The 114410-nt window shown below is 69.1% G+C and carries 98 protein-coding genes, 2 tRNA genes, 1 pseudogene and 1 riboswitch (1 of these 102 running past the window's edge); of the genes and pseudogenes, 50 read left to right on the top strand and 51 right to left on the bottom strand.

The genetic code is table 11. The features are described 5' to 3' along the window. The 3 genes and pseudogenes from JJL56_RS33305 to JJL56_RS23920 form a co-directional block, all read right to left on the bottom strand. A protein-coding gene (locus JJL56_RS33305) for a transposase (RefSeq protein WP_345772628.1) crosses the window boundary here: on the bottom strand, positions 1-47 show its 5' end (the start). Its footprint begins 412 nt before the window's first position; only the first 47 of its 459 coding nucleotides appear in the window; it begins with the start codon at positions 45-47; its stop codon lies off the left edge, out of view. Beyond that, positions 13-999, bottom strand: coding sequence for an ISL3 family transposase (locus JJL56_RS33300; RefSeq protein ID WP_345772627.1), 987 nt, complete (start codon positions 997-999; stop codon positions 13-15). The genes JJL56_RS33305 and JJL56_RS33300 overlap by 35 nt, the downstream gene beginning before the upstream one ends. 308 nt (positions 1000-1307) lie before the next feature. Beyond that, positions 1308-1637, bottom strand: a pseudogene (locus JJL56_RS23920) (transposase); the annotation flags it as partial. A gap of 114 nt (positions 1638-1751) precedes the next feature. On the opposite strand from JJL56_RS23920, the gene JJL56_RS23915 reads away from it, so the two are divergent. Continuing rightward, positions 1752-1982 carry a DUF6471 domain-containing protein gene (locus tag JJL56_RS23915; RefSeq protein WP_282188947.1) on the top strand — a complete coding sequence of 77 codons (231 nt, stop codon included), beginning with the start codon at positions 1752-1754 and terminating at the stop codon, positions 1980-1982. A 283-nt stretch (positions 1983-2265) separates the two neighbouring features. Here the strand turns inward: JJL56_RS23915 and JJL56_RS23910 are convergent, their stop codons facing one another. The 4 genes from JJL56_RS23910 to JJL56_RS23895 all read right to left on the bottom strand — a co-directional run bounded on the left by JJL56_RS23910 (position 2266) and on the right by JJL56_RS23895 (position 6554). Then, complete coding sequence (locus tag JJL56_RS23910) at positions 2266-3309, bottom strand: hypothetical protein (RefSeq protein WP_200486547.1); 1044 nt, start codon at positions 3307-3309, stop codon at positions 2266-2268. Positions 3310-3511: 202 nt separating this feature from the next. Continuing rightward, positions 3512-3943 (bottom strand): hypothetical protein, encoded by a 432-nt coding sequence (locus JJL56_RS23905; protein ID WP_200486546.1) that lies wholly within the window; start codon positions 3941-3943, stop codon positions 3512-3514. A gap of 990 nt (positions 3944-4933) precedes the next feature. After that, positions 4934-5773, bottom strand: coding sequence for a hypothetical protein (locus tag JJL56_RS23900; RefSeq protein WP_200486545.1), 840 nt, complete (start codon positions 5771-5773; stop codon positions 4934-4936). 76 nt (positions 5774-5849) lie between these two features. After that, the gene (locus tag JJL56_RS23895) at positions 5850-6554 is read right to left on the bottom strand and encodes a glutathione S-transferase family protein (protein ID WP_145627361.1); all 705 of its coding nucleotides are present in this window, start codon (positions 6552-6554) and stop codon (positions 5850-5852) included. Between the two features lie 414 nt (positions 6555-6968). On the opposite strand from JJL56_RS23895, the gene JJL56_RS23890 reads away from it, so the two are divergent. Then, positions 6969-7241, top strand: coding sequence for a ribbon-helix-helix domain-containing protein (locus JJL56_RS23890; RefSeq protein WP_145627362.1), 273 nt, complete (start codon positions 6969-6971; stop codon positions 7239-7241). 88 nt (positions 7242-7329) lie between these two features. Here the strand turns inward: JJL56_RS23890 and JJL56_RS23885 are convergent, their stop codons facing one another. Further along, a complete protein-coding gene (locus tag JJL56_RS23885) occupies positions 7330-7917 on the bottom strand; it encodes a histidine phosphatase family protein (protein WP_200486544.1) in 588 nt (195 codons plus the stop codon). 146 nt (positions 7918-8063) lie between these two features. Then, positions 8064-8873 carry an AraC family transcriptional regulator gene (locus JJL56_RS33745; protein WP_145627365.1) on the bottom strand — a complete coding sequence of 270 codons (810 nt, stop codon included), beginning with the start codon at positions 8871-8873 and terminating at the stop codon, positions 8064-8066. Between the two features lie 118 nt (positions 8874-8991). Here JJL56_RS33745 and JJL56_RS23875 point away from each other — a divergent pair, with 118 nt between their 5' ends. From JJL56_RS23875 to JJL56_RS23865, 3 genes are all read left to right on the top strand, one after another. Continuing rightward, on the top strand, positions 8992-9534 hold the full coding sequence (locus JJL56_RS23875) for a carboxymuconolactone decarboxylase family protein (protein WP_200486543.1): 543 nt from the start codon (positions 8992-8994) through the stop codon (positions 9532-9534). A 206-nt stretch (positions 9535-9740) separates the two neighbouring features. After that, positions 9741-11018: an efflux RND transporter periplasmic adaptor subunit gene (locus JJL56_RS23870; protein WP_247891214.1), complete on the top strand. Its 1278-nt coding sequence runs from the start codon at positions 9741-9743 to the stop codon at positions 11016-11018. Between the two features lie 14 nt (positions 11019-11032). After that, complete coding sequence (locus JJL56_RS23865; RefSeq protein ID WP_200486542.1) at positions 11033-14296, top strand: efflux RND transporter permease subunit; 3264 nt, start codon at positions 11033-11035, stop codon at positions 14294-14296. A 16-nt stretch (positions 14297-14312) separates the two neighbouring features. Here JJL56_RS23865 and JJL56_RS23860 read toward each other — a convergent pair whose 3' ends face one another. From JJL56_RS23860 to JJL56_RS23835, 6 genes are all read right to left on the bottom strand, one after another. Then, entirely contained in the window at positions 14313-14738 is a 426-nt protein-coding gene (locus JJL56_RS23860) for an NUDIX hydrolase (protein WP_094304876.1), read from the bottom strand. Between the two features lie 129 nt (positions 14739-14867). Continuing rightward, positions 14868-15881, bottom strand: a complete 1014-nt coding sequence (gene dgcN, locus JJL56_RS23855) for an N-acetyltransferase DgcN (RefSeq protein WP_145627369.1) — start codon at positions 15879-15881, stop codon at positions 14868-14870. Positions 15882-15932: 51 nt separating this feature from the next. After that, positions 15933-18008, bottom strand: coding sequence for a TRAP transporter permease (locus tag JJL56_RS23850; protein ID WP_200486541.1), 2076 nt, complete (start codon positions 18006-18008; stop codon positions 15933-15935). Positions 18009-18178: 170 nt separating this feature from the next. Beyond that, positions 18179-19156: a TAXI family TRAP transporter solute-binding subunit gene (locus tag JJL56_RS23845; protein ID WP_211110690.1), complete on the bottom strand. Its 978-nt coding sequence runs from the start codon at positions 19154-19156 to the stop codon at positions 18179-18181. A gap of 144 nt (positions 19157-19300) precedes the next feature. Further along, on the bottom strand, positions 19301-20152 hold the full coding sequence (gene fghA / locus JJL56_RS23840) for an S-formylglutathione hydrolase (RefSeq protein WP_145627374.1): 852 nt from the start codon (positions 20150-20152) through the stop codon (positions 19301-19303). Positions 20153-20159: 7 nt separating this feature from the next. Further along, positions 20160-21275, bottom strand: a complete 1116-nt coding sequence (locus JJL56_RS23835; RefSeq protein ID WP_186453007.1) for an S-(hydroxymethyl)glutathione dehydrogenase/class III alcohol dehydrogenase — start codon at positions 21273-21275, stop codon at positions 20160-20162. A gap of 132 nt (positions 21276-21407) precedes the next feature. On the opposite strand from JJL56_RS23835, the gene JJL56_RS23830 reads away from it, so the two are divergent. Together JJL56_RS23830 and JJL56_RS23825 are read left to right on the top strand one after the other, a co-directional pair. Continuing rightward, a complete protein-coding gene (locus tag JJL56_RS23830; RefSeq protein ID WP_200486540.1) occupies positions 21408-22310 on the top strand; it encodes a LysR substrate-binding domain-containing protein in 903 nt (300 codons plus the stop codon). 180 nt (positions 22311-22490) lie between these two features. After that, complete coding sequence (locus JJL56_RS23825; RefSeq protein ID WP_200486539.1) at positions 22491-23570, top strand: calcium-binding protein; 1080 nt, start codon at positions 22491-22493, stop codon at positions 23568-23570. A 78-nt stretch (positions 23571-23648) separates the two neighbouring features. Here JJL56_RS23825 and JJL56_RS23820 read toward each other — a convergent pair whose 3' ends face one another. From JJL56_RS23820 to JJL56_RS23810, 3 genes are all read right to left on the bottom strand, one after another. Then, complete coding sequence (locus tag JJL56_RS23820; protein WP_200486538.1) at positions 23649-24884, bottom strand: YeeE/YedE family protein; 1236 nt, start codon at positions 24882-24884, stop codon at positions 23649-23651. Positions 24885-25014: 130 nt separating this feature from the next. Next, positions 25015-26262: a cation:proton antiporter gene (locus tag JJL56_RS23815; RefSeq protein ID WP_200486537.1), complete on the bottom strand. Its 1248-nt coding sequence runs from the start codon at positions 26260-26262 to the stop codon at positions 25015-25017. 62 nt (positions 26263-26324) lie between these two features. Further along, complete coding sequence (locus JJL56_RS23810) at positions 26325-27434, bottom strand: MBL fold metallo-hydrolase (protein WP_247891213.1); 1110 nt, start codon at positions 27432-27434, stop codon at positions 26325-26327. Positions 27435-27517: 83 nt separating this feature from the next. Here JJL56_RS23810 and JJL56_RS23805 point away from each other — a divergent pair, with 83 nt between their 5' ends. Further along, positions 27518-28600 (top strand): ABC transporter ATP-binding protein, encoded by a 1083-nt coding sequence (locus JJL56_RS23805; protein ID WP_200486535.1) that lies wholly within the window; start codon positions 27518-27520, stop codon positions 28598-28600. A 117-nt stretch (positions 28601-28717) separates the two neighbouring features. Here the strand turns inward: JJL56_RS23805 and JJL56_RS23800 are convergent, their stop codons facing one another. From JJL56_RS23800 to JJL56_RS23790, 3 genes are all read right to left on the bottom strand, one after another. Then, entirely contained in the window at positions 28718-30445 is a 1728-nt protein-coding gene (locus JJL56_RS23800) for an ABC transporter permease (protein WP_200486534.1), read from the bottom strand. A gap of 19 nt (positions 30446-30464) precedes the next feature. Further along, positions 30465-31505, bottom strand: a complete 1041-nt coding sequence (locus tag JJL56_RS23795; protein WP_200486533.1) for an ABC transporter substrate-binding protein — start codon at positions 31503-31505, stop codon at positions 30465-30467. Between the two features lie 140 nt (positions 31506-31645). Beyond that, on the bottom strand, positions 31646-32092 hold the full coding sequence (locus JJL56_RS23790) for a hypothetical protein (protein WP_145627387.1): 447 nt from the start codon (positions 32090-32092) through the stop codon (positions 31646-31648). A 189-nt stretch (positions 32093-32281) separates the two neighbouring features. Between JJL56_RS23790 and JJL56_RS23785 the strand changes: the two genes are divergently transcribed. Then, positions 32282-32596 (top strand): Rdx family protein, encoded by a 315-nt coding sequence (locus JJL56_RS23785; protein WP_145627389.1) that lies wholly within the window; start codon positions 32282-32284, stop codon positions 32594-32596. A 7-nt stretch (positions 32597-32603) separates the two neighbouring features. Here the strand turns inward: JJL56_RS23785 and JJL56_RS23780 are convergent, their stop codons facing one another. After that, positions 32604-33737: a D-alanyl-D-alanine carboxypeptidase family protein gene (locus JJL56_RS23780; protein WP_145627390.1), complete on the bottom strand. Its 1134-nt coding sequence runs from the start codon at positions 33735-33737 to the stop codon at positions 32604-32606. Between the two features lie 351 nt (positions 33738-34088). On the opposite strand from JJL56_RS23780, the gene JJL56_RS23775 reads away from it, so the two are divergent. Both JJL56_RS23775 and JJL56_RS23770 read left to right on the top strand, forming a co-directional pair. Then, positions 34089-35690, top strand: coding sequence for a L,D-transpeptidase family protein (locus tag JJL56_RS23775; protein WP_145627391.1), 1602 nt, complete (start codon positions 34089-34091; stop codon positions 35688-35690). 120 nt (positions 35691-35810) lie between these two features. Next, entirely contained in the window at positions 35811-36194 is a 384-nt protein-coding gene (locus tag JJL56_RS23770) for a hypothetical protein (RefSeq protein WP_145627393.1), read from the top strand. A 319-nt stretch (positions 36195-36513) separates the two neighbouring features. Here JJL56_RS23770 and JJL56_RS23765 read toward each other — a convergent pair whose 3' ends face one another. Beyond that, entirely contained in the window at positions 36514-36996 is a 483-nt protein-coding gene (locus tag JJL56_RS23765) for a MarR family winged helix-turn-helix transcriptional regulator (RefSeq protein ID WP_145627394.1), read from the bottom strand. Between the two features lie 117 nt (positions 36997-37113). Continuing rightward, a complete protein-coding gene (locus tag JJL56_RS23760) occupies positions 37114-37302 on the bottom strand; it encodes a hypothetical protein (RefSeq protein ID WP_145627396.1) in 189 nt (62 codons plus the stop codon). A gap of 198 nt (positions 37303-37500) precedes the next feature. Here JJL56_RS23760 and JJL56_RS23755 point away from each other — a divergent pair, with 198 nt between their 5' ends. The 9 genes from JJL56_RS23755 (at position 37501) to JJL56_RS23715 (ending at position 51151) form a co-directional block, all read left to right on the top strand. After that, positions 37501-37641 carry a hypothetical protein gene (locus JJL56_RS23755; RefSeq protein WP_186453002.1) on the top strand — a complete coding sequence of 47 codons (141 nt, stop codon included), beginning with the start codon at positions 37501-37503 and terminating at the stop codon, positions 37639-37641. Between the two features lie 195 nt (positions 37642-37836). Beyond that, entirely contained in the window at positions 37837-40716 is a 2880-nt protein-coding gene (locus tag JJL56_RS23750; protein WP_200486532.1) for a hybrid sensor histidine kinase/response regulator, read from the top strand. 298 nt (positions 40717-41014) lie between these two features. After that, positions 41015-41101, top strand: a tRNA-Leu gene (locus JJL56_RS23745). A 30-nt stretch (positions 41102-41131) separates the two neighbouring features. Continuing rightward, positions 41132-41207, top strand: a tRNA-Ala gene (locus JJL56_RS23740). 237 nt (positions 41208-41444) lie between these two features. Next, entirely contained in the window at positions 41445-41759 is a 315-nt protein-coding gene (locus tag JJL56_RS23735; RefSeq protein ID WP_145627399.1) for a hypothetical protein, read from the top strand. 79 nt (positions 41760-41838) lie between these two features. Continuing rightward, the gene (gene treZ / locus JJL56_RS23730; protein WP_200486531.1) at positions 41839-47475 is read left to right on the top strand and encodes a malto-oligosyltrehalose trehalohydrolase; all 5637 of its coding nucleotides are present in this window, start codon (positions 41839-41841) and stop codon (positions 47473-47475) included. A 97-nt stretch (positions 47476-47572) separates the two neighbouring features. Continuing rightward, positions 47573-50341, top strand: coding sequence for a malto-oligosyltrehalose synthase (gene treY, locus JJL56_RS23725; protein ID WP_200486530.1), 2769 nt, complete (start codon positions 47573-47575; stop codon positions 50339-50341). Positions 50342-50346: 5 nt separating this feature from the next. Further along, positions 50347-50826 (top strand): cupin domain-containing protein, encoded by a 480-nt coding sequence (locus JJL56_RS23720; RefSeq protein WP_211110687.1) that lies wholly within the window; start codon positions 50347-50349, stop codon positions 50824-50826. A 166-nt stretch (positions 50827-50992) separates the two neighbouring features. After that, on the top strand, positions 50993-51151 hold the full coding sequence (locus tag JJL56_RS23715) for a hypothetical protein (protein ID WP_186453003.1): 159 nt from the start codon (positions 50993-50995) through the stop codon (positions 51149-51151). Positions 51152-51217: 66 nt separating this feature from the next. Here JJL56_RS23715 and JJL56_RS23710 read toward each other — a convergent pair whose 3' ends face one another. After that, positions 51218-51694: a response regulator gene (locus tag JJL56_RS23710; RefSeq protein WP_200486529.1), complete on the bottom strand. Its 477-nt coding sequence runs from the start codon at positions 51692-51694 to the stop codon at positions 51218-51220. A gap of 215 nt (positions 51695-51909) precedes the next feature. On the opposite strand from JJL56_RS23710, the gene JJL56_RS23705 reads away from it, so the two are divergent. Continuing rightward, positions 51910-52128, top strand: a complete 219-nt coding sequence (locus tag JJL56_RS23705; RefSeq protein ID WP_145627406.1) for a hypothetical protein — start codon at positions 51910-51912, stop codon at positions 52126-52128. 10 nt (positions 52129-52138) lie between these two features. On the opposite strand, the gene JJL56_RS23700 is transcribed toward JJL56_RS23705, so the two are convergent. Then, positions 52139-52315 carry a hypothetical protein gene (locus JJL56_RS23700; protein ID WP_200486528.1) on the bottom strand — a complete coding sequence of 59 codons (177 nt, stop codon included), beginning with the start codon at positions 52313-52315 and terminating at the stop codon, positions 52139-52141. A gap of 167 nt (positions 52316-52482) precedes the next feature. Between JJL56_RS23700 and JJL56_RS23695 the strand changes: the two genes are divergently transcribed. Beyond that, the gene (locus JJL56_RS23695) at positions 52483-53184 is read left to right on the top strand and encodes a glutathione binding-like protein (protein WP_200486527.1); all 702 of its coding nucleotides are present in this window, start codon (positions 52483-52485) and stop codon (positions 53182-53184) included. Between the two features lie 48 nt (positions 53185-53232). Here JJL56_RS23695 and JJL56_RS23690 read toward each other — a convergent pair whose 3' ends face one another. The 7 genes from JJL56_RS23690 to JJL56_RS23660 form a co-directional block, all read right to left on the bottom strand. Further along, positions 53233-54018: a 3-hydroxybutyrate dehydrogenase gene (locus JJL56_RS23690; RefSeq protein WP_200486526.1), complete on the bottom strand. Its 786-nt coding sequence runs from the start codon at positions 54016-54018 to the stop codon at positions 53233-53235. Positions 54019-54085: 67 nt separating this feature from the next. Next, positions 54086-56065 carry an acetoacetate--CoA ligase gene (locus JJL56_RS23685; protein WP_200486525.1) on the bottom strand — a complete coding sequence of 660 codons (1980 nt, stop codon included), beginning with the start codon at positions 56063-56065 and terminating at the stop codon, positions 54086-54088. 47 nt (positions 56066-56112) lie between these two features. After that, a complete protein-coding gene (locus JJL56_RS23680; protein ID WP_200486524.1) occupies positions 56113-57114 on the bottom strand; it encodes a branched-chain amino acid ABC transporter permease in 1002 nt (333 codons plus the stop codon). 3 nt (positions 57115-57117) lie between these two features. Continuing rightward, a complete protein-coding gene (locus tag JJL56_RS23675; protein WP_059399141.1) occupies positions 57118-58005 on the bottom strand; it encodes a branched-chain amino acid ABC transporter permease in 888 nt (295 codons plus the stop codon). A 152-nt stretch (positions 58006-58157) separates the two neighbouring features. Continuing rightward, positions 58158-59360 carry an ABC transporter substrate-binding protein gene (locus tag JJL56_RS23670; RefSeq protein ID WP_200486523.1) on the bottom strand — a complete coding sequence of 401 codons (1203 nt, stop codon included), beginning with the start codon at positions 59358-59360 and terminating at the stop codon, positions 58158-58160. Positions 59361-59421: 61 nt separating this feature from the next. Next, positions 59422-60144 (bottom strand): ABC transporter ATP-binding protein, encoded by a 723-nt coding sequence (locus JJL56_RS23665; RefSeq protein WP_200486522.1) that lies wholly within the window; start codon positions 60142-60144, stop codon positions 59422-59424. Then, the gene (locus JJL56_RS23660; protein ID WP_040134438.1) at positions 60137-60901 is read right to left on the bottom strand and encodes an ABC transporter ATP-binding protein; all 765 of its coding nucleotides are present in this window, start codon (positions 60899-60901) and stop codon (positions 60137-60139) included. Before JJL56_RS23660 ends, JJL56_RS23665 begins: the two co-directional genes overlap by 8 nt. Positions 60902-61191: 290 nt before the next feature. Continuing rightward, positions 61192-61406: riboswitch (cobalamin riboswitch) on the top strand. Positions 61407-61595: 189 nt separating this feature from the next. Between JJL56_RS23660 and cobW the strand changes: the two genes are divergently transcribed. From cobW to cobJ, 6 genes are all read left to right on the top strand, one after another. Continuing rightward, positions 61596-62654 carry a cobalamin biosynthesis protein CobW gene (cobW, locus tag JJL56_RS23655; protein ID WP_145627416.1) on the top strand — a complete coding sequence of 353 codons (1059 nt, stop codon included), beginning with the start codon at positions 61596-61598 and terminating at the stop codon, positions 62652-62654. Positions 62655-62810: 156 nt separating this feature from the next. Beyond that, on the top strand, positions 62811-66197 hold the full coding sequence (cobN, locus tag JJL56_RS23650) for a cobaltochelatase subunit CobN (protein WP_200486521.1): 3387 nt from the start codon (positions 62811-62813) through the stop codon (positions 66195-66197). Beyond that, a complete protein-coding gene (gene cobG / locus JJL56_RS23645; protein ID WP_200486520.1) occupies positions 66194-67681 on the top strand; it encodes a precorrin-3B synthase in 1488 nt (495 codons plus the stop codon). Before cobN ends, cobG begins: the two co-directional genes overlap by 4 nt. Further along, on the top strand, positions 67671-68312 hold the full coding sequence (locus JJL56_RS23640; protein WP_200486519.1) for a precorrin-8X methylmutase: 642 nt from the start codon (positions 67671-67673) through the stop codon (positions 68310-68312). Before cobG ends, JJL56_RS23640 begins: the two co-directional genes overlap by 11 nt. Beyond that, a complete protein-coding gene (locus tag JJL56_RS23635; protein ID WP_145627421.1) occupies positions 68309-69061 on the top strand; it encodes a precorrin-2 C(20)-methyltransferase in 753 nt (250 codons plus the stop codon). The genes JJL56_RS23640 and JJL56_RS23635 overlap by 4 nt, the downstream gene beginning before the upstream one ends. Further along, complete coding sequence (cobJ, locus tag JJL56_RS23630; RefSeq protein ID WP_145627423.1) at positions 69058-69837, top strand: precorrin-3B C(17)-methyltransferase; 780 nt, start codon at positions 69058-69060, stop codon at positions 69835-69837. The genes JJL56_RS23635 and cobJ overlap by 4 nt, the downstream gene beginning before the upstream one ends. A gap of 26 nt (positions 69838-69863) precedes the next feature. On the opposite strand, the gene JJL56_RS23625 is transcribed toward cobJ, so the two are convergent. Then, positions 69864-70679 (bottom strand): cobalt-precorrin-6A reductase, encoded by an 816-nt coding sequence (locus JJL56_RS23625; protein WP_247889555.1) that lies wholly within the window; start codon positions 70677-70679, stop codon positions 69864-69866. Between the two features lie 23 nt (positions 70680-70702). On the opposite strand from JJL56_RS23625, the gene cbiE reads away from it, so the two are divergent. From cbiE to cobM, 3 genes are read left to right on the top strand one after another with little or no spacing between them, the layout of a single operon-like run. Beyond that, the gene (gene cbiE, locus JJL56_RS23620; RefSeq protein ID WP_200486518.1) at positions 70703-71929 is read left to right on the top strand and encodes a precorrin-6y C5,15-methyltransferase (decarboxylating) subunit CbiE; all 1227 of its coding nucleotides are present in this window, start codon (positions 70703-70705) and stop codon (positions 71927-71929) included. Next, positions 71926-72336 (top strand): cobalamin biosynthesis protein, encoded by a 411-nt coding sequence (locus tag JJL56_RS23615; protein ID WP_200486517.1) that lies wholly within the window; start codon positions 71926-71928, stop codon positions 72334-72336. Before cbiE ends, JJL56_RS23615 begins: the two co-directional genes overlap by 4 nt. Next, positions 72333-73094, top strand: coding sequence for a precorrin-4 C(11)-methyltransferase (gene cobM, locus JJL56_RS23610; RefSeq protein WP_145627427.1), 762 nt, complete (start codon positions 72333-72335; stop codon positions 73092-73094). Before JJL56_RS23615 ends, cobM begins: the two co-directional genes overlap by 4 nt. A gap of 185 nt (positions 73095-73279) precedes the next feature. On the opposite strand, the gene JJL56_RS23605 is transcribed toward cobM, so the two are convergent. Further along, entirely contained in the window at positions 73280-74422 is a 1143-nt protein-coding gene (locus JJL56_RS23605; protein WP_200486516.1) for a cobalt-precorrin-5B (C(1))-methyltransferase, read from the bottom strand. Here JJL56_RS23605 and cobA point away from each other — a divergent pair. The 3 genes from cobA to bluB are packed head-to-tail and all read left to right on the top strand — an operon-like array spanning position 74421 to position 77237. Further along, on the top strand, positions 74421-75227 hold the full coding sequence (gene cobA, locus JJL56_RS23600) for a uroporphyrinogen-III C-methyltransferase (protein ID WP_200486515.1): 807 nt from the start codon (positions 74421-74423) through the stop codon (positions 75225-75227). The two genes, JJL56_RS23605 and cobA, sit on opposite strands and share 2 nt — an antisense overlap. Continuing rightward, complete coding sequence (locus tag JJL56_RS23595; RefSeq protein ID WP_247891212.1) at positions 75220-76581, top strand: cobyrinic acid a,c-diamide synthase CobB; 1362 nt, start codon at positions 75220-75222, stop codon at positions 76579-76581. The genes cobA and JJL56_RS23595 overlap by 8 nt, the downstream gene beginning before the upstream one ends. Further along, the gene (gene bluB / locus JJL56_RS23590) at positions 76578-77237 is read left to right on the top strand and encodes a 5,6-dimethylbenzimidazole synthase (RefSeq protein ID WP_145627431.1); all 660 of its coding nucleotides are present in this window, start codon (positions 76578-76580) and stop codon (positions 77235-77237) included. The genes JJL56_RS23595 and bluB overlap by 4 nt, the downstream gene beginning before the upstream one ends. 9 nt (positions 77238-77246) lie before the next feature. On the opposite strand, the gene bdcA is transcribed toward bluB, so the two are convergent. Then, on the bottom strand, positions 77247-77960 hold the full coding sequence (bdcA, locus tag JJL56_RS23585; protein ID WP_200486514.1) for an SDR family oxidoreductase: 714 nt from the start codon (positions 77958-77960) through the stop codon (positions 77247-77249). A gap of 73 nt (positions 77961-78033) precedes the next feature. Here bdcA and JJL56_RS23580 point away from each other — a divergent pair, with 73 nt between their 5' ends. Continuing rightward, a complete protein-coding gene (locus JJL56_RS23580) occupies positions 78034-78633 on the top strand; it encodes a TetR/AcrR family transcriptional regulator (RefSeq protein WP_345772626.1) in 600 nt (199 codons plus the stop codon). A 127-nt stretch (positions 78634-78760) separates the two neighbouring features. Further along, complete coding sequence (locus tag JJL56_RS23575) at positions 78761-79210, top strand: carboxymuconolactone decarboxylase family protein (RefSeq protein ID WP_200486513.1); 450 nt, start codon at positions 78761-78763, stop codon at positions 79208-79210. Between the two features lie 29 nt (positions 79211-79239). Here JJL56_RS23575 and pdxR read toward each other — a convergent pair whose 3' ends face one another. Continuing rightward, complete coding sequence (gene pdxR / locus JJL56_RS23570; RefSeq protein ID WP_200486512.1) at positions 79240-80685, bottom strand: MocR-like pyridoxine biosynthesis transcription factor PdxR; 1446 nt, start codon at positions 80683-80685, stop codon at positions 79240-79242. Positions 80686-81125: 440 nt separating this feature from the next. Here pdxR and JJL56_RS23565 point away from each other — a divergent pair, with 440 nt between their 5' ends. Beyond that, a complete protein-coding gene (locus tag JJL56_RS23565) occupies positions 81126-82646 on the top strand; it encodes a bifunctional metallophosphatase/5'-nucleotidase (protein WP_200486511.1) in 1521 nt (506 codons plus the stop codon). A gap of 7 nt (positions 82647-82653) precedes the next feature. Continuing rightward, positions 82654-85143, top strand: a complete 2490-nt coding sequence (locus tag JJL56_RS23560; protein WP_200486510.1) for an ATP-binding protein — start codon at positions 82654-82656, stop codon at positions 85141-85143. 25 nt (positions 85144-85168) lie between these two features. Here JJL56_RS23560 and JJL56_RS23555 read toward each other — a convergent pair whose 3' ends face one another. Then, positions 85169-85501: a DUF1491 family protein gene (locus tag JJL56_RS23555; RefSeq protein WP_145627440.1), complete on the bottom strand. Its 333-nt coding sequence runs from the start codon at positions 85499-85501 to the stop codon at positions 85169-85171. A gap of 66 nt (positions 85502-85567) precedes the next feature. Here JJL56_RS23555 and JJL56_RS23550 point away from each other — a divergent pair, with 66 nt between their 5' ends. From JJL56_RS23550 to JJL56_RS23535, 4 genes are all read left to right on the top strand, one after another. Further along, positions 85568-87022 carry a tetratricopeptide repeat protein gene (locus tag JJL56_RS23550; protein WP_145627442.1) on the top strand — a complete coding sequence of 485 codons (1455 nt, stop codon included), beginning with the start codon at positions 85568-85570 and terminating at the stop codon, positions 87020-87022. 515 nt (positions 87023-87537) lie between these two features. Further along, complete coding sequence (locus JJL56_RS23545) at positions 87538-90957, top strand: flagellar hook-basal body complex protein (protein ID WP_145627445.1); 3420 nt, start codon at positions 87538-87540, stop codon at positions 90955-90957. A gap of 92 nt (positions 90958-91049) precedes the next feature. Next, the gene (gene flgK / locus JJL56_RS23540; protein WP_145627447.1) at positions 91050-92456 is read left to right on the top strand and encodes a flagellar hook-associated protein FlgK; all 1407 of its coding nucleotides are present in this window, start codon (positions 91050-91052) and stop codon (positions 92454-92456) included. Next, a complete protein-coding gene (locus JJL56_RS23535) occupies positions 92453-94519 on the top strand; it encodes a flagellin N-terminal helical domain-containing protein (protein ID WP_200486509.1) in 2067 nt (688 codons plus the stop codon). The genes flgK and JJL56_RS23535 overlap by 4 nt, the downstream gene beginning before the upstream one ends. A 104-nt stretch (positions 94520-94623) precedes the next feature. Here the strand turns inward: JJL56_RS23535 and JJL56_RS23530 are convergent, their stop codons facing one another. The 8 genes from JJL56_RS23530 to JJL56_RS23495 form a co-directional block, all read right to left on the bottom strand. Next, positions 94624-95100 (bottom strand): flagellar biosynthesis regulator FlaF, encoded by a 477-nt coding sequence (locus tag JJL56_RS23530; RefSeq protein ID WP_145627450.1) that lies wholly within the window; start codon positions 95098-95100, stop codon positions 94624-94626. Between the two features lie 92 nt (positions 95101-95192). Then, complete coding sequence (locus JJL56_RS23525) at positions 95193-96206, bottom strand: glycosyltransferase family 9 protein (protein ID WP_247891211.1); 1014 nt, start codon at positions 96204-96206, stop codon at positions 95193-95195. Between the two features lie 16 nt (positions 96207-96222). After that, a complete protein-coding gene (gene lptF / locus JJL56_RS23520) occupies positions 96223-97344 on the bottom strand; it encodes an LPS export ABC transporter permease LptF (protein ID WP_145627453.1) in 1122 nt (373 codons plus the stop codon). 141 nt (positions 97345-97485) lie between these two features. Then, the gene (locus JJL56_RS23515) at positions 97486-99198 is read right to left on the bottom strand and encodes a methyl-accepting chemotaxis protein (RefSeq protein WP_200486507.1); all 1713 of its coding nucleotides are present in this window, start codon (positions 99196-99198) and stop codon (positions 97486-97488) included. Positions 99199-99349: 151 nt separating this feature from the next. After that, positions 99350-100075 carry an ABC transporter ATP-binding protein gene (locus JJL56_RS23510; RefSeq protein ID WP_145627456.1) on the bottom strand — a complete coding sequence of 242 codons (726 nt, stop codon included), beginning with the start codon at positions 100073-100075 and terminating at the stop codon, positions 99350-99352. Then, positions 100075-101064: an ABC transporter permease subunit gene (locus tag JJL56_RS23505; protein ID WP_200486506.1), complete on the bottom strand. Its 990-nt coding sequence runs from the start codon at positions 101062-101064 to the stop codon at positions 100075-100077. Before JJL56_RS23505 ends, JJL56_RS23510 begins: the two co-directional genes overlap by 1 nt. After that, on the bottom strand, positions 101061-101930 hold the full coding sequence (locus JJL56_RS23500) for a branched-chain amino acid ABC transporter permease (RefSeq protein WP_145627459.1): 870 nt from the start codon (positions 101928-101930) through the stop codon (positions 101061-101063). The genes JJL56_RS23505 and JJL56_RS23500 overlap by 4 nt, the downstream gene beginning before the upstream one ends. A gap of 98 nt (positions 101931-102028) precedes the next feature. Then, positions 102029-102988, bottom strand: coding sequence for a L,D-transpeptidase (locus JJL56_RS23495; protein WP_145627461.1), 960 nt, complete (start codon positions 102986-102988; stop codon positions 102029-102031). A 74-nt stretch (positions 102989-103062) separates the two neighbouring features. On the opposite strand from JJL56_RS23495, the gene JJL56_RS23490 reads away from it, so the two are divergent. After that, a complete protein-coding gene (locus JJL56_RS23490) occupies positions 103063-104880 on the top strand; it encodes a tetratricopeptide repeat protein (RefSeq protein ID WP_200486505.1) in 1818 nt (605 codons plus the stop codon). Positions 104881-104966: 86 nt separating this feature from the next. Here the strand turns inward: JJL56_RS23490 and JJL56_RS23485 are convergent, their stop codons facing one another. Further along, complete coding sequence (locus tag JJL56_RS23485) at positions 104967-106208, bottom strand: ABC transporter substrate-binding protein (RefSeq protein ID WP_247889557.1); 1242 nt, start codon at positions 106206-106208, stop codon at positions 104967-104969. A gap of 147 nt (positions 106209-106355) precedes the next feature. On the opposite strand from JJL56_RS23485, the gene JJL56_RS23480 reads away from it, so the two are divergent. Then, entirely contained in the window at positions 106356-107762 is a 1407-nt protein-coding gene (locus JJL56_RS23480) for a tetratricopeptide repeat protein (protein WP_200486504.1), read from the top strand. A 23-nt stretch (positions 107763-107785) separates the two neighbouring features. On the opposite strand, the gene JJL56_RS23475 is transcribed toward JJL56_RS23480, so the two are convergent. After that, positions 107786-108154 (bottom strand): carboxymuconolactone decarboxylase family protein, encoded by a 369-nt coding sequence (locus JJL56_RS23475; RefSeq protein WP_145627466.1) that lies wholly within the window; start codon positions 108152-108154, stop codon positions 107786-107788. Positions 108155-108286: 132 nt separating this feature from the next. Here JJL56_RS23475 and JJL56_RS23470 point away from each other — a divergent pair, with 132 nt between their 5' ends. The 3 genes from JJL56_RS23470 (at position 108287) to JJL56_RS23460 (ending at position 109932) form a co-directional block, all read left to right on the top strand. Further along, complete coding sequence (locus JJL56_RS23470; protein ID WP_200486503.1) at positions 108287-108979, top strand: endonuclease III domain-containing protein; 693 nt, start codon at positions 108287-108289, stop codon at positions 108977-108979. Between the two features lie 142 nt (positions 108980-109121). After that, entirely contained in the window at positions 109122-109577 is a 456-nt protein-coding gene (locus JJL56_RS23465) for a cupin domain-containing protein (RefSeq protein WP_145627470.1), read from the top strand. Between the two features lie 112 nt (positions 109578-109689). Further along, complete coding sequence (locus tag JJL56_RS23460; RefSeq protein WP_145627471.1) at positions 109690-109932, top strand: DUF1178 family protein; 243 nt, start codon at positions 109690-109692, stop codon at positions 109930-109932. Positions 109933-109944: 12 nt separating this feature from the next. On the opposite strand, the gene JJL56_RS23455 is transcribed toward JJL56_RS23460, so the two are convergent. Continuing rightward, on the bottom strand, positions 109945-110856 hold the full coding sequence (locus JJL56_RS23455; protein WP_200486502.1) for a peptidoglycan-binding domain-containing protein: 912 nt from the start codon (positions 110854-110856) through the stop codon (positions 109945-109947). 241 nt (positions 110857-111097) lie between these two features. Between JJL56_RS23455 and JJL56_RS23450 the strand changes: the two genes are divergently transcribed. Then, positions 111098-111358, top strand: coding sequence for a hypothetical protein (locus tag JJL56_RS23450; protein WP_145627474.1), 261 nt, complete (start codon positions 111098-111100; stop codon positions 111356-111358). 7 nt (positions 111359-111365) lie between these two features. Here the strand turns inward: JJL56_RS23450 and JJL56_RS23445 are convergent, their stop codons facing one another. Further along, positions 111366-111791 (bottom strand): hypothetical protein, encoded by a 426-nt coding sequence (locus JJL56_RS23445; RefSeq protein WP_145627476.1) that lies wholly within the window; start codon positions 111789-111791, stop codon positions 111366-111368. A 32-nt stretch (positions 111792-111823) separates the two neighbouring features. Beyond that, the gene (locus JJL56_RS23440; RefSeq protein WP_200486501.1) at positions 111824-113272 is read right to left on the bottom strand and encodes a GH1 family beta-glucosidase; all 1449 of its coding nucleotides are present in this window, start codon (positions 113270-113272) and stop codon (positions 111824-111826) included. 143 nt (positions 113273-113415) lie between these two features. Here JJL56_RS23440 and JJL56_RS23435 point away from each other — a divergent pair, with 143 nt between their 5' ends. Beyond that, complete coding sequence (locus JJL56_RS23435; RefSeq protein ID WP_145627479.1) at positions 113416-113610, top strand: twin transmembrane helix small protein; 195 nt, start codon at positions 113416-113418, stop codon at positions 113608-113610. A gap of 21 nt (positions 113611-113631) precedes the next feature. Next, positions 113632-114201 carry a cob(I)yrinic acid a,c-diamide adenosyltransferase gene (locus JJL56_RS23430; protein WP_145627481.1) on the top strand — a complete coding sequence of 190 codons (570 nt, stop codon included), beginning with the start codon at positions 113632-113634 and terminating at the stop codon, positions 114199-114201. Positions 114202-114410 lie beyond the last annotated feature (209 nt).

The raw sequence follows: 114410 nt of genomic DNA, 5'->3' as shown, positions 1-114410 counted from the left end.
CGGGCCGCCGGCTCATTCACGCGCAGGCGGTGAACCCAATCGCGCACGATGCGGGACTGACCGGAAAAGCCGCGTTGTCGGATCTCCCGCCAGAGCTGTGTGGCGTTCCAGCAGCCTTCGCTCCAGCGCCCCCGTAGGTAATCGACGTAAGCGTCCAGCAGGTTTCCCTTCGCCGGTTGCGACCAGCTCGGCGGCTGACCAAGCCCGCAGCCAGACCCGCACCGTCTTGCGGTCCAGGCCGAGCGTCCGGGCGATGCGCGATTGCGACCAGCCTCGGGCCTGCAGGGCCGCGACTTCGGTGTACCGGGCATGGCGGGCGGCTTGCTTGGCCGCACTGCACTGCTGGCGACGTGTGGGACGGGGTAGCAGGAGAGGCTCCGGTCCGGACGCCTTCTCCGTGACCGGCTCCACGACAGCGCCGCGCGCCGCGGCCCGGAGGTCGGCATGATGGCGTTCGAAGACATGACGGACCGCGTCGCCGAGGTTGCGCAGCAAATGCCAACGATCCGCAGCCTGAATGGCTTGTGGCGCTCCCAGCCGGACACCCTCGGCGTAGGCGCCGGCGCGATCGCGGGCGACGACTTCGACCTCCGGATGGGCTGCCAGCCAAGTGGCAACGGTTTCGGCCTGGCGATCCGGCAGCAGCTCGATGGGCCGGTTGCGTTCGAGATCGACGACGATGGTGCCGTAGCGGCGGCCGCGGCGCCATGCCCAGTCATCAATACCGATGATCCGAGCGGGTGGTGGCGCAGGTCGGTCGGCGGCGCGGACCAACCGTAGCAGCGTGTCGCCGCTGACCGGCATGGCCAACCGCTTGGCCAAGCGCGCCCCCGGCTCGCCACCCATGCCGAATCCGATGTGGCGCTGGATCTCGGCGAGCCGCACGGTCCGGCGCACGCGCGGCGCCATCACGCTGGGCAGGCGTTCGGCAAAGATGCGGCACGGGCATTCCGGAGCCGGACACCGGAAACGGCGGACCTGGAGATGCAGACCGACCACGCGGCCTTGCCAGGGCAGATCCCCAAAGGCGGCGCAGATAGCGGCTGTGCAGACGCTGCGAGGCGCGTCCGCACGTTGGGCAGATGCCGCCCGCGGCGGTCGCCCGGGCGAAGATGGAAACACGATCAGGGGTGACCGCGACCCGATCGACGACGAGGCCAGCGGGGATCAGTGGCAGAAGTGATTTCAATGGCACGGTCACAGGCGAAGAGAGGCGGTGAGCGATCCCTCTATGTGCTCATCCAGCCCGCCAACCGCACCCAGCTGCACCGAATTCGCGGAAGAGCCAGTATTCAACCGGCACTGACACGGCCGAGCTGCAAGGCGCTGATGCCCTTCACTGCGTTGACGAAGATCACGATGGCGATCAGGTAGTCCCGGATCGGCAGCTTGCGCCACGCGAACAGCGTGCCCGAGGTTTCGGAGAACTGACGGCGGCACGCCTTGCACTTGAAGACGTTCCGGGTGGTGTACTCGTAGCACTTCGGGCAGCCGCAGTGCGGGCAGACCGCCGCGCCGTTCGTCTCCGGCCAGCGGATCGTCCGGAACAGCGACCGCGCTTCCCCGTCCGTCATGCGCGCGATCTGCTTCAGGCTGACCGAGCGGGCGGCGGCGGACATGAGGAAGTGCTGAGACATGGTGGCGTTTCCGCTTCGTTGATGCCGGAAACGGTATCTTTTCTGATGCGGCTTGGCAATGCGCAAGGTGTTGCATACGCTATCTCGTAAGCATATCCGACACGGAGTCAGCGCATGTCAGCCGAACAGGAATGGGTTGATCGCACCAAGCGGTTCATGAAGGCCGAACTGAAACGCCGGGACGTGACCTATGAGGATTTGGCCCGCCGCCTGTCCGAGATGGACATCCCGGAAACCAAGGCGTCGGTCGCCAGCAAACTCAGCCGGGGCGGCTTCACGGCGGCGTTCTTCCTCGCCAGCATGAAGGCGATTGGGTGCCCGGCGGTAAGGGTGGAGGATATTTGATCGAATGCGGTATGAATTCCGTCGCTGTATCTGTAGGGCGCTTACAACTCGGGCGTCGATTCCATGACAATCTAAAAGCCCGAGTTCATGAAAAAAGCCCCGGTTTCCCGGGGCTTTTTTATCCTCACCAACGGCATAAGCCGATTAGTTAGAGGTTCCTCCGCCAATATACATTTTCACTACCCCCGCTTCATACTGGTTACGCAGCACAGCCCCGTTGCCTACCCACTATTACAGGCACGAGACCCCACACAGAAGATAATGCACATTTCAGCCAAACTTTTCAACCCACCTCGGCTGGAACAATCTCCCTACCGCCTGTCTGGACAGCCAATGCCCTCACTTCTGAAGGGGCTAGGCAATCTGGAGAATCGCCGTTGCAGCGCCACCAAAATACGATTCCCTGGTGTGGAAGAACGCCGCTCTCAACAGACCACTCGTGAACGCGAGACTCTAAACTGGAAGAGCGCAACCTCGCCTCCTCGCGGTGGAGAGCATGCGCTCCCCAGTGGGTTGCCTCTTTCGGCAAACTCAACGTCAATGTCATTCCGTCGCTTGGAAGGAGGCTGCGCCAAATCTCAACATCGCTCATCATCTTTATTTCTTTGAATTTGCTGACCACCTCAACCTCTTGTCCCGGCCTTATGCTAGTTATTGTGTATTCAAATTTCTTGAAGTTGTCTGTATCTTCAGCGTTGGCGTCTCCATCAGTGATTTCGTCATTTGTTAGTTCGACGTCGTTTATTTTTACGCTGGTGATAGATGTGTACTTTTTTAAGTCGTCAAATGGTGGTTTCTCCAGTTCAATTTTCACAGTAAAGTCTTTTGGCACGCCAGATACATTGCGAACGACATAGCTTGTTGTGGCTTCTGCCACTATCACTTTGCGATCAGGTAGACATGCGTCCCAATCTCGTACGTTTTTAATGCTTAGAGTGTATATCGCCCTGTGCCTAGAGCGAACGAAATCCGCTTTAAGAACAAGATCCTCTACCTCTGCCAAAATTTCCCTTGGGATATTCCTTCCAAACGTAGAGTTAAACACATTTCTTTGAATGTCTTTGACGTGATCCGAAACGGCATCGTTTAATTCTTTCCTGGAACTTTCCTCGATTCCAATAGAAATCACCAAAGCTATCAACAGAGCAAACGACAACTCTTTGAATAAGCTAGTCCAAGTTTTTGATGATAGCAGGAACAGGCTGCTCATCTGATCAGCATGGGAAACATACTCGATATAGGTGGCTATCAACAAAAATGTTAAACTCAAAATCGTGACAATAGCGTACTTGTTCCTCTTAACATAGCCATGGATGCTTCCGCTCATGATATTCTCACTTACCGGTGTGGATATGAGCGAGGGTATAGCGCCTCCGTATGCGACCATCAACTGGCAATTGATGATAACTTAATTCGCTCCCCTTTGAGCGGATGGGTGACAAAGTTTCTCTACCGAAAGCCGGTTTCTCTCCGATGGCTTTCAGCCGTGATGCCGCGTATGCTATTCCTGGAACAGTGGCATAACGCATCTACTCCGCCACCCTCCACGCCGCGACCTTCCCATCCATGACGCGCTCTACCAAATCAGCGGCTTGCCGGGTGACGGCGTTGTGTACGAGCTTCCCGACAAGCTGCACGGTGCGTGCGTCGGTCGTGTCGAGGCCGCGGGCTTCCATGACCTTGACGGCGATTTCCTTGACCTGTAAGGGCGCCGGGGCGACGCGCAGCACGTCCAACACCATGCGGGCCAGTTCGCCCGGCTTGAACCAGTCGTTCCGCTTCCTGACGACCTTGGGTGCGATAGACTCCGGCTCGACCTCGGGAGCGTAGAGCCGCAGCACGGCGTCAATGTGCACCAGGTCGGCCCGGTGCTGGGCGATCCGCTTTTCCAGGTCTGCGATGATGCCGGAGACTTCCGCCCGCTTGGACGTGAGTCCGCTGATAACGTAGGTGTCGCCCATGACTGCGCCTCGCTCGAATGGCAGCGATAAGGGCGATAGCTTAGCGAAATCAATATCTTGCGCGAAGCGGGGGCGTGGGTGTGTTTGCTACCGAATACCGGATATGTACGCTTCTGGAAAAAGGCATGGAGCCAATGCGACTGAGCGTCCATCCACCCAATCCCGCATCCGTCTGGAACGCTTGTGGATCTAGACCATATGTTTGCCGGCCGAAAGGCGAGTAGCGGCCCGTCCCACGGCATGTCCCCATCGAAGACTGCGCCGGGCGGCCCGTTTGGCCCGCCATTGGCTCTTAGCACACCCTAGCCGAGATAGGCTCCCTCGCGCTTTGATAAATGTTGCAAGCCCTGTCATGCGCAGAATGAACCTAACGGAGAACCGCCAACTTGCCTTGGCGAAGCAAGCAGAGGTTTATTCAAAGGCACGTCAGCGGAGTTCTGGAAGCGGAGCCTTAATTTGGCTGGAGTGCGGGTGGAGACTCAGGATGGACAGCGACTTGATCCTATGAACAGGTCACAGGATAAATCAGCTCGCTCGCATCTATATCTGTGAAATTGCGACTTTTTTTCATTTAGTGCTGTAGCGCACTCGCACCTACCGCTGAAGAACCGCCCCAGAAACGGAATTGTGCTCGCATCTATAGCTGCTCCCGACACTTGGGTTGGTTGGGGGTCCTTTTCCGTGTGCACCAGACTGTGCACAGATGGTTATACGAACCCCGTGAGAATCTTCACTTTCCTATTTTTTTGAAAATTCCCTGTGCATACCTTGTGCACACGGAGCAGCCCCGTTTTGGTTCAATGGGGGCCTGAGGAGCAACGTTGAGCGAATCGAGCGCCCAACCGCGCTGCAGCCGAACCATCCCCCTTAGCCAGCGACGACGTTCACGATCCGGCCCCAGCCAGCCAACAGGTGCCGGTGCGATTGGATCAGCTAGCGCACGATGCGGATATCCGAGAGTCCGAGCTGGACCGCGAGGCGCTGATCGGTTCAGGTTGCGCGGCCGTACTGCGACGCATGGTCCGGCAGCGGGTTGGGGGCGACCAAAAGCCCCAGGCACCAGCCAAGATAAAAGCGAAGGTCCTCGTAGAACGCCTCCGGCGTATACAGCTGCAGGCCTGGGCTGTCGATCATTGCGGAGCCCGCCTGAATTCCCCAGGCCAGCAGCATCCAGCTCCCTGCCACCCACGCCGTGAGCTGGGCCAACGCCGGAATGGTGCTCGCATCCCAATGGCGAAGCACGATTCTGCTGCCAAGCAGCGCGATCAGAAAGCCCGGCACGACGCTCGTCATCACGATCGGCCACCCCCAACCATAAGACCACCCCCAACCATAAGAATGGCCGATGATGACAATCCAGACACACGCGAAGCCCGTCGCCGGTAGAGCAAGCCGGCGAGACGTACCCACGACGAACCAAGCGGCCGTGATCGCTGCCGGAATCGAAGCCCACTCGCATGCGCTGTCGATCGCTCTTGCCAAACTGGCTCGCTTGGCTTCGTCACCAGCGTGCTCAGCACCGAGATACGCAATCATCGCTTCATGGATGCATACGACGACAACCCCAAAGACCAGCGACACCAGAACGCCAAGCAGCATTCCACCGGACGGCGCGTGCGCCAAATTCCACCGCCCGGCCTTGAGCCGTTCCACCAGCGGTTCCACGAAAAAGGCGAAGAGCGTGCCGATGAACAGTGCGGAGAACAGCTCCGCGGCCCCGAAATGGCCGCGCATCAGCACAAGCCCCTGCCAGAGGAACTCTGGGGCGAAGGCACAAACCGAAACCCACAGCGTGTAGACCCCATAGGCCAAGGCACGAGTGAATGGCACGGATTGCCTCCCTCATCAAACGGCGACGCCGAGGTGATGCTGGTTCCCGTACAGTCTCGCCAGCCGCAAACACTCACTATGCGGACGGTGCCAAACTCACCAACGGGGCCGTGCGACGGCAGAAATCGGTCAGGTTGGGTTGTGCCGCGACAAACGCACGCAACGGCGTGTCGATCTCGTACCGGTAAATGTTGGGCAGGAAGCCCATCAGCGCCGTGTCGATGCTGTGTGGAGTGGCGCCGAACAGGAAAGGCCGGTCCGCCAAGGTGCCCGCGATGACCTCCAGGTCCGTGAGACCGCGGCTGTAGATTTGGCCGGTCTCGTAACGGCCGATGCCCTGGAAATGGTAGCGCTTCAGGTTGTACTGCCGTGCCGCCTCAAGCAGTGCCTCAGTGATGTCTGGATGCGTGTTGAGCAACTGGTCCCGAAACAAGGGCCAGAACCGCGGATCGGACCACCGTGAGTAGGACATCACCCAATACAGGTCGTCGAGTGTGCGCCGGATCATATGATCAATGCGTCGTTCGGCCTCACTGAGGTCACCGTCGATGGGCAGGCGATGCTGTCGGATCAGGTGCGCGATGATGAGGTCGCTGTCTCCGATCACAGTGCTGCCATCCAGGATATACGGCAACTGTCCGCGGGGGGCGTCATGGACGTCGATGATATGCTCTTGCCGATAGGACAATCCACACAGGCGCAGAAACGCCACGACCTTGAGGCCGTACGGATTGTTGTCCGCCAAGCCATAAAGGTAGGGGTAGGTGTACAGCGTGATCATAGCCGGCTCCGTCCACTTGCAGCCCGGCTGGGGCCTCGATCCGGGCCCAAAGGGGACCGGCCACGACGACATCCCCTTCGGCCCGCTGCTCAGCTTGGCATGGCGCGGCAACTGTTGGATATCCGATCATTGGAACAGGGGCCGGCACCGACCGGCGCGAAATGAGGCGCAACCAGACGGGTGGCCGATGCAATATCCGACCCTGAAGTGGGGCGGAACAGCACTTCACTCCCTTCCGGCCGGCAAACTGCGTTGGCGACCGTCACAATGCAGGGGGCGGCGGCTGCCCAGCTGTGTCATTGTGGCGCCGCGGCATGTCCCCGCGTTTTATGTGAAGTTCATCACATGTTTTTCGGCTCGGACTCCGCGACGCTTCACACATAAGAGTGCAACCTGTCGCGCAATGGTCCTGCCATGTCATCGAAGAAGCTCAGAAACGTCTATGTCGCCGGAAGGCGCACCAGCATGCGGCTGGAAGCCGCCTTCTGGGAGGGGTTGGATGAGATCGCGCAGAGGGAAAACCTGACCGTGGGCGAGTTGTGCAGCCGCTTCGCCGAGCAGGTGGGGGCCGTGGATGCCAGCAACCTGTCCAGCGCCGTACGGGTCTACGTGCTGGAGTATTTTAGGGCGGCGACGCCGAGGCGGCAGGATATCTCCTGCCACCCTCTGGCTGTTGCGGCGGAGTAATCACCCGGCGCCGGCCTGGCAACGCGAAGGCGGCCCCATCACGGCGCCGCCCCCCATGCCCGCGGGTCCCACCGCAACGCACAATCGCCTATCTGGCACCGTCGGCTTTGATGCGCCCCTCGATGGCCGGCTTGTCCGTTCCGTTCGCCCGCAGGAGAACCGACTCTCCGGACCCTGGAAAGACGCCGGTCAACGCGGTCACAACCACCTGATGCGTCACCAGCACGACCGGCGCACCATCGGCAGGCAGCCCCGCCAGAAAGCTGCGCAACGAGGCAATCTGCGCATCCCTCCCCTCACGCCGCTCGAAGAAGGAATTGAGAACCGGCAGGTCCTGCACCGGCCCGACCTCAAGAAGCCGGGCGGTTTCCCGGCATCGACACCATTGGCTCGAATATACAGTTGCCTCCCCAATAGCGAGGCTCCGCAGCCGATCACCGACCCGCCGCGCCTGTTCGCGGCCGGTCGCATCCAAGTTGCGCTGGGTCGCGCAGTCGCCGAGCTGGAAATTCGGCGGGTCCCCGACTCCGGGCGCCTCCGCGTGCCTCATGAGGACGATCAGCCCCCTCGGATCGATCTTGCCTGGATCTGCGGCCCGCCCCACCGAAGCGAAGCACGCGATCAAAACGGCAACAGCCAAGACGGCAAGCGAGCTGCGGCGGTATAACTTCAGCATTGGACCACCGCGGTTGATGGCGAACCGATGAGGCAAATATTGGTCGAGCGAACCGAAAGCCCAGGGCGCCCTGCAGCGTGCCATCCTGCAACCACGCCGCTGCGCCGTGCCTCGCTTCCGGGAGGCCCCACCCGCGGGCCAACCTTCTACGACACGTTTCCCGACAAGGCCCGCGACAGCGCGGCATGGCTGGCATAGCCGACCTCGCGCGCCGCCTGCTTCAGCGTCGCCCCCTCGTCCAGCCGGGCTCTCGCCAACTGAAGGCGCCAGCTCCGCAGATAAAGGCCCGGCGTCATGCCCACCACCTCGGCGAAGGTTTCGGCAAAGACGCTGCGCGACATGCCGGCCTCGTCCGCCATGCGCTCCAGGGTCCAGGCCGCCGACGGTTGCTCATGCAGCCGGACCAGCGTGCGGGACAGCGCAGGATGGGCCAGACCGGCCAGCAATCCCGTGCGGCCCTCCGCCCGGTCGATGGCATGGCGCAGCACATGGACGATGGCGACCTCCGCCAGCCGGTCCAGGACGACCTGACGGCCGCAGCCCTGCCCCTCCGCCTCGTCGAACAGCAACTCCAGCACCGCGGCCAGGGGCTGCGCCTGGTCGAGCGGAACGACCATGACGTCGGGCAATCCGTGCTCCAGCGGGTTGCGCATACCGCCAAGGTCGATGTCGGCGCAGACGAGGTCCACCGTGGCCGCCTCGCTCCGCCCGTCGACATCGGTGGTCAGGTGGTGGCGGTGTGCCCGCGGCAGGAGGATGGCCGCAGGCCCCATCACCTCAAGGGGGTGTCCCCGTCCGCTCTCCAGACCGAGACGCCCACCCCGCAGCAGGTGAAGGTGGCCCCCGGCGCGCTCGCCCAGCACGGCGCCCGTCCCGCAGAAGCCGCCGGCGTGAAACACCCGCGCGGCGATGCGCACACGCTGCAGGGCGGCGGCCAAACGGTCCGGCTGGTTCATGGCGGGTTCCTCGGACGATCTGCAAACAAACTCGGACGATCTGTTGCTGAGCGTATGGCTATTCTCCGCCCATGTCGAGGCGGCATCGGGTCGCCTCACCGATCAAGGACAGACGTCCATGGCCCGCATCATTCCCGTCGACCGCAGCAACCCGCCTGCCGCCGTCGCCCCGCAACTCGCCGCCATCAAGGCGAAGATCGGCAAGGTGCCGAACGTGCTGGCCACCCTGGCCCAGTCCCCCGCGGCGCTCGGCAGCTATCTCGCCGTCACAGGCGCCCTGGCCGGAGGCGCCTTGTCCGCCAAGGATCGGGAGCGCATCGCACTGGCCGTCGCGCAGGCGAACGGTTGCGACTACTGCCTGTCGGCCCACAGCCTGAGCGGCAAGGCCGTCGGGCTGAGCGAGACGGAGGTGCTGGCGGCGCGCGCCGGCCAGCCGGAGGAGCCGCGCACGAACGCCATCGTGACGCTGGCCCGGTCCATCGTGGACAACCGTGGGCGCGTCCCGACGGTGGTGCTCGAGGCCGTCCGGGCGGCCGGGCTCGACGACGCCACCATCCTGGAGGTGCTGGCCAACACCGTCGGCGGCATCCTGACCAACTACGCCAACAACCTGATCGGAACCGACCTCGACTTCCCCAAGGCGCCTGCCCTTCCGGCCTGATCGGCGGTGATGGAGGGCGGGGCATGATCTGCGGGTTCTTATGATATTTCCGCCATGCCCCGCTCCGGTCGTAGAGTCCCTGCAAGCGCGCCGACGGGGCACGCAAACGCGAAACAAGGACGGGCAAGCATGCAGATGACCGGCAACGCCATTTGACCCCATCCGGGCTGGGCGCTCGGCGTTCCGCTTCCCTTTTATAAAGGGTGATGGCCGCAGCTTTCGCGCGCTGGGGAACGCCGCCGATCCATGCAACCATCGATGTTCCGGCAGCGGGAGCGGGGGCGACCATGATGGTGGTGGGGATCAGCAGGGCCGCATCCTGGATGAAAGCCGGGCCGGCGATACTCCTTGCGGCCATCGGCGGCCTATGGGTGGCCGGTTCGTCCGGCTACGCCGCCGAGACCGCCCATAACGCTCCGCCGCCGGTGACGGTCAGCCCGCCGCTGCGCAAGGAGATCGTCGAATGGGACGAGTTCACCGGCCAGTTCCAGGCGGTGGACTTCGTGGAGATCCGGGCGCGGGTCAGCGGCTATCTCGACTCCATCGCCTTCCAGGACGGCCAACTCGTCAAGCAGGGCGATCCGCTGTTCGTCATCGACCCGCGCCCGTTCGAGGCGGCGCTGGCCTCGGCGCAGGCGGAGCAGCAGCAGGCCGAAGCCAAGCTGGACCTGTCGAACCGGCAGCTCGCCCGCGCGTCGGAACTGCGGCGCAGCGACAACGTCGCGGCCAGCGTGTTCGACGAGCGCCAGCAGCAGGTCCGCGTCGACGCCGCCGGGGTCGAGGTGGCGAAGGCCGCCGTCCGGACGGCGGAGCTGAACCTGAACTTCACCCGCATCACCGCCCCGATCGCCGGCCGCATCAGCCGGCGCGAGGTCAGCGTCGGCAACCTCATCGTTGGCGGCGACACCAGCACGACGACCCTGTTGACCACCATCGTCTCGCTCGACCCGATCTACTTCACCTTCGATATGAGCGAGTCCGACTATCTCGCCTACCAGCGGGCGGCGGCGCGCGGCGCGCTGAAGTCGCAACGCGACGGCGGCATCGAGGTCGAAGGCCGCCTGTTCGACGAGCAGAGCTGGCCGCTGAAGGGCACGCTCAACTTCATCGACAATCAGGTCAGCCCCGGTGCCGGCACCATCCGCGCCCGCGCCGTCTTTCCCAACCCGTCGCTGCTGCTGACGCCCGGCCAGTTCGGGCGGCTGCGCCTGCCGGGGTCCGACCGCTACACCGCCACGCTGATTCCCGATCAGGCCGTGGTCAGCGATCAGGCCAACAAGATCGTCCTGACGGTCGCCGACGACGGGACGGTGGTGCCGAAACCCGTGCGCCTCGGCCCCATCGAGGACGGGTTGCGCGTCGTGCGCTCCGGGCTGGAGGAGACGGACAAGGTCATCATCAACGGCCTCGTCCGGGCCCGGCCGGGCGCCAAGGTGACCCCGCAAGCCGGACGGATCGAGCCGCCGAAGCCGCCGGCCGGTTGAGCGGAGCCGGGGCCATGAACCTCTCGCACTTCTTCATCAACCGGCCGATCTTCGCGGCGGTCCTGTCCATCTTCATCACCCTGATCGGGATCTTCGCCTATCTGACCCTGCCGGTCGCGCAATATCCGGAGATCGCTCCGCCGACCATCGTGGTCAACGCGACCTACCCCGGCGCGTCGGCGCAGGTGGTCGCCGACACCGTGTCCGCCCCCATCGAGCAGGAGGTCAACGGCGTCGAGGACATGCTCTACATGGCCTCGCAGGCGACCAGCGACGGACGGCTCCAGCTCACCATCACCTTCAAGCTGGGCACCGACCTGGACACCGCGCAGGTGCTGGTGCAGAACCGCCTCGCCGTGGCCGAGCCCCGCCTGCCGGAGGACGTGCGGCGCATCGGCGTGACCGTGCGCAAGAACTCGCCCGACATGCTGATGGTGATCCATCTGAACTCGCCGGATGGAACGCGCGACCAGCTCTACATGTCCAACTACGCGCTGCTGCAGATCAAGGACGTGCTGGCGCGCCTGGACGGGGTGGGCGACATCCAGGTGTTCGGCGCCCGCGACTACGCCATGCGCGTCTGGCTCGACCCCGACCGGGTGGCGGCGCGCGGCCTGACCGCCGGCGACGTGGTGCGGGCGATCCAGGCGCAGAACGTCCAGGTGTCGGGCGGCGTCATCAACCAGCCGCCGGTGCCGACCCCCGGCGCCTTCCAGCTCAACGTCGAGACGCTGGGCCGCCTGACCGACCCGCGCGAGTTCGGGAACATCATCGTCAAGACCGAGGGCTCCGCGGTCACCCGCCTGCGCGACGTGGCGCGCGTCGAGCTGGGGGCGCAGGACTACAATCTGAACGCCTATCTGGACCGCCAGCAGGCGGTGCCGCTGGTCATCTTCCAGAGGCCGGGCTCCAACGCGCTGGAAACCGCCGACCGCATCCTGGCGACCATGGCGGACCTGTCCAAGGGCTTCCCCAGCGGGATGCGCTACGACGTCGTCTACAACCCGACGGAGTTCATCGCGCAGTCGGTGGAGGAGGTCTACAAGACGATCTTCGAGGCCGTGGCGCTGGTCGTCGTCGTCGTCATCCTGTTCCTTCAGACGTGGCGCGCCTCCATCGTGCCGATCGCCGCGATTCCCGTCTCGCTGATCGGCACCTTCACGGTCCTGGCCGCGCTGGGCTATTCGCTGAACACGCTGTCGCTGTTCGGGCTGGTGCTGGCGATTGGCATCGTCGTGGACGACGCCATCGTCGTCGTGGAGAATGTGGAGCGCTTCATCCGCCAGGGCATGAAGCCCAAGGACGCCGCGCACGAGACGATGAACGAGGTCGGCGGCGCGCTGATCGCCATCGCCCTGGTGCTCACCGCCGTGTTCATCCCGGCGGCCCTGGTCAGCGGCATCTCCGGCCAGTTCTTCCGCCAGTTCGCGGTGACCATCGCCACCGCCACGGTGATTTCCTGCCTGGTGTCGCTGACCCTCAGCCCGGCGCTGTGCGCGCTGCTGTTCAAGCCGCACGAGGAGCACCCGCCCAAGCCTTCACCTCTGACGCGCCCGGTCCACGCCTTCTTCCGCGGCTTCAACCGGGGATTCGACCGGTTGTCGAACGGCTATGCCGGGCTGACCGGGCGGCTGGTGCGGCTGCCGGTGATCGTTCTGGCGGTCTATGGCGTGCTGCTCGCCCTGACGGCGTGGCAGTTCAGCCGGGCGCCGACCGGATTCATCCCGAACCAGGACCAGGGCTATCTCATCACGGTGGTGCAGTTGCCGCCCGGCTCGTCGCTCGCCCGCACGGACGAGGTGGTGCGCACCGCGGTGGACACGCTGCTGAAGACGCCGGGGGTGATCCACGCCGTGCCCTTCGCCGGCTTCGACGGGGCCACCTTCACCAACGCGCCGAACGCCGGGGCGATCTTCGTCACCCTCGCCCCCTTCGCCGACCGCATCCCGAAGGGCCAGACCGCCGAGTCCGTGCTGGGCGACCTGAGGACCCGGCTGGGCGCTATCGAGGACGCCTTCATCATCACCATCCCGCCGCCGCCGGTGCGCGGCATCGGCAATTCCGGCGGCTTCAAGATGATGGTCGAGGACAAGCGGGGCCGCGGCCTGCCCGCGCTGGAAGAGGCGGTGAACGAACTGTCCGCCACGGCGAACCGTATTCCGGGCCTCGTCGGCGTGTTCTCGCTGTTCAACACCAAGACGCCGAAGGTCTTCGCCGACATCGACCGCCAGCGCGCGGAGATGCTGGGCGTCACCGCCGATCAGGTGTTCGAGGCGTTGCAGATCTATGTCGGCTCCTCCTTCGTAAACGAGTTCAACCTGCTGGGCCGCACCTACCGGGTGACCGCGCAGGCCGACGGGCGGTTCCGCCAGACCCCGCGCGACATCGCCAATCTGAAGACCCGCAACGCGCAGGGCGACATGGTGCCGATCGGCGCGGTGGCGGAGTTCCGGGACATCACCGGCCCCTACCGCGTCGCCCGCTACAACCTGTATCCGGCGGCGGAGCTTCAGGGAAACACGCTGCCCGGCTTCTCCACCGGCTTCGCGCTGGCGGCGATGGAGAAGGCCGCGGCCGACACCTTGCCGGACGGCTTCGGCTTCGAATGGACCGAACTGGCCTATCAGGAGAAGGCGGCTGGCAACACCGGCCTGCTGGTGTTCGGGCTGTCCGTCGTCTTTGTCTTCCTGGTGCTGGCGGCGCAGTACGAGAGCTGGGCGATGCCGCTGTCGGTCATCCTGATCGTGCCGATGTGTCTCCTGGCGTCGGTGACCGGGCTGTTGATGCGCGGGCTGGCGGTGGACATCCTGGCGCAGGTGGGGTTCGTCGTGCTGGTCGGGCTGGCCGCCAAGAACGCTATCCTCATCGTCGAGTTCGCGCGCCAGAACGAGCTGTTCGAGGGGAAGGACCGCTTCGAGGCCGCGGTCGCGGCGGCGCGCACCCGGCTTCGCCCGATCCTGATGACGTCCTTCGCCTTCATCCTGGGCGTCGTGCCGCTGATGATCGCGCAAGGGGCGGGGGCGGAGATGCGCCAGTCGCTGGGCACCGCGGTGTTCATGGGGATGCTGGGGGTCACCCTGTTCGGCCTGATCTTCACTCCGGTGTTCTACACGGTGATCCGCGGCCTGTTCAGCGGGCCGCTGGCCGTCAACCAGCATCCTTCCCCAAGCACGGAAGAGCAGCCTGTCCATCCCCAATCCGGGACGGACACCAACCGGTCCGGAGGGTACCATCGGGCCAACGAGGAGGTTCCAGGGGCATCCGCTCCCGAGCGGTAAGCCCCGCCGGACGGGTTCAGTCCGGCGGAATGCCCAGCCGCAGCAGCATCTCCACGAGGCCGCTTTCCCCGACGGCCAGGGCGGCCTGGGACGGCGTCAGCCAACGGCGCTCGCGCTGGCCCTTCTCGGGCCACTCGTCCAGCACCTCGTCGACCTCCAACAGGAAGACGGTCACCGCGCACAGGACCGACTTGTTGACGCTCAGCCGTTTCATGTAGCGGAAATTGCCGAAGGGCCGGTGATCGACGGTGCCCCGCACGCCGGCTTCCTCGTAGGCCTCCCGCGCCGCCATGGCGCAGGGCTTCACGCCCTCCTCCGCCCACCCCTTGGGGATGATCCACCGCTTGGTTTCCCGTGACGTGACCAGCAGGATTTCCGGCCGGCCGTTGCGAAGGCGGAAAGGAAGGGCGGCGTATTGGGTGGCGGGAGTGCGGCTGCTCATCATGTCCAAGTGGGAAGGCCGGACCCGCGATCCAACTCGGCTGAATGGGATGGCGGGCGATCATTCATAGGACGATGGGCGGCTGTGCTTCGTGCCGCCCATCGGCACCATGATCATCCCCTATTAACGTTACTCAGTGGCAAATTCTTCCGTCAGACGGTCAATAATTTCGCCTACGCCAAACCGGATAGGATCGCTGGCCGGAAGGCCATGGGCCTTGGCCGCCGCCTCCAGACAGGCGCGCGCCTCGTCCTCGCCATAGGCCTTGGTGTTGATGGCGATTCCGACCGGGCGGATGGCCGGGTTGGTCAGTTGCCCGCAGCGGATGGTCAGGTCGATGACCTCCTGGATCGACGGCAGCGGGTGCTGCACGCCGCGCATGGTGGTCCGGGTCGGCTCGTGGCAGACGACGAAGGCGTCCGGCTGGGCGCCGTGCAGCAGCCCCAGCGACACGCCCGCGAAGGACGGGTGGTAGAGCGAGCCCTGCCCCTCGATCAGGTCCCAGTGGGCCGGATCGGCCGCCGGGGCGATCCACTCGACAGCACCGGAGATGAAGTCCGCCACCACCGCGTCGATGGCGACCCCGCGCCCGGAGATGAAGACGCCGGTCTGGCCGGTGGCGCGGAAATCCGCGTCCATGCCGCGGGCGCGCATTTCCTTCTCCAGCGCCAGCGCGGTGTATTTCTTGCCGACGGAGCAGTCGGTGCCCACGGTCAGCAGCCGCCGGCCCGGACGCTTGGTGCCCTTGCCGGTGGCGAAGCGCTCGTCGGAATGGCGCACGTTGAAGAGTTGGCGGCCATGACGCGCCGCCGCCTCGGCGATGGCGGGAATGCTCTCCAACCGGGTGTGCAGGCCGCTGGCCACGTCCATGCCGGCATCGATGGCCTGGACGATGACGCTCGTCCAATGCTCCGGCAGGACGCCGCCGGCGTTCACCACGCCGACCACCAGCGTGCGGGCGCCCTGCCCCGCCGCCTCCGCGATGGTCATATCGGGAATGCCGAGGTCGGCCTTGCAGCCCTCCAGCCGGATCTGGCCGAGGCACCAGTCGCGCCGCCAGTCCACGATGCCCTGCGCCGTCTTGGCACCGAGCTGGTCCTGCACATCGCCCAGGAACATCAGGTAGGGATGGGGAATGTTCATGATCGGGTCCTCTCGAAGAGACCGGTTGTTCTTGTCAGGCGGCTTCGGGGCTCAGGCCGTTTCCGGCGTCAGGCGGCGGGCGGACATCTGGCGGAGCAGGACGGGCACGATCAGCGCCAACCCCAGCAGCGACGAATACAGCTCCGGCGCGACCAGCAGGATGGCGGCAAACCCCAGCAGCACCCGTTCCCAGGTCCGCATGGTGGTCAGCAGCCAGCCGGTGAGCGTGGCGCCCAGGCAGACGATGCCGACGATGCAACCGAAGAAGGCGATGAGGAAGTCCGGCCAGGTGAAGCCCGGCGCCACCAGAAGGAGCGACGGCGAGAAGACGAAGACGAAGGGCACCAGAGCCTTCGCCAGACCCAGCCGGAAGGCTGTGTTGCCAGTCTTGAAGGGGTCCGCTCCCGCCATGCCCGCCGCCGCGTAGGCGGCCAGCGCGACCGGCGGCGTGATGTCCGCCAGCACGCCGTAATAGAAGACGAAGAAGTGCGCGACGATCGGCGCCACGCCCAGCAGCCCCAGCGCCGGCGCGGCGATGGTCGCCATGATGATGTAGTTGGCCGTCGTCGGGATGCCGCAACCCATCAGGATGCAGACGATGCCGGTCATGACGAGCGTGAACAGCAGCGTCAGCCCCTTCACGTCGGCCAGCCAGCCCGGCAGGAAGGCGCCGAGTACCCCGGCCATCTCGCCAGCGGTGGAGGTGACGATGTAGGAGATCTTGAAGCCGACCCCGGTCAGCGTGACCACGCCGACGATGATGCCCACGGATGCGGCCGCGGCGCCGACCGCCAGCGCGTATTTGGCGCCGTCGCGCAAGCCGTCCAGAACCTCCCGGATGGTCATGCGCTTGCGCGGGTTCAGCAGGCCGACCGCGATGCACAGGGTGATGCCCCAGAAGGCCGCCAGATAGGGGGTGTAGCCGGCGATCAGGATGCCGATCAGCACCACCAGCGGGATGACCGTCGGCCAGTCGCGGCGGAAGGCTTCCTTCAGGTCCGGCATCTCGTCCGGGCGCAGGCCGCGCAGGCCGTTGCGCTTGGCTTCCAGATGCACCTGAACCAGCACGCCGAAGAAATGCATGAAGGCCGGGACGATGGCCGCCAGGATGATCGTCGTGTAGGGCAGGCCCAGGAACTCGATCATCAGGAAGGCGGCGGCCCCCATGATCGGCGGGGTGATCTGCCCGCCCGTCGAGGCCGTCGATTCCACCGCGGCGGCGAAATGCGGCTTGTAGCCCAGCCGTTTCATCGCCGGAATGGTCAGCGAGCCCACCGTCACCGTGTTGGCGACCGATGAGCCGGAGATCATGCCGAACAGCGCCGATCCGAAGATGGCGACCTTGGCCGGACCGCCCGCGTAGCGCCCGGCCACCCAGGCCGCGCAGTCGAGGAACAGCTGACCCAGCCCGATGCGCGTGGCGAAGACGCCGAACAGCACGAAATGGAAGACGTAGGTCGCCACCACGCCCAGCGCGATGCCGTAAATGCCCTGCGTCGTCAGGTACAGGTGGTCGACGAGCTGGGAGATCGTGGCGCCGGGATGCTTCAGCAGCCCCGGCATCTGCGGTCCCCAGATCGCGTAGAGCATGAAGATCGACGCGATGATCGGCAGCGGCCAGCCGACCGACCGGCGGGTCGCCTCCAGCAGCACGATGATCAGAATGGAGCCGAGGATCACGTCGGTGGTGGTCGGGTTGCCGACGCGGAAGGCCAGATCGTCGAGCGGAATCAGCGGGACGTGCATCACCGCGACCGCCGCGCCGATGGCCAGCGCCCAATCCTGGAGGCCGATGCCCAGCGGGCGCAGCAGCGTGCCCGCCACCGGCTCGCCGTAGCCGCGCTTGGTGAAGGGGAAGACGAGGAAGACGAGGCCCAGCACGAAGGACAGATGGATACCGCGGTGCTCCATCTCCGCCAGAAGGCCGAACCCCGCGGTGTAGTAGTGGAACAGCGACAGAATGATCAGCAGGCCGCCGACCAGCTGTCCTGCCAGCGGCGACAGCGGCCGGAAGCGGATTTCGGAGTCGAACTTCTCCTCCAGCTCCCGCGCCTTGGCCTCGTCGAGTTCCATGGACGCGGACTCCAGCCGGATGTCGGGCGGCGGGTCGCGATGGGTATCGGTCATGGATGCTCCAGAATGAATCGGGCGAGGCCGGGGGCTTGCTTCATGTCCCCTCAAACCCGAAAACCCTCCAACCCAAGATGGGAAGGAGGGAATGACCCCAGGAATGGGGATGGGAAAAGGCCGCGCCATGCCGGAACGGCCCCGCCCGGTGCATCGTGTTCAGAGGCGCCTTACTTCAGGACGCCCTGTTCCTTGTAGAACTTCTCCGCACCCGGGTGCAGCGGGATGCCGAGGCCCGAGGTGGCGTTCTTCAGCGTGACGAGCTTGCCCTTGGCGTGACCGGCGTCGAGGGCCGCGCGGCTCTTTTCGTTGTAGAGCGTCTTGACGATGTTGTAGACGAGGTCGTCCGGCTGCTTGGCGCTGGTCAGCCACTGGGCGTTGACAGAAATGGTCTGGGTCTCCGGAACGTCCTTGTAGGTGTTGGCCGGAACCGTGTCCTTGGCGAAGAACTGGTACTGGCCCAGCATCTTGTCGATTTCCGGTCCGGTGATCGGAACCAGCGAGATGCCCGACGAGGTCGCCAGTTCGGAAATGGCGCCGGTCGGGTAGCCGCCGACGAAGAAGTAGGCGTCCAGCGCACCGTCGCGCAGACGGTCGCCCGCCGGACCCGGCTTCAGATACTCCGCCTTCACGTCCTTCTCGGTCAGGCCGAAGGCGGCCAGCACAATGCGCGAGTCGACCAGCGTGCCCGATCCCGGCTCGTCCAGCGACACCCGCTTGCCCTTCAGGTCGGCGACCGACTTGATGTTGGCGTCCTTGCGGGCGACGAGATGGATGGTTTCCGGATAGAGCGTGGCGATGACGCGCAGGTCCTCCACCTTGCCCTTGCCCTCGAACAGGCCGGTGCCGGTGTGCGCCCAATAGGCGACATCGGACTGCGAGAAGCCCGACTCGGAGGAGCCGCCGTTGATCGCGTTGATGTTGGCGACGGAGCCGTTGGAGGCCACGGCGGTGGCCACCAGACCGGGCACGCCGCCGTTGGTGCCGGAGATGACGTTGGCGATCAGGCCGCCCACCGGATAGTAGGTGCCAGCGGTGCCGCCCGTGCCGATGCGGAAGAAAGCCGGGCTCTGCGCCACGGCGACGGTGGCGCCGATGGCGACCGCGCCCGCCACGGCGGCGAAGGCCAGACGGCGGGTCTTGGACATGAACTTCACGACAACCTCCCATTTATTTCGCGTCGTAACGAAATCATGCCTTTGGGTAGGAGGCTTGTCGATACGTATGGGTGTCCTGTCCCGTCATACGGCCCATTCCGGGAACGGTTGGGCCGTATGGCGGGACAAAACGCGTCAGTCCGCCAGCAGCGCCGCCGCATGGTGGCGCAGATGGTCGTCGATGAAACTGGCGATGAAGAAATAGCTGTGGTCGTAGCCCGGCTGCATCCGCAGGGTCAGCGGGTGGCCCGCCGCCTCCGCCGCCCGCTGCAGGTTTTCCGGCTTCAGCTGCTTCTCCAGGAAGCTGTCGGCGTCGCCCTGGTCCACCAGGATCGGCAGCTTCTCCGTGGCGCGGCCCAGCAGGGCGCAGCTGTCCCACTCCAGCCACGCCGCGTAATCGGTGCCGAAGAAGCGCTCGAACGCCTTCTCGCCCCAGGGCACGCTCGCCGGGTTGCCGATCGGCGCGAAGGCCGACACGGCGCGGTAGCGGCCCGGATGGCGCAACGCGCAGACCAGCGCGCCGTGCCCGCCCATGGAATGGCCGGAGATGGAGCGCCGGTCGGTCACCGGCAGTTCCGCCTCGACCAGTTCCGGCAACTCCCGCACCACATAGTCGTGCATGCGGTAGTGCTTGGCCCACGGCTCCCGCGTCGCGTTGACGTAGAAGCCGGCACCCAGCCCGAAGTCCCAGGCGCCGTCCGGGTCACCGGGCACGTCGGGGCCGCGCGGGCTGGTGTCCGGCGCGACGATGGCGATGCCGAGTTCCGCCGCCATCCGCATGGCGCCGGCCTTCTGCATGAAGTTCTCGTCCGTGCAGGTCAGGCCGGACAGCCAGTAGAACACCGGCACCTTGCCTGATTCGGCCTGCGGCGGCAGATAGACGGCGAACACCATGTCGCAGTCCAGCACCGCGGAGCGGTGCCGGAAGCGCTTGTGCCAGCCGCCGAAGCAGCGGTTCGCCGCGATCTGGGTCAGTTGCGAATCCATCCGGTCCTCACGGGTTGTAGAGGATGACGGAGCGGATGCTCTTGCCCTCGTGCATCAGGTCGAAGGCCTCGTTGATGTCCTCAAGCCCCATGGTGTGGGTGATGAAGGTGTCCAGCTCGAACTCGCCCTTCAGGTAGCGCTCCACGTAATCCGGCAGTTCCGACCGGCCGCGCACGCCGCCGAAGGCGGAGCCGCGCCAGACGCGCCCGGTGACCAGCTGGAACGGGCGGGTGCTGATCTCCTCCCCGGCCCCGGCGACGCCGATGATCACCGACTCGCCCCAGCCCTTGTGGCAGCATTCCAGCGCCGCGCGCATCACCTTGACGTTGCCGATGCACTCGAAGCTGTAATCGACGCCGCCGTCGGTCATCTCGACCAGAACCTCCTGGATCGGGCGGTCGTAGTCCTGCGGGTTCACCACGTCGGTGGCGCCGAGCTGCTTGGCGATCTCGAACTTGTCGGGGTTGATGTCGATGCCGATGATGCGCGACGCCTTCGCCATGACGGCGCCGATGATCGCCGACAGGCCGATGCCGCCCAGGCCAAAGACGGCCACCGTCGAACCCGGCTCGACCTTCGCGGTGTTGCGCACGGCGCCCATGCCGGTGGTCACGCCGCAGCCGAGCAGGCAGACCTTCTCCAGCGGAGCCGCCTTGTTGATCTTGGCGACCGCGATCTCCGGCAACACCGTGTATTCGGAGAAGGTGGAGGTGCCCATGTAATGGAACACCGGCTGGCCCTTCACCGTGAAGCGGCTGGTGCCGTCCGGCATCAGGCCCTTGCCCTGGGTGGCGCGGATCGCCTGACAGAGGTTGGTCTTGCCGGACAGGCAGAATTTGCACTTGCCGCATTCCGGCGTGTAGAGCGGGATGACATGGTCGCCGACCTGGACGGAGGTGACGCCCGGCCCGACCTCTTCCACGATGCCGGCGCCCTCATGGCCCAGGATGGCCGGGAACACGCCCTCCGAATCCATGCCGGACAGGGTGTAGGCATCGGTGTGGCAGACGCCGGTGGCGACGATGCGCACCAGGACCTCGCCCTGCTTGGGCGCCGCGACCTCGACCTCTTCGATCTCCAGGGGGCGCTTCGCTTCCCAGGCCACCGCCGCGCGTGACTTCACCATCCCACCGTCTCCATGCGTTCGCGTTTCTTTGATGATCGACGTTAGCATCCCGCGCGCGTTGACAACGCTGCAATGTTGGAGAGGATTGTTGCCGTATGGGGATAATCGGCGCGGAAGGGGGGCTGACGGGTGAGCCGCTGGGATGGCATCGACGAATTCGTGGCGGTGGCCGAGTGCGGCGGCTTCTCCCGCGCGGCGGAGCGGCTGCGCATCTCCTCCTCGCAGGTCAGCCGGCAGGTGGCGCGGCTGGAGGACCGGCTGCAGGCCCGCCTGTTCTACCGCACCACCCGCAGCGTGACGCTGACCGAGGCGGGCCGCTCCCTGCTCGCCCACTGCCGCCGCCTGATTGAGGAGCGGGACGAGGCGCTGCTCGCCGTCAGCGACCTCCAGGCGGAACCGAAGGGCCTGCTGCGGCTGACCTGCGCGGTGGCCTACGGCGAGCGGTTCGTGGTTCCGCTGGTCAACGATTTTCTGGAGCGCTACCCCCAGCTCCGCGTCGAGATCGAGCTGACGAACCGCCGGCTGGATCTGGTGCACGAGGGGGTGGATCTGGCGGTGCGGCTGGGGCGGCTGATGGATTCCAGCCTCGTCGCCACGCGGATCGCGCCGCGGGTCATGCATCTGTGCGCCGCCCCGTCCTATCTGGAGCGGCGCGGGACGCCGCGCCGGCTGGCCGACCTTGCCGAGCACGATTGCCTGACCGGCACCGCGGACGGCTGGACCTTCGACGCGGGATCGCTGGAGGATGGAGGCCCGGAGTGGCTGTTCCGGCCGCAGGGGCGCTGGCGCTGCAACAGCGGCACAGCGGTGCTGGACGCGGCGCTGCGCGGCTTCGGGCTGTGCCAGTTGCCCGACTACTACGTGGTGGAGCATCTGACGGCGGGCCGGCTGGTTTCTCTTCTGGAAGCCCACCGCCCGCCCAACACCGCCGTCTGGGCCGTCTACCCGCCGCAGCGCCACCTGTCGCCAAAGGTGCGGCTGCTGATCCAGCACTTGAAGGAAGGGCTGGCCCGGCGGCCGGAATACCGCTGACGACATGGCACCCGCGCTCAAAGAGAAAATCATTTCACCCGACACCCGTCATGCGTCTTCCTGCCGCAGAACATTTCTCACCAGTAGTGACGGCCGTCACGCTCATCTACCTTGAATTGCCGATACCGTCGCGCGCCGCAGGGATGCGGGCACCGAACAACGATCAATCAGGAGATGAGGATGTCGACGATCATTGGCACTGCTGGCGCGGACTCCCTGATGGGTGGATACGATGCCGATACCCTTTCAGGAATGGAGGGCAACGACACTTTGCGCGGTGGGGGAGGCAGCGATCTTCTTGACGGTGGTGCCGGCGATGACTGGCTTTATGGTGTCTCCGGTTCCGACACGCTGCTTGGTGGCGATGGCGACGACCACCTCCATGTCGCGGCCATCCTCTACCATTACAATCAGGTGGATGGCGGAGCCGGCTTCGACACCCTTGTCGTGGAGGGGAGCGGTTCCATCATCATCGACCTCGCGGCATCACAGATCGAAAGGGTCTATGGCGGTGATGGAAATGACAGCTACAGCAACCATTTCGCCGCCACCGCCGTCGAGATCGACGCGGGAGCCGGCAACGACAATCTGTTCGGAGGCAACGGAAACGACACCCTGCGCGGCGATGACGGGAACGATACCATCAATGGCGGCCTGGGGACCGATGTGCTCATCGGCGGCGACGGCATCGACTTGGCGTCCTACATGTACTCCAACGAGGCGGTCACGGTTGACCTTTCCACCGGCATCGGCGTCGGCGGCCACGCGGAAGGCGACCTCCTCAGCGGCATCGAGAATCTCTACGGGTCCTATATGAGCGACACCCTGACCGGGGATTCCGGAGACAACAAGCTGCAAGGGGGGAGCGGCAACGACACTCTTTCCGGCGGGGCCGGAAACGACACCCTTCTGGGCGACTTCGGCAACGATGTCCTGATCGGCGGTGCCGGTGCCGACGCCTTCCGCTTCAACCGGTTTTTCGGAAATGCGGACGTGATCCTGGACTTTGAAAGCGGGGTGGATCGCATCGAACTTGAAGGCTCGAGCTTCGGTCTCCCCGACGGAATGCTTGACGCGGGTCTGTTCGCGCTGGATGCGCCGATGGATGCGGATGACCGCTTCATATTCGACACCGCAACGGGAACGCTGTCCTATGACGCCGACGGTTCCGGCACCGGCGGCGCCGTCGTGATGGCGACGCTGAATGTGAGGACTTTGTCCGCTTCGGACATCGTGTCCGTCCCTTACCAGCCTTTGTAAAAACTTTGCGTCAGCGATGTGGCGGGCCGTCTCTTCGACGGCCCGCCACATCGCTTGTTTCCGATCGGAGCATCCCGCTCAGCAGGCGGTGGGACGTGGCGTGCGCTCGACCACCAGGCCGAAGTACGGGCGCAGGGTGGTGCCCAGATAATTGCCGGCCAGCGCCGCCACGATCCACACCCAGCCGTGCAGGCTGCCCGACGCGATCCCGCTGAAATAGGCGCCGATGTTGCAGCCATAGGCGAGGCGCGAGCCGTAGCCGAGCAGCAGCCCGCCGACCACCGCCGCCACCAGCGACCGCAGCGGCAGCTTCCACACCGGGGCGAACTTGCCGGCCAGCCCGGCGGCGAGCAGCGCGCCCAGGATGATGCCGAAATCCATCACCGAGGTGACGTCGGCCACCACGTTGTCCTGCAACGCCCTGGCTTGGGCCGGGGCTTGCCAGAAGGGCCAGGAGGCGACGTCCACGCCCAGCGCGGCCAGCCCCTTGCTGCCCCACAGCGCGAAGGCCGAGGTGATGCCCCACGGGCGCCCGGCCAGCGCCAGCGTCGCGAAGTTCAGCACCGCCAGCGCCACCGCGCCCCAGACCAGCGGCCAGGGTCCGCGCAGGAAGCGCCGCAGCCCCTCCGTCTTCGCCGGGGCGCCCTCGATCAGGCGGCCGTGGCGCCGCTTCTCCAGCGCGAGGGTGCCGGCATAGACGGCGGCGAAAATGGCGAGGTTGACCGCCAGCGCCACCGGCCAGCCCCAGGCTGCGACCACCGACACCGGAGCGGCCGTCCATTGCGCCTGCCACCAGGGCAGGTGATAGGCGCCCAGCACCGAGCCGACGATGAAGAAGGCCAGCGTCACGACCATCCGCGTGCTGCCGCCGCCCACCGTGAACAGCGTGCCCGAGGCGCAACCGCCGCCCAACTGCATGCCGATGCCGAACAGGAAGGCGCCGGCCACCACCGACAGGCCGACCGGCGACACCAGCCCCTTCACCGGCGTGCCGAACAGCGTCCCCGCCGCCAGCACCGGAAAGAACAGCGCGCAGGCCACGGCGAGCATGATCATCTGCGCCCGCAGCCCTGCCCCGCGCCGGTCCGCGATGAAGACGCGGAAGGCTGAGGTGAAGCCGAACAGCGCGTGGTACAGCACGAGACCCATGGCGCCGCCCACCAGATAGAGCGCCGCCTGCCGCCCCGACACGGCGTCGCCGATCCACAGGCCGCCGCCCACCAGGGCGAGCAGCGCCACGGCGACCACCCGCCAATCGATGCCCGGCAGAAGCGTGGCCGAACCCGCCGCCCGGCCCAGAGTCGTGTCCGTCATCCCGACACTCCAAAACAACAAAAATAAAACGTTGATAAAGGCGATTGCCTGATTGGTTTCAGTAGATAATGGGAGGCTTTCCACAGGAAAGTCCGTTCTGCGCATCCCTGGCCTGCGCGGAGTTGATCCGTCAGCCATCAGGAAACAGGCGCCGCGCCAGCCGGCCGAGCGTCAGGCTCTGCACGATGATGGTGAAGGCGACGACGGCGTAGCAGGCGACCAGCAACAGGTCGCGGTGCGGGTTGTCGGGGAGCGACAGGACCAGCGCCACGGCGATGCCGCCGCGCACCCCGCCCCAGGTCAGCACGGCGGTCGCCGCCACCTTGCGCTGGCTGCGCAGATGGACGGCGACCACGGGCAGGATGCTGGCCAGCCGGGCCACCAGCGCCAGCAGAGGCGCCATGACCGCCGCGGCCATCACCGTCGCCTGCCAGGACAGCACCACCGCCGCCTCCAGCCCGACCAGCATGAACAGCACGGCGTTCAGGATCGCGTCCACCATCGACCAGAAGGCCTTCAGGATGAAGCCCGACCGCTCCGATGAGACATGGTGCTTCGCCGTGTTGCCGATCAGCAGCCCCGCCATCACCACCGCGATGGGTCCGGACAGGCCGAGCCGCTGGGCGAGGCTGTAGGTCGCCGCCGCCAGGGCGAGGGAGATGGCTAGCTCCACCGCCGGATCGTCCGCCCGGCTTTTCGCCCAGAAGGCCAGGGACCCGGTCGCCAGCCCGAGCAGGCCGCCGCCGCCCGCCTCCCTCACGATGTCCCAGGCGACGCCCAGAACCGTCACATCGGTGTCGGTCCCGGTGGCCAGCCCGAGCAGAAGGACGAACAGCACCACCCCCATGCCGTCGTTGAACAGACTCTCCCCGGCGATGGCGGTGCGCAGCCCCTCCGGCAGCGGCGCCTTGCGCAGCACGGCCAGCACCGCCACCGGGTCGGTCGGCGCCAGCGCCGCCCCCAGCACCAGACACCACAGCAGCGGCACCGGCTGGCCCATGGCGTCGAAGACCATCCACATGCCGGTGCCCATGACGGCGGTCGAGATCACGACGCCCAGCGTCGCCAGCAGCGCCACCGACCAGCGCCGCCGCCACAGCGTACCGCTGTCCTGCTCCACCGCCCCGGCGAACAGCAGGAAGGCCAGGACACCCTCCAGCAGCGCTTCGGGCAGGTGGGTGCTGGTCACCAGACGGTCCTCCCAGACGCGGATGTCGATGGCCGGGACCAGGGTCCCAACCACCGCGGTCGCGAAGGCGAAGCCGAAGGCCAGAAGGAACACCCCCGCCGTCGCCGGCAGGCCGAGCAGGCCGCGGCTGGCGAAGCTGAACAGCGCCGCCAGCGTCAGCAGGATGGACAGCAGCTCGAACGTGCCCATGAACCTCCGTCGGCAAAGGGACAAGCCATGCCAACAGGGCGTCCGCCGCGATCCTCTCGCGCTCAGTCCTCCGGAGCGTCCAGACCCTCCAGGATTGCCGGGGCGAAGGCGGCCCGCCAGCCCTCCCGGTGCCGGATGTCGCCGAAGGCGGGCAGCACCAGCTCCGCCCCCGTCGCGGCCACCAGCGCCGTCAACTGGCGCAGCGAGGGGTGGACGTTCCAGCGCAGGTATCGCGCGCGCCCCGCATCGACCAGGGTGCGCGACGGTGTGCCCGCGGCAAGGTAGCCGGTGAAGACGATGTCCGGCCCGCCCGCCTCCGTCCTGCTTGGCCCGGCCCAGCGCTCCACCAGTTCGGCGGCGGTGCCACTGGTGGCGTTGGGACCGGCGGCGAAGGTCACGTCGCGCGGGTCGCCCGGCGCCTTGGCGCGGTCGAGCAGCCGGCGCAAACGCTCCTCCGCGCCGGGACGCAGGGCGGTGTCGGCCTCGGCCAGCAGATGGGCGATGGCGGCGCGGTGGGCGTCGTCGATGGCCGGGACGACGCCATGGTCCAGCGCCCAGAGCGCCATCTCCGGCCCGCGCCCGTCCGCCGCCACCGGAAACAGCGCGCCGCCCGCGTGCAGGAAGGGCTCCAGCGCGGCCAGCCGCTCCGCCTGCGGGGTGTCGTCCAGCCCGTAGGAGGCGTCGAGGATCACCCGCCGCGCCGGCGGCGGCGGGTCGAAGGGGAACAGGGCCGACTCGTCGGAATGGTCGCCCATGTAGAGAATCCCGCCATCCTCCGTGCCCAGGTGTATCCACACCCCGCCCGGCGCGTGGCCGGACCGCCCGGTGGTCACCGGCACGCCCTGGATCTCCACCGTTCCACGGACCGGCAAGGGATGCGCCGCGACGGTCGGCGGCAGGAAGCGGGCGGCCAGCGGGGTGGCGTAGACCGGCGGGCTGCCGACCCGGTGGCGCAGGCGCAGGGCGCCGGCATGGTCACCGTGGGTGTGGGTGATCAGGATGGCGTCCACCCGCCCCGCCCCGCTCAGCGGCGGCAGGCGCCCGGCGTCCGGCCCCTCGCCGAGGTCGAGCAGCAGCCGCGCCCCGCCGATCATCGCCAGGAAGCAGGCCGGTCCCTTGTCGCCCAGACCCGACAGGGCGCGCAGCCGGACCTTGCCCCCACGCCCCGTCATAGCAGCGTCACTTGACATCACGCCCCCGTTCCGCACTGTGCCTATCCCTCGCCGCCTTCCTGAATAGCGCGACTTCCGGTGCCATGACCATCCAGACTCCCGCACTTCTGATCGACGACGCCTCCCGCCACTATGCCGGGACGCCCGCCCCCGCGGTGGACGGCGTGACCATCGACGTGGCGGCCGGGGAGTTCCTCGCCCTGCTCGGCCCGTCGGGCTGCGGGAAAAGCACGCTGCTGCGCATGGTCGCCGGCTTCGAGCGGCTGGACGGCGGGCGCATCACGGTCGGCGGGCGCACCCTGTCCGGCCCCGGCACCCACGTCCCCCCGGAGGAGCGGCGGATCGGCCTCGTCTTCCAGTCCTACGCGCTGTGGCCGCACATGACGGTGGCCGGCAACGTCGCCTACCCGCTGGAGACTGCCCGCGTTCCCCGCGCGGAGCGGGAGCAGCGGGTGCGCTCCGCGCTCGACACGGTGGGGCTGTCGGGCTTCGACGCCCGCCACCCCGCCGAGCTGTCGGGCGGCCAGCGGCAGCGCGTGGCGCTGGCCCGCTGCCTCGTGATGAGCCCGGAGCTGGTGCTGCTGGACGAGCCGCTCGCCAACCTCGACGTGCATCTGCGCGCGGCGATGGAGGAGGAGTTCGCCGACTTCCACGCCAAGACCGGCGCCACCATGGTCTACGTCACCCACGATCAGGCCGAGGCGATGGCGCTGGCGACGCGCATCGCGGTGCTCGACCACGGGCGGCTCGCCCAGGTGGCGGCGCCCCGCACGCTCTACCGGGAACCGGCGACGCGCATGGTCGCCGGCTTCGTCGGCCAGGGCGCGGTGGTGGACGGTGTGGTGGCGGGTCCGGTCGCGGACGGCCGGGCGCGGGTGCGCCTGTTCGGGGCGGAGGCGCTCGTCCGCTGCCGCCCCGGCCAGCCGGCGGGGCCGGCGCTGGTCTGTTTGCGGCCCGAGGATCTGGAGCCCGCGGCGGACGGCCCCATCGCCGCGACCGTAGTGCGCGCCGCCTACAAGGGCGGCTTCGTGCTGGTCGAGGCCGAACCCCAGGCGGCACCGGGCGTGCGCCTGCTGCTGCGGGTGTCCGGCGACGCGCAGGTCGCGCCGGGCGAAGCGCTGCGCCTCGCCGTGCGCGATGGCTGGGTGGTGCCGGAGGGGGTGTGAGAGAGTTCGGGAACCGGGCCCCCACACAACCCTCCCCCGCTCTCGCAGGGGAGGGCTTCATCTCCTCCCCTTGCGAAGCGGGGGGAGGTCGGGAGGGGGGCCCGTCTCAAGAACGTCTCACCCCCGCCAGGGAATGATCCCCGCCGGCAACCGCCGGCCCAGCCAGCCGACCGCCAGCAGCACCGTCACCACCACCGCGATGGTCACCACGCTCAGCGCCGCGGCGAGCGTCGGGCTGCCGCCCTCCTCCAGCGCGTAGACGACGACGCCCAGCGTTTCCCGCCCCTGCGACCACAGCAGGATCGACACGGTCAGTTCGTTGAAGGCCGTCAGGAACACCAGCACCCCGCCCGCCGCCGCCGCGGGGGCCACCAGCGGCGCCACGATGGTGCGCAGGCGGCGCAGCGGTCCGGCGCCGCAGGCGCGCGCCGCCTCCTCCATCGCCGGGTCCAGCGCGGCGCAGGCGGCCTGGGCCGGGCGCAGGGCCAGCGACAGGAAGCGGGCCAGATAAGCCGCCAGGATGATCCCCAGCGTGCCGTACAGGCTCACCCCTAGCAGCGGCAGCGGCTTCAGGAAGACCAGGATGCAGCCGATGGCCAGCACCACGCCTGGCACCGCGTGCGGCAGCTCGATCAGCACACCGACGGCGCGGACCAGCCGCCCGCCCCGCCCCGCCCCGGCCATCGCATGGGCCAGCGGGATCGCCAGCAGGATCAGCAGCAGCGCCGCCACCCCCGACAGGACGAACGAGTTGGTGAAGGCCCGCCCCACCTGATCGAGCCCCAGCACCGTCGCGTAGTGCGCCAGCGTCGCCGTCTCCGGCCCCAGCGGCAGGCCGTAGACGCGGATCAGGCTGGTCGAGGCCAGCGCCGCCAGCGGCGCCGCCAGGATCAGCGCCACCACGGTCCAGCAGAGGATTTCCAGCGGCCGCCGCGCCCGGCCCAGCCGCAGCACCGCCGCGGGCGCCGAACCGCCGATCACCCGCGCGTCCACCCGCGCCTGAAGGGCCATCTGCGCGGCGATGCCGACGCAGGCGATGGCGCCGATCAGCACGGCCAGAACCGCCACCTCCGGCAGGACCGACGGGCCGAAGCCGGCCAGCCGCCGGTAGATCAGCGTCGGCAGCACCGGAATTCCCGCCGGGATGCCGAGCAGAGCCGGAACCCCGAAATTGCCCAGCGCCGCGACGAAGGACAAGGCCAGCCCGGCGGCCAGCCCCGGCAGGCTGAGCGGCAGGACGATGGTGCGCAGCACCCGCCCGCGCCGGGCGCCCGCCGCCTGCGCCGCCTCGACCAGATCGCGCGGCACGGCGCGCAGAGCGGCGCGCAGCGCCAGGAAGACCAGCGGCGCGTGCTCGATCCCCATCACCAGGATCATTCCGGCGGAGGAATAGACGGGATTCGGCGTTCCCGGCGCCGGAGCGAGGCCCAGCGGCTTCAGCAGCGGGCTGCCCGACCCGGCGAGGTGAATCCACGACAAGGCGACGATCTGCGCCGGAATCATCAGCGGCAGGATCAGGCAGAAGGCCAGCGCCGTCTTGCCTCGCAGATCGGTCATGCCGCAGAGCAGCGCGAAGGGCACGCCCAGCGCCGCCGCCACGACCGTGGCCCCCGCCGCGATGGCGACGCTGTTCCCGGTGGCGCGCCACGTCATCTTGGAGGTCAGCACGCGGGTCAGCGCCGTCAGGTCGCCCGCCGCCATCGGCCCGGCGACCTCCCACACCAGCCGCAGGATCGGCAGCAGGACGATCAGCCCGGCCAGCGCGAACAGCAGCGGCGCCCCGGAAACGGAAAAACGACCGGCGGCACGGAAAGGCCGCCGGTCGCTGAAAGTGGCAAGACTCATTATCAACCGCCGGATGGGCTCAGCCGCCGAACAGGTCGGCGAAGTCCTTTTTGTTGGCCTCGTCGTCCTTCAGCGCCTTGGCCGGGTCATAGGGCATCAGCGAGATGAAGGAGGTGTCCGGGAAGCCGGCCGGCGGCGCCACCCCCGGCAGCGCCGGCAGGAAGCCCTGGCGGGAGGCCAGCTCCTGCCCCTCCTTGCTCAGCAGGAAGGTGATGAAGGCCTTGGCGGCGTCGGGATTCTTGCTGGTGTTCAGGATGGCAACCGGCTCGGTCACCGCGCTGACGCCCTCCTTGGGGAAGACGAAGGCGACGGGGGCGCCCTTGGCCTGCTCGCGGATCGGCAGATAGTCGACGATGACTCCGTACAGCTTCTCGCCGCTGGCCACCGACTTCAGGATGCCGCCGTTGCCCTTGGCCGCGGTGGTGCCGTTGGCCTGGAGCTTCTCGTAGAAGGCCATGCCGAGGTCCGGCTGCTGCTTCACGGCGGCCATGTGGATGGCGGCGGCGCCGGAATAGAGGGGGCTGGGCATCACGGTGGTGCCCTTGGCCTCCGGCTTCAGCAGGTCGAGCCAGGAGGACGGCTTCATCGGCGCCGCCGTGTTGTAGGCGATGCCGGTGGTGATCAGCTTGGTGGCGAACCACGTGCCGTCCGGATCGTGGGTGCCGGGGCGGTAGCCCTGGACCGGGGCGTCCTTGTAGGCCAGCAGGCGCTTCTCCGCCTTCAGCGACTCCATGGTCACCGCGTCGGCAATCAGCAGCAGGTCGGCCTGCGGGCTGCCCGCGGCGATCTCGGCGCGGAGCTTGTTCATCAGCTCGGTCGTGCCGCTGCGGACCCATTCGACCTCGACGCCGGGATTCTTGGCCTTGAAGGCGTCCACCGTCTGCTTCGCGTCGGCTTCGAGCTGCGAGGTGTAGAGCACCAGCTTGCCGGCCGGCTTGTCGGTGGCGGCCTGGGCGGCGGCCTGGGCGGGCAAGGCCAGCAGAAGCGCGCCGGCGGCGGCGGCGATGGTCGTCCCGATGGCGGCGAACGCCGCGGCGAGGTGTGTGCGCTTGGCCTTCATGTCTCCCGTTTCCCTCTCTGGTCGCGTCTCCGCCGGTCCGAAGCCCCCACTGGATTGCCCCGGTATGCGGACGAAGGCCCTTGTTTACGCCAGAACCATGACAGCCGCGTGACGGCGGCCGTTCCGGACGGTCTTGAGCGTCATACCCGATTGAGGCGGCTCAGGGAAAGGGGACGCCCTGCGGAGGGAGGGTCGACGGGGGCGGATTCCTCCTTGCGGACGGCCAGCGCGTTGCGGGTGGCCTCCAGCCGGTCGGCGGAGCGCGCCACGGCGTTGGCGCTCTTGCGCAGGCGGTACAGGCTGCGCACCATGCTGTCCACCGCCGCACCGCGGAGTTGGGCGGCGCGGGCTGCGGGAGCGTTCTCTTCGCCAGGCACGGCGTGCAGGGGTGCCGGCTTCGTCACCAGCAGGGTGGAAACCTCAAGCCGCATGGCGTTGTCGCGGACCGCGTGCACGCGGTGGACGAGATCGGCCAGGGAGATGTCGCGGCACAGGCCACGGCACCACAGGGCACCGGGTTCCGACCGCATGCAGAAGCCGCAGCCCGTTTCCTCGTTCCACAAACGCTTGGCTGTGTGTACCGGCATGCTCCACCTCGTTGCCCCGGCTCCAGAAGAGCGCCGGAGGGGGCCGCGAGGCAAAGCGTCATTGGCAATACTGCTCTATGGGGAGGCCGCAATGCCCCTTCTTCGAACGGAGTCGCGCGAAGGGCTTGGAAGACAAGCCGTTCGGCAGCACCCTTACCGGCGACAGCCCAAGCGACAGGAGCAAGGACCGTGACCAGCGAAGCCCCAGCCCCCGACCGGCCCATCCTTCAAATCGAGTATTGCCGCCAGTGCCGCTGGATGCTGCGCGCCGCCTGGATGGCGCAGGAGTTGCTGACCACTTTCGAGGATGAGTTGGGCGGCATCACCCTGATGCCCGGCACCGGGGGCATCTTCGAGGTGCGGCACGGCGCGGCGGTGGTCTGGTCGCGCAAGGAGGAGGGCCGCTTCCCCGACATCACCGAGTTGAAGCAGCGGGTGCGCGACCACATCGCCCCCGACAAACCCCTGGGCCACGCCGACCGCAAGCGGCCGGCGGACCCCTGAGAGTTGTTTAGCGGATGGCCTTCACGTCGGTGACGGCCACCGTCTGCTTGGGCGGCGCGGCGCCGAAGCCCTGCTCCAGCAGTTCGGCGACCTCGCGGTCGCGGGCGGCGGCGGTGGTGCCGCCCAGCACGACGGCGACCAGCCGCTGGCCGTTGCGGCTGGCGCTGCCGGCGAGGTTGAAGCCGCTGAGGTTGATGAAGCCCGTCTTGATGCCGTCGTAGCCTTCGACCCGGCCAAGCAGCCGGTTGTGGCCGGGCACCACCGTGCCGTTCCAGTCGAAGCGGGTGCGCGAGAAGTAGGCGTATTCCCGCGCCGGGCGGGACACCACGGCGCGCGACAGGCGGGCCATGTCGCGGGCGGTGGTGCGCTGCTCCTTGTGCGGCAGGCCGGAGGCGTTGCGGAAGGTGGTGCTGGTCATGCCCAGCGCCTGCGCCTTGGCCGTCATCATCTCGGCGAACTGCTCCTCGCTGCCGCCCAGCGCTTCGGCGAGCACGACGGCCACGTCGTTGGCCGACTTCACCGTCAGGGCGAGGATCGCGTCCTCCACCCGGATGGTCGAGCCGACGGCGAGGTTGAGGCGAGACGGCTTCTGGTTGGTGGCGTGGCGCGACACCGGCAGTTCCTGGTCCAGCCGCAGCGTGCCCCGCTCCAGCGCCTCGAAGGTCAGGAGCAGGGTCATCATCTTGGTCAGCGACGCCGGATAGGTCAGCGTGTCGGCGTTCTCCGAATCGAGGACCCGGCCCGACTGCGCGTCCATCAGCACATAGGCATGGACCGGACGGAAGACGGCGGCGCCCGCCACGGTGCCGGCGGCGGCCCCGGCCGCGACGCGCCCCGCGCGGCGCGCCTTGCCCGTGCGATGGACGGCGGCCTTGCGGACGGCGGCCTTCTGAGTGGCCGATTTGTGGACGGCAGCCTTGTGCACGGTGCGGACGGCGGCGGGCTTCGCCGTCGTCCTGGACGCCGCGGCCTTCTGGGGCACCGTCTTGGCGGCCGTCTTGGCGGTGGGCTTGGGCGCTTGCTTGTGCACCGTCTCCTGGGCCGCCTTGGCGAGGGCCTCCGCAGGGTTGACGGCGACGGGCGTGGCAACGGCCAGGGACAGAAGCAGCGGCAGAACAAAACCGTACGGCGAACGCGGCATGATGGCGACCGGATGGAGAGATGGTCGCCTCCTCTACCCTGAAAGCGGTTAACAAAAAATGTGTCGAATCTTTGGAGTCTTGTGTGATTTTACGGTTCGCGTGGACCTGCGGCCATTTACCATTCGCTCGCCCACGGCTCCGCCAATGCCTGTGTCGCAGCGGCAACGCTGCTGTGCACATTGTGGCACAGAAGCATCATCCGGAGCGATGTCACTTGTGCCACGTCGCCGCGGGCGTCAGATGTCTTATGCCGAAAGGGCGCTGGTTCCCGCGTGTCGTCCGTGCGACCTCACGTAAGGACAGAGCCTTTCGTTAGCCGTCTGTTCATCGCCGCGTGGGATGCTTCGATTATGCTGACGACCATTCGCACCTGCGCCCGGCCCGCCCTCGGAGCGAGGGTCGCCGCGTGCCTCCTCGCCGGGCTGCTCGCCCTGCCCGCGCAGGCCGCGCCGTCCACCGCTACGGGCAACTCCACGGGCCGGGATGTCGTGGGAAACTGGATCGCGCGGATCGACCAGCGCGCCGCCGAACTGGAGGCCATGCCCCGCGTGCAGCAAACGCGCGTCGGCTATGGCTCCGTCCTGAAGAAGGGCGACGGCGGCATGGTCGACGTGGTCGCACCCGGCCCCATGCGCCCGTCGGACGTGCCGGAGGGCACCGCCCCCGCCGCCGGGGCGGTTCCGACGGTCGTCGTGACGCCGCCCGCCGAACCGATCCCGCAGGCCGATCCGTCGGCGACGCCCGGCAACGCGCTTGGCGGAACGGCGACGCCCGGCACGGTGGTGGAGGTGCTGCCCCCGCCCCCGGCCCTGACCATCCAGGTGCGGGCGCGCGCCGCCGACCGCGTCGGCCGCCTGTCCACCCGGCTGATCGAGCTGGGCTTCCTGAGCCAGGAGCAGTGGACCGAGACCTTCGACGACACGCTCGAGGTGGCGGTCCGCGCCTTCCAGCTGTCCGAAGGGCTGATGCAGGACGGCAAGGTCGGCGAGGTCACGCGCCAGGCGCTCGACCGCACGCCCAAGGAGGCCGCGAAGCTGATGCGCGGCGCCACCGCGTCGATGCGCGCCTTCCAGGCGTCGGTTCCGGACACGGTGATCCTGGTCAACCTGCCCAGCCAGACCGTGTCCTTCATCGAGCGCGGCAAGCTGAACTTCACCATGCGCGCCGTGGTCGGCCGCCCGTCGCGCCAGACCCCGCTGCTCCAGGACCGCGTCACCAGCGTGACGATCAACCCCACCTGGACTGTGCCGCCGACCGTGCTGGTCGAGGACAAGCTGCCGGTGCTGCGCAAGAAGGGCAACACCGGCATCAAGGACGCCATCGTCTATCTGGACGGGGTCGAGGTGGTGCCGGAGAGCATCAACTGGTGGCAGGTGACGCCGGAGCGCATCCGCATCGTCCAGAAGCCCGGCGACGACAACGCCCTCGGCCGCTTCCGCTTCAACCTGACCAACGGCGACGGCATCTTCCTGCACGGCACCAACGATCCGCGGCTGTTCGAGCGCGACCTGCGCGCCGCCAGCTCCGGCTGCGTGCGGCTGGCCGACGCGCGGATGGTGGCGGAAACCCTGCTGCGCCCCGCCAAGCTCGATTCCGCGGCGATCGAGCGGCAGCTCGACAGCGGCAAGACCAAGACGGTCTCCCTGCCCAACGCCGTGCCGGTCCGCTTCGTCTACTGGACCTCCAGCGTGGAGACCGACGGCACCGTGCGGGTGCATCCGGGCATCTACGACGACGTGCCGACCAGCTCGTCCGCTCCGTCGGCCAGCCAGGCTCCCGCCGCCGCGGGAACCGTCTCGGCCCCGCGCCGGGTGGAGCCGAAGCCCGTCCGCCCGACCCCGGCCGCCGCCCCGCAGCCGGCTCCGGCACCCGCCCAATCCTCGTCCACGGCCACCCCGGCCCGCGCCGCCGACACGCGCAACGGGGCCGAGGCCGTCCGCACGGCGATGTGACGCCGTCGCGCAGGACCAAGCTTCTGAGAACGTAGAAAAGGCGCCGTCTCGACGGCGCCTTTTTTCGTACCCATCTTTCTTATGGCGGCGCCCCATCCCGCGCCGCGGCGGAGGTGCGCCATGATCCCCTTCCCGGCTTCAGCGCGGCTGTGCGCCCTGCTCCTGCCCGCCCTTCTGATGATGCCGACCCCGGTGTTCGCCGGCGGCGGCTGGCACGGCGGCACCTTTTTCGGTTTCAGCGTCACGCTGCCTCTGGCCTTCGGCTTTCCGCCCCCTGTCTACGTTCCGCCACCGCCCGCAATCTATCCGCCCATGGTCTATGTGCCGGTCCCCCAGCCGATGCCGGCGGCGCCGGTGGCCACCCGGACTTCCCCCACCTATCTCGGCCCCGGCGGACGCTATTGCCGCGATTTCCAGATGCCCGGCGTCGTCGGTGGACGCCCCGCGACGCTGGTCGGAACCGCCTGTCTGGACCCCGACGGGCAATGGCGGGTGATCGGCTGACGGGACGGGCAGCGGGTGGGCAACTCTATCCGCAATATCGGGATATCCCCAGAAGCTGTGGGTAACTCTGTGAGCGAATCCAGGGGCAACCTGTGAGCATGGCCGTGAATCCACGGCCCCGACCAAATTGCCTAAATTTTTTGCACTCTTGAAATGGCGGAATTGCCCGGCTTTTGCGGGTTTTAACCGTTTCAAACGGGTCCCGAAAAACAAAAAAGCAACATTCGCAGAGTCAAGGCCGCCGTTCAGGGGAATGTGCATAACTTGGGCTAACCCGGACCATTGGCCCTACCCACCGTTTCCGGCGCAGCGCCGGGCTTCACGCGCCCAGGCGGGCCAGCAGATCGGCCAGCCGGTGCCGTTCGTCCGCGGACAGGCGCCCGGTCAGTTCGGCCTCCGCCCGCGCGATGGCCGGTCCGGCCGCCTCCACCACCCGGCGCCCGCTGTCGGCCAGCCTGACGAGGTTGCGACGGCGGTCCAGGCTGTCGGGACTGCGCAGGAGATAGCCGCGGTCGATGAGCCGCACCACCACGCCCTGCATCGTGGCGGGGTCCATCGCGATGCTGCGGCCCAGATCGATCTGCGACATCGGCCCATGCTGGTGCAGCGCCGCCAGCGCCGCCCATTGCGGCGCCGTCAGGTTGTAGGCGGTCAACGCATCGCTCAGCATCGCCGTAGCGCGCTGATGGACGCGGCGGATGCGGCTGTGGATGGATTCGGCGGGGACGGTGCAAAGGGCGACGTCGCAACCCTCCCTGCCGTCGGCACCATCGTTGCCGGCCATTTCGGTCGGGAAAGCCATGAACGCGGCGGCCTCGTGTCAATGAACGACACGTTGGCCTTTAGCACCGATCTGTGTCGGTTGTGTTTCAGGAGCGGCTTACTACGTTACCGTTTTGAAATATGGCGGACACTCGGGTCACTCCGCCGCCTGACGGATCGACACCGCCGCCCCGCCGCGGGCCTCCCGCCGCTCCAGATCGATGAGTTCGACCATCCGGCGCTCCACCGCGACCAGATACTCACGGGTTTCCAACCCGCGGCATTCCCGGCTGTGCCGGCGCAGCAGGGTGATGGCCTGATAGGAGGGAATGCGACTCCACGGCATGGTCGGCTCGCGCGGAAGGATGGTGGCGGGGCACCCATTACAATGGAGAAATATTACGCGAATGCGAGAGGCGCCATGAAAATTCTTCGTTGCGCACGGGACCCAGCTTTGCTCGGAGCGGTTACGCACGCCGGGGCCGCGACGCATCACGCGCAAGCCTGTTTGCCGGATCGGTTGCTTGTAGGAGAGGCGATGCGCATGGGCACATCCGTTGCGTTGATGGCGGCGAGCGCCCTCGTCCTTCTGGAGACGGTGACGTCCTATGGTCCGACGCACCCGTGCATCATCGTGATCGCGACGCGCTGCGCGCCGGCCGGCTTCCTTCCGGGACGCCGCTGAGGAGCGCTCCGGCTCCCAAGCAAAATAGAGTTACCTGTTCGTTAATCATTGCATCTCCGCCCCCATGTGGCATGAACGCCCTGTGGAGTTTGAAGAGCATCCACCGCCGACAGTCCTTGTCCAGCTGCCGCCCGCGCCGGCTCGGCCCGTCCGGGCGCAAAGGCGGCGGCCCTCCTTCATCAGATTTTCTTGGCGATGCCCCATTATCTGCGCCTGTTTCTCTTGCTCTTGGCCGCCGTGGTGCCGCTCGCGGCGCTCCAGTTCATGACGCAGCACAGCCTGCGGCAGGATCGGGAAAACGAGGTGCGGAACGACACCCTGCGCCTTCTCGACCTGCTGGATGCCGAGCAGGAACGCATCGCCGCGGAGGCACGCCAAGTGTTGGCGACGATTGTCGAATCCGGCGTGCCGCAGGCGGGACCGCCGGATTGCCAGCAGACCATGGACCGGCTGCGCGCCCGCTACCCCGCGTATCTGTCGGTGGAGGTGGCCGACCGGCAGGGCCGGGTATGGTGCGCGACCGATCCGATCTCGCTGGGCGTCGATCTCGGCGGCATCCGCACCTTCCAGAACGCGCTGGCCACCGGCGCCCTGACGACGGGTGAGTACGGCCTGCGCTACCCCAACCAGCGCCCCATCCTGCCCTTTCGGCTGGCCTACCCGGCGCCGGACGGCACGCCGGGCGGCGTGGTCACGGTGCTTCTCGACGCCCGCTGGCTTGCGGAGAATCTGGGGAGCCGCCCGCTTCCTCCGGGCATGGAGATGGTGATCGCCGACCGCCAGGGCCACGCGGTGGCACGCCTGCCGGAGATGCCCGACGCCATCGGGCAGCCCCTGCCCACCGCCATGCTCCAGGCCATGAATGCGGCGCGGGGAACACGGTCGGCGGCTGTCTTCGACGTCGGCGGGACGGAACGGATGGTGGTTTCCGCCCCCCTGGACACCGGCACCCGCGAATCGATGATCGCCATCGGGATCGACCGCGACGCGGCGATGCGCCCGGTCCGGGACGCCATGCTCTTTTCGCTGGCTCTGTTCGGCGGGGTGCTGCTGCTCACCTGCCTGGGTGCCGCCTGGGGCATGCGGCAGTTCCTGCGCGTGCGGGATCGGATGGCGGAGACCGTGGTCGAGAAGGCATCGGTCCTGGAGAGCACGACGGATGCCGTGGCCGAACTCGACCGGTCCTGGCGGGTCGTCTTCGTCAACGAACGGGCGCGGACCCTCTTGCCCGATTCCGGGGACGCCATCGGCCGGAACGGACGCCAGGCCTTCGCGGAACTGATGGCCGGCGAGTCCGGGCGAACCCTGCAGCAGGCCATGGAGAGCCGCGAAGCGGTGGAGTTCGAGACGCGGGGGCCGCGCAGCGGCGTCTGGTTCGCCGTCCGCGCCTTCCCTTCGCGCAAGGGATTGGCCCTCTACTTTCGGGACGCCACGGACCGCCGGCGCTTGGAGGACGAGCGAACGCTCCTGACCCGGCAGCTCGAAGCGGAGCGCAGCCTGCTGACGGCCATTTTGGACCATCTGCCCTCGGGACTGCTGGTGGCGGAGGCGCCGAGCGGGCGGATCGTCAAGGTCAACGAGACGGCGCTTCGCCTGCTCGGTGGCCCGCCGCCGCCGGTCGCCGGCTGCGGCTGCGGCGGCGCGCGGGCCTGCAACGGGGGCGCCTGCTTCGGCGAAGGTCGCTGCCCGCTGTCCCGCGCCCTGCGGCAGGGCGAGACGGTGGAGCAGGAGGATTTCCCCTACAGCCGGCCCGACGGCGCCGCCATGACCCTGTCGGTCAGCGCCACCCCGGTCCGTGCTCCCGACGGGCGGGTGACCCTGGCGATCTGCACGCTGCGCGACGTCGGCGAGCGCAAGGCGATGGAACTGGCGCTCCAGCGCGCCAAGGAGGAGGCCGACGAGGCCAACCGCGCCAAGTCGAAGTTCCTCGCCGCGGCCAGCCACGACCTGCGCCAGCCGATGCAGTCCATGTTCCTGTTCACCGGCATCCTGCACCGCTTCATCAGCGACGAGCAGGGGCAGCGCAGCCTGGAAATGCTGGAGCGCGGCCTGGACACGCTGAAGGGGCTGCTGGACAGCCTGCTGGACGTCTCGCGGCTGGACGCCGGGGCGGTCGATCCGCGCGTGGAGCCTTTCGCCCTGAACAGCCTGCTGGACGAGATCGCCGCCTCCTACGCGCCGATCCTGGAAAGCAAGAATCTGGCCTTCCGCATCGTGCAGGACCGCGCGGCGACGGTGCGCAGCGACCGCGTTCTGCTGGGCCGCATGGTGCGCAACCTGCTGGAGAACGCCGTCAAGTACACGGAGCGCGGGGCGGTGCAGATCGCCGTCCGGACCCTGGACGACACGGCACAGGGCGCTCTGGCGCGGATCGAGGTCAGCGACACCGGAATCGGCATCCCGCCCGACCAGCTGACCCGGATCTTCGCGGAGTTCCACCAGATCAACAACCCGGAGCGGGACCGGGCACGCGGGCTCGGGCTCGGGCTCGCCATCGTGCAGCGCCTGTCGGCGATCCTCGACCATCCGGTCGAGGTGAAATCCCAGCCGGGCCGCGGCTCGGTCTTCGCCATCACCGTCCCTGTGGCTGCCGTGGAGGCCCCGCTGCCGCCACCACCGACCACCTCCCTCTTCACCGGCGGCCGCGATGCCCCGCGCGCCCTGCTGGTGGATGACGACGCCATCGTCCTGCTTGGGCTGCGCGACATGTTCCGCGAATGGGGCTACGAGGTGCTGATCGCCGGCTCCGCCGACGAGGCCGTGGCAAAGGTCGAGGCGGACGGCCGCACGCCCGACGTGATGCTGGTCGACTACCGCTTACGTGAAGGGCGCGTCGGGACGGAGGCGGTGGTGCGCGTTCGCGCCATGGCCGGGTGGGACGTTCCCGCCATGATCCTGACCGGGGAAGCCGGTCCGGAATGCGAGACGGACGCCGCCGCGCACGGGCTGGAGGTGGTTCGCAAGCCGGTGACGCCGCGCCAGCTCCGCCGCGTCCTGGACCGCGCCATGGCGACGCAGTCCAAAAGGACGGCGGACAGCATGACCGGTGCCGAGGGCGAGCGGCTTCCGCTGTAGAGGCCTCCCGGCCGCCGGAAAAGAAAGCGGCCCGCCGTCCGGTTGAACGGCGGGCCCTTGAGGTGCAAAACAGGGAGGCACACGCCCTTGGGGCAAGGTCAGAGTAGCAGCGACACCTACCCCGCGCGAAAGGGGGAAAGTCGTAGCGCCCGGCGCGCCGGGGGTGCGCCGAAGGGGGTGGGCGCCCTTCCCCGAAAAAATGACGGCCTCGAAAGATTTCGCTTGAGCAGCGCCGCCCGCACGGCTATATCAGCGCTCCCGCGTCGCCCCAAGGGATGCGGGACAAAGAGCAGACGATGCGCTTGTGGCGGAATTGGTAGACGCGCTAGGTTCAGGTCCTAGTGGCTGAAAGGCCGTGGGGGTTCGAGTCCCTCCAAGCGCACCAACACTTCTTGTGTTGGTCTGATCGACAAGTGGGGCCATAGCTCAGCTGGGAGAGCGCTACAATGGCATTGTAGAGGTCAGGAGTTCGATCCTCCTTGGCTCCACCATCATGAAGCCGGCAACCTTGACGGGTTGCCGGCTTTTCCTTTTCCACGCCCCCTGCTTTCGCGCTGGTGCCGACAAGGCTTCACCGGGCATTTCGGGAACAGGCGCTCCGTCACCGCCATGGAAAGCATCGACGCCCTCTACCTCCCGTTCAGTTGACGGGACATCGGCTTGCGGCGGCGGCACAACGGGCCATTTTCAGTGTTTTAAAGCACAGATGCCGTCAGGAGCGTGCCTTCATGAATCCCCGGTTGCTCGCCGAGGTGTTGGAACCCGTGCTGAACGCCGCAGAGAAGGACGACGCGGCGATGCTCGACGCCGTGAACCTCTCGGCGGAGGCGCTGGCCGCGCTCGGTGCGGTCATCCTGGACCGCGACGGGCGCCCAGCCGACGGCGTGTCCGACGAACGCGCGGTGGTCGCCGCGCTCAACACCCACGCACACACGCTGATGCAGTGCGGGCGGCTCGACGACGTGGTCGAGGCGCTGCAACTGGCCGAACGGATCGGTCGGCTGGGCCGTATGCCCCACCATCCGCGCATGTCCGACGGCTAGCCACCTACGGTTAGGCGGGAGGAACACCGAACCGCCCCGGTTGTTGTGCGAGCCGTGCCGCCCAACAGGGAGACGTGTCTTGCCGACAGCGCCCAAATCGAACGCATTTTCCAGCCCCATCGAGGGCGAGGCCCTGTCCCTGCTTCAGGACGAACTGCTTCCCGGCTTCCTGACCGGACGGCGCTGGTACGCCGCCAAGGACGCCGGCACGCCCACCGTGCGCATCGTCGATGCGCTGCCTCTTCCGCTGGCCTCCGGCTCCGCCCAGCTCTGCCTGCTGCGGGTGGAGGCACCGGGGCGCGAGCCGCAGCTCTACCAGCTTCCCCTGGTGCTCAACCGCGGCGGCAAGGCCGACACCGCCGACCCCTTCTCCATCGCCGGCCCCGAGGCGCTCCCCTGGCCGGGCAGCCTGCGCGACGGCTATGGCGACGAGGAGGTGGTGCGCGCCCTGCTCGACGGCATCCGCAAGGGTGGGGAGAACGGCGGCCTGCGCTACGGCCGCAGCCGCGCCCTCGACGCCGTGAAGGACGCGTTGGGCAACGGCGCGCCGCTGCGCTGGACAGGGGTTGAACAATCCAACACCTCCGTCCGCGTCGGCGACGCGGCGATTCTGAAGGGGCTGCGCAAGCTGGAGTCCGGCACCCATCCCGAGCTGGAGGTTGGGCGCTTCCTGACCGAGGTCGCCAACTTCCCCAACACCCCCGCCCTGCTCGGCTGGGTGGAGCGCACGGGCGACGGCGAGGCCGCCACCCTGTGCATCCTGCAGGAACTGGTCCCCGACGCCCGCGACGCCTGGAGCCACGTCACCGCCGGACTGACGGAGCGCGTCGAACGCTTCGACGACAAGGCGGACGACGTCGCCCTGATGACCTTCATGCGCCGGCTGGGCCGCCGCACGGCGGAGATGCACCGGGCGCTCGCAACCCCCGGCGGCGGCGACGCCTTCACGCCGGAGCCGGTGACCCCCGCCATGCTGACGGGCTGGGCGGATGGGGTTCGCAGCCTCGCCCGCCGCGTGCTGGGCCAACTGCGCGAGGCCGCCCCGCAACTGAACGCCGACATCGCCCCCTACGCCGCCTCCCTGGCCGACAGCGAGGCCACGGTGATGCGCCAGATCGAGACGCTGACGCCGCCGCGCGGCGACTTCTGCGCCATGCGCCTGCACGGCGACTATCATCTGGGGCAGGTTCTGGCCGGCAAGGACGACCTGTTCATCGTCGATTTCGAGGGCGAACCGATGCGCCCGCTGGCCGAACGGCGAGCCAAGCACTGCATCCTGCGCGACGTGGCGGGAATGCTGCGCTCCATCACCTACGCCGCCGCCGGGGCGCGGGCCGCCCTGCCCGACGACCTGGGCGAGTCGGCGCGCGGCGCCCGCATCGCCTGGCTGAACTGGTGGGAGGGGGAGGCGGCATCCGCCTTCGTCGCCGGCTACCGCGAAGCCATCGGCGATTGTCCGGGCTGGCCCGCCGACGCGGCGACCGCCACGCAGCTTTTGAAACTCTTTTTGTTGGAGAAGGCGCTCTACGAGATCGGGTACGAGTTGGCGAACCGGCCCGACTGGCTGGCCATCCCGCTGGCCGGAACCATCGGCATCCTGGGCGCCGACGCCGGGCCGGAGGTTGCCGACCGCGCGTCCGGCCCGGTAGGGCTGGCCGCTCCCGGCGCCACCCGCTTCGGCGAGGCGCGCGCCCACGCCATGCCCTTCGGCGCGCAGGTGCAGCCCGACGGCTCCGTCCGCTTCAGCCTGTGGGCGCCGGGCACGGAGCAGGTGTCGCTGTGGCTGGAGGACACCCACGCCCTGCTGCCCATGGTCCGGCGGCCCGACGGCTGGTTCGAATGGACCACCGCCCAGGCCCAGGCGGGCAGCCGCTACCAGTTCGAGCTCCCCGACGGTCTGCGCGTGCCCGACCCGGCCTCCCGCCACCAGCCGGAGGACGTGCACGGGCCGAGCGAGGTGATCGACCCCACCATCCACCGCTGGACCGACGCCGCCTGGACCGGCCGTCCCTGGCACGAGACGGTGCTGTACGAGCTTCACGTCGGCACCTTCACCGAGGAAGGCACCTTCCGCGCCGCCATCGACAAGCTCGACCACCTCGTGGAGCTGGGCGTCACCGCCATCGAGCTGCTTCCGGTGGCCGATTTTCCCGGCGCCCGCAACTGGGGCTATGACGGGGTGTTGCCTTACGCCCCGGACGCTGCCTATGGCCGCCCGGAGGATCTGAAGGCGCTGGTGGACGCCGCCCACGCCAAGGGGCTGATGGTCTTCCTGGATGTCGTCTATAACCATTTCGGGCCGGACGGGAACTACCTCCACGCCTACGCCAAGGCCTTCTTCACCGACCGGCACAAGACGCCCTGGGGCGACGCCATCAACGTGGACGGGCCGCGCAACGCCACCGTGCGCGACTACTTCATCCACAACGCGCTCTATTGGATCGAGGAATTCCACATGGACGGGCTGCGCTTCGACGCGGTCCACGCCATCCTCGACGACAGCGACAAGCTGTTCCTTCAGGAACTGGCGGAGCGCGTGCAGGACGCCGTGCGGGGCCGCCGCCACGTCCATCTCGTTCTGGAGAACGACGAGAACGAAGCCCATCTGCTGGAGCGCCACCCGGAGGGCGACCCGCGCTGGCACACTGCGCAGTGGAACGACGACCTGCACCACTGCTTGCACGTCTGGGCGTCCGGCGAGGACAGCGGCTACTACACCGACTACGCGAGCGACGCGGCGAAGCTGGCCCGCGCCATGGCGGAGGGCTTCGCCTTCCAGGGACACGCCTCTTCCTACCGCGGCGGCGAGGCGCGCGGCGAGCCATCGGCGCATCTGCCGCCGACCGCCTTCGTCACCTTCATCCAGAACCACGACCAGATCGGCAACCGCGCCTTCGGGGAGCGAATCACCCGCTTCTCCCGGCCCGAGGCGGTGCGGGCGGCGACCTCGCTCTACCTGCTGGGGCCGGGCATCCCGATGCTGTTCATGGGCGAGGAATGGGCATCCGACCGCCCCTTCCCCTTCTTCTGCGACTTCGCCGACGAATTGGCCGAGGCCGTCCGCAACGGCCGGCGGGCGGAGTTCGCCAAGTTCCCCGAATTCCAGGACCCGGCGGTGCGCGACCGCATCCCCGACCCGACCGCTCCGGAAACCTTCCAGTCGGCCAAGCTCGACTGGGATGACCGCGAGACGGGCGAGCACGGGGAGTGGCTGGACTGGTACCGCCGCATCTTGGCGGTGCGCCACAAGGAGATCGCGCCGCGGCTGGAGAACGCGCCCGGCGGAGCGTCCAGCCACGCGGTGATCGACGGGCGGGGCATCCGCGTTTCCTGGCGGCTGGGCGACGGCAGCCGCCTGCATCTGCTCGCCAACCTGTCCGACGCGCCGGTGACGGGCATGGGCGAGGCCGTGGGCCGCGTCCTGTGGACGGAGGGTGAGGGGCTCGATGCCGGAACCATGGCGCCGTTGTCCGTCCTATGGACCATCGAGGAGACGACGGCGCTCGACCGGCTCGGCGAGCGGATGGGGATTGAGACGCACTACACCGGCGCGTCGGGCGAGACCATCCAAGCGTCGGAGGGCACCATCCGCGCCCTGCTCGCCGCCATGGAGGTCGACGCCGACGACCCGGAGGAGGCGCTGGCGGCGCTGGAGCGGCGCGAGCTGGCCCGCCCCCTGCCCCCGGTGGCGGTGCTGCGCATCGACCGCCCGCCCTTCGCCGTCACCGTCACCCTGCCGGAGGGCAGCGGGACGCTGCGCTGGACCCTGACGCTGGAGGACGGGGGCGACCGCACCGGCGAGGCCGATTTCGCCGACCTGCCGCTGGTCCGCAAGGCGGGCGCCGCGGGGCACGGCTTCGAGGTACGGCGCCTCGATCTCGGCGCGGCCCCGGCGCCCGGCTATCACCGGCTGCGGCTGGACGTCGACGGCCTGCGGGCGGAGCATCCCGGCCTGGAGATGCCGGTGATCGCCGCCCCCGCCGCCTGCCACCTCCCCGCCCCGCTCCAGATGGGCGAGCGGATCTGGGGCCTTTCGGTGCAGCTCTACGCCCTGCGCTGCGCCGGGGATTGGGGGATCGGCGACTTCGGCGATCTCGTCAACGTCGCGGAGATGGCGGCGGCGCGCGGGGCGGGCATCGTCGGGCTGAACCCGCTGCACGCCCTGTTCCTCGACCAGCCCGATCAGGCCAGCCCCTACTCCCCGGCGAGCCGGCTGTTCCTCAACCCGCTCTACATCGACGTGCTGGCGGTTCCGGAGTTGATGGGCTGCGCCGAGACCCGCGACCTGATCGCGGATGAGAGCTTCCTCGGCGCGGTGCAGGCGGCGGGGGCCGCCCCGCTGGTCGATTACGCCGCCGTGGCGGCGCTGAAGCTGCCGGTCCTGGAACGGCTGTTCGCCCATTTCCAGAAGGAGGGCAGCGCGGAGCGGCGTCGGGCGCTCGCCGCCTTCCGGGCCGAGCTGGGCGAGGGGCTGGACCGCTTCTGCACCTTCCAGGCCCTGCGCGAGCGTTTCGCCAAGGACGGCACGCCCGACTGGCGCCGCTGGCCGGAAGAGTATCGGGACGCCACCTCCCCCGCCGTCGGCCGCTTCGCGGAGGAGCAGCGGGAGCGCATCGGCTTCTTCGTCTGGCTGCAATGGCTGGCCGACAGCCAGTTGCAGGCGGCGGCGGAGCGGGCGCGGGAGCGCGGCATGGCCGTCGGCTTCTTCCGCGACCTCGCGGTCGGGGCGGACAGCGGCGGGGCGGAGACCTGGGCCGATCCGCATGTGGTGGTGGCGCGGGCTCATGTCGGCGCCCCGCCCGACCTGTTCAATCCGGCCGGGCAGGACTGGGGCCTGCCGCCCTTCCACCCCCACGCGCTGCGCGAGGGCGGCGACGCCCGCTTCATCGAGCTTCTGCGCGCCAACATGCGCCACGCCGGGGCGCTGCGCATCGACCACGCCATGGCGCTCCAGCACGTCTACTGGATACCGGAGGGGCACCCTCCCTCCGAAGGGGCCTATGTCGCCTACCCGATGGACGACCTCCTCGGAATCCTGGCCCTGGAGAGCCAGCGCAACCGTTGCCTCGTCGTCGGCGAGGACCTGGGCACGGTGCCCGAGGGGTTCCGGGAGCGCATGGCGGAGGCGGGTGTCCTGAGTTACCGGGTGATGTTCTTCGAATGGACCGAGGACGGCGGGTTCCGCGGTCCCGACGACTACCCCTACGCGGCGCTCGCCACGGTGGGCAGCCACGACCTCGCCACCCTGCGCGGCTGGTGGGAGGGGCACGACATCACGCTGAAGGAGGAACGCGGCCTGTACCCCGCCGAAGGCGAGGCGGAGCGCCAGCGTGACCGCCGCAAGGCCGAACGCGCCCGCCTGCTGGAGGCTTTGGCCGACGCCTTCCTGCCGCTGCCCGCCAGCTTCGGCCCCGACAGCCCCTACAGCGAGGCGCTCGGCCACGCGGTGCACGCCTTCCTCGCCCGCACCGGCTCGGCCATCGCCATGGTCCAGATGGACGACCTGACCGCCGAGCTGGAGCAGGTGAACCTGCCCGGCACGGTGGACCAGTACCCCAACTGGCGCCGCAAGCTGCGCCTCGCGCTGGAGGACATGGCCGACTGCCCGCAGGCCGGCGCCATCGCCGCCATCATGGCCGCCGCCCGGCCGGCCGCGGTGGCCGATGGGAGGCGCGACGTTAACCCCCTCTCCCCTCTGGGGAGAGGGTTGGGGTGAGGGGGTCCCGCAACTCCCGAACGTCCGGCACACGCGCAACCCCCTCACCCTCCCCTCTCCCCAGAGGGGAGAGGGCATATTTTCAGGAGACCACCCCATGGCGGCGGACGCCGATAAGCCGATCCCCCTGGCCACCTACCGCGTGCAGCTGCGCGCCGAGTTCGGCTTCGACCGCACCGCCGGAATCGCCGACTACATGGCGCGGCTGGGCGTCAGCCACCTCTACGCCTCGCCCTACATGAAGGCGCGGCCGGGCAGCACCCACGGCTACGACATCGTCGACCACAACGCCCTGAACCCGGAGCTGGGCAGCGAGGCGTCCTTCCACGCCATGGTGGAGGCGCTGAAGCGCAACGGGCTGGGCCAGATCCTCGACTTCGTGCCCAACCACATGGGCGTCGGCGGGTCGGACAACGGCTGGTGGCTGGACGTGCTGGAATGGGGGCCGGACAGCCCCTTCGCCGGCTATTTCGACATCGAGTGGGAGCCCGACCGCCGCTATCTCCACGGCAAGGTGCTGGTGCCGCTGCTGGGCGACCAGTTCGGCGCCGTTCTGGAATCCGGCGGGCTGGAACTGCGCTTCGACAAGGAGACGGGCGGCTTCGCCGTCTGGGCCTACGACACCCACAAGCTGCCCATCCGGCCCGCCGACTACGGCACGATCCTGGGCGACGACCATCCGGACCTGGAGCGCATCGGCGACGCCTTCCGCCATCTCGATCAGGTGCGCCCGCACCAGATCCGCCGCGCCAACGCCCTCAAAGCCGAACTGGCCGCGCTGGTCTCCGAGAAGGCGGACGTGGCCGAGGCCGTCGAGCGCCGGCTGAAGCGTTTCCGCGGCGAGGAGGGCGAGCCGGAGAGCTGGCGGCGCCTGACCGACCTGATCGCCGCCCAGAACTGGCGCGCCGCCTATTTCAAGGTGGCGGCGGACGACATCAATTACCGCCGCTTCTTCAACATCAACGAACTCGCCGGCCTGCGCATGGAGGAGCGGGAGCTGTTCGACGTCGCCCACCGGCTGGCCTTCAAGCTGGTCGACGACGGCACGCTGGACGGGCTGCGCATCGACCACATCGACGGCCTCTACGACCCCAAGGGCTATTGCGAGCGGCTGGCCGAGGCGACGGAGCGGCCCTTCTATCTGGTGGTCGAGAAGATCCTGGCCCGCCACGAGCGGCTGCGCGAGGACTGGCCGATCGACGGCACCACCGGCTATGAGTTCGCCAACCTGATGGGCGGGCTGTTCGTGGACCCGCGGGCGGAGGAGGCGTTCACCCGCCTCTACGCCGATTTCACCGGGCGTCGCGAGAGCTTCGACGAGGTGGTGCGGACGAGCAAGATCCGCATCATGGACAGCGAGATGTCCAGCGAACTGCATGTCCTGGCCCGGCAGGCCTCGCGCATCGCCCGCGCCAACCCGCGCACCGCCGACTTCACCGCCAACATCCTGCACCAGGCGCTGAAGGAGACCATCGCCCGCTTCCCCGTCTACCGCACCTATGTGGACTGGCGCGGCGTGAACGAGCTGGACCAACGGAGCATCGATTGGGCGATCAACCAAGCGCGCAAGGCCGACCAGACCACCGACGGCTCCGCCTATGATTTCCTGCAAAGGCTGCTGACCACCGATCTGGTGGCCCGGCCGCGCAGCGGCTACAGCCGCCAGCAGGTGCTGCGCTTCGCCATGCGCTTCCAGCAGTACAGCGGCCCGGTGATGGCCAAGGGGCTGGAGGACACCGCCTTCTACCGCTACAACCGGCTGGCCGCGCTGAACGAGGTGGGCGGGCATCCCGAGCATTTCGGGGTCAGCACCGCCAGCTTCCACCACGCCAACGCGGAGCGCGCCGCCCGCTGGCCGAACGCCATGCTGGGCAGCACCACCCACGACACCAAACGCGGCGAGGACACCCGTGCCCGCCTCTACGCCCTGTCGGAGATGCCGGAGGAATGGGAGCGGCAGATCCAGACCTGGAGCCGCCTACTGCGCGCCCGCCGCGGCGACGTGGAGGGCACCGCCCCGCCCGACCGCAACGACGAGTATCTGTTCTACCAGCTCCTCGTCGGCGCCTGGCCGGCGGAGTTGACCGGCGCGGACCCCGCCAGCCTGGACCCGCAGGCGATGACGGAGTTCGCGGAGCGCCTCGCCGGCGCCATGACCAAGTCGATGCGCGAGGCCAAGGTGCACACCACCTGGGCGTCGCCCAACGAGGCCTACGAAAGCGCCATGACCAGCTTCGTCCACGACGCGCTGGACGTGACGCGCAGCACCGCCTTCTTCGACGCCTTCCTGCCCTTCCAGGCGCGGCTCGCCCGCCTCGGCATGGTCAACGGTCTCAGTCAGACCCTGCTGAAGCTGACCAGCCCCGGCGTTCCGGACATCTATCAGGGCTGCGAGCTGTGGAACTTCAGCCTCGTCGATCCCGACAACCGGCGCCCGGTGGATTACGACGCCCGCCGCCGCCTGCTCGACGAGGTGGAGGGGGCGGAGATCGGAAGCCTGCTGGGCCGCTGGCAGGACGGTGCCGTGAAGCTCTCCCTGACCCGGCGCGCCCTGGCCCTGCGGGCGGCCATGCCCGACCTGTTCGCCAAGGGCGAATACCTGCCGCTGGAGGCGACGGGCGAGCGGGCGGAGCATGTGGTGGCCTTCGCCCGGCGGTTGGGCGACGACACCGTCGTGGTCGCCGCCCCGCGTCTGGTGGGGGCGCTGGGCGATACCCCGGACTGGGGCGACACCTCCGTCCCGCTGCCGCGCGGGCAGCGCTGGCGCAACGCGCTGACCGACGGGACGCTGGAGGCCGCCGACGCGGTGACCGCCGCCGACCTCTTCCGCGACTTTCCCGTCGCCCTGCTGGTGCGGGAGGGGTGAGTTCCATGGACCGCAACCCGCCGCCGCGCCGCGCGCTCGTTCCCATCGACCAGCGCCTGATCGGGAGCGATCCCGGCAAGCCCGCCGTCTTCGGGACCGTGCTGTCCGGCGACCCTCGGGAAAGTTTCCTGAACCTCTACGACGGCGGCGGGGGGCGGTTCGCCTGCGGGGTCTGGCAATGCACTCCAGGCATCATCGCCATGACCGACTGGCCCTACGAGGAGTTCTGCGTGCTGCTGGCCGGGAGGGTGGTCATCACCCCCCGCGATGGCGCGCCGCAGGAGCACACGCAGGGCGACGCCTTCGTCATTCCCAGGGGCTTCACCGGCGTCTGGGAGGTGCGGGAAACGATCCGCAAATACTACGCGATCGAGAAGGCGCTCGGTCCCCGCGCCGCCGTGGGACGGATGCTGCGCGCCCCGCTGTCGCTGGCCCGGCGGCTGTTGCGGCGGGGCGCGCCGGCCCTTGCCCGCGAGGGCTTCTGAATAAGGCTGCCTCACAAAATATCCGATTTCTTCGGTCGGGATTGATCGAATCCCTTCGTCACGCGTTATTCAAAAGGACAGGCGCCCGAACCGAGCGACAAGAGGCGCACCTTCGGACTCATTCCTGCACCACGGGACGCGACCACAGACGGACGGGAGACAAGTCATGAGCGATCATCGCCAGTGGGTCGAACTGGACCCCAGCAACGGCTCCGAAAACACCGAGCCGCAGGACGGTCCGGCCGCCGCGGCCCCCGCGCAGAACTCCGCACAGCCGGCGGAAGCCCCCGCGCCGGGCGGTCCGGAAGAGACTCCGGACCGCTGACCAACGGTCATTGTCTAAGGGTACTGTTTAAAGCATGCGAAAATGGCAGGGCGGGGCCTCAGGGCCTCAGCCCTGCCGCCGCATTGGCTGTTGTGCGGGTTGGGGCGCCGTCTGCGGCGCGGCGGCGGACACGCGCTCGGGCCGCCCGAACAGTTCCAGCGCCGGGGGGATGGAGGACGGGCGCAGCCCCGCCAGGATCTCGCCCACGGCACCGACCGCATCGACCAGCGCGTCGGGCATCACCGGCTTGCGCAGCAGGCCGACCGCGAAATCGCGCGCCTCCTCGCCGCGATGGTCGAAGCCGGTGATCAGAAGGGAGGGGATGTTGTGCTCCTCCCACAATTTGCGGGCCAGGGTCAGCCCGTTCTCTCCGCCGGCCAGATAGACGTCCACCAGCGCGAGATCCGGCCGTTCCCGGACCCCCAGCCGCGTCGCCTTGGCGGCGTCGCGCAGAGGGCCGACGACCGTGTATCCGGCATTCTCCATCACAGCCTTGATGGCGGGCCCGATCAACGGGTCGTCTTCGACAACGAGCAACTTCACGGCATCTGTTCCTTGTTGGCGGACGGCTGCGGAACGACGTGGCCCGCAGCGCCCATGTTTGTCGATGCGGTGCATCAATCAAGGGGCTGATTGCGCGCAATGGAGCGAGCCGGCGGGGTACCGAACGGGCAGTGCCATCCGGAGAAGCGAACCCACCGCCCTGTTTGCGTGTTTGAGCCAGTCCAAGCCTGATGCAACCTCCGTGGGAGTCCTGCATGAAGTTCATCGAATTCACCGACCGCGCCGGGGCGCCGGTTCTGATCAACGCCGCGGGGGTCCTGTACCTGCGCGGCACCGAAGGGGAGCGGACCGAGATCACCTTTGCCGGGCGCTCCGAACCGCTGGTGGTCGCCGCCCCGTTGGACGAGGTGGCCCAGACGCTGGAAGACGCCACGCCGATACCACCCGACCCCACCCTGGCGCTCGTCTCATGACGGACTGCCGTCATACGTCGTAGATGGGACCCGGTGTGGACTTGTTGGCGCCGCCGCGCTTCTGCTCCTCCTTCTCGGTCAGTTCGGCTTCGTCGCCCTGGTCGGGCTTGACGGTGCCCTCCTGGGCCTCGTCGACCCGGTCGTCCTTGCGTTGGGGCTGGGTGGCGGGAGTCCGGTCGTCGCTCATGACGGTCCTCATGCTGATTGTCGGTTCACCCCATTCAACATTTCGGGGGCCGCGACGTTGCGCCCCGCGCCTGCCCCTTCCGGAGGGCTGATCCGCGCACGGCGCGGGTTGCCGGAAACCGCTTGCTCCATCACTTTTCGGGGCGGAGACAAACCGTAAGGACCGCCATGATCGACCTTCACTATTGGCCGACCCCCAACGGGCACAAGATCACCCTGTTCCTGGAGGAGGCCGGGCTGGACTACACCATCCATCCCGTGGACATCTCGGCCGGGGACCAGTTCAAGCCGGACTTCCTGGCGATGTCCCCGAACAACCGCATGCCGGCCATCGTGGACCAGGACCCGGCCGACGGCGGGGAGCCGGTGTCCGTCTTCGAATCGGGCGCGATCCTGACCTATCTGGCGGAGAAGACCGGCAAGTTCCTGCCCGCCGACACGCGGGGCCGCAAGACGGTCCTGGAGTGGCTGTTCTGGCAGGTGGGGGGCCTCGGCCCGATGGCCGGGCAGAACCACCATTTCGTGCAGTACGCGCCCGAACAGATCCCCTACGCCATCGACCGCTATGTGAAGGAGACCAACCGCCTCTACGGCGTCCTGAACAAGCGTCTGGCCGGCCGCGCCTTCATCGCCGGGGACGAGCTGACCATCGCCGACATGGCCTGTTACCCGTGGATCGTCCCGCACGAGCGGCAGCGCCAGAACCTCGCTGATTTCCCGGAGCTGAAGCGCTGGTTCGAAGCGATCCAGTCCCGTCCGGCGACCGTCCGCGCCTATGAGAAGGGTGCGGAACTGGCCAAGCGCCCGTCGGTCACCGACGAGGGCAAGAAGATCCTCTTCGGCCAGACCGCCGCCAACATCCAGAAGTGATGATGAGACCCCTCTCCCGCCCCGAGGCGGGAGAGGGCGACAAAGTCCTTACTGCGCGGTCCAGCCGCCGTCCATCAGCAGGCTGGCGCCGGTCATCTGCGCCGCCGAGTCGGAGCACAGGAAGACCGCCAGCCCGCCCAGCTCGTCCGGCGTCACGAAGGCGCCGGAGGGCTGCTTGGCGCCGAGCAGCTCCGCCTTCGCCTGCGGCTCCGGGATGTTCTTGGTCGCGGCGATCGCGTCGATCTGCTTCTGCACCAGCGGGGTCAGCACCCAGCCCGGACAGATGGCGTTGCAGGTGACGCCGGTGCCCGCCGTCTCCAGAGCCACCGTCTTGGTCAGGCCGACCACGCCGTGCTTGGCCGCGACGTAGGCCGCCTTGTTGACCGACGCGACATGGCCGTGCACCGAGGCGATGTTGAGAATCCGTCCCCAGCCGCGCCGCTTCATGCCCGGCAACGCATGATGGGTGCCATGAAAGACGGCGGACAGGTTGAGCGCGATCACCGCGTCCCAGCGGTCGGCCGGGAAGTCCTCCACCGGGGCGACGTGCTGGATGCCGGCGTTGTTCACCAGCACGTCGACGGAACCGAACGTCTCCGTCGCGTGGCCGATCAGCGCGGCGATCTCCGCCGGCTTGGACAGGTCGGCGCCGTGATAGCCGACGCGCACGCCGAACTCCGCCGCCAGACCGGCGCGCAGTTCCTCGATGGCGGCCGCGTCGCCGAAACCGTTCAGCACCACGTCCGCCCCGGCTCCGGCCAGCGCCCGCGCGATGCCCAAGCCGATCCCGCTGGTCGAGCCGGTGACCACCGCGACCTTCTGAGTCAAGGCCATGGCTTATCCTCTGTTGTCTTGTTGGTTTGGGTGCCCTCCCCCCGCCGGGGAGAGGGCTGGACGCCGGTCAGCCTTCCAGTTCCGGGCGCTCGCGGAACTCGTCGAGCGCCATGGGATTGGCCAGCGCCTCGGTGTTCTTGATCGGGCGGCCGTGCACCGCGTCGCGCACCGCCAGTTCGGTGATCTTGCCCGAGCGTGTGCGCGGGATGTCCTTGACCGCCACGATGCGCGCCGGGACGTGCCGCGGCGAGCAGTTCTCCTTGATGCGCTTGCGGATCGTGTCCTCCAGCGCCTTGTCGAGCACCAGCCCCTCGCGCAGCACCACGAACAGGATGACGCGCACGTCGCCGTCCCATTCCTGGCCGATGCACACAGCCTCCAGGATCTCCGGAAGCTGCTCCACCTGCCGGTAGATCTCCGCCGTCCCGATGCGCACCCCGCCGGGGTTCAGCACCGCGTCCGAGCGCCCATAGATCACCCAGCCGCCATGCACGGTGCGCTCGATGAAGTCGCCGTGCGTCCACACGTTGGGGAAGCGCTCGAAATAGGCCGCCCGGTACTTCGCCCCGTCCGGGTCGGCCCAGAAGCCCACCGGCATGCACGGGAAGGGCCGCGTGCAGACCAACTCGCCCTTCTCGCCGCTGACCGCGTGGCCGGCGTCGTCGAAGGCCGCCACCGCCATGCCGAGTCCCGCCGTCTGCAACTCGCCCGCCCACACCGGCGCCGTCGGGTTGCCCAGCACGAAGCAGGACACGATGTCCGTGCCGCCGCTGATCGAGGCCAGATGAATGTCCGCCTTGATCGCCCGGTAGACGTATTCGAAGTTCTCCGGCATCAGCGGCGAGCCGGTCGAGGCAAGCGCCCGCAGCGTGTCGAGCCGGTGCGTGCGCATCGGCTCCAGCCCCGACTTCTCGGCCTGCTGGATGAACTTGGCCGAGGTGCCGAGCAGCGTCATGCCCTCGGCATCGGCGTAGTCGAACAGGATGTTGCCGTCCGGCGCGAAGGGCGAGCCGTCGTAGAGCAGCAGCGTCGCCCCGGCGGCCAGCCCGGAGACCAGCCAGTTCCACATCATCCAGCCGCAGGTGGTGTAGTAGAACACCCGGTCGCCCGGCTTCACGTCGCTGTGCAGCCGGTGCTCCTTGACGTGCTGGAGCAGCGTGCCGCCGGTGCCGTGGACGATGCACTTGGGCTTGCCGGTGGTGCCCGACGAATAGAGGATGAACAGCGGGTGATTGAAGGCCACCCGCTCGAAGCTCGGTTCCGCCGCCACGAAGGGGGCGATGAAGTCGCCCCAGGTGACGCCGCCGCGGATGGCCGAGACGTCCGGCGTCTCGTTGACGTAGGGAATGATGACGGCGGCCTTGACGGTGGGCAGTTCGGTCAGCACCTGGGCGATCTTGGCGCGGACGTCGTGGCTCTTGCCGTTGTACCAGTAGGCGTCGGGGGCGAAGAGGACGGTCGGCTCGATCTGGCCGAAGCGGTCGGTGATGCCCTGGGCGCCGAAGTCGGGGGAGCAGGAGGACCAGATGGCCCCCAGGCTGGCCGTGGCGAGCATGGCGGCCAGCGTCTCGGGCATGTTGGGGACGACGGCGGCGACGCGGTCGCCCTTGCCGACGCCGGCAGCCTTGAGCGCCTGCTGGAGACGGGACACCTCGGCCTTCAGCTCGGCGCCGGACCAGCGGCGCTTGACCTTGTCCTCGGCCCAGAAGACGACGGCCTCGCCTTCCGGCGCGTTGGCGAGCATGTTCTCGGCGTAGTTCAGGCTGGCCTCGGGGAACCAGCGGGCGCCGGGCATCTTGTCGCCATCGGCCAGCGCCACGCCGCCGAGGTCGCCCTTGAGTCCGGCCCACTCCCACAGGAAGCGCCAGAAATCCTCCTTGCCGGCGACCGACCAGTCGTAGAGCGCGTCGTAATCGTCCAGCCGCAGCCCGAAGCGGGCGCTCGCGGCCTGCCGGAAGGCCGTCAGGTTGGAGGCGGCCACGCGCGCCTCCGACGGGGTCCACAGCGGCTGATCAGAAAGCGATTGACCAGGGGGCGGTTGATCCATCTTGCGGTTCCTGATTTTGGCTTTTTATGCCGTTCGGTTCTTGACGTTCAGCGACTGCCGAAGCGGGCCTGGAGCTCACCCACGATACCACGGCGGAAGACCAGCACGCAGACCACGAAGATCGCGCCGATCACCACCGGAACCGGCATGCTGGTGGCCGCCAGATAGCTTTCCAGCGTGACGACGATGGCGGCACCCACCACCGGGCCGAGCAGCGTGCCCATGCCGCCGAGCAGCGTCATCAGCACCACCTCGCCCGACATCTGCCACGTCACGTCGGTCAGCGAGGCGAGCTGGAAGACCAGCGCCTTGGTCCCGCCGGCCAGCCCGGCGAGGCTCGCCGACAGCACGAAGGCCAGCAGCTTGTAACGCTCCGTCCGGTAGCCGAGCGACACGGCGCGCGGCTCGTTCTCGCGGATCGCCTTCAGCACCTGCCCGAAGGGCGAATGGACCGCGCGCCAGACCACCGCGAAGCCGACCAGGAACACCGCCAGCACGAAGTAGTACATGGACAGCGAGTTGTTCAGGTCGATCACCCCGAACAGATGCCCGCGCGGCACCGCCTGGATACCGTCCTCGCCGCCGGTGAACTTGAGCTGCAGGGCCATGAAGAAAACCATCTGCGACAGGGCCAGCGTGATCATGGCGAAGTAGATGCCCTGACGGCGGATCGCCAGCGCGCCGAAGGCGAGGCCCAGCAGGGCGGAGAAGCCCATGCCGAGCAGGATGCTGACCTCCGGCCCCAGCCCCCAGACCTTGGCGGAATGGGCGGTGATGTAGGCGGCCCCGCCGAAGAAAGCGGCGTGGCCGAAGCTGAGGAGACCGGCGAAGCCGATCAGCAGGTTGAAGGCGCAGGCGAACAGCGCGAAGCACAGCACCTTCATCACGAAGACGGGGTACAGCACGAAGGGCGCCGCCAGCGCGATCAGCAGGCCGATGCCGAGGATGATGGCGTTCCGCGAGGTGTCCTGCCCCGGACGGCGCAGCGCGATGGTGGTCGTCTGGGTTTCGGCCGCCTTGAGGTTGCTCGTTTTGCTTTGGGTGGCCATGGCTCAGCGCTCCCGTCCGAAGAGGCCCGCAGGCTTGATGAGAAGGACGATCGCCATCACGACGAACACCACGATGTTGGAGGCTTCGGGGTAGAAGACCTTGGTCAGGCCCTCCAGCAGCCCCAGCCCCAGGCCGGTGACAATGGCGCCGAGGATGGAGCCCATGCCGCCGATCACCACCACCGCGAAGACGACGATGATCAGGTTGGTGCCCATCAGGGGCGACACCTGATAAATGGGTGCCGCCAGCACGCCGGCCAGCCCGGCCAGCGCCACGCCGAAGCCGTAGGTGGCGGTGATCATCACCGGCACGTTGATGCCGAAGGCCTGGACGAGCACCGGGTTTTCCGTGGCGGCGCGCAGGTAGGCGCCGAGCCGCGTCCGCTCGATGGCGAACCACGTCCCGAAGCAGACGATCAGGGAGGCGACGACGACCCAGCCGCGGTAGTTGGGCAGGAACATGAAGCCCAGGTTCTGACCGCCCTTGAGCGCATCCGGGATCGGATAGGGTTGACCCGACACGCCGTAGAAATGGCGGAAGGCGCCTTCCATGATCAGGGCGAGGCCGAAGGTCAGCAGCAGGCCGTAGAGATGGTCGAGCTTGTAGAGGCGCGACAGCATGGTCTTTTCAAGAACCACGCCCAGCAGCCCGACGATCAGCGGCGACAGGCCCAGCGCCCACCAGTAGCCGAGGCCGAGCTTCGTCAGCAGCAGCCACGCCACGAAGGCGCCGATCATGTAGAGCGCGCCGTGGGCGAAGTTGATGACGTTCAGCATGCCGAAGATGACCGCCAGCCCAAGGCTGAGCAGCGCGTAGAAGGACCCGTTGATGAGGCCGAGCAGAAGCTGGCCGAACAGGACCTGGGGCGGCACCCCCAGCAAGTCGAACATGACCGTCCCTCCCTGTATCGAGTTTTTGATTTTTTGATTGGGTGCTTGGGGTGGGCCCCCACCCTAACCCTCCCCCGCTTCGCAGGGGAGGGGGCTTAGCCCTCCCTCACCGAAGGTGGGGGAGGGTTGGGTGGGGGTCCGACGCGACAACCTTACTTCACCAGCGGACAACCGCTCTTGGCCGGGTCGAGGAACGCCTGCTCGGCCGGGATCGTCTTCACGATCTTGTAATAGTCCCAGGGGCCCTTGGACTCGGCCGGGGTCTTCACCTGGGCCAGATACATGTCGTGGAACATGCGGCCGTTCGCGGCGATCTTGCCGTTCTTGGTGAACATGTCGCTGACCGTGGTCTCGCGCATCTTGGCGGAAACCTTGTCCGCATCGTCGGAACCGACGGCCTCGACCGCCTTCAGATAGTGGCGGACGGCGGAGTAGACGCCGGCCTGGACCATGGTCGGCTTGCGGCCGGCCTTGGCCTCGAACTTCTTGGTCCACTCGCGGGTCTGCTCGTCGGTGTCCCAATAGAAGCCGGTGGTCAGCAGCAGGCCCTGGGCGGCCTGGAGGCCCAGCGCGTTCACGTCGCTGATGAACAGCAGCAGGCCGGCGAGGCTCTGGCCCGATTGGGTGATGCCGAACTCCGACGCCTGCTTGACGGCGTTGGTGGCGTCGCCGCCCGCGTTGGCGAGGCCGATCACGTCCGCCTTCGAGCCCTGCGCCTGGAGCAGGTAGGACGAGAAGTCGGCGGTGCCCAGCGGATGGCGGACGTTGCCCGCGACCTTGCCGTCGAGCTGCTTGACCATCTTCGTGGTCTCATCCTCCAGCGAATGGCCGAAGGCGTAATCCGCGGTGATGAAGAACCAGTTCTTCTTGCCCTGCTCGACCAGCGCGCGGGCGGTGCCGGCGGCCATGGCGTAGTTGTCGTAGGTCCAATGGAAGCCGTAGGGGCTGCAGGACTTGCCGCTGAGGTCGGTCGAACCCGGACCGGACATCAGGAAGATGCGCTTCTTGTCCTTGGTGATGCCCTGGACGGCCAGCGCGGCGGCGGAGTTCGGCACATCGGCGATGACGTCCACGTTGCCGGCGTCGATCCACTCGCGCGCCGTGTTGGCGGCGATGTCGGCCTTGTTCTGGTGATCGGCGACGACGATCTCGATCGGCGCGCCGGCGATCTTGCCGCCGAACTCCTCGGCCGCCAGACGGGCGGCGATGGCCGAGCCTTCGCCGGCGAGGTCGGCGTAGATGCCGGACCGGTCGTTCATCACGCCGATCTTGATCACGTTGTTGGAGACCTGGGCGTGCGCGGCCCCGGCGGTCAGCGCCAGCAATGCGGTCCCGCAAAGCAACGTCTTGAGCATTTCGAACTCCCTTCGATTGGCTTTGTTTTGAGTGTGTTCAGCAGAGGGGGTGTTGAACTCGTCAGACACCCAGATAGGTGTGCAGCTTGTCCATGTTCTGGGCGAGCTGGTCGTTCGGGATCATGTCCACGACATGGCCTTCCTCCATCACGTAGTGGCGGTCGGCGATGGTCGCGGCGAAGCGGAAATTCTGCTCCACCAGGACGATCGTGAAGCCGCGCTGCTTCAGCTTGCGGACCGCCACCCCGATCTGTTCGATGATGACGGGGGCCAGCCCCTCGGTCGGCTCGTCGAGCAGGATCAGGTCGGCGCCGGTGCGCAGGATGCGCGCGATGGCCAGCATCTGCTGCTCGCCCCCCGACAGGCGCGTGCCCTGGGTGGTGCCGCGGCCTTGCAGGTTGGGAAACAGCTCGTAAATCTGCGGGACGGTCATGCCGCCCGCCTTCACCACCGGCGGCAGCATCAGGTTCTCGTCCACGCTGAGCGAGGCGAAGATGCCGCGCTCCTCCGGCACGTAGCCGATGCCGAGGCGGGGGATCTTGTGCTGCGCCATGCCGATCAGCTCCCGGCCCTGGAAGCGGATCGAGCCGTTGCGCTTGCCGACGATGCCCATGATCGAGCGCATGGTGGTCGTCTTGCCGGCGCCGTTGCGGCCGAGCAGGGTCACCACCTCGCCCTGGCGCACGTCGATGTTGACGCCGTGCAGCACGTGGCTTTCGCCGTAGAAAGCCTGGAGGTCGCGGATCTCCAGCATGGTGGTCTTCACGGTCGCGCCGTCAGGCATGGCCCACCTCACCCGTACCCATATAGGCTTCCATGACCTGCGGGTTGCGCGAGACGACGTCGTATGCGCCCTCCGCCAGGATCTCGCCGCGGCGGAGCACGGTGATGGTGTCCGACAGATGGGCGACGACCGACAGATTGTGCTCGACCATCAGGATGGTGCGGTCGGCGGAGACGCGCTTGATCAGGGCGGCGGTGCCTTCGATGTCCTCGTGGCCCATGCCGGCCAGCGGCTCGTCGAGCAGCATCACCTCCGGGTCGAGCGCCAGCGTGGTGGCGATCTCCAGCGCGCGCTTGCGGCCGTAGGGCAGCTCGGCGGCGGTGTGGCCGGCCCAGGGGGTGAGGTTCACCGCCTCGATCAGCTCCTCGGCGCGGTCGTGCAGGTCGTGCAGGCTGGCCTCCGGCTTCCAGAAATGGAAGCTGGTGCCGCGCGGGCGCTGCAACGCGACGCGGACATTCTCCAGCACGCTGAGGTGCGGGAAGACGGCGGAAATCTGGAAGGAGCGCACCATGCCGAGCAGCGCCACGTCGGCGGGCTTCATGGCGGTGATGTCACGCCCCTTGTAGAGGATCTGGCCGCGCGTCGGCGTCAGGAACTTGGTCAGCAGGTTGAAGACCGTGCTCTTGCCGGCGCCGTTGGGGCCGATCAGCGCGTGGATGGTGCCGCGGCGAACCTGGAGGTTCACCTCCTTCACCGCGATGAAGCCCTTGAACTCCTTCGAGAGTCCGCGCGCTTCCAGAATGATGTCGTCGGCCATGGGTGCCGCTTTTCCCTCCCTGTTCGTCCGCGTCGTCTGCCGGTCCGCGTTTTTGGTTAGGCTGATATAAGCACAGGGCATGCCAATTGCGGGAAAATTCGTTAATTCATTGAAGTTATTGAATTCATGAAAGGAGGCGATGGGCGTCGCACGCGGTCCGGAGTGTCAGCTTTCCAGACAGACTGTACCGATCTTCCGACACACCAACGGCGGGATGGGCGGAGCGTTCCGGGTTCGACGGCACGGTTTTCGGGCGCCAAATGGCCGCTTGCAAATCGGGGGTCCGCCTGCAATTCTGCGCCTCCGACGGTGCCCCGTCCGCCGTGAAGGTGCGGGGATAATAGGGAATGCGGTGCGGACCCCGATGGGTCCAAGGCCGCGGCTGCCCCCGCAACTGTATGCGGCGAGTCCGCCTCCGGAAATGCCACGGGCCGAAAGGCCGGGAAGGCGGGAGGCGCGGCGATGACCCGCGAGCCAGGAAACCTGCCGCCGGACCGACACTCATCCAATCCGCCGGGTGTGGCGGAGACAGGGAAACCAGATCATGACGCATCGCGCCGTCCTCAGTCCGTCCGCATTGCCGCTCCAGGCCGCCTCCCTGTCGCTGGCCGTGTCGCTGGCCGCCGGGCGCCCGCTCCGCTGACCGGCGGACCGACCCACCCCATCCCCTATATCCAATTTTAGGAGACGGCCGATGACCACCGGCCCGCTGACCGCCGGGAAGACCCCGGCCACCGTCATCACCGGCTTTCTCGGCGCCGGCAAGACGACGCTGATCCGCAGCCTGCTGGAGCAGGCCGGCGGCCGCCGTCTGGCGCTGATCATCAACGAGTTCGGCGATGTCGGCATCGACGGCGAGATCCTGCGCGCCTGCGGCGACCCGACCTGCACCGAGGACGACGTGATCGAGCTGGCCAACGGCTGCCTGTGCTGCACCGTCGCCGACGACTTCGTCCCGGCCATCGAGAAGCTGCTGGCCCGTCCCCAGCCGCCGGAGCACATCATCATCGAGACGAGCGGCCTCGCCCTGCCGAAGCCGCTCGTCCAGGCCTTCCACTGGCCGGCGATCAAGACACGGGTGACGGTGGACGGGGTGGTCGCGGTGGTCGACGCCGCCGCTGCCGCGGAGGGCCGCTTCGCCCCCGATCCGGCGGCGCTGGCCGCCCAGGCCGCCGAGGCCGGGCAGCTCGACCACGAGACCCCGGTCGAGGAGGTGTTCGAGGACCAGCTTCTCTGCGCCGACCTGATCGTGGTGAACAAGACCGATCTGGTCGATGCCGCCGATCTGGCGAAGGTCGAGGACCTGATCCGCGCCGCCATGGCGGAGGGCGGCACCGGGCGCGAGGCCAAGATCCTGCGCGCCAGCAACGGCAAGGTCGATCCGGTGGTTCTTCTCGGCGTAAGCGCCGGGGCCGAGGACGATCTCGCCAACCGCCCCAGCCATCATGACGAGGAGGAGGGCCACGATCATGACGACTTCACCAGCTTCGTCGTGGATCTCGGCCCGCAGCCCGACCCGGCGGCGCTGGCGAAGACGCTGGAGCGCGTCGCCGCCGCCCATGGCGTGCTGCGGCTGAAGGGCTTCATCGACGTGCCGGGCAAGCCGATGCGCCTTCTGGTGCAGGGCGTGGGGACGCGCATCCAGACCCATTTCGACCGCTTCTGGAAGCCCGACGAGCCGCGCCGCAGCCGTCTGGTGGTGATCGGCGAGACGGGACTGGACCGCGACGCCGTGACTGCGGCGCTGGGGTGATCTTTGGCATTCATAACCCTCTCCCCTCTGGGGAGAGGGTGGCCCGCAGGGCTGATGAGGGGGTTGTCCGTGGCGCTACGTCCGGCACAAGCACACCCCCCTCACCCTAACCCTCTCCCCAGAGGGGAGAGGGGACTTCTTTTAAAGCTGTAGTCCATGCACCTACTCGCCGCCCGCCAGGAAGACCTCGACGCCGGCCCCCAGGCCGTGGACCTGGGGCAGAGCCCGGCGGACCTTGTCGTTCTGTCCTTCTCCGACAGCGACCTGACGGCGCTCGCCGCCTGTTGGAAGCGCCACCGCGACACGCTGCCGACGCTGCGGCTGGCGAATCTCGCGCGGCTGGGGCACCCGCTGTCGGTGGACCTCTACGTCGACTCCGTGATCCGCAAGGCGAAGCTGGTCGTGCTGCGGCTGCTCGGCGGGGCGGGCTACTGGCGCTATGGGCTGGACCATGTCGCCGCCGCCTGCCGGGAATCCGGGGTGGCGCTGGCCGTGCTGCCCGGCTGCGCCCAGCCGAACCCCGCCCTGGAAGGCTACGGCACCGTTCCGGCCGAGGCCACGCAACGGCTGTGGCGCGGATTCACCGAGGGCGGACCGGACAACATGGCCAACCTGCTGGCCTACGCCGCAACGCTGGCCGGGCAGGAGCGCCCCTGGCGCGAGCCGGCGCCCGTGCCGCGCTTCGGCGTCTATGAAGGGTGGTCCGGCCACGTCACCGGCCCCTGCGCGCCGGTCGTCTTCTACCGCTCCCACCTGCTGGCCGGCGATCTGGAGCCGGTGCACGCGCTGTGCGACGCGCTGGCCGCGCGCGGCCTCGCCCCGCTGCCGCTGTTCGTGGCGAGCCTGAAGGAGCCGGACTGCGCCGCCTGGATGCGCGCCACCCTGACCGCCCGCGACGCCGCCGTCATGCTGAACCTGACCGGCTTCTCGGCGGCGCGCGAGGACGGGTCGCCGCTGGAGGCCAACGGCACGCCAGTGTTGCAGGCCGTGCTGTCCACCACGCCCGAGGAGGGCTGGCGCGGTTCCGCCCGCGGCATGGGGCCGTCCGACCTCGCCATGAACGTCGTGCTGCCGGAGATGGACGGGCGCATCCTGACCCGCGCTATCGCCTTCAAGGCCGAAGGGGCGCTGGACCCCGATCTGGAGTTCGCCCCGACGTTGATCCGCCCGGTGCCCGACCGCGTGGCCTTCGCCGCCGATCTGGCCGCCGCCTGGGTGCGCCTGGGCGCCACCCCGCGCGCCGAACGGAAAGTCGCGCTGGTGCTGTCCGACTATCCGGGGCCGGGCGGCGGCATCGGCCACGCGGTCGGCCTCGACACCCCGGCGAGCGTCGTCGGCATCTTGGCGCGGCTGCGCGCCGAGGGCTACACGCTGGACAGGCTTCCCGCCGGTTCCGCAGCCCTGATGGAGGCGCTGACCGGCGGCACGACCGCCGCGCTGAGCCTGGAGGACTACCGCCGCCTCGCCCCCGCCGAGGCCCGCGCCAGCATCGCAGCATGTTGGGGCGACGAGGAGGCCGACCCGCGTTCCGACGGCGCGGCCTTCCGTTTCACGGTGCTGGCCTGCGGCAACGCCACCGTCGCCGTGCAGCCGAGCCGCGGCCACGGCCCGCTGACCACCACCCAGCACCACGACCCGGAGACACCGCCCAGCCACGGCTATGTCGCCTTCCACCTCTGGCTCCGCCATGCCCTGGGCGTCCACGCGCTGGTGCAGGTGGGGGCGCACGGGACGCTGGAATGGCTGCCGGGCAAGGCCGTGGCCCTGTCCGCCGAGTGCTGGCCGGAGATCGTCGCCGGTCCCCTGCCCTGCCTCTACCCCTTCATCGTCAACAACCCCGGCGAGGGCGTGCAGGCGCGCCGCCGGCTGGGCGCCGTGCTGATCGGCCACCTGACCCCGCCGCCGGTCGAGGCCGGGCTGCACGGCGACCTCGCCGAGCTTGAAACGGCCATCGACGAATATTCAATGGCGACCGGGCTGGACCCGCGGCGGCTGGGCACGCTGCGGCAGACCATCCTGGACCTCGCCTGGAGTTCCGGCGTCGCCGCCGACTGCAACCTGCGGCCCGACGACGACCCCGACGCCATCCTCAGCCGCCTCGACGCCCATCTCTGCGACATCAAGGAGATGCAGATCCGCGACGGGCTGCACGTCTTCGGCACCACGCCGGAGCCGGAGCGCCGCGCCCGCCTGCTCGCCGCCGTCGCCCGCTTCGGCACGGCGGAGGACGTCGCCCCGGCACTGGACGCCTGCGGCGAGGCGGAGATGGCCGCCCTGCTCGACGGGCTGGACGGGCGGTTCGTGAAGCCCGGCCCCGGCGGTTCCCCGGCGCGGGGGCGGGCCGACACGCTGCCCACCGGACGGAATCTCTACGCGCTCGACCCGCGCGGCGTGCCGACGCCGACCGCCTGGACGCTGGGCTGGCAGGCGGCGGACGCGCTGATCACCCGCTATCTCCAGGACCACGGCGACTGGCCGAAGCGGCTGGTGGTGGATTGCTGGGGCACCCCCGCCATGCGCACCGGCGGCGACGAGCTGGCCCAGGCCATGGCGCTGCTCGGCGTGCGTCCGCTGTGGGAGAACGGCTCCGGCCGGGTCACCGGCTTCGAGGTGATGCCCGCCAGCGTGCTGGGCCGCCCGCGGGTGGACGTGACGCTGCGCATCTCCGGCCTGTTCCGCGACGTCTTCCCGCAGCAGATCGCCCTGTTCGATCAGGCCGTCCGCGCCGTGATGGCGGAGGACGAACCCGACAACGTGAATCCCGTCGCCGCGGCCCTCCGCGCCGACCGCGCCGAGCTGGAAATCACCGGCACCCCGGCGGCGGATGCGGAGCGCTGGGCCAGTGCGCGGGTGTTCGGCGCCGCTCCCGGCGCTTACGGCACGGCGCTGCCCGGCATGATCGCGCGGGGCGACTGGGCCGCGCGGGCCGACTTCGGCGCCGCCTATCTGGAGGGAAGCTGCCACGCCTACGGCAAGGGGTTGGAGGGCGTTCCGCTGCCCAGCCTGTTCCGTCGCCGCATCGGCGGGGCCGACGCGCTCGTCCACCACCAGGACCAGCGGGAGCATGATGTCCTCTCCACCGACGGATTCATGCAGTATGAGGGCGGCTTCTCCGCCGCCGCCGCCTTGGTCGACAACGACCCGGCACTCTACCACCTCGACAGCTCCGAGCCGGAAAGCCTGACCGTCCGCACGCTGGGCGAGGAGATCGCCCGCGTGCTGCGCGGCCGGGCGGCCAACCCGCGCTGGATCGACGGCATGATGCGCCACGGCTACCGCGGCGCCGGGGAACTGGCGGCCAGCGTGGACACGCTGTTCGCCTTCGCCGCGACCACCACGGCGGTGCGGCCCCACCATTTCGACCAGTTGTACGATGCCTATGTGGACGACCAGCGGGTGTGGGACTTCCTGGCGCAGTCCAATCCGGCCGCCGCCCGGCATATCCTGGACCGGTTGACCGAGGCCCTGGACCGCGGTCTCTGGCACCCACGCCGCAATTCGACGGGCGACGATCTGCGCCGCCGCAAGGAGATGTCCGCATGAGCGCGATCAACCAGCCCTGCAATGCCCTGCCGCGCAACCCTCCCCGCCGGCGCGGCATGTGCCCCGGCGTCCTGGCCCCCATGGAGGTCGGCGACGGGCTGCTGGTCCGCGTGCGCGTCCCCGCCGGGGTGCTTCCCGCCGCTTCGGCGAAGCGGATCGCGGAACTGGGGCGTCGTTACGGCAACGGTCTGGTCGATCTCAGCCACCGCGGCAACCTGCAACTGCGCGGCGTCGCCGCTGCGGACATGGCGGCGCTGATCGCGGAGCTTCGCGCGCTCGGCTACGTCTCGGAGGACGCCGAGAGCGAGGCGGTGCGCAACGTGCTGACCTCCCCCACCGCCGGGCTGGACGGGACGGCGGTGCTGGACGTGCGCCCCAACGCCCTGGCGCTCGACGCCCGGCTGGCGGCCGACCGGGACCTCCACCGGCTGCCGCCGAAGTTCGGCTGGCTGATCGACGGCGGCGGGCAGGCCCCCCTGTTCGACAGCAGCACCGACGTGCGCTTCGACGCGGTGGACGGGCCGCTGTTCCGCGTCGGGCTGGGCGGGACGTTCGAGGGAGCCGCGGTGCTGGGCCACTGCCGCCCCGACGATCTGGTGGAGCTTGCGGCGGCGCTGGCGCTGGCCTTTCTGGAGCTTCGCCAGACGCTGGCCGAGCCACCGCGGCGTATGGCCGGGCTGGTCAAGGCGCTGGGGGTGGAGGTGCTGCGGGAGCGGGTGTCCGGGCTGCTGTCTTGCCCCTACCCTTCCCATGCTGCGCATGGGCCCCTTCCCTCCCCCGCTGGGCAGGGGAGGGAGATTCCCCCCCCGCAAACCTCATCCCCTCCCCTGCGAAGCTCTCGCGCAAACCAAAGGTTTGCGCTGACGCGGCAGGCGGACCTTCGGTCCGCCGAGAGCGGGGGAGGGTCAGGGTGGGGGCAAACGCCACCCACGCGACACTTCCTCGGCCGCCAACCCTCCTGGCCCCCTGTTTCATGGCTGGGCGTCGCCTTCCCCTTCGGCCGCCTCGACGTCGACCGACTGGAAGCGCTGGCCGCCCTCACCCACGAGATCCGCATCACCCCCTGGCGCGCCCTGCTGCTGGCCGCCCCGCAGGACGGCGCCGCGGAGAAAGCCACCGCCCTCGGCGGCATCCTCGACCACCATGACATCCGGCTGAAACTCACCGCCTGCAGCGGCGTCACCGGCTGCGACGTCGGCACCACCGACACCCACGCGGACGGCCTCGCCATCGCGGCGCGCGCGGCGGGCTTGCTGGAGGCGGTGCGGATGGTGCATGTCTCCGGTTGCGCGAAGGGCTGCGCCCATCCCGGCGCGGCGGATGTCACGCTGACCGCGCGGGAGGGCGTCTACGACGTCGCGCTGAACGCCGCCCCCGGCGGCGCGCCCTGGCGGTCCGGCCTGACGCCGTCCGAGGCTGTCACCGCCGTTGCCTCTTTGTCTGAGGCCGATCTGTCTGTTGAGGAGTTGTCCTGTGTCCGCTGAGCCGCTTTACGACTACATCCGCGATGGAGCGGCCATCTACCGCCAGTCCTTCGCCACCATCCGGGCGGAGGCCGACCTGTCGGCCATCCCCGACGACCTGAAGCCGGTGGCGGTGCGCGTCATCCACGCCTGCGGCATGGTGGACGCGGCGCAGGACCTGATGTTCTCACCCGACGTGGGGACGGCGGCGCGGGCGGCTCTGCGCGGCGGGGCGGCGATCCTCTGCGACAGCGAGATGGTCGCCCACGGCATCACGCGGGCGCGCCTGCCGGCCGACAACCCCGTCGTCTGCACCCTGCGCGACCCGGCGGTGCCGGAGCTTGCCAAACAGGTCGAGAACACCCGTTCTGCCGCCGCGCTGGAGCTGTGGGTGCCTCGGCTGGCCGGTTCCGTCGTCGCCATCGGCAACGCGCCGACCGCCCTGTTCAAGCTGCTGGAGATGATCCGCGACGGTGCGCCGAAGCCGGCGGCGGTGCTCGGCTTCCCGGTGGGCTTCGTCGGTGCGGCGGAAAGCAAGGACGCGCTGGCCGAGGCGCCCTTCGGCCTGCCCTTCCTGGCGATCAAGGGCCGGCGCGGCGGCAGCGCCATGGCGGCGGCGGCGGTCAACGCCATGGCGAGCGACGTGGAATGAGCAACAACACTCCCCCCACCGGCATCTCCACCGGCACCCTCTACGGCGTCAGCGTCGGCCCCGGCGATCCGGACCTGATGACCGTGCGCGCCATGCGCACCATCGGCGCCTGCCCGGTGGTCGCCTATTTCTGCAAGCGCGGCACCTCCGGTCAGGCCCGGCGCATCGCCGACGGCTGCATCACGGCGGAGCACATCGAGCTGCCGATGGTCTATCCGGTGACGGTTGAGTTGCCGCCCAGCCACCCCGACTACGGCCGCCAGATCGAAGCCTTCTTCGACGAGTCCGCCGAGCGGCTGGCCGAGCATCTCGCCGCCGGGCGCTCCATCGCCGCGCTGAACGAGGGCGACGCCTTCTTCTACGGCAGCTTCATGCACCTGTTCCTGCGGCTGGCCTCGCGCTTCCCGACAGAGGTGGTGCCGGGCGTGACCTCGATGATGTGCAGCGCCTCGCTGCTGCCGCGCCCGCTGACCCTGCGCGACGACGTGCTGGCCGTCATCCCCGGCACGCTGGGGGAGGAGGCGCTGCTGCACGCCCTGCGCAATGCCGACGCCGCCGTCATCATGAAGCTGGGCCAGAACCTGCCGAAGGTCCGCCGCGCCGTGGAGGCCGCCGGGCTGGCCGACCGCGCCTGGTACATCGAGCGGGCGAGCATGGCCGACCAGCGCGTGATGCCCTTCCGCGAGGCGCCGGAGACGGCCCCCTATTTTTCGCAGATCGTCATCCCCGGCGAGGGGCTGCGGCGATGACCGCCGATCCGCACGCCGGATGGTTGAAGGTGGTGGGTCTCGGCCCCGGCACCGAGGACTGGCTGACCCCGGAGGCCCGGCGCGATTTGGCGGAGGCGACCGACCTCGTCGGCTATTTCCCCTATGTGGACCGCGTGCCGCCGGGGGCGCAGGTGCGCCATGCCTCCGACAACCGGGTGGAGTTGGACCGCGCCCGCTACGCGCTGCAACTGGCGGCGGAGGGCCGCCGGGTGGCGGTGGTGTCGGGCGGCGACCCCGGAATCTTCGCCATGGCCGCCGCCGTGTTCGAGGCGCTGGACGATCCGGCCGCGCCCCCGGAATGGCACCGCGTGGCTCTGTCGGTCGATCCCGGCATTTCCGCGATGCAGGGGGCGGCGGCGCGGGCCGGCGCGCCGCTCGGCCATGATTTCTGCGCCATCTCGCTGTCCGACAATCTGAAGCCGTGGGAGGTGGTGCTGAAGCGCCTGCGTCTGGCGGCGGAGGCGGATTTCGTGATCGCGCTCTACAACCCGATCAGCCGCGCCCGCCCCTGGCAACTCGGCGCCGCCTTCGACGCGTTGCGCGACCTCCGCTCAGCCGAAACGCCGGTGATCCTGGCCCAAGCGGTCGGCCGCCCCGACGAGGCGCTGACGATCACGACGCTGGGTTCGGTCGACGCGGCGCAGGCCGACATGCGGACCTGCGTCATCATCGGCGCCTCGCACACCCGGCTGGTGCCGCGCGACGGTGCGCAGCCGTGGGTCTACACGCCGCGCAGCTATGCGGTGCGGGGGTGAGGGCGGTGTCGAAACGGGCCCCCACCCTAACCCTCCCCCGCTCCGCAGGGGAGGGAATCTGCTCCTCCCCCTGCGCAGCGGGGGGAGGTCGGGAGGGGGGCCCGACTCGACTGCCCCTCCAACCAGTCCAAAGCCGCCCCAGCACCATGCACCTCGGCCACACCATTGCCGGGCGGTCGCTCCACCATCACCACGGGAATGCCCCGGCGACGCGCCGCCTCCAGCTTCGCTTCCGTGGCACTTCCGCCGCTGTTCTTGCTGACGACGACATCCACCCGGTGCTTTTCCAGCAGGGCGCACTCCCCTTCCAGGGTGAAGGGGCCACGGTCGAGAATCAGGCGATAATCCGACAGGTTCGGCGCCGGTTCCGGCGGATCGACGGCGCGGATCACATAGCGCTTGTCCGGCACCGCCTCGAACACCGCGACCTCCTGCCGGCCGATGGTCAGGAAGACGTTTTCACCGAGCGGGCGCAGCGCCTCGGCGGCGGCCTCCATGTCCGGCACGACGATCCAGCAATCGCCCTCCCCCGGCTCCCACGGCTTGCGGGTCAGCACCAGCAGCGGCACGCCTGCCCGCGCGCAGGCCGCCGCGGCGTTGGCGGAGATCTGGTCGGCGAAGGGATGCGTGGCGTCCACCACCGCGCCGATGCCGTTCTCCACGAGATGCGCGGCCAGCCCGTCCACGCCGCCGAAGCCGCCGATGCGGGTCGGCAAGGGCGGCAGGACCGGCTGCTTGGTGCGCCCGGCCAGCGACACCGCCGCGTCGATGCGCGGATGGCCGCTGAGCAAGCGGGCCAGCGCCGTGGCCTCGGTGGTGCCGCCCAGAATCAGCGCCTTCATGCATGTCCTCCCTGGAGAGCGCCATGAATAGCACAGGACCGGGGCGCTGGCTGAGCGTCGTCGGCATCGGCGAGGACGGGTGGGACGGTCTGTCGCCCGCCGCCCGCGCGCTGGTGGACGGGGCGGACCTGCTGGTCGGCGGCGCCCGCCATCTGGCGCTGGTGCCCGAAACCGCCGGACAGGAGCGGCTGCGCTGGCCCTCCCCCCTTTCGGACGCCTACCCCACCCTGCTGGAGCGGCGCGGCCAACGGGTCTGCGTGCTGGCGAGCGGCGATCCGTCCTGGTACGGCATCGGCGCCACCCTGTCGAAACTCGTTCCGGTTGAGGAACTGTCGATCGTTCCGGCTCCGTCATCCTTCAGCCTCGCCGCCGCCCGCCTGGGCTGGCCGTTGCAGGACTGCGGCACGCTGACCGTGCACGGCCGCCCATTGGAACTGGTCATTCCGCATCTCCAACCGGGCGCGCGGCTGCTGGTCCTGTGCTGGGACGGAACGACCCCGGCCAAGCTGGCGGCGCTGCTGATGGCGCGCGGCTTCGGACCGTCGCGCCTGACGGCTCTGGAATCCATGGGCGGCCCGCGCGAGCGCCGCATCGTTGCGACGGCGGAAGAGTGGTCGGCGGAGCGGGTGGCCGACCTGAACACGCTGGCGCTGGAGTGCGTCACCGCCCCGGGCGCCCGCCCCCTGCCCCGCACGCCGGGCCTGCCCGACGACTGGTTCGAGCATGACGGCCAGATCACCAAGCGGGAAATCCGCGCCGTCACCCTGTCCTGGCTGGCCCCGCGCCGCGGCGAGCTGCTGTGGGACATCGGCGCCGGCTCCGGCTCCATCGGCGTCGAATGGATGCTGAGCGACCCGGCCAACCGCGCCATCGCCGTGGAGCACAAGGCCGACCGCGCCGCCCGCATCCCGGCCAACGCCGCCGCCTTCGGCGTGCCGGGGCTGGAGCTGGTGCGCGGCAAGGCGCCGGAAGCGCTGGGCGGGCTGCCGCAGCCGGACGCCGTGTTCATTGGCGGCGGGCTGACCAACGACGGCGTGCTGGACGCCTGCTGGTCGGCGCTGAAGCCCGGCGGGCGGATCGTCGCCAACGCCGTCACTCTGGAGAGCGAGGCGATGCTGATCGCCACGCACAAGCGGCTGGGCGGGCAGTTGTCGCAGATCGCCGTCAGCCGCGCCGCCCCGATCGGCGGCTTCACCGGCTGGCGCCCACTGATGCCCGTGACGCTGTGGCTGGCGGAGAAGCCACTGTGACGGCGGCTCCAATCATCGCGGCGGGCATCGGTTGCCGGGCGGGCTGCCCCGGTGATGAGATCGCCGGGCTGCTCCGCGCCGCCTTCGATGAGGCCGCTCTGGACGACGACGCACGCCGCGCCGTGCAACTGGCGGCACCGATGCGCAAGCGCAACGAAGCCGGGGTGGCGGAGGCGGCGCGTCTGCTCGCCCTGCCGCTCCGGTTCGTTGACGATTCAGCGTTGGCCGCGGTTCAGGACCGGGTGCAAACCCGCTCGACCCGCGTCGAGGCCGCTGTGGGCGTCGCCTCGGTCGCCGAGGCCGCGGCGCTGACCGCCGCCGGACCGGGGTCCACCATTCTGCTGCCGCGCCGTTCCACCCCGCGCGCCACCTGCGCGCTGGCGATTTCCAGGGATTGTTTCGCATGACCGTGCATTTCATAGGCGCCGGACCGGGCGCGCCCGACCTGCTGACCCTGCGCGGGCGCGACCTGATCGCGTCCTGCCCGGTCTGCCTCTACGCCGGGTCGCTGGTGCCCAAGGAGATCATCGCCCACGCTCCGCCGGGCGCCCGGATCGTCGACACCGCCCCGATGACGCTCGACCAGATCGTCGCCGAGTTCAAAACGGCGCATGAAGCCGGGCAGGACGTGGCCCGGCTGCATTCCGGCGACCTTTCGGTCTACAGCGCGCTCGGCGAGCAGACGCGGGCGCTGCGCGAACTGGGCATCCCCTACGACATCACGCCGGGCGTGCCGGCCTTCGCCGCGGCCTCGGCCGCGTTGGGGCGGGAACTGACCCTGCCGGAGGTCAGCCAGACGCTGATTTTGACACGGACGGAGGGCCGCGCCTCGGCCATGCCGGCGAACGAGACGCTTGAGGTGCTGGGACGCTCGGGCGCCACGCTGGCCATCCACCTGTCGATCCACGTCATCGACCGGGTGGTGGAGCGGCTGACCCCGCTCTACGGCGCGGAATGCCCGGCGGCGGTGGTCTACCGGGCGAGTTGGCCGGAGGAGCGGGTGCTGCGCGGCACGCTGGCGGACATCGCCGCCCAGGTGGCGGAGTCGCCGATGGAGCGCACCGCCCTGATCCTGGTCGGCCCGGCGCTGGGGGTGGAGGATTTCCGGTGCAGCGCGCTCTACGACGGGTCGCATGTGCGCCGCTATCGAGGGCTGGGGGAGTGAGAAGGCTCTTTTCTCCCTCTCCCCTCCGCTTACGCGCAAACAACGTTTGCGCTGACGCGACAGGCGGACCTTTGGTCCGCCGAAAGCGGGGAGAGGGGCGGGGTGAGGGGGTCCGGCGGTTGCCGAACGTTCCGGTCCCCCCTGAACCCCCTCACCCTAACCCTCTCCCCAGAGGGGAGAGGGGACTAAAGGGCGCTCCACCCGGACGTTCCGACGATGTTGCCCTGGCGGTCGGTGACCAGCACCTCGACCGCAACGGGGGCGCCGTCGAGCGTGTCCAGCGCCGTGCGCTGGGCCAGCGCCGCCACACGGTCGGCCAGCGGCAGGCCGGCCTCTTTGGCGATGGCCAGGACCTGCGCGGCGGTGTTGGCGGCGCGGGCCTCGGCCACGGTGTCCGGAGCGGCGCCCAGTTCGGCCATGCGGTCGGCCAGCCAGTCGAGATCGACGCTGCCGCGCTTGGAATGCAGGTCGAGCAGGCCGCGCGCCAGCTTGCCGAACTTGGCGAAGCCGCCGCACAAGGTCAGGCGCGGGATCGGGTGGCGGCGCAGGTACTTCAGCGTGCCCCCCGCGAAATCCCCCATGTCGAGCAGCGCGTGCTCCGGCAGGCCGTAGCGCGCGACGACCGCCTTTTCCGAGGTATCCCCGGTGCAGGCCGCGACGTGGCTCAGCCCCGCCGCCCGCGCCACGTCGACGCCGCGCTGGATCGAGGCGATCCAGGCCGCGCAGGAATAGGGCACGACGATCCCCGTCGTCCCCAGGATCGACAGGCCGCCGAGGATGCCCAGACGCGGGTTCATGGTGCGGCGGGCCAGCGCCTCCCCATTCTCGACCGAGACTTCGACCACGATGTCGGGGGCCTCGGCGGCCAGCGCCGCGGCCTCCGCGACCGCTTGGCGGATCATCGCGCGGGGCACCGGGTTGATGGCGGGTTCGCCGACCGGGACCGGCAGGCCGGGGCGGGTCACCGTGCCCACCCCCTCCCCCGCGCGGAAGACGACGCCCTGGCCGGGCGCGGCGCGGCTGACGCGAGCGCGGATCAGCGCGCCGTGGGTGACGTCCGGGTCGTCGCCGGCGTCCTTGACCACGCCCGCCGCCGCCCAGCCGTCGCCGCGGTCCGTCCAGGCGAGCGCGAAGGCTGGCGTCTGGCCGCCGGGCAGGGTTACCGTCACCGGATCGGGAAAGTCGCCGGAGAACAGCGCCCCGCAGGCCGCCCGCGCGGCGGCGGTGGCGCAGGTGCCCGTCGTCCAGCCCCGCCGCAGCGCCTTGCCGTCGCCGTTACCGTTTCCCTCGCCGTCCACACCGTTTTCCGTCGCTGAGTGCTCGTCCATGACCGCAGAGCCGTCGCCCGACTCCCTTTCTCTTCCTTTGGAACTGGCCGACTTCCGGCCCGGCAGCGTGTGGCTGGCGGGGGCTGGCCCCGGCGATCCCGGCCTGCTGACCCTGTTGGCCCTGCAAGGTCTAAGGCAAGCCGACGTGATCGTCCATGACGCGCTGGTCGGCGAACGGATCATGGCGCTGGCGGCGCCCTCGGCAAGGCTGGAGTTCGCCGGGAAACGCGGCGGCAAGCCCTCCGCCCATCAGGACGACATCACCAACCGCCTGATCGAGCTGGCGCGCGAGGGGCACCGCGTGCTGCGGCTGAAGGGCGGCGACCCCTTCGTGTTCGGGCGCGGCGGGGAGGAGGCGCAGGCGCTGGCCGAGCAGGGCATCCCCTTCCGCATCATCCCCGGCATCACGGCGGGCCTCGCCGGCCCGGCCTACGCCGGCATCCCGGCCACCCACCGCACGGCGAACCAGGCGGTGATCCTGGCGACCGGCCACTCCTGCGCGGGCGGGCCGGACTGGAAGGCGTTGGCCGCGACGGGCGCGCCGCTGATCCTCTACATGGCCTGGAAGGGCCTGCCCGGCATCGCCGCCGCCCTGATGGAGGGCGGGCGGTCCGCCGACACGCCGGTCGGCGTGGTGACCGACGCGACGACCGAGCGGCAGCGCGTGCTGGTGACCTCGCTCGGCACCTGCGTCGCCGATCTGGAGGAGAGCGGACTGGAGCCCCCGGCCATCATCGTGATCGGCGAGGTGGTGCGGCTGCGCCCCGTGCTCGACTGGCTGCCCAAGGAGGCTCCCCATGGCTGAGGCCCCCATGCCTGAGGCTGCACCGCGCGGGCTGATCGTCGGGGCGCCGGCGTCGGGCACCGGCAAGACCACCGTCACGCTGGGGCTGCTGGTGGCCCTGAAGGCGCGCGGCCTGCGCGTCGGCGCGGTGAAGGCGGGGCCGGACTACATCGACCCGGCCTTCCATCAGGCGGCGACCGGACGGCCCAGCGTCAACCTCGACAACTGGGCGATGGGGCCGGACCTGCTGGACTCGTTGGCCCGCCGCGCCGGGGACGGAACCGACCTGCTGGTCTGCGAGGCCCTGATGGGCCTGTTCGACGGGGTGGCGGGCGTCGGGGCGACCGGCACCGGCGCCACCTCCGAACTGGCGGCGCGCACCGGCTGGCCGGTGATCCTGGTGGTCAACGCCAAGGGCCAGTCGCAATCCGCCGCCGCCCTGGTCAAGGGCTTCGCCAGCTATCGCGACGATGTGCGGATCGGCGGGGTGATCCTGAACAACATCGCCAGCCCGCGCCACCTCGCCTTGGCCGGCGGCGCCATCGAGGCGCTGGGCATCCCCGTCCTCGGTTCGCTGCCCCGCACCCCCGACGTGATTCTGCCCGAACGCCATCTCGGTCTGATCCAGGCGGAGGAGACGGCGGACCTTCAGGAGCGTCTGGCGGCGCTGGGCCGCTTCATCGCGCAGCATGTCGATCTCGACCGGGTGGCCGCACTGGCGGCCCCTTCCCGCGCGCCGGAAGGACGTTATGCGCCCGCCCTGCCACCGCTGGGCCAGCGCATCGCCATCGCGCGGGACGCCGCCTTCACCTTCGTCTACCCGCATCTGCTGGAGGGCTGGCGCGCGGCGGGCGCCGAGGTGACGCACTTCTCCCCCCTGGCCGACGAGGCGCCCCCCGACGACGCGGACGCCGTCTATCTGCCCGGCGGCTATCCGGAACTGCACGCCGGACGGCTCGCCGCCGCCGGACGCTTCCGCGACGGAATGCACCGCGTCGCCGCGCTCGGGCGCCCGATCTACGGCGAGTGCGGCGGCTACATGGCGCTGGGCGAGTCGCTGGAGGACGCGGCGGGCACCACCCACCCGATGCTCGGGCTGCTCGGGGTGCGGACCTCGTTCGCCAAGCGCAAGCTGCATCTGGGATACCGCCGCGCCGTCCTGCTGGGCGACACGCCGCTGGGCCGGGCGGGCACGGCGCTGCGCGGGCACGAGTTCCATTACGCCTCGATCCTCGACCGCGGAAGTGACGAGCCGCTGGTCACCGCCACGGCGGCGGACGGGTCGGACCTCGGGCCGCTCGGCGGTCGGCGCGGCAGCGTCTTCGCCAGCTTCTTCCACGTCATCGCGGCGGATCAGGATCGGAAAGGGTCATGAACGACCACGCCTTCGCACCAGAGGAGCGGGACGCGCTCTACAAGGCGATCTTCTCGCGCCGCGACGTGCGCGGGCAGTTCGCCCCCGACCCGGTGCCCGACGCGGTGCTGACCCGCGTGCTGACCGCCGCGCACCACGCGCCGTCCGTGGGCTTCATGCAGCCTTGGAACTTCATCGTCGTCCAGGACCCGGCGGTGAAGGCGCAAATCCACGCCGATTTCTCCCAGGCCAATGAGGAGGCCGCCGCCCTCTTCACCGGGGAGCGCAAGGCGCTCTACAGCCGCCTGAAGCTGGAAGGCATCCGCGAGGCGCCGGTCAACCTGTGCATCACCTGCGACCGTGAGCGCTCCGGCCCGGTAGTGCTGGGGCGCACGCACATCCCGACCATGGACCTCTACTCCTGCGTCTGCGCGGTGCAGAACCTCTGGCTGGCCGCGCGGGCGGAGGGGCTGGGCGTCGGCTGGGTCAGCATCCTGCACGAGGACAAGCTGCGCGAGGCGCTGGGCATCCCGGAGCGGATCGTCCCTGTGGCCTATCTCTGCCTCGGCTACGTCTCCCACTTCCACGAGACGCCGGAACTCGAGAAAGCCGGCTGGCGCAGCCGGCTCCCCCTTGAGGACCTCGTCTTCCGCGACCGCTGGGGCGAGACGACGTAGACGCCGCCGTCAGGCTCCGAAGCCGCCGTCGATGGTCTGGAACGTGCCGGTGATCATCGCGCCGTGCGGACCGGCGACGAAGGCGGTCAGTTCGGCAACCTCGCTGGCGTGAGCGTAACGCTTGATCGCCATGAAGCCACGCATGGCCTCGGCCATCGGACCGTCGGCCGGATTCATGTCGCTGTCGGTCGGCCCCGGCTGGATGGCGTTGACGGTGATCCCACGGTCCCCGAAATCGCGCGCCAGGCCGCGCACCATGCCCTGCACCGCCGATTTTGTGAGCGCGTAGGCCGCCCCGCCCGCGAAGGGCATGCGGTCGCCGTTGACCGACCCGATGACGATGATCCGCCCCGGCCCGGTCATGTGGCGCGCCGCCTCGACCGCGGCGTGGTAAGGCCCGCGCACGTTGATGTCGATCATGCGGTCCACCGCGTCGGGGTCGAAGGTCAGCGGATCGCCGATGACCGCGACCCCGGCGTTGACGACCAGCACGTCCAGCGCGCCCCGCCCGGCCACCGTGGCGACCAGCGCGTCGCGGTCGGCGCTGTCGGTGCGGATCGCCTCCGCCCCGGACTCTGTTGCCAGCGCCGCCGCGGCCTCCGCCGAACCGGCGTAGGTGAAGGCGACGCGCCCGCCGCCCGCCGCGAAGCGCTCAACGATGGCCTTGCCGATGCCCCGGCTGCCGCCCAGCACCAGAATGTTCTTTCCCGCGAAGTCGCCCATGATCGGTTCCTTGAATTAATGTAGTGGTCGCTATATAAAATCAGCGGACGGCATCGCGCAAGGATTTTTTATAGTGGTCGCTACAAAAAAATCGGAGCCGCGCGGACGGCGGCGTTCCTTCGATGTGGACGAGGCGGTGGAGACGGCGATGCGGCTGTTCCACGCCCGGGGATACGACGCGGTCGGCGTGGCCGAGCTGGGCGCCGAACTGGGCATCAAGCCGCCGAGCTTCTACGCCGCCTTTGGCAGCAAGGCCGGGCTGTTCGAACGGACCCTGCGGCGCTACGCGGCGGGCGAGGCCAACGTCTTCGCGCGGGCGCGGGCGGAGGGCGGCGACGTGGCGGCGGTGATCGGGCGGACATTGGCGCTCGCCGCGGAGCTTTATCCCGGTCTGGGCGGAACGGCGGGGTGCCTCGTGCTCGACGGGGCGCGCAACAGCGCCGACCCGGAGGCGCAGGCTCTGGCGGATGCGGCCAAGCGGGAGGGCCGCGCCGCGGTCCGCGACTTCATCGCCACCGAAGCGCCGGACCGCGCCGACGCGCTGGCCGATCTGGTGGTGGTCGCGATGATGGGGATGTCGGCCGCCGCCCGCGACGGCGCGGACCGGGAAAGGCTGGAGCGGGTGGCCGCCATGATGGACCGCGCCTTCCGCCGGGAGCTGTCGGGCGCCTGATACGGGCGACCCTGCGCGGGATGGTACAGGATTTCCGTCAGGTCTTGGTCCTTACGACTGACCGGCGGGAGGCGCAGGATCAGCGGCAGCCGGGAACTTCCCGCATCTCCATTGAGGACCGACCGCCATGCCCCAGCGCCTCGACTACCACGCAACCGCCCCTGCCGGCATGAAGGCCCTCGCCGGCGCGCATGGCTACATCGGCCAGTGCGGCCTTCCGGTCACGCTGATCGATCTCGTGTATTTGCGTGTTTCGCAGATCAACGGTTGCGCCTATTGCATCGACCTGCACAGCCGCGACCTGCTGAAGAACGGCGTCACCATCGACAAGCTGGTGCTGGTTCCGGTCTGGCACGAGGCCGAAACGCTGTTCACCGACCGCGAGCGCGCCGCCCTTCGCTGGGCGGAGACGGTGACGCGGGTGGCCGAAACCGCCGTCCCGGATTCGGAGTTCCAGGCGGTGTCGGCCCAGTTCTCCGAGAAGGAAGTGGCCGACCTGACGATCGCCATCGGGCTGATGAACCTATACAACCGCCTCGCCATCAGCTTCCGCACGGTTCCCGCCGCGGCCCGCTGAGCGTGGTCCCCCGCGTCAGCCATGCCGGATCAGCCATGCTGATTCACCAGCTCGGCCAACCGGCGGCAGTCGTCGGACAGGCGCCGTTCCTGCAGGTTGGTGATGCCGAGAAGCAGACCACGGGGACGAGCGGCCTCCGGGCCATCGGCGTACCAGGGCGACAATGGCACCGGAGCGAGGCCGTCCGCCTGCGCCGCCGCGGCGATGTCGATGTCGCGACTGCCCGGTGGCAGGACCAGGAGGACCGACAGGCTCCCCGACGTTTCCACCGCCATCGGCGACTCCGCTCCCGCAGCGTCGCGCATTCCCGCCAGAAGCGCCTGCTGACGGACGGCGTAGAGCCGCTTCATCCGGCGCAGGTGCCGGAAATAATGCCCGCCCGCCAAGAAGTCCGCCACCGCCCGCTGCATTCCCGCGGCCGGAGCCGGAGACAGGCAGGCGGCAGCCTCGCCGAAGAGGCCGGCCAGCCCCGGCGGCACCATCAGGAAGCCGAGCCGCAGCGCCGGGCTGATCGTCTTGCTGAAGGTGCCGGCGTGCAGCACCCGTCCATGCCGGTCCAAGGAGGCCAGCGCCGGCGCGGCCCGGCCCTTCAATTGCAGTTCACTGAGATAGTCGTCCTCGACGATCCATGCCCCGGTCCGCGACGCCCATTCCAGCAGGGCGAGGCGGCGCTGCAACGTCATCGTCACGCCGAGCGGCGCCTGCTGGCCGGGCGTCACCACGGCCAAACCCGCCGCGGGCGCCCGTGCGATTCCCGCATCCACATCGATCCCACCGCCGTCCGTCGGCACGGGCACCACGGTCATGCCGGCGAGGTGAAGGGCGCGGCGGGTCAGGGGAAAGCCGGGCTCCTCCATCCAGGCGGTGGCGCCGTCCAGCCGCAAGGCCCGAATCACCAGGCCGAGCGCGCCGGAATAGCCCGCCGTGATGAAAATCTGCTCCGGCGTGCAGCGGATGCCGCGGGCGATGGCCAACACGGCGGCGATCTCGCGCCGCAATTCCGGATGGCCGCGAGGATCGGGATAGCCGACCGGAGCCGCCGCCGCGGCCCGCGCCGCCCGCCCGACGATCCGGGACCACAGCGTGAAGGGAAAGGCGTCCTGCGCCGGCACGCCCATCTGGAAGGGCAGCGGCGTCCGCTCGTAATTGGCAAACAATTCCAGGAAGGACGGAGGCTGGACCGGCCCGCCGGGGGACGGCCCCGCCATACCCCCCTCGGCCACCCGCGTCCCCGCGGCGCCCAGGCCGACCGCAAGCTGCTCGTCGATCAGCCGCTCATAGGCGTCGCGCACCGTCCCACGGGACACCCCGAGCTGCGCGGCCAGATCCCGCCAGGACGGCAATCGCGCCCCTCCGGCCAGCCGGCCATCGCGGATGGCATCGCGCAAGGCGGCGTGGATCTGTGCGGACAGCGGAACCTTCGCGGTCCGGCTGAGGGCGATGTCCAGAGTTTCCGGCGGTGGCAGGGCGGGCATGGGCCGAAGGATAGCGCAAGCTTGCCCGTCCGCAATCCACCACACGCTTTCCCGATTTCTCGCCGGTTGGCCCCGGCGTCCGGCGCGCCGTGGACGAAAAAAAGGCCGGAGCAACCGCTCCGGCCTTGAGTCTTGGGAGGAAACGCCCCGAGAATGGGCTGGCGGAGAATAGGGGCACCCCTTTCGAACTGGTATTACCAATGTGGAATGGGTGCGGTGCAGCATCCGCATAGGCCGATAATTCCATGTGAATAGTGTGGTTTTGGGTGTTTCCGTTTTCCCTTATGGCGTCCAGGTGCCGGTCCGGCGCGGAACGGGGCGATTTGTCATCCTCGGTACAGCTTCACCACCGCCGCGCGAACGCGCATAATCCGGCGCGGAACCGGGGGTGCGGCCCACGGCTGTGATGACCGCGCGGGCGCTGGATGGGGAACGACGGTATGGGATTCGGCAGGGGTGTCTGGCTGCGCCCGGTGTTCGCGCTGGTTCTAGGAATTTGGGCTTGCGGACCCGCGTGGGCGGACTCCACCCGCTTCACCATCCTTTACGCCCACAGCACGACCGAGCTGGAGGACGCGCAGGGACGCGGCGGCATCGCCCGGCTCGCCACGCTGGTCCGGCAGGAGCGGGCGGCGGGCGCCACCGTGCTGGTCCTGCATGGCGGGCAGGCCCTCGCCCCCTCGGTCCTGTCCTTCTACGACCAGGGGGCGCATGTCATCGACCTGCTGAACGGTGTCGGCATCGACGCCATGGCGGCGCTGAACCGGGAATTCCACCACGGCGACGACGTGCTGATGACCCGCGCCTTCGAAGCAAATTTCCCCATCGTCGTCTCCAACGCGGTGGACCGCCAGACCGGCAAGCCGCTGGACGGGCTGGAGGACCGGGCGATGCTCAACGCCGGCCCGCTGCGCGTCGGCGTGCTGGCCGCGACGCCGGCGCGGACGGGGGAGATCACCCGCTCGCCGCGCACCGACTTCCTGCCGCCGGGCCCGGTCCTGGAGCGGACGGCAAAGGAGCTGCGCAACGCCGGGGCCGATCTGGTGGTGGCGCTGACCGGCGATTCCGGCGGCACCCACCGCGACGTGATCGCCTCCGGCGCCGCCGACATCGTTCTCTACCAGGACCGCGGGCGGGTGGTCGCCGTGGAATATGACGGCAAGACCCTGAACGCGACGGTGGAGCCGCAGGCCGCCTGGGTGCTGGCCCTGGACATCACCGCCGAGAAGGTGACCAAGGGCGACGCCACGCGCACGGTGTGGAGCAGCGGCGTGCGCGCCATCGACACCGCCACCGTGGCGCCGGACCCGGCGCTGGACGCGCAGGCCAAGGCCTATCGCGCACGGCTGGACAGCATGCTGGGCATGCAGGTGGGCCGGCTGGACGCCGCAATCGACACGCGGCGCGAGGCGGTGCGCGCCAGCGAGAACGCCTTCGCCAACACCGTCGCCGATTCGCTGCGCGAGGCGATGGAGGCCGACGTGGCGCTGATCAACGGCGGCTCCTTCCGCGGCGACCGCGCCTATGCGGCGGGCACGGTGTGGACGCGCCGGGACATCCAGACCGAGTTCCCTTTCCACGACACCGCCGTGCTGATCGAGGTCACCGGGCAGCAGCTGCGCGACGCGCTGGAGTTCGGCTTCTCCGGAATCGAGCAATTGCAGGGCCGTTTCCCGCACCTGTCCAACGCCCGCGTCACCGTCGACGCGTCGCGCCCGCCCGGCCAGCGGGTGGTGGCGCTGACGGTGGGCGGCAAGCCGGTGGAGCCGGTGGCCCGCTTCCGGCTGGCCACCGGCAGCTACCTCGCCAACGGCGGGGACGGCTATGCGATGCTGTCCACCGCTCCGCGGCTGGTGGACGACCGCGACGCCGATTTCGTCTCGACCATCCTGGCCGGCCGGATCGCCCGCACCGGCAGCTTCGCGCCGCGGCTCGACGGCCGCCTGACGGTCCAGCGGTAGCCGCGGAATGGACGCGACCGCCACCAAGACGCCCACGCCGCCCACCGCCGACCGCGCCGATGACGCCGCCGCCGCACCCCGGCGGCGTCGCGCGCGCGCCGGCATCGTGCTGCGCATCTCCTTTGGCCTGACCATCATGACGATGCTGGTCCTGCTGATCGGCGTCGTGTCGCTGTCCTCCTTCCAGCTGTTCCGGGGGGAGGTCTCCGTCCTCTCCTCCACCACCCTGCCCAAGGTCATCACCAGCGCGGAGCTGCGCGGCTCGCTCCAGAAGCTGGTCGCCCGCCTGCCCGTCCTGGCCGGCGCGGCCACCACCCCGCAGCGCCGGGCCATCTATGACGAGCTGATCAGCGAACTGGAGTTCCTGCGGAAGCTGGTCGAGCGCATGCGGGACCTCCATCAGCAAGGCGAGCCGGGCGGCGACGGCGAAAGCGACGAGTTGCGGCTTCTGGAGCAGGCCCAGTCCACCCTGCTGATCCTGGCGGCGACGGTGGCCGACCTGAACGCGGAGGTCGGGCGGCAGATCGAGGCCGGCGCCCGCCAGGCCGAGGCGATCCGCGCGCTGGCCCAGCTCGCCGACGCGCTGGAACGGCTGCCGGGAGCGGAGCCCGGAACCGGCCCGGCCACGGCGGCGCCCGGCGGTGGTGGGATGCTGGGCGCCTGGGCGGTGCGGGCGGGCGCGCTAATGGCGCGGGCCGCCGGGGCGATTCAGACGGACCATCTGAATCGGCTGCGGGTCGAGCGCCGCAACGCGGAGCACACGCTGACCGAGCTGGGTCGACTGGCCGCCGCCACGTCGGAACCGGAGGGCTCCGCCATGGAGCGCATCCGGGCCGACCTCGCCGCGATCCTGGTGGCGCCGGAGGGGCTGTTCGACAGCTCCGCCGAGCGGCTGCAGGCGCGCAACCGTGCCCAGGCGCTGTCCGGGCAGTCGCGCGTCCTGGTGGAGACGGTGGACCGCTTCACGCTGGCCCTGTTCGACGCCATCCACGACCAATCCACCGACCGCACCGGCGATCTGGCGGCGCTGATCCAGGAGCGCTCGCGCACGGTGATGGTGCTGGGCGGCGCCTCCATCCTGCTCGTCATCCTCGTCCATTTCTTCTTCCGGCGCTTCCTGACCTCGCGGCTGGTCGCGCTGAACGGCGCGGTGCTGGCCCGACTGTCCGGCAGCGACGCGACGGTGCCGGTGGAGGGCAACGACGAGATCACCGACATCGCCGCATCCATCCGCTACTTCATCGATGAGATCGACCGGCGCCAGATCGATCTGGCCGACAACGAGCGGCGGTTCCGCGACCTCGTCGAAGGCTCCATCCAGGGCATCATCATCCACCGCGATTTCCGTCCGCTCTACGCCAACGAGGCCTTCCTGCAGATGCTGGGCAGCAGCCTGGACCGGGCGCTGCGGGTGCGGTCGGTGCTCGACTTCATCGCGGAGGACAGCCGGCCGCTGGTCGAGGACAACTACCGGCACATCGTAGCCACCGGCCTGCCCAGCGAGCGGCGGCGGCTGCGCGCCCGCCGGCTCGACGGCTCGGAGCGCTGGATCGAGCTGACCAGCCGCCGCATTGACTGGAAGGGGGAGACCGCCGTCCAGTCCATCGTCGTGGACGTGACCCGCGAGGTCGAGGCGGAGGCGGCGCTGCGCCGGTCCCGCGACGCGGCGGAACAGGCGCTGCGCGAGTTGAAGGAGACCCAGGCCAGCCTGATCCAGGCGGAGAAGATGGCCTCGCTCGGCCAGCTCGTCGCCGGGGTGGCGCACGAGGTCAACACGCCCATCGGCATCACCATCACCGGTGCCTCGCAGCTTGCCGTGCAGTTCGAGGAGCTGACCCGCCAGCTCGCCGCCGGGGCGATCAAGAAGTCGGAGTTCCAGCGCTTCATGGCAGACGGCGGGGAAATGGCCCGGCTGATCCTGTCCAACAGCATGCGCGCCGCCGATCTGGTGCAGAGCTTCAAGATGGTCGCGGTGGACCAGTCGAGCGACGAGCGCCGCCGGTTCGAGCTGAAGGCCTACATCGGCGAGCTGCTGCGCAGCCTGCGCCCGGCCTACAAGGACGTGGCCGGCCTGGACATCGGCGTGGACAGCCCCGACGAGCTGGAACTGGACGGCTATCCCGGCGCGCTGTCGCAGATCCTGACCAACCTCGTCCTCAACGCGCTGACCCACGCCTTCACGCCGCACCATCCGGGCCGGCTGACCATCGCCGCCCGCCTGCTGCCGCAGGATCAGGTGGAACTGACGGTGGCCGACGACGGGCTGGGCATTCCCTCGGACATCCTGCCGAAGATCTTCGACCCCTTCTTCACCACCCGCCGCGGCAGCGGGGGCAGCGGGCTGGGGCTGCACATCGTCTACAACCTCGTCACCGGCACGCTGCGCGGCACCATCACGGTGCAGAGCATCCCCGGCGAAGGCACCCGCTTCACCCTGCGCTTCCCGCGCGTCACGCCGACGGCGGGGGCAAATGTGGGAAAGGCGGAGCTGGTGTGATCCGGCGTCGCTCCGGAGAGGGCCGTCAGCGCACCTCGCCCTCGAACCAGTGGCGGCCCTTGCGGTCCTCGACCTCGATCACCCAGACATCGGGGTCGTAGCGGGTCTGGCGGGCGATGTAGGCGTCCGCCGTCGCCTCGTCCACCGGATCGGCGCCGGTGCCGCGCGACCAGCGCAGCCGCTCTTCGTCGCGCACCTGGACCAGCACGCTGAAGGTCCGGTCCAGCCGGTTCAGTTTCAGGATGACCGTGCCGCGGCTGGGGTCCCCCTTGCGAAGAACCATCATCGTGACGCCCTCGGCATCGGCGGCGCGGATGTGCGCCATCACCCAGAGGTGCGTCGGCAGACGGTCGTCCATGGAAATCCTCGCTCCGGGAAGGTCCGGGGGCTCGCCTTCGGCAAGGCCCCGGTGTAGACAACGGGCATGGCGACACTCCTGGACGTTCTCGACGCCGCCGTCAACCACCACATGGCCGGGCGCCTCGCCGAGGCGGCGCAGGATTACCGCGTCGTGCTGGCGGTGGAACCGGCGCAGCCCGACGCCCTGCATCTGCTGGGCGTGGCCGAGGCGCAGAGCGGCGCCCACGCGGCGGCGGCGGCGCTGATCGCCCGCTCGCTGCGGCTCCGCCCCGACGCGGCGGCGCCCTGGGGCAACCTCGGCGGCGCCCTGCGCGTGCTGGGCGCGGCGGAGCGGGCCGACGCCGTGCTGACCCGCGCCCTGGCCCTCGATCCGGCTTTGGCCGATGCCCTGACGAACCTGGGTTCGGTGCGCCACGCCCTGGCCGACCATCCGGCCGCGCTGGCGTGGCTGGAGCGCGCCGAGCGGCTGCGCCCCGGCCATCCGGACACCGCGCTCAACCGCGGCGTCGTGCTGCGCGACGCCCGCCGCTTCGCGGAATCCGACGCCTGCCTGGACGCCCTGCTGGCCTCCCGACCAGACCACGCCGACGCGCATCTGGCGCGCGCCGTCAGCCGGCTGGTGCGGGGCGACCTGCGCGCCGGATGGGACGAATTCGAGTGGCGCCCGCGCCGCCTGCCCGCCCCGCCCTGGGCCGGTGAGCCGCTGGAGGGCCGGCGCATCCTGCTGCACGCTGAACAGGGATTCGGCGACACCATCCAGTTCGCCCGCTACGCCCCGCTGGTCGCGCGTGCCGGGGGCCGGGTGATCCTGGACGTGCATCCGTTGCAGTTCCGTCTGCTGCGCTCTCTGGGACCGGAGATCCAAGTGCTGGTGCGCGGCCCCGCCCCGGCGCCGCACGACCTCCACTGCCCGCTGATGAGCCTGCCGCGCGCCTTCGGCACCGATCTGACGAGCATCCCGGCTCCACCCGCCTACCTCGCCGCCGAGGCGGACGAGGTGGCGCGCTGGGGCCGCCGGATCGCCGAGGTTGATACGGGAACAAGGTCCGGACCGCGTGTCGGCCTCGTCTGGGCGGGCAACCCGAACCATCGCAACGACCGCAATCGCTCCATCCCCGTCGAGCGGCTGGCCCCGCTGCTCGACACGCCGGGCCTGCGCCTGTTCAGCCTCCAGACCGGCGACCCGCGAGCGGACCGGCCCGCCGCGTTGCCCGACCTGACCGCGGGCATCCGCGACTTCGCTGACAGCGCGGCGATCCTGGAAAATCTCGACCTCGTCATCGCGGTGGACACGGCAACCATCCATCTGGCGGGCGCGCTCGGCGTCCCGGCGTGGCTGCTGCTGCCTTACGCGCCGGACTGGCGCTGGCTGCTCGACCGTACGGACAGCCCCTGGTACCCGTCGCTGCGCCTGTTCCGCCAGCCCCACCCCGGCGACTGGGACAGCGTCCTGCGCGCCGTCGCCACGGAACTGGAGCGCTTCGCCGCCGATCAGTTGGCGCCGCAGAAGCAGTCGTAGGGATCGTCACCGCTCCAGGCCGGGCGAGAGTTTGCGACCGGCAGCGCCGGCATCTCCACCGTCAACAGGGTGGCGTTGAAGGCGGCGACGTCGAAGGGACGCGGGTCCGGCGGATCGAAGCGGAGCGGCGCGCTGCTCAGCGCGTGCCCCAGAAGGGCAGCCCCAGCAACGGTATCAGAAGTTGCTCCACACGGTCCAAGCCGCCCTCCCCCGGCGGCCCCACCGCCGGCGTGTGTCCCGTTTCCTTTCCCCCTTCTACCGCAGCCTCCGCCCGGCCACGCCCTGTCCTTAGGTCATATCGGTTGGACCGCCCAATCGGACGGGAGCTTTCTTCCCTCCCCCGCACGGGCTGCTAGGCCAATTTTTCCCAGCGCGCGGCAAAAAGGGGGGCGGCACGGTCGCTCCAGAAGTTTATTCATAAAAATCAATTCGTTATAGAAAGACCGGAAGTTGGCATCGTCCTTGCTTACCCGAATGGCAACGATTTTTGCCCTTCCGTTTGGAGATCCCTGGCCATGAGCATCTTCGGTTCGATGACCACCGCCGTCCTCGGCCTGAGCGCGCAGTCGAAGGCCCTCGGTCACATCTCTGACAACATCGCCAACGCCTCGACGGTCGGCTACAAGCGGGTCAACACCGCCTTCGAGACGCTGGTGCTCCAATCCAACGAGCGGTTGCACGCGCCGGGCGGCGTGACGGCAGCGCCCGTCTTCATGAACAACATCCAGGGTAACCTGACCCAGGTGCAGAGCCCGACCAACGCCGCCATCCAGGGCCAGGGCTTCTTCAGCGTGTCCAAGCTCAGCCGCGGCCTGACCGGCCCCGGCCAGCAGGGCGAGACGGTGCAGACCCAGACCGGCACGCTGAACGCCGACAACGTCTATTACACCCGCGTCGGCGACTTCGAGCTGGACAAGAACCGCTATCTGGTGAACAGCGCCGGCTTCGCGCTGAACGGCTGGATCGTCGACGACGTGACCGGCCAGTTGAAGAAGGACGTGGTGCAGCCGCTCCAGGTCAACACCCTGACCGACAAGCCGCAGTCCACCAACAGCATCACGCTGGGCGCCAACCTGCCGGCCACCCCGACGCCGGGCGTGCCGATCCCGTCCTCCAGCATCCAGGTCTACGACACCCAGGGCAACGCCCGGACCATCCAGTTCAACTGGCGCCAGGACGCCGCCAACGCGTGGCGCCTGGGCATCGACGCGCCGGGCAGCTCGTCGCAGCCGGTCGCCGGCTCCTTCACCGGCGGCGCCGCCTCCATGGCGGCGGGCAGCCAGGTGTCCGGCGTGACCCCGGTGGCCCAGGTCAGCCAAGTGCTGGTCAACGGCACGACCTCCTTCCCGTCCTCGTCGGTCACGGTCAGCGGCCGCACCAACTATTATCCGGACGGCACGTCGCAGGACAACATCCGGGTCGGCGACACCTACACCCTGAATATCAACGGCAGCCCGCCCGTCACGGTCACGGTGACCGCCGCGAACATCGCGAGCTTCTCGAACTTCACCGACGTGGCGAACGCGCTGGCCAGCGGGGTCAACGCGATGGTGCCGGCCCCCTACACCGCCGAGATCGACAGCAGCGACCCGCGCAAGGTCCTGGTGAAGAAGCTGGACGGCACGCCGGTTGAGGTCAGCGGCTCCTTCTCCAACACCAAGCCGCAGCTCAGCACGGTCAGCGGTCCCTCCACCAACCTGACCGGCTCGGTCAGCGGCGACCAGCGCAGCACCTTCACCTTCTCCACCGCTGCCATCGACGTGGGCGACGAGTTCCGCATCACCGTGGCGGGCAAGGAGTTCAAGACGCGGGTCACCTCGGCCAACATCGGCACGCTGGTGGACGTCAACGGCGTGGTCGCCAATCTGGCCAACCAGATCAACACTGCCGTGCCGTCGCTGAACGTCAACGCCCTGATCGGCACGGCCACGGTTCCGGCGGGCACGGCCAACCAGCTCGTGCTGGACGGCACCGTCGCGACGCCGACCTTCACGGCCACCTACGGCGTGACCAACGCCGACAGCCGCGACAACAACATCAGCGCCTCCACCCCCGTGGACTATCAGACGGCGACGGCGACCATCACGCAGGCCGCCACCGCCGCCCTGCCCGAGATCACCCATGTCGCCTTCCCCTCTACGGCGGCCCTGAAGGTGCCGGACCAATACGTCGTCAACGTGCTCGGCGTGGAGTTCAAGACCACGGTCACCTACTCGAACATCAACACGCTGAAGGACATGAACGGCGTGGTGGATGATCTGGTGACGCAGATCAACAGCCAGGGGTTGGCGGTGACCGCCATGCGCAACCCCGCCTCGGGCGCGCTGGTCCTGACGGGTACCCCCGGCGCTGCCCTGGGCGTCAGCGGCAGCAAGCTGGACATCACCGCCACCGACAACGTGCGGGTCGGCGACAGCTACACCGTGCGGGTGGACGGCGTGCCCTACGCGGTCTCGGTGACCGCCGACAACATCCTGACCATGGGGACCTACGGCGGCATCGCCAACGCGCTGGCCGCCCAGATCAACTCCGCCCGGCCACAGGCGCCGGTCATCGCGTCGGTGGTGAATTCGCAGTTGCAGGTCACCGCCCGCAACCCCGGCACGCCCTTCAAGATCGACCAGGAATACACATCGGGCGCGGCCTCCAACAATCAAGTGAACGGCCCGACGATCAGCGCGCCGACGGACTCGCGCGGCCAGCGCCAGGAATTCTCCTACCCGCAGACGCAGATCGACATCGGCGATGTCTATTCGGTGTCGATCGACGGCACGCCGATCTCGGTGAAGGTGGACAAGTCCAACTACGGCAACTTCCAGGACATCAACGGCGTCCTGCAAGAGCTGGCCAACCGCGTCAACGCCACCAACCTGAACGTCGTCGCCACTGCGACCGGCGGCCGGCTGACCCTTACCCACAACACCTCGACCACCGGCAAGTTCGAGGCGAAGGCCAGCATCCAGAACGCCACCGGCAGCTCCGGCACACTGACCGCCTCGACCACCACCTCCAACGTGGCGGGGGTGCGGCAGTCGGAATCGGTGACGCTGACCGGCACGCCGGGCGACAAGGACGCCGAATACACGGTCATCGTCAACGGCTCGCCCATCACCTACCGGACGACGGGCGAGGAGACCTCGATGGAGACCATCGCGGCCAGCCTCGCCAATCTGGTGAACAAGAACACCTCCCTGCCGGTGACCGCCAGCGCCGAGGGCAGCGTGCTTAAGCTCGTCGCTAAATCGGCGAGCGGCACCGTGGCCGACCAGTTCACGCTGGAAACCGCCGCCCAGGCCGGCACCACCCCCGCGCACGTCCTGCTGAACTTCGGCACCGATCCCGGCAACGTCGGCACCATCACCAGCGTCAGCACGGCGAAGGTCGGCACCGGCACGGCGGTGACCTCCGCCAACCAGGGACTGGGAGCGGACGCCAACGTGACCTTCACGGTGGACTACGGCTTCGGCCCGCAGCAGATCACGCTGAACCTCGGCCAGATCGGCAAGTCCGGCGGCGTCACCCAGTTCGCCGGCAGTGAGATCAACGTGCGCGAGCTGGTGCAGGACGGCGCCTCGCGCGGCCAGTACAAGGAGGTGGTCTACGGCGACAACGGCGACGTGATCGTGAACTACGACAACGGCCGCAGCCGCACCATCGGGCGCATTCCGGTGGTCACCTTCAACAGCCCCAACGCGCTGCAGCGCGAGGCGGGCGGCGTCTACATCGAGACGGACGAAGGCGGCCGGCCGAACTTCAACGACCCCGACACCAACGGCGCCGGCGCGGTGGTCGCGAACAGCGTGGAATCCTCCAACGTGGACATCGCGGACGAGTTCACCAAGCTGATCGTCACCCAGCGCACCTACTCCGCAAACACCAAGATCGTCACGACCTCCGACGAGATGCTTCAGGAAGTCCTCGGGCTGAAGCGCTAAGCGCGGTTCCGATCCGGCGGGCGGCCGCGTGATCCGCGGCCCGCCCGGCCAACAACAGACCGCCCTCCCCGCAGACGAAAGGTCCAACGACCATGTCCCTCTTCGGCGCCCTCGGCAGCGCGACGGCCGGCCTCCGTGCGGTCCAGGCCCAGGTGAAGCTGGTCTCGGACAACGTCGCCCGCGCCGACGACCCCACCCGCACCCGGCACACCGTGTCGAACGTGCTGGATTCCAACGGGTTCGTCCTCACCTCTCAATACCGCCGCGAGGTCGATTCCGCCCTGCTCAGCCAAGTGCAGGACCTGACCGCGCGCGAGGGCTCATCGGCCACCAAATCCTCCTACATGCAGCAGTTGGGCGACCTGCTGCGCACGACCAGCGGCAAGCCGCAGCTCAACGAATACGCCGAAGCCTTCCAGACCGCCTGGAAGGCGGTGGAGACCTCGCCGGAAAGCGAAGTCGCGCAGTACCAGCTCATCCAGGCCGCCGACACCTTCTCGCGCGAGATCGTGCGGGTGTCCCAGGGCGTGGAGGACATGGACCGGGAGATCCAGGGGGACCTGGGCAAGTCGGTCGGCGAGGTGAACCGGCTGCTGAAGGAAATCGAGAGCATCAACAACAACATCGTCTCGCTGCAGGGCTACGGCTCCGCCGGCAACGAGGTGGCCGACAAGCGTGACGGGCTGATCCGCGAACTGAGCACCTACGTCGGCGTGCGCACGATGACCCGCCCTGACGGCCGCGTCGCCGTCTTCACCCCCACGGGGCTGGCGCTGGTCGACAGCCAGGCGGCAAATCTTTCCTACGAGGGCGGCAATATCAACCTGACGGTGGGCAATCAAGTCACCAACGTCAACCAGCACCTGAAGGAAGGCAAGGTCGCCGCGCTGATGAACATGCGCGCCGACGGGTCCGCCGCGACCCCGCCGCAGCCCGCCAGCGCCGACCCGACCAACGAGGTGATCCGCAAGCTGCGCTCTCAGCTCGACGCCTACGCCCAGATGTTCACCGGCTCGACCAAGCCCGGCGAACCCACCAGCTTCCGCGACGCCTACGATCAGGCGAAGACGGTGCCGGGCGAGGAAGGCACGCAGTTCTTCATGGGCAACGACCGCTTCACCATCCACGTGAACGAGAACCTGCTGAACAACACGAAGAAACTGAAAAGCGCGGCCGTCAAGGACGTGGTCACCGCGCTCAGCGCCACCGGCCGCACCTTCCAGGCCGACGGGCTGAAGCTGGAAGGCGCTTCCTTCAGCTCGATCACCAGCAACATCACCGGCGGCTGGATGTCCGCGGCCAAGACCGCGCTGGACAAGACCTCGCTGGACAAGGACTCCCGCCAAATCCTGGAGGAGCGCTACCACGCGACGACCGGCGTCAACATCGACGAGGAAATCGCGAATCTGCAGCAGCTCCAGACCTCCTACGCCGCGTCGGCACGGGTCATGCAAGTGGCCAACACAATGTTTGACGCGCTGGAGGCGATCGTCCGATGAGCTCCATCACTCAAGTCAGCAGCTATGCCAAGTATCTCGGCTTGGTCCGCAATCTGACGAACGGCCAGAACCGGGTGGACACGCTCTCGGAGCAGCTGACCACCGGCAAGAAGTCCACCGACCTCAACGCCTACGGCGCCGAGACGCAGAAGCTGCTCGCCCTGCGCGCCGAGCTGACCCAGCGCGAGGCCTACGTCCAGAACATCAACACCGCGTCACCGCGCGTCAAGGCGACCGACACGGTGCTGAACAGCCTGGAAAAGCTGGCCACGGACTGGCAGAGCAGCAACCTGATGCCGTTCCAGCCGGGTCCGGCCAGCGTCACCTCCGCCTTCAACAGCAATCCCGACGCGCTGAAGCTGTCGGTCAACGCCGACAAGTCCACCTTCACCCAGAACGCCCGCTACACCGTGACCTCCATCCCCTCCAAGGACGGGGTCAACGGATCGTTCGACGTGACGGTGACCGACGGGCTGGGCGGCAAGACCACCCGCACCATCAATCTGAAGACCGTGCCCCCCAGCGACGGCGGCGGCTACAACTTCAAGATCGATGGCGGCCCCGGCGAAGGCGCGGTCCTGAACCTCAGCTTCGACCAGCTCACCGCGGCGTCGAGCAGCACCTTCAACGTGAGTTGGCCGCAGGCCAACGACATGCGCGACCGGGTCGAGGGCGCGCTGCGCGACATCCAGCAGCTTCTGAACGAGCAGTTCGGCGACCGCTACCTGTTCGCCGGCTCGCGCTACGGCACGGAGCCGGTCGGCGACCTGCTGGCCCAGCCGCAGTCCACCCGCGTCACACTGAACGGGTCAATGGTCAACGCCGACGATTACTTCGAGGTGTCGATCGACGGCAAGCCCTTCGGCTATCAGGTCCAGCCGAGCGATCCGAAGACCGTCACCTTCGTCGCCAGCACGCTGAACAGCCTGATCCAATCGGCCAACCCGAAGCTGCCGATCATCGCGGCCGCGGCCAACGGCGTCATCTCGCTGATCAGCGAGGACCCGAGCCAGAAGTTCGACGTGAAGGCGCGCGTCCAGAACTCGATGAGCATCGACAATTCGATGACGGCGCCGACTACCACCCAGGCGGCCACCCTGCCGGCGCCCGCCGGCACCGGGCTGAAGCAGATCGACAGCTTCGCGCTGACCGGCGACGGCGTGGACATCGGCGACACCTACGAGATCAACGTCACCGTCGGCGACCCGGAGGACCCGTTCAACCGGAAATACTACTCGGAACATCCGGACGAGCCCGAGGACCTGCCGCCCTATCAGCAATACACGGTCCGCTACACGGTCACGGAGAAGGACTACAACAACGGCGTCACCGACGTGTCGAAGGTGGCCGACATGCTGCGCGCCGAGTTTGGGAAGACCAGCCCGGTGCCGCCGGTGACCATCGACGCCGCCGGCAACGGATCGACCGTCCAGTTGACCAGCAACAGCACGATGGACCCGAACCACCCGTCACGCGTGCAGCAGTTCACCACCTCGGTGCGGGCGGTCAACGGCCAGATCGACAACACGATCTCCGTCGCGACCCTGCCCTCGCAGGCCGACGCCCTGACCGATGTGCCCTATGTGGACCCTCCGGACCTGCCCTTCTACGATTCGGAATACATGTCGAACCGGAAGAACAGCAAGGCGTGGGACAAGGCCGCGGTCACCATCGACGATGGACAGACGCTGACCTACGGCGTCACCAGCGACGACCGCGCCTTCCAGAAGCTGATCTCCGCCTTCCGCATGGCCCACGTCGCCGCGTCAAATCCCGGCAAGTACGAGGAGTACATCACCAAGTCGCGGGAGCTGATGGCCCAGGCCAAGGACGAGGTGCGGTCAGTCCACTCCAAGGTGGCGTCCGACCTCGCGACGCTGGAGGAGAAGAAGACCGCCCACACCACCGCGTCGGCCACGGTGGTCGAGCGCATCGCCGGCATCGAGGGCATCGACGAGACCGAGGTGGCGGCCCGCCTGCGCACCTCGATGAACGCCCTGGAGGCCGCCTACACGGTCGCCGGTCAGCGCCAGAAGCTGTCGCTGCTGAACTACATCGCCTGAAGCGGCAATGGCTCCCTCCCCTGCGACGAGGGGAGGGAACGGCCGCCACATAAAAAAACCGGCTCCCCGAAGGGCGCCGGTTTTTTATTTGAAGCACTTGGATCTCAGATCGAGATCCGCAGCGACTGGCGCGGCGGCTGGCCGTCCGGAGCGGATACCGGCGGAGCCGTGGGGCCGCGCGCCGCCATCTGCGGAGCCGGCGCCGGCTGGCCCTGGGCGAGCGCGTCGGGACGGGCGGTCAGGCCGCTGGCCACCGAACGGTTGATGCTGATGAGCGTGTCCAGTTTCGACACGTCCAGGTCGATCAGCCGGGCCATCGTCTCGCGATCAACCAGCAGCGACAGGGCGGCGATGTTGGTGCGCACCTCGGCCGGATGGCCGCAATCGTCCTCGGTCATCGCGGCCTGGAAGATCGTCCACAGGCGCTGGTTCAATTGCAGGGCGGCGCAGAGCGCCTCCTCGTTCACGGGGCTGCGCCCGGCATCGATCAGGCGTCGCGACGCCTCCGCCAAAGCCCAGGCCTCGACATCACGGGGATTGTCGGAAGTCGGCTTGTTCGCGTATGTCGGTGTCGGCTTCATTCCAAACCCTCGGGACAGACCGCCGGACAGAGCAATGCTGAATCAGGTCCGGACCAAATGGATTGTCAGCGATCCTTCAATCCTTGTCAACTTTAGGGACCTGTCTCCGGTGATTTGCAAGGATTTGTCACGACTTCGCGGAGTTCCGGCATTAGAGGGCCCTGCGTTGCAGGCCCCAACAGTTCTCCCGCCGCCTGTTCGACCGCTTCCACGGAAATGCCGTCCATCAGACCGGTGGCCTGCGGATCGGCCTTCTGACGGGCCAGAAGCTCGGACCGCGGAACCCGGCTGATCACGGTGCGCGCCGCCACGCCCCAGGGGCCGTAGGTTTCCGGGAAGCCGGGACCGAACAGCCCGACGGTCGGCGTGCCGGCGGCGGCGGCGATGTGCATGAGTCCGGAATCATTGCCGACATAGAGCGCCGCCCGACGAACGCAGGCCGCCGCGGCCATCGGGTCGGTGCGCCCGGTCAGGTCGATGGCCCGTTCGCCCAGCGCGTCCAGAACCGGCCGGGCACGCTCCCGCTCCGGCCCGGCGGCCAGGACGGCGACGCGCCGGCCGGACAGCCGGCCGCCGGGACCGGTCAGCCGCGCGGCAAGCGTGGCGAAGCGGTCCGCCGGCCATTCCTTGCCGGTCCAGTTCGCGGTCGGGCCGATGGCCAGGAACGGTTCCGCGCCACCGGGCAGCAGCCGGTCGGCCTCCGCCTCGGCCGCCGCGTCGATCCACAGGCAGGGGGACGGCGGCGGGGACAGGCCCAGCACCCGCCCGATCTCCTCCACCTTGTGGAGATGCGGGGCGCGGGCGTGGAAGAAACGCTGCTTCGCCAGGACGAGACGGCCGACCGCGGAGTTGCGCAGATCGACCACCAGATCCCAGCGCGTGCCGACGCAGGCCCGCCACAGGTCGACCCAATGCCGCGCCCAGGCCCGCTTCGGCATGGGAATCAGCCGCTCCAGCCCCGGCACGGAGCGGAACAGCGGTGCGGGCAGCGGGCCGCAGGCGATGGTCAGCGCGGCGTCCGGGTGAAGCGCCGTCAGGTGGGCCAGCAGGCCGGTGGACAGGACCCCGTCGCCCAGACGGTTGGAGGTGATGAACAGGATGCGCAAAAGCCGGTCCGCCCCCTCAGCCCGCCGCCGCTTCGCCGCCGGGCGGCACACGCCGCCGCAGGTTGCGCGACAGGACCCAGGCCGCCGGCGCCAGAGCGGCCACCGGCAGCACATACATCAGCGGCACCAGCACGGTCACCTTGGCGGCGAGGCTGGACAAGCCGAGAACGGCCGCCTGGATCGCCATCACGACCAGCACCGCGGTGGTCACGCGCACCGACTGGCCACGGCGGTTGAACTCGCCCGACAGCAGGCAGGCCAGCGCCACCATGGTGTAGGCCAGGGCCAGCAGCGGCGAGGACAGGCGGTGGTGCAGTTCCGCCAGCAGATCGCGCATCATCTTCGGATCGCTGGCCAACTGGGGCGACGGGTGCAGCAGTTCGTCGGTGGAGCGCTCGCGGGCGTCCGGATAGCGTTCGCCGCTGGCGCTGCTCAGCACCTTCAGGTCCACCGCGTAGCGTTCGAAGAAGAGTTGGGACAGACGGTTGGTCTTGCGGTCCAGCTCCTGCCGGTTGCCGTTGTAGACCACGAAGCGCGCGCCCTCCGCCCCGGTCAGCATCACCGCCCGCTCACCCATGATCGTCACCGGCTTTTCCGGGACGCGCCCGTCATGGATGATCACGTTGTGCAGGTTGGCGTCGCTGTCGCGCTCGCGCACGAAGACGCTGAAGCGGTCGCCGACCTCGTTGAACACGCCTTCGCGCAGGAACAGCTGTGAATAGTCGCTGCGCACGGCGTATTCCATGCGCACCAGTTCCTGATGGGCGGCGGGGGTCAGCCAGAGGTTCAGCACATAGACCACCACCGTCACGCCGAAGGCCAGCAGCATCGCGGGCGCGGCCAGCGCGAAGGGGCCGACGCCGGCGGCGCGCATCACCACCAGCTCGCTGTCAGCCGCCAGCCGGTTGTAGGTGAACAGCACCGCCCCGACCAGCGCCAGCGGCAGCACGATGCCGAGGAAGGTCGGCACCGTCAGGATGAGAAGCCACAGGAACACCCGCATCGGCGCCCCGGCCTCCACCACCATCTCGATCAGCCGCAGAGACTGGCTCAGCCAGATCGTCAAGGTCAGGCCGGCCGTGGAATAGAGAAGGGCGATCAGAAGATTGCGGAAGAGATAGCGTTGCAGTCGGTTCATGTGCATGCGTCACGGGGAAGCCCGGCGAGAAGCTGACGGGCTCGGGCGTCCGGGTCAAGTGCTGATCTGGAAACAGACCCGGCGCACCGAACTTTTGCGCCGCCCTTCTGCGGCGCCCCTCTGCGCACCCGGCCCACCGCATCAGGCCGTGCGCACCGCCGACAGGAACACCTCCACCTTGCTGCGCAGCCCGTCCGCCTGATCGGACAGCGATCCCGCGGCCTCCAGCACATTTCGGGCGGCGCTGCCGGTCTCGCTGGCCGCCCGGTTCACGTCGGCGATGTTGGCCGTCACGTCCTGCGTGCCGACCGCCGCCTGCTGGATGTTGCGGGCGATCTCCCGCGTCGCCGCCTGCTGCTGCTCCACCGCCGCGGCGATGGTCGAGGCGACCTCGCTGATTCGCCCGATGGTGCCCATCACGTCGCCGATGGAGGCCACCGCCCCCTCGGTCTCGCTGCGGACGGAGACGATCTTCGCGGCGATCTCGTCGGTGGCGCGGGTGGTCTGGTCCGCCAGCGCCTTCACCTCCGCCGCCACGACGGCGAAACCCTTGCCCATCTCGCCGGCCCGCGCCGCCTCGATGGTGGCGTTCAACGCCAGCAACCGGGTCTGGGACGCCACCTGGGTGATGAGGTCGATCACTGCGACGATCTCCGCCGAGGCGCTGGCCAGGCTGCGCATGGCGTGGTCGGCGCGCTCGGCCTTGTGCACCGCCTCGTCGGCGATGGCGGTGCTGCTGGCGACCTGCCGCCCGATTTCCTGCACCGAGGCGGCCAGCTCCTCGGTCGCGGTGGCGACGGTCTGCACGTTGGCGCTGGCCTGCTCCGACGCGCCGGCCACCGTCACCGACTGGCGGGAGGTCTGCTCCGCGGTGGCGGCGAGCTGGCTGGCCGTCGCCTTCATCTGCACCGCGGCGGCGGAGACCGAGCCGAGCACGGCCGCCGCCTCGCGGTCGAAGCGGCCGGTCAGCTCCTCGATGGCGCGGGCGCGGCGGGCGCGGAGGTCCTGCTCGGCGTGCTCGCGCTCCGCCGCCTGCCGCGCCGCGATCATGTTGTCCTTGAAGACCAGCACGGCCTTGGCCATCTGCCCGATCTCGTCGCCCCGCCCGGTGGCCGGCACAGGGGTCGCGGAGTCGCCGTCGGCCAGCCGGCGCATCGCCTCCGTCATGGCGCCGAGCGGCCGCACGATGGAGCGCGAGGTCAGCAGAACCGCCGCCGCCGCAACCAGCAGCCCCAGGGTCAGCAGAACCGCCTGCACCATCACCAGACGGTCGGCGCCCTGGATCATCCCCGCCGTGTCGGCCTGCAGCAGGGCGCGCTGGCGCGGGATCAGGCCGCTGGCGTCGCTCGACCGGGCGTCGCCGACCAGGAGGCTCATCACCTGATTGGCGCGGGGGATCGCGTCGTCGTTCAGGGAGTTCAGCGCCCCCATCTGGTCGCCGATGGTGCCCAGCGATTCGGCCATGTCCTGATCGCGGCGCAGATGGTCGAGCAGCGGCTTCACCGCGTCCCAGGTGGCCCGCACCTGCGGGTCGGTCCAGCGCGACGACAGGCCGTCCATCTCCTGGCGCAGGGCGTCGATGCGGTCCCACGCGACGTTGCGTTCCTGCTTCAGATCCTCGCGGTTGGTCAGCAGGTAGCCCTGCATGGCCGCGTTGGTGGCGGTGACCGACGCGACGATGCCCTGCCCGGCCAGCGCCGTCGGCATGCGGACATCGGCCACCAGACGGCTGAGCGTCTTCCCGTTGTCGGTCAGGAGCAGGCCGGTGCCGACCGTCACCACCAGCACCGCGATCACCGCCGCGAAGCCGATGGACAGCCGTTGGCCAATCCGCAGATTGCCGAGTGCCTTCATTCGTTCCTCCCGTGCAGCACCCTTTTCGGACGCCTCTTTTTCGACCGGACGTTGCTGCGCCGGCCGCTGCCCTTAGCGTGGAACGAATGATGGCCCAACAAACATTAATGGAGTGTTTCCAGCGCCGAGGTCGTCCGATGCGAACGGCCGGTCAGAGATCCTCGGCGCCCAGGTACGATTCGATCACCTTGGGATTCGCCACAACCTCAGCAGGCAGGCCGTCGGCGATCTTCTCCCCATGGTCCAGCACGACCACCCGGTCGGACAGGGCCATGACGGCGCGCATCACATGCTCGATCATCAGGATCGTCATGCCCTCCTGCCGGTTCAGGTCGCGCAGCACCTCGACCATGCGGTCGACCTCGGTCGGGCGCAGGCCGGCCAGCACCTCGTCCAGCAGCAGCAGGATCGGACGGGTGGCGAGCGCGCGGGCGACCTCCAGCCGCTTGCGGTCCGGCAGGGTCAGGCTGCGCGCCGGACGGGCGGCCTGATCGGCCAGGCCCAGCCGGTCCAGCAGCCGCCGGGCGTGATCACGCGCCGCCGCCACCGACCGCTCGCGGGCCAGCGCGCCGACCACCACGTTCTCCTCGACCGACAGCTGCCCGAACGGCTTGACGATCTGGAAGGTCCGGCCGATTCCCGCCGTGCAGATGCGGTTGGGTTTCAGCCCGGTGATCGGCGCGCCCTTCAGATGCACCCGCCCCTCGTCGGGCGGGAAGACCCCGGCGATCAGGTTGAAGGTGGTCGTCTTGCCGGCGCCGTTCGGCCCGATCAGCGCGACGATCCGGCCCTCCGGCACGGAGAAGCCGACGTTGGAGACGGCCTTCAGCCCGCGGAACCGCTTGGACAGGCCCTCGACCTCCAGAAGCTCCGCCATCACGCGTCCTCCCCGGGGCGGCGGACGAGGCCCAGCCGGTCGGCCAGCCACGGCCACACCCCGTCCGGGCGGTAGACGACGATCACCACCAGCGCCACCCCGTAGAACAGCTGCTTCAGGCCCGGCAGGTCGAAGCCGGTCGCCTCGATCAGGAAGGTCAGCAGCTCGCCCAGCGGGGTCAGGATGAAGGCCCCCAGGATCGGCCCGATCAGCGTGCCGATGCCGCCGACGATGGCCGGCAGGATGATCTCGATGGAGCGGCCCATGGAGAAGACCTGCTCCGGGAACAGGTTGTTGAAGTAGAAGGCCTGGAACACCCCGCCCAGCGCCGTCAGGGCGGAGGACACGGCCACCGCGGCGATGCGGGCGCGGAACAGGTCGACGCCGACCGCCTCCGCCGCCTCCGGCTCCTCGCGCACGGCCAGCCACTGGTAGCCGAGGCGGCTGTGCAGCAGCACCCGCGAGAGGGCCAGCGCCACCAGCACCAGCGCCAGGATCACGTAGTAGAACAGCTCCGGCGAGCCGCGCAGGTTCAGCAGATCGTTGCCCGCGTCGCCCGCCACCGGGATGAAGAAGCCGCCCGAGCCGCCGAACCATTGGAGATGGTCGAAGCCGATGCGCGCGACCTCGGCGAAGGCGATGGTCAGCAGCGCGAAATGCACGCCGCGCACGCCGAAGCGGAAGCCCAGGAAGCCGATGAAGCAACCCGCCGCCGTCGCCGCCAGCATGGCCACCCACATCCCCGCCCAGGGGCCGATCCCGAAATGCACGAACAGCGCCGCGCTGGCGTAGGCCCCCAGCCCGACATAGAGCGCGTGGCCCAGCGACAGCAGGCCGGAGAAGCCCATCATCACGTTCCATGCCTGCCCGACATAGGCGAACCACAGCACCGTGGTCAGCACCGACAGGACGTAACGGTCGGCGATCATCGGCGCGGCCAGCAGCAGCACGCCGCACAGCGCCAAAAGAACGATCCCGCGCCCCGTCACGACCGTTTCCCCAGCAGGCCCTGCGGGCGCAGAAGCAACACCACGATCAGCACACCATAGCTGAAGAGGGATTTGAGCGAGGGGTCCAGCAGGAAGCCGGCCATCGCCTCCGAAAAGCCGATCAGCATGCCGCCCAGCAGGGCGCCCGGCAGGCTGCCAAGCCCGCCGACAATGACGATGATGAAGCTCAGCAGCGTGTATTCCGGCGCCAGTTGCGGGCGGGAATCGACCAGCAGCGTCATCAGCGCGCCGGCGATGCCGACAACCCCGGCGCCGATGCCGAAGGTCAGCGCGTAGAGCCCGTCGATGTTCAGCCCGACGACGCGGGCGCCCAGCGGGTTGTCGGCGCAGGCGCGGATGGCCTTGCCGGTGCGGCTGAAACGGAAGAAGGCGAACAGAACCGCCGCCACCACGATCGCCCCGGCCCCGGCGCGCAGCCGCACCGCGTCGAGCAGCAGCGGCCCGACCTCCACCGTGTCGAAGCTGTAGGGCACCATGACGTTGCGCGAATCCGGTCCGAACAGCATCAGCATGGCGTTCAGGATGATCGTCGCGATGCCCAGCAGCAGGATGAACTGCATGTGCTCCGGCCGCTCCACGAAGCGGTTGACCAGCCCGCGCTGCAGCACCCAGCCGAAGGCGAACAGCACCGCCGCCACGACGGGCGCCGCCAGGATCGGGTCGAGCCCGAGCAGGCTGGCCAGCAGCACGGCGCCGTACATGCCGGCGACCATCATCTCGCCATGCGCGAAGTTGACGACGCGCACGACGCCGAAGATGACCGACAGGCCGAGCGCCGCCAGCCCGTAGACCAGCCCGGTCAGCAGGCCCGACGCGGCGATGTTCAGGTAATAGTCAAACGGCATGCATCATTCGCCCTTGGGAGAGCCCCGGATGGCCAAGCCTGAGCGGCGTAGCAGTCCTTCGTAGTCGTGACAAGTTTCCTGTGCGGATCAGGCGGCGCTCAGCGGCGCTTTGCCTCCTCCAGCCGGACGGTCAGGGCGTCGCTCAGGCAGGCCCGCGCCGCGGCGGCGACCGCCGGGTCATCCTCCATGCCGCGGCGCACCCAGCAGCGGGCGGTGATGCGGTCGTCGAAGCGGCGCTCGTCCTGGAGCAGCGCATAGGCCGCGGCGTCGCGGCGCTCCGCCGGCAGGGCGGCGAGGTGGCGTTGGTGCAGCCCGCGCGCCCGCCCGTCCAGCGCGGCCAGTTCCGGCACCGTGCAGATCATCCGGCGCAAGGGCGCGCCGGCCGTCGCGCAGCGCGGATCGGCCAGGATGGGAAGCGGCGGCGGTGCAACCTTCGCAAGGGGCGGCGGGGCTGGCGCTGGGAGCGGCGCCGCGACGGCAATCGCGACGGCGGGTTGCGGTGGCGGGAGGATTGCCGGCCCGGAGACGACTCGGACGGGCGCCCCCACCGGCACCGCTTCGAAGAGAGTGGCGATGTCGGCGGGCAGCATGCGGAAGCAGCCGCCACTGGCCCGGCGCCCCACCGAATCCGGCTCGTTGGTGCCATGGATGGCGATGGCCGTCCAGCCGAGGTCGAGCGCGAATTTGCCCAACGGGTTGGACGGTCCCGGCGGCACCGACGCCGGCAACGCCGGGTTTTCCCGGCGCTGGTTGGCGGTGGGGTGCCAGGTCGGGTTGCGCCGCTTGCGCAGGACCTGGCTGTCCCCCAGCGGGATCGCCACGCCGGGCCGTCCGATGGCGACGGGGAAGGAGCGCGGCGGACGCCCGTCCTCCAGCAGGTGAAGCCGGCGTTCCGTCAGGCTGATGACGATTCGCGGTCGCGGCGCGGTTGCGGCGTCCGAGGCCGACGCCACCACCCGATCCTGCGCGCGGACGCCGCCGGGCGAAACGAGCGCGAGCGCAATCGCCAGGGTTGCCGTCGGGACGAGATGCCACAAGAATGTCGCGGTGCGCTGCATGGGAAAAGTTCAGCGCATCCGCCCTAAAAGCGCGTAAACATGCCGTCAGGGACCAAGCAGCAGGAACGCCGACCATGGACACCATCGAACAGACGCTGGCCGTTGCGACCGAACACCACCGCGCCGGCCGCACCACGGAGGCGGAACGCCTGTACCGGGAGGTGCTGGCGGCGTCGCCCGGCCATCCGGACGCGCTGCATCTGCTTGGTGTCATCGGGCTGCAGGGCGGCCGGCCGGCGGAGGCGGTGGACCTGATCGGACAGGCGGTGGCCGCCGACCCGACCTCGCCGCTGCTGCACGCCAACCTGGGCCACGCCCTGCACGCCACCGGCCAGACCCGCGACGCGGCGTTGAGCTTCGCCCGCGCCCTGACCCTGCTGACCAACGACGGCGAAGGCTGGGGCAACGTGAGCGCGTTGGCCGGGCTGATCCGCCGCTACGACGACGAGACCCGCCACGCCGCGGCCGCCGAGGTCGACGCGGCCTATGCCATGGGCGACGTGATGCGCCGCCATTCGCTGCTGTTCCTGCTCGACGGCGACATCGCCCATTACGAGGCGCTGACGGACGCCGTCCTGGAAGACCCGATGCGCTTCTCCGTGCCGTCGATCCATTACGCCTTCTGGGGCATGGCGATGCAGCTCTTCCAGGGCGCGGCGCGGCGCGGCGATGCCGGCGCCTTCCACACCGCGAGTTTCACCGATTACTACCGCCTGATGGTGGACGAGACGGCGCTGCGCTACCACCTGCGCCGCCGCATGAAGCGCGCCACGCCGCGCGGCGAGGTGAAGCGGATCGCCCTGATCACCAACCAGATGCTGGGCGCCGGTCACCAGCCGACGGCGGACGCCTTCGACTTCGCCCGCCGCCTTCAGGACGAATTCGGGCGCGAGGTGGTCATCATCAACCCGAACGCCATGGCGATCACCGGCGAGAACGGCTTCGTCCCCGAATATTCCTACAACATCACCGAGGAGTATGACGGGGAGCAGGTCATCGCCGCCTTCGGCGCGCGGGTCCGCATGATGTCCTTCCCGCAGAAGCGCTTCGACGAGGAGAAGGTGAACGCCATCATCGACTACGTGGACGGCTTCGACCCCGACGTCATCGTCGCCTTCGGCGGGTCCAACGTGGTGGCCGACCTGTTCTCCGGCGCCCGCCCGGTCATCTGCCTGCCGACCTCCTCCGGCCTGCCGCTGTCGATGGCCCGGCTGGTGCTGGGCTATGGCGAGGCCGACACCACCCACGGCTGGCCGGCGGACATGGCGGAGCGTTTCCGCCCCTTCTCCTTTGGCTGGACCCTGCCGCCCACGGGGCCGGAGCGCGGCCGCGCCGATTTCGGCATTCCCGAAGCCGGGCCTGACGCCGGGCCGGATGGGGGACCGCTCTTCCTCGTGGTCGGCAACCGCCTGGACCAGGAGGCCGGGCCGGACTTCCTGGCGCTGGTCGACTCGTTGCTCGACCGCCTGCCGGAGGCCCGCATCGCCGTCGCCGGCGGCGTGGAGTCGCTGCCGCAGCGGATCGCCGCCCTGCGCAACGCGGACCGGGTCCACACGCTGGGCGACGTGGAGGACGTCCGGGCGCTGCACCGGCTTGCCACCGCCTACCTGAACCCACGCCGCCAGGGCGGCGGCGGCAGCGCGGCCTTCGCGCTGGCCGACGGGGTTCCGGTGGTGACCGTCGCGGCGGGCGACGTGGCGACCGTGGCCGGGCCGGCCTTCACCGTGGCCGACGACGCGGCCTATCTGGAGCGCGCCGCCGCGTTGGCGAGCGACGCGGCCTTCCGCGACCGGCAGTCCGCCGAGGCCCGCGCCCGGTTCGCCGCGGCCGGCGACCGCAGCGCGTCGGTGGAACGGCTGCTGGCCTACGGGCTGGAAGCCCAGACGGCATAGCGGCATCGGGCAGGGCAAAGGGAAGGGCAAAGGGAAGGGACGCGGCCCCTTGTGACCGCGTCCCCTCCCGTCTCACACTCTCGCGATCAGGCGCGCTTGCCCCAGCCCGGCATCGGGAACACCGGGTCCATCTCCGCGGAGCCCTTGGGCAGGACCACGGTCGGGCGCAGGTTGCGATTCTGCAGGCAGGCGGAGACGAGCTGGGTGTTCTGCCCCTTCTCGTCGAAGGTGATGGCCGGGCCAACCATCATCTTGTCCTTCAGGTTGGTCTGGCGCAGCGCCTCCAGCAGGGTGGCCGGCTCCGCGGTCCCGGCGCGCTTGAAGGCGTCGGCGGCGACCAGGATCGCCTCCAGCGTGAAGGCGACGTTGAAGGCGTAGCCCTCGAACCGGTCGTTCGGATACTGCTTCTTGAAGGCCGCCTCGACGCGCTTGGTCAACTCCGCCTTTGGGTCGTACCAGGGCAGATTGGTGATGGCGTAGTCGGCGTACTTGCCCAGCACCTTGTAGAACTGCTCGTCATACAGGCCGGGCGAGCCGGGGGAGACGATGCCCTTGGGCTCCCAGCGCTGCTTGACCATCTCGCGCACCAGCATGATGGCGTCGTTGGCGCGGGTGGTGACGATGGCGAGTTCGGCGCCCGTCGCCTTGGCCTTGGCCACCTCGACCGCGAGGTCCTGGGCCTTGGGGTCGTAGGAGATGCTGTCGACGATGCCGAAGGGCATGTCCAGCTTCGGGAACAGGGCGTCCATCGCCTGCTTGTTCGCCATGCCGAAGGTGTCGTTGGCGTGCAGGAACACCGCCGTCTTCGGGGTGACGCCGCTGACCGCGAACAGGTCCTTCATCAGCGCCAGCCCGTTGGTGACGAGCATGGTGGAGGTCGGAAAGTTGCGGAAAACGGTCTTGTAGCCCTGCTCGGTCAGGCGGTCGGCGGCGGCGATGTTCATCACCAGCGGGACGCCGCGCTGTTCGCAGACCTGGGCGGCGGCGGCGGTCTGGCCGCTGTCGAAGGCGCCGACGATGACGTTCGCGCCGTCGTTGATCAGCTTCTCGGCGCGCGAGCGGGCGACGTCGACGTTCGATTCGGTGTCGGCGGACAGGATCTCGACCTTGTAGCCGAGTTCGCCGAGGATGGCCGGCGCGATCTCGGCGCCGCGCTGGCAGGCCTGGCCCGCCTGGGCGAGCAGGCCGGAGCGGGGCAGCAGCACGCCCACCTTCAGCGCGGTGCCCTGCGCGAAGGCCGGCGCCCGGCCGAAGGCGGCGAGCGCGCCGGCCGAGAGGGCGACCGAGGCCGCGGCGGTGCCGAACTGACGGCGGGTGAGTCCTCCCATGGACCCATTCTTGCTGATGCGATGATCGTTCATTATCGGGTGTTTCCCTGAGGCATGGTCCCGGAGCGGATGATTTCCCCGCAATTGCCTTTGTGTCAAAGTGGAATCCACCGGAAGGCGACACACGGACGAGACGGACCCCACCGAATGGCGACCATCGAGGAGGCGCTGGGCATCGCGCTCGACCATCTGAAGGCCGGGCGTGCGGCGGAGGCGGGGGACCTGTACCGGCGAATCCTGGACGCCGATCCCGACAACCCGGAGGCTCTGCACCGGCTGGGCCTGCTCGCCGCGCTCGGCGGCGACCGGGAGCGCGGCATGGCGATGATCGCGCGTTCGGTGGATCGGGACGGCGGCGACGCCGACGCGCACTTCAACCTGGGCGCCCTGCTCCACGTCGCCCTGCGGACGGAGGAGGCGATCGCCGCCTACCGCCGTGCGCTGGCGCTGCGCCCCGACTTTCCCGACGCCGAGTATCACCTGAGCGAGGCCCTGCAGGCCATCGGCCGCATTGGCGAGGCGCTGGAGGTGCTGGACGCGCTTCTGGCCCGCCACCCGCATTTCGTCCCCGGCTGGCGGCAGAAGGGCGACATCGAGGCCGATCTCGGCCGCCCCGGCGCCGCCGTGTCCTTCTACGAAATGGCGCTCGCCATCGACCCGCATGACGAAGGGGCGCGGGAGCGGCTGGCGGCGCAGGCCGCGGCCTTCCGCGCCCGCCGGGCGGTCCTCGACGGGGCCGGGCCGGACGGGCGGCTGGACCTGCGCGACGTCACCGTCCTGGTCCCCTTCCGCGCCGACAGCGCCGACCGCAAGCGCAACCTGCGCTGGATCGTCTCCTTCCTCCTCAAGCACGCCGACACCACCGTCCTGATCGGCGAGGACAAGGCCGGGCCGAGCGACGTCGCCGACGCGCTGGGGCCGGAGCTGGCCGCCCGCTGCCGTCATCTGCATCTGACCGGCAACGACACGCCCTTCACCCACAAGGCCCACCTCCTCAACCGCATGGTCGAGGCGGCGGAGACCCCCATCGTCGCCCTGCACGACACCGACGTCGTGGTCGATCCCGTGCAGTACGCGCTGGCCCGCGACGCGGTGCGCGGCGGGGCGGCCATGGCCTTTCCCTACAACGGGCTGTTCTTCTGGATTCTGGGGCGGGAGGCGCACCGGTTCGGCCACACCCTGTCGGCGGCTCCGCTGAACGCGGTCTGCCCGCGCTTCCCGCTGATGCACCGCGACTCGCCGGGCGGCGGCGCCTTCTTCGACCGGACGGCGCTGCTGGCGGCCGGCGGCTACAACGAGCGCTTCGTCTCCTGGGGCTACGAGGACGACGAGATCGTCGAGCGGCTGCGCCGGCTGGGCCTGCGGGTCGAGCGGGTTTCCGGGCCGCTGTACCATCTGGAGCACGCGCGGCCCGAGAACTCCACCGATCGCAACCCCTTCATCGACGCCAACAAGGCGGAGTTGGAGCGCATCCAGGCCATGGACGCCGACGCGCTGCGCACCGAGATCGCCGCCGGCCGCCTACGCCGCCCGCTGTTCTCCAGCGCCGGATAGGGGCGGCCAGCGGGACGCCGGGGTCAGCCGGCCTTGTCCTCGTCCAATCGATTCCCGGCGAACTGGTCGAACGCCTCCGTCGCCATGGCGGCGTACATCACAGACGGGCCGGCGCCCATGTAGATCGCCATGCCCAGCGTCTCCATCACCTCCTCCCGGCTGGCGCCCTGCTGAACGGCGGCCTGGGCGTGGAAGGCGACGCAGGCGTCGCAGCGCGTCGCCACCCCGATGGCCAGCGCGATCAGCTCCTTCGTCTTGGTGTCCAGCGCCTTGGCCTCCAGCGCCGCCCTGGCGATGGCCGAGAAGCCCTTCATCACCTCCGGAGCGCCCCCGCGCAGTTCCCGCACCGCGCCGGACATGTCCTTCGCCATCTGCGGCCAGTCCTTCACCATGGCTTCGACCCTCTTCTAATTTAGTATTTACTAATATATAGAAATCGCGTTGTGTTGCAAAGGGGAATGGGGAGCAACCCTGCCCTGCCCGCTGTTTCGGTGTGGCTCCCTTCACCATGCCAGCGACCGACCATGCCTCTGCGCTCCGCGCCCCCTCTCGCCGACAAGGAACCCTTCGACATCGACGAGGCGTTCCGGCGCCTGCGCCAGGCCGTGGCCGGACGCCCGAAGGCCGCGATGTTCGCGCTGCGCGACCGCGGCTACGGCAGCCCCTTCGAGCAGTTGGTCGGCAGCCTGATCTCCGCCCGCACGCGCGACGAGACGACGATGGTGGTCTGCGAGCGGCTGTTCGCGGTGGCGCGTACGCCGCAACGGATGGTCGCCTTGACGCCGGAGGAGCTGACACGCTTGCTCGACGGCGCGACCTTTCCGGAGCCAAAGGCCCGCGACATCCGGGCTCTGTCCCGCCAGATCATCGCGGAGCATGGCGGGGTGGTGCCCGACACGCCGGACGCCCTGATGGCCTTCCACGGAGTCGGTCCGAAGATTGCCGCGCTGACGCTGGCGGTCGGATTCGGTATTCCGGCGGTGGCGGTGGACGTGCATGTGCACCGGATCGTCAACCGCTGGGGCTTCGTCGCCGCCCCGACGCCGGAGCGCACCATGGTCGCGCTGATGGAGCTGTTGCCCCGCCATTACTGGGTGGAGATCAACGAGCGGCTGGTGCCCTTCGGCAAGTGGATCTGCACCGGCGACCGCCCGCGCTGCTCGACCTGCGCCATGCTGTCCATGTGCCGGCAGGTGGGGGTGACGACCCATCGCTGAGGCGGCGCAGCCCCCAGCTGCCACACTTCGCCGCAGGTCGCAACAAAAGGTTGCGGTTCATCGCTATTTTTCTCCATTTTCGGCATACTGCCACAGATATGCAGCCAAAGTCTTTTCAAGACCACGGCATGGAGCGCACGCGATGATCGTGAGAAACTGTTTGCCGACGGTGGCCATCCTTCGCACCGCCCTGGCCGCCGCCGCGCTCCTCGCCCTGGTCGGCGGGGCCTCCGCGCAGGACAAGCCAGCGGCGCCGGGGCCGATCGTCAAGACCCTGCTTCAGGCCACGACCACCGCGGACGGCAAGGCCTTCGCCTACCCGGACGGGAAACCTCTGGTGACGGCGCGGCTGGTCGAACTGCCGCCCGGCGGTGAGATCATCCGCCACCGGCACGCCGTTTCGCCGTTCATCTACATCCTGGAGGGCGAGTTGACCATCGCCAGCGACAGCATGCCGACGCAGGTCTACAAGGCTGGCGATTCCTACATCGAGCAGGCGGCGTGGCACAGCGGCCGCAACCTGAGCGACAAGCCGGTGCGGCTGCTGTCGGTCTATCCCAGCGCGGAGGGCGTCGCCCTGTCCGAACGCCCGCAATAGACCCGTTCCCCAGGCCGGAGCGCGGCGGTTTGATTCACGTCATCGCGGGGAGCGGCGAAGCTCGGCCATGGTCGCCACCCCTCCGTTGTCCATTCCACCCAGGGACCCCGCGATGATCCTCTACGCCCTGCGCTGCGCCTGCGGCCATGAATTCGAACAATGGTTCAAGAACATGGCCGATTACGACACCCGCAAGGCCGATGGCCTGTCCTGCCCGTCCTGCGGCGGAACCGAGGTGTCGAAGGCGATCATGGCGCCGCGCGTCGGCGCGTCCAAGCCGGCACCGGCGCCGATGCCCGCCTGCAACCCGTCCGGATGCGGCAACACCATGTGCCCGATGTCGCAGATGGCCTGAGAAGACGGAGTCTTACCGCCGCCCGCGCCCACCGCTGCTGAGCGGCGGCAGGGCACCGGTGGTCAACTCCTCCCGACGGCGGCCGCTGCCGAAGCTCGGCTCGCGGCGCTGGTCGCGCGGGCCGTCGTTGCGCGGCGCCGGCCGCGGGGCGTTGGCCCGCCCGCTGCGCCACCACGCGAAGCCGATGCCGAGCACCGTCGCCCCGATCACCCCCATTACGCCGTAGCGGGCTCCGTTGGCGGCCCAGCCCGGCAGCATCGACCCGCTGTCCGCCGCCGGCTCGACCACCGGGACCGGCTGCCCCGACGGGGTAGTCGCGGTGACGCTGGCCCGCGGCGCCGCCTGCGGCACCGGCCCCTGCCCCTGCCCCTGAGAGGACCCCATCACGGAGGCCACGGGGGCCGACGAGGCGGGGGCGCCGGACGGGCCGCCCGACGAAGGGCTGCCGCTGGTCACGGGCGGGCCGGCGCTGAACTGCGCGCCGCCGCCGACGCTGCCCGTCCCGCTGTCGATCCGCTGGGTGGGGGCGGCGCGGGGCACCACCTCCCGCTGCGGTTCGCGCGGCGCCTGGCCGGGACCGCCGCCGCCGACCTTCTGCTGGGCGAGGTTCCCGACCGTCGCCGGGGCCTTGCCCTCCCGCTCGCCCATCATCTTGGCGATGGTCGCCTTGTCGAGCTGGTTGGTCACCGGCAGTCCGTGGGCGGCCTGATACTTGCCGAGCGCAGCCTTCGTCTCGGCGTGCATCTGGCCGTTGGCCCGCCCGCCGATGTTGTAGCCCTTGTCCTTCAGGATGGTCTGGGCCCATTGGATGTCCGCCGTCGATTGCGCCCGAACCGGAGCGCCCGCCAGCAGACCCGCAGCCAGAACCGGCACCACCACAGCCAACGCGACCGCGCGGCGCGCGCGGTGCGAACCACCCGTCATGACCATCCTCCGTCCGAGACACCAACCGACCATCGCCTGTCCACTATCGTGGATGCGCGACCGTGTTACCAGATTGCGGCGGATTTCCGGGCGCGATTTTTGTGCGCCTGCGTTGCGGCGGCATCAGGTCCACATCCCCCTTGGCGCCCTCGGAAGGACCGGCCAATTCTCCATCCGTTAACCAATGCGCGCGCAAAAACGTGGTATAGATCGCATGAGGCGTTTTGTGGGAGGCCGTGGCATGGCGACTCTGAGACACGCGATCCTGGCGGGCGGAACGCTGTTGCTGGCGGCCTGCGGCAGCACCCCGGCCTACCGGGAGTGGACGGCCACGGAGACCACGGCGACCGCCGCCTACGACGAGTGCATCGAGCAGGTGGACAACACCATGCGTCTGCGCGGCTATCCCTACCGCCCGCTGCCGGAAACGCCGCAATTCCGCTACCGCAAGGAAATCTTCGCCCTGTGCATGCGGCGCAAGGGCTACACGGCGGACGACTGAGCCGTCTTCACGATCCCGGCAGGCCGTAGCGCAGATACAGCACCCCGCCGATCAGCAGCCCGGCCAGCACCACCGCGGCATAGAATTTCAGGGGCAGCGGGACCTTCTCCCGCCGTCGCAGCCCCTTGCTCACGGTGGCGCGGGGCGCAGCCCTGGCCGGAGCGGACGGGCGGCCCATCCCGGCCGCTCCCCTCTGGTTGGGGTCGTGCAGTTCGATGAGCTTCCAGTTGAACTCCATCCCGTCGCCGCCGGCCCCGGCGTTGTGGTCGAGTTGGATCAGGCGGAAATAGGCGCGCGGATTCACCCGCACCATCAGGTTGAAGCGGGCACGCGCGTGGTCGAGGTCCTCTCCGACCTCCAGCGTCTTCCAGCCCTTGCCGCGCGCCTTCTGGATGGCGAAGCGCGTCGGCTGGGCGGCGGCAACAGGCGCCATGATCGCAGCACCATCCCCTTAAACCGCGCCCCTCACACCGAGGTCGGAACGCCCTTCCTCCGGATCACGTCGGCGTACCAATGGTAACTGGCCTTGGGACGGCGCTCCAGGGTCTGGCGGTCCACCTCGATCAGGCCAAAGCGGCGCTGATAGCCCTCGGCCCACTCGAAATTGTCCAGCAGGCTCCACACGAACCAGCCCCGCAGGTCGACTCCCTCCTCCAGCGCCTGATGACCGGCCAGCATGTGGCGGCGCAGGTAGCTGATGCGGTCGTTGTCCTGGACGAAGCCCTTCGGCCCGGTCTGATCGGGGTAGGCAGCGCCGTTCTCCATCACATAGACCGGCGGGTTGCCGTATTCCTGCTTCAGCTCGATGAGGAACTCGGCGATTCCGTCGGGCTCCACCGGCCAGCCCATCCCGGTCGTCGGCGTGCCCTCCGGCGGGGAGCCATAGCCGGTGCCGAACAGGCCCGCCGGGTCCGGCTGCTGGTGCATACGGCTGTAGTAGTTGATGCCCAGGAAGTCGATGGGCTGGCGGATCGCCTCCAGGTCGCCGGCCTTGACCAGCGGGGCGAAGCCGTCGCGCAGCAGCTCCGGATACTCGCCGCGCAGCAGCGGGTCGAGGCAGGCGCGGTTCCACACCGCGTCCCACATCAGCGAGGCCGCGTAATTGGCGTCCAGCCCGCCGACCGGCCACACCGGCTGGAGCGACAGCACGGTGCCGAGCTGCCAGTCCTTGCCGCCGCCCGCCGCCCGCAGCGCCTTCAGCGCCATCCCCTGGGCGAGATTCTGGTGGTGGATCGCCTTGAAGTAATTCCCCTTGCCGATCAGTCCCGGCGCGTGCCCACCCAGCCCGTGGCCGAAGATGGCGTGGACGGACGGCTCGTTCAGCATGGTCCAGTGCTTGGCCCGGTCGCCGATCCGCGCGGCGACGATCTGGGCGTAGTCGGTGAACCAGCCGGCGATGTCCCGGTTGGTCCAGCCGCCGCGGTCCTGAAGCGCCTGGGGCAGGTCCCAATGGTACAGGCAGGGCCAGGGCGCGATGCCCTTGGTCAGCAGCGCGTCGGTCAGCCGGTCGTAGAAGTCCAGCCCCTCGGCGTTGGCCGGGCCGGTGCCGGTCGGCTGGACGCGCGGCCAGGCGACGGAGAAGCGGTAGGCGTTCATCCCCGCCTTCGCCATCAGATCGACGTCCTCGGCGTAGCGGTTGTAATGGTCGCAGGCCACGTCGCCGGTGTCGCCGTTCGCCACCTTGCCGAAGGAATGGCTGAAGGTGTCCCAGACGCTGGGGCCGCGCCCGCCCGCGGTCACCGCCCCCTCGATCTGGTAGGAGGAGGTCGAGGCGCCCCAGACGAACTTGTCGGGGAATGCGGCCAGCACTTCCGACGGCTGGGCCACCGCGGCGCGGCGCGTGGTCAGAAAGGCCCCGGCCGAGGCCGCCAGACCGGTGGCCGCCGCCGCCTTCAGGAAACTCCGCCGCCGCATACCGAATTCCTCTCGCCGTCCGGGTCGTCCGCGACAATGTAAGAAGACCGGGCGTCAGCGCAACAGGCGCCTCGCATCGGAATGCCCGTGCGACCGGTTTGGCCGGTGTAGGCGTAACCTGGACCGTGAGGTATGATGGCGCCATGAACGGACTCTTCATGTTTCTGCTGATCGTGGCGCTCGGTCTCGTCGTGGCGTCGCTGTTCTCCGGGCTGTTTTTCATGGCGCGCGGTGGGCAGGGCGATTCGCGCAAATCGAACCGGGCGATGCGGATGCGCGTGGCGCTCCAGGGGGTGGCGCTCGTGCTGTTCCTGCTCGCCATCCTGACTCACGGCTGATTGAGGACACCCACAGGAATCATGGTCAAGCTGACCCGCATCTACACCCGCGGCGGGGACCGCGGCCAGACCTCGCTCGGCGACGGGCGCCGCGTGCCCAAGCATGACCCGCGCGTCGTCGCCTACGGCACGGTGGACGAGGCGAACGCCGTCATCGGGCTGGTTCGCCTCCACACCGCGGACCTGCCGGAGACCGACGCCATGTTGTCGCGAATCCAGAACGACCTGTTCGACCTGGGCGCCGACCTCTGCACGCCGGAGGCGGAGGACCCGGCCTACCCGCCGCTGCGCATCCTGGAGTCGCAGGTGGAGCGGCTGGAGGCGGAGATCGACGCGATGAACGCCGACCTCGCCCCGCTCAACTCCTTCATCCTGCCCGGCGGCTCGCCGGCGGCGGCCCATCTGCATCTGGCCCGTACGGTCGTGCGCCGGGCCGAGCGGCTGATGACCGAGCTGGCGGACACGGAACCGGTCAACCCGGCGGCGGTGAAATACGCCAACCGCCTGTCCGACCACCTGTTCGTGCTGAGCCGGAAACTGAACGCGAACGGAGCGGCCGACGTGCTGTGGGTTCCGGGCGCAAACCGTTGATGCAATTCCGCCTCCTTCGCGCTTGCGGCGTAGGCGGCGTTGACAGCCAAAACGTCAACTCCTATGGTCGCAGCGCTGTCACAAGCTGCCCGATTCGGCGCCAGCGGCGAAGGTGCGCCTGCATAATTCAAGAAAAGGGTGGGATATGAAGGTCCTCGTCCCGGTCAAGCGGGTGGTCGATTACAACGTCAAGATCCGCGTCAAGGCGG

The sequence above is a fragment of the Azospirillum aestuarii genome, from assembly GCF_016632405.1.
Classification (GTDB): Bacteria; Pseudomonadota; Alphaproteobacteria; order Azospirillales; family Azospirillaceae; genus Azospirillum; species Azospirillum aestuarii.
The sequence above is the reverse complement of the archived record's forward strand: the minus strand, read 5'-3'. Positions and strand labels throughout refer to the sequence as shown.

Bases quoted from the DNA above. Each gene is read 5' to 3' on its own strand.
- JJL56_RS23915 (WP_282188947.1), top strand. From the start codon at position 1,752: ATGTCAGCCGAACAGGAATGGGTTGATCGCACCAAGCGGTTCATGAAG.
- JJL56_RS23910 (WP_200486547.1), bottom strand. From the start codon at position 3,309: ATGAGCGGAAGCATCCATGGCTATGTTAAGAGGAACAAGTACGCTATT.
- JJL56_RS23905 (WP_200486546.1), bottom strand. From the start codon at position 3,943: ATGGGCGACACCTACGTTATCAGCGGACTCACGTCCAAGCGGGCGGAA.
- JJL56_RS23895 (WP_145627361.1), bottom strand. From the start codon at position 6,554: ATGATCACGCTGTACACCTACCCCTACCTTTATGGCTTGGCGGACAAC.
- JJL56_RS23890 (WP_145627362.1), top strand. From the start codon at position 6,969: ATGTCATCGAAGAAGCTCAGAAACGTCTATGTCGCCGGAAGGCGCACC.
- JJL56_RS23885 (WP_200486544.1), bottom strand. From the start codon at position 7,917: ATGCTGAAGTTATACCGCCGCAGCTCGCTTGCCGTCTTGGCTGTTGCC.
- JJL56_RS33745 (WP_145627365.1), bottom strand. From the start codon at position 8,873: ATGAACCAGCCGGACCGTTTGGCCGCCGCCCTGCAGCGTGTGCGCATC.
- JJL56_RS23875 (WP_200486543.1), top strand. From the start codon at position 8,992: ATGGCCCGCATCATTCCCGTCGACCGCAGCAACCCGCCTGCCGCCGTC.
- JJL56_RS23870 (WP_247891214.1), top strand. From the start codon at position 9,741: ATGGCCGCAGCTTTCGCGCGCTGGGGAACGCCGCCGATCCATGCAACC.
- JJL56_RS23865 (WP_200486542.1), top strand. From the start codon at position 11,033: ATGAACCTCTCGCACTTCTTCATCAACCGGCCGATCTTCGCGGCGGTC.
- JJL56_RS23860 (WP_094304876.1), bottom strand. From the start codon at position 14,738: ATGAGCAGCCGCACTCCCGCCACCCAATACGCCGCCCTTCCTTTCCGC.
- dgcN (WP_145627369.1), bottom strand. From the start codon at position 15,881: ATGAACATTCCCCATCCCTACCTGATGTTCCTGGGCGATGTGCAGGAC.
- JJL56_RS23850 (WP_200486541.1), bottom strand. From the start codon at position 18,008: ATGACCGATACCCATCGCGACCCGCCGCCCGACATCCGGCTGGAGTCC.
- JJL56_RS23845 (WP_211110690.1), bottom strand. From the start codon at position 19,156: ATGTCCAAGACCCGCCGTCTGGCCTTCGCCGCCGTGGCGGGCGCGGTC.
- fghA (WP_145627374.1), bottom strand. From the start codon at position 20,152: ATGGATTCGCAACTGACCCAGATCGCGGCGAACCGCTGCTTCGGCGGC.
- JJL56_RS23825 (WP_200486539.1), top strand. From the start codon at position 22,491: ATGTCGACGATCATTGGCACTGCTGGCGCGGACTCCCTGATGGGTGGA.
- JJL56_RS23820 (WP_200486538.1), bottom strand. From the start codon at position 24,884: ATGACGGACACGACTCTGGGCCGGGCGGCGGGTTCGGCCACGCTTCTG.
- JJL56_RS23815 (WP_200486537.1), bottom strand. From the start codon at position 26,262: ATGGGCACGTTCGAGCTGCTGTCCATCCTGCTGACGCTGGCGGCGCTG.
- JJL56_RS23810 (WP_247891213.1), bottom strand. From the start codon at position 27,434: ATGACGGGGCGTGGGGGCAAGGTCCGGCTGCGCGCCCTGTCGGGTCTG.
- JJL56_RS23805 (WP_200486535.1), top strand. From the start codon at position 27,518: ATGACCATCCAGACTCCCGCACTTCTGATCGACGACGCCTCCCGCCAC.
- JJL56_RS23800 (WP_200486534.1), bottom strand. From the start codon at position 30,445: ATGAGTCTTGCCACTTTCAGCGACCGGCGGCCTTTCCGTGCCGCCGGT.
- JJL56_RS23795 (WP_200486533.1), bottom strand. From the start codon at position 31,505: ATGAAGGCCAAGCGCACACACCTCGCCGCGGCGTTCGCCGCCATCGGG.
- JJL56_RS23790 (WP_145627387.1), bottom strand. From the start codon at position 32,092: ATGCCGGTACACACAGCCAAGCGTTTGTGGAACGAGGAAACGGGCTGC.
- JJL56_RS23780 (WP_145627390.1), bottom strand. From the start codon at position 33,737: ATGCCGCGTTCGCCGTACGGTTTTGTTCTGCCGCTGCTTCTGTCCCTG.
- JJL56_RS23775 (WP_145627391.1), top strand. From the start codon at position 34,089: ATGCTGACGACCATTCGCACCTGCGCCCGGCCCGCCCTCGGAGCGAGG.
- JJL56_RS23770 (WP_145627393.1), top strand. From the start codon at position 35,811: ATGATCCCCTTCCCGGCTTCAGCGCGGCTGTGCGCCCTGCTCCTGCCC.
- JJL56_RS23765 (WP_145627394.1), bottom strand. From the start codon at position 36,996: ATGGCTTTCCCGACCGAAATGGCCGGCAACGATGGTGCCGACGGCAGG.
- JJL56_RS23760 (WP_145627396.1), bottom strand. From the start codon at position 37,302: ATGCCGTGGAGTCGCATTCCCTCCTATCAGGCCATCACCCTGCTGCGC.
- JJL56_RS23755 (WP_186453002.1), top strand. From the start codon at position 37,501: ATGGGCACATCCGTTGCGTTGATGGCGGCGAGCGCCCTCGTCCTTCTG.
- JJL56_RS23750 (WP_200486532.1), top strand. From the start codon at position 37,837: ATGCCCCATTATCTGCGCCTGTTTCTCTTGCTCTTGGCCGCCGTGGTG.
- JJL56_RS23735 (WP_145627399.1), top strand. From the start codon at position 41,445: ATGAATCCCCGGTTGCTCGCCGAGGTGTTGGAACCCGTGCTGAACGCC.
- treY (WP_200486530.1), top strand. From the start codon at position 47,573: ATGGCGGCGGACGCCGATAAGCCGATCCCCCTGGCCACCTACCGCGTG.
- JJL56_RS23720 (WP_211110687.1), top strand. From the start codon at position 50,347: ATGGACCGCAACCCGCCGCCGCGCCGCGCGCTCGTTCCCATCGACCAG.
- JJL56_RS23715 (WP_186453003.1), top strand. From the start codon at position 50,993: ATGAGCGATCATCGCCAGTGGGTCGAACTGGACCCCAGCAACGGCTCC.
- JJL56_RS23705 (WP_145627406.1), top strand. From the start codon at position 51,910: ATGAAGTTCATCGAATTCACCGACCGCGCCGGGGCGCCGGTTCTGATC.
- JJL56_RS23700 (WP_200486528.1), bottom strand. From the start codon at position 52,315: ATGAGCGACGACCGGACTCCCGCCACCCAGCCCCAACGCAAGGACGAC.
- JJL56_RS23695 (WP_200486527.1), top strand. From the start codon at position 52,483: ATGATCGACCTTCACTATTGGCCGACCCCCAACGGGCACAAGATCACC.
- JJL56_RS23690 (WP_200486526.1), bottom strand. From the start codon at position 54,018: ATGGCCTTGACTCAGAAGGTCGCGGTGGTCACCGGCTCGACCAGCGGG.
- JJL56_RS23685 (WP_200486525.1), bottom strand. From the start codon at position 56,065: ATGGATCAACCGCCCCCTGGTCAATCGCTTTCTGATCAGCCGCTGTGG.
- JJL56_RS23680 (WP_200486524.1), bottom strand. From the start codon at position 57,114: ATGGCCACCCAAAGCAAAACGAGCAACCTCAAGGCGGCCGAAACCCAG.
- JJL56_RS23675 (WP_059399141.1), bottom strand. From the start codon at position 58,005: ATGTTCGACTTGCTGGGGGTGCCGCCCCAGGTCCTGTTCGGCCAGCTT.
- JJL56_RS23670 (WP_200486523.1), bottom strand. From the start codon at position 59,360: ATGCTCAAGACGTTGCTTTGCGGGACCGCATTGCTGGCGCTGACCGCC.
- JJL56_RS23665 (WP_200486522.1), bottom strand. From the start codon at position 60,144: ATGCCTGACGGCGCGACCGTGAAGACCACCATGCTGGAGATCCGCGAC.
- JJL56_RS23660 (WP_040134438.1), bottom strand. From the start codon at position 60,901: ATGGCCGACGACATCATTCTGGAAGCGCGCGGACTCTCGAAGGAGTTC.
- cobW (WP_145627416.1), top strand. From the start codon at position 61,596: ATGACCACCGGCCCGCTGACCGCCGGGAAGACCCCGGCCACCGTCATC.
- cobN (WP_200486521.1), top strand. From the start codon at position 62,811: ATGCACCTACTCGCCGCCCGCCAGGAAGACCTCGACGCCGGCCCCCAG.
- cobG (WP_200486520.1), top strand. From the start codon at position 66,194: ATGAGCGCGATCAACCAGCCCTGCAATGCCCTGCCGCGCAACCCTCCC.
- JJL56_RS23635 (WP_145627421.1), top strand. From the start codon at position 68,309: ATGAGCAACAACACTCCCCCCACCGGCATCTCCACCGGCACCCTCTAC.
- cobJ (WP_145627423.1), top strand. From the start codon at position 69,058: ATGACCGCCGATCCGCACGCCGGATGGTTGAAGGTGGTGGGTCTCGGC.
- JJL56_RS23625 (WP_247889555.1), bottom strand. From the start codon at position 70,679: ATGAAGGCGCTGATTCTGGGCGGCACCACCGAGGCCACGGCGCTGGCC.
- cbiE (WP_200486518.1), top strand. From the start codon at position 70,703: ATGAATAGCACAGGACCGGGGCGCTGGCTGAGCGTCGTCGGCATCGGC.
- cobM (WP_145627427.1), top strand. From the start codon at position 72,333: ATGACCGTGCATTTCATAGGCGCCGGACCGGGCGCGCCCGACCTGCTG.
- cobA (WP_200486515.1), top strand. From the start codon at position 74,421: ATGACCGCAGAGCCGTCGCCCGACTCCCTTTCTCTTCCTTTGGAACTG.
- JJL56_RS23605 (WP_200486516.1), bottom strand. From the start codon at position 74,422: ATGGACGAGCACTCAGCGACGGAAAACGGTGTGGACGGCGAGGGAAAC.
- JJL56_RS23595 (WP_247891212.1), top strand. From the start codon at position 75,220: ATGGCTGAGGCCCCCATGCCTGAGGCTGCACCGCGCGGGCTGATCGTC.
- bluB (WP_145627431.1), top strand. From the start codon at position 76,578: ATGAACGACCACGCCTTCGCACCAGAGGAGCGGGACGCGCTCTACAAG.
- bdcA (WP_200486514.1), bottom strand. From the start codon at position 77,960: ATGGGCGACTTCGCGGGAAAGAACATTCTGGTGCTGGGCGGCAGCCGG.
- JJL56_RS23575 (WP_200486513.1), top strand. From the start codon at position 78,761: ATGCCCCAGCGCCTCGACTACCACGCAACCGCCCCTGCCGGCATGAAG.
- pdxR (WP_200486512.1), bottom strand. From the start codon at position 80,685: ATGCCCGCCCTGCCACCGCCGGAAACTCTGGACATCGCCCTCAGCCGG.
- JJL56_RS23565 (WP_200486511.1), top strand. From the start codon at position 81,126: ATGGGATTCGGCAGGGGTGTCTGGCTGCGCCCGGTGTTCGCGCTGGTT.
- JJL56_RS23560 (WP_200486510.1), top strand. From the start codon at position 82,654: ATGGACGCGACCGCCACCAAGACGCCCACGCCGCCCACCGCCGACCGC.
- JJL56_RS23555 (WP_145627440.1), bottom strand. From the start codon at position 85,501: ATGGACGACCGTCTGCCGACGCACCTCTGGGTGATGGCGCACATCCGC.
- JJL56_RS23550 (WP_145627442.1), top strand. From the start codon at position 85,568: ATGGCGACACTCCTGGACGTTCTCGACGCCGCCGTCAACCACCACATG.
- JJL56_RS23545 (WP_145627445.1), top strand. From the start codon at position 87,538: ATGAGCATCTTCGGTTCGATGACCACCGCCGTCCTCGGCCTGAGCGCG.
- flgK (WP_145627447.1), top strand. From the start codon at position 91,050: ATGTCCCTCTTCGGCGCCCTCGGCAGCGCGACGGCCGGCCTCCGTGCG.
- JJL56_RS23535 (WP_200486509.1), top strand. From the start codon at position 92,453: ATGAGCTCCATCACTCAAGTCAGCAGCTATGCCAAGTATCTCGGCTTG.
- JJL56_RS23530 (WP_145627450.1), bottom strand. From the start codon at position 95,100: ATGAAGCCGACACCGACATACGCGAACAAGCCGACTTCCGACAATCCC.
- lptF (WP_145627453.1), bottom strand. From the start codon at position 97,344: ATGAACCGACTGCAACGCTATCTCTTCCGCAATCTTCTGATCGCCCTT.
- JJL56_RS23515 (WP_200486507.1), bottom strand. From the start codon at position 99,198: ATGAAGGCACTCGGCAATCTGCGGATTGGCCAACGGCTGTCCATCGGC.
- JJL56_RS23510 (WP_145627456.1), bottom strand. From the start codon at position 100,075: ATGGCGGAGCTTCTGGAGGTCGAGGGCCTGTCCAAGCGGTTCCGCGGG.
- JJL56_RS23500 (WP_145627459.1), bottom strand. From the start codon at position 101,930: ATGCCGTTTGACTATTACCTGAACATCGCCGCGTCGGGCCTGCTGACC.
- JJL56_RS23495 (WP_145627461.1), bottom strand. From the start codon at position 102,988: ATGCAGCGCACCGCGACATTCTTGTGGCATCTCGTCCCGACGGCAACC.
- JJL56_RS23490 (WP_200486505.1), top strand. From the start codon at position 103,063: ATGGACACCATCGAACAGACGCTGGCCGTTGCGACCGAACACCACCGC.
- JJL56_RS23485 (WP_247889557.1), bottom strand. From the start codon at position 106,208: ATGGGAGGACTCACCCGCCGTCAGTTCGGCACCGCCGCGGCCTCGGTC.
- JJL56_RS23480 (WP_200486504.1), top strand. From the start codon at position 106,356: ATGGCGACCATCGAGGAGGCGCTGGGCATCGCGCTCGACCATCTGAAG.
- JJL56_RS23475 (WP_145627466.1), bottom strand. From the start codon at position 108,154: ATGGTGAAGGACTGGCCGCAGATGGCGAAGGACATGTCCGGCGCGGTG.
- JJL56_RS23470 (WP_200486503.1), top strand. From the start codon at position 108,287: ATGCCTCTGCGCTCCGCGCCCCCTCTCGCCGACAAGGAACCCTTCGAC.
- JJL56_RS23465 (WP_145627470.1), top strand. From the start codon at position 109,122: ATGATCGTGAGAAACTGTTTGCCGACGGTGGCCATCCTTCGCACCGCC.
- JJL56_RS23460 (WP_145627471.1), top strand. From the start codon at position 109,690: ATGATCCTCTACGCCCTGCGCTGCGCCTGCGGCCATGAATTCGAACAA.
- JJL56_RS23455 (WP_200486502.1), bottom strand. From the start codon at position 110,856: ATGACGGGTGGTTCGCACCGCGCGCGCCGCGCGGTCGCGTTGGCTGTG.
- JJL56_RS23450 (WP_145627474.1), top strand. From the start codon at position 111,098: ATGGCGACTCTGAGACACGCGATCCTGGCGGGCGGAACGCTGTTGCTG.
- JJL56_RS23445 (WP_145627476.1), bottom strand. From the start codon at position 111,791: ATGGCGCCTGTTGCCGCCGCCCAGCCGACGCGCTTCGCCATCCAGAAG.
- JJL56_RS23440 (WP_200486501.1), bottom strand. From the start codon at position 113,272: ATGCGGCGGCGGAGTTTCCTGAAGGCGGCGGCGGCCACCGGTCTGGCG.
- JJL56_RS23435 (WP_145627479.1), top strand. From the start codon at position 113,416: ATGAACGGACTCTTCATGTTTCTGCTGATCGTGGCGCTCGGTCTCGTC.
- JJL56_RS23430 (WP_145627481.1), top strand. From the start codon at position 113,632: ATGGTCAAGCTGACCCGCATCTACACCCGCGGCGGGGACCGCGGCCAG.